Raw genomic sequence first — 115,343 nt, 5'->3', positions numbered from 1 at the left:
AAAAATCCTGCGGGCTGGCTCAGCCGCCGGACTTCTTCGCCTTGAAGCCCTGCTTGATCAGTTCGGCGAGCAACAGCTCGACGTGATCGCCCTGGATCTCGATGACGCCGTCTTTGAGGGCGCCACCGGTCCCGCATCGACGCTTGAGCGTGCTGGCGAGATCCTTGAGCTGTTCGAGCGGCAGCGGGACGCCGGTAATGGTAGTGACGGTCTTGCCGCCACGCCCTTTGCTTTCACGGCGTACCCGGGCGATGCCATCGCCTTCGGGGATGACTTGCTGCTTGCAGACACACGCGTCCACCGGCTTGCTGCAGTCGGGGCAGTGCCGACCAGCGTCGGTGGAAAACACGAGACCGCCGAGGGCGGAGAAGGTAGAAGCTTTCTTGGCCACTTTTGTTCCTCTTGCTGAGGACAAAAACTGGTCGGACCACAGGGGGGCTGGACCGACCGCGAAGCCCCACTCTGGCAGGGGCGGCGCTACTGTCGCAGGTGTTGCGACAGCCCGAAAAGGGCGCGCAGTGTAACGATAAATCCCTGGCTTGCTAAGTACTGGATTGCGGCATTTTGCGAATGTTTTGCGACGTGGTGGAGCGCTGGCTGCTATAGGCTCGCCTTGTAGCGCTGCAACGCCGCCAGCGAGTCCGGACAGAAGTCCTTCTCCCGGCTCTCGGCCTCTGCCTGCTCCACCGTGACGAAGCGCGCCTCTATGACCTCTTCAGGCTGCAACCGCAGCGGCGCATCGGACACCGCCGAGAACACCGCGCACCATAGCCGGTTGCCCGGCTGGTCGAAGTAGAACTTCTCGTGAAAGCGCAACGTCACGCCGGCGATGCCCAGTTCCTCCTCCAGCTCGCGGGCCGCTGACTCGGCGTACTCCTCGTGCGCCCCGACCATGCCACCGGCCGCCACATCCCAGTACCCGGGATACAACGCCTTGCTCAAGGTGCGCCGGTGCACGCACAGCTCGCCCTGGCTGTTGAACAGCAGAATGAAAGTGCAGCGCCCGATCAGCCCACGCTCGCGCAACTCGGCCCGCGCCAGTGCGCCCAGGTACTGGTCGTGCTCGTCCACCCAGGCCACCAGCTCGGCATCGGAGGCCGCGCGGTGCGCGACCTCGGCGGGATTGATGGTCATCCTTGCGAGAGCAACTGACGCAGGTCGATGACTGCGGCGTTGGCCCGGGAGATGTAGTTGGCCATCACCAACGAGTGGTTGGCCCACATGCCGAAGCCACTGCCGTTGAGTACCATCGGGCTCCACAGCGGCTCCTGCGAAGCTTCCAGCTCACGAATGATCTGACGCACGCTGACGGTGGCGTTCTTCTTGGCGAGTACGTCGGCGAAGTCGACCTCGATGGCGCGTAGCAGATGCGACAGCGCCCAGGCCTGGCCGCGGGCTTCGTAGAAGACGTTGTCGATCTGCAGCCATGGCGTCTCGACGATTTCCTCGTCGACCTGCGGTGCCTGGCCGGCCTGGACGGTTTCGGTCTTCAGGTTGCTGTTGAGCTTGACCCGTCCCACGCTCGCCGACAGACGCTGGGACAACGAGCCCAGACGCGTGGCAACGTCGCCCAGCCAGTTGTTCAGGTTGTCGGCGCGGGTGTAGAAGATCGCGCCCTGGTCGCCAGCGGCCAGGCGCACCTGATAACGGTTGAGCGACTTGATACCTTCCTCGAACTCCGACTCGCTGGACGGCAGGATCCAGCTCTTGTTGTCGAAGTTGAAGCGCGGCTCGGCCTTGGCCAGGTCGGCGTCTTCGGTCGATTGCGACTGCGAGCGAGCGAAGTCCTTGCGCAGCGCACGCGACAGGTCGCGCACCTGGACCAACACGCCATATTCCCAGCTCGGCATGTTGTCCATCCACAAACCCGGCGGGAAGCGGTCGTTGGAGATATAACCGCCCGGCTTGTCGAGCAGGGTGCCGGCAACGTTCTTGAGGGTTTCGATGGTGGTATAGCCCACCACCATCTGCTGGCCGTTACGCTCGGCCGCAGCCTGGGCGTTCTGTTGCACCGGGAACAGGTCGGGCTCTTCGCTCCAGTACCAGCCAAGGCCGATGCACACCAGCAGGTACAGGCCGATCAGAGTGCCCAGGGCGCGGCTCCAGAGGCCGCCGAGGTAGCTACGGGTGGCGGCGCCACGGCCATCGGCGCGCTCAGGGCGCTCGGCCTTGGCCTCACGGTTTTTCCAGTCCAGCATGGCGTTGTCCTTAATCAATCATGACGGTTCAGGGGCTTGGACCACAGGCCTCGGCCAGGGTGCCACGGCAAGCCCGCGTCCCAGCACTATAAAGCAGACGCCGCCATACGCATAAGCGACCAATGGGTCGGAAACTGAATAATCGGGCCTGAACGCTTTGTTGATTCACAGCACTCGCGAGCAGGAAAAGACCTGCTAGCATAGAGCCATCATTGAACCTGCACCCTAACCTCCAACAAGCAGTCAGGACATGACCCAGCCAGCCGAGCCCAGCCACGAGCGCTTGAAGCAGCATTTCGCACAGCGGGTCATCCATCAGGCCCGACAGATCCTCGAGATCTGGCAGCGCCTGCAGCGTGGCGAGTGGTCGAGCGCAGGGCTGGGCGAGCTGAGCGACGCCAATCTGCGCCTGCAACGCTACGCCGATCGTTTCGAACAGCCCGAACACGGCAGCCTGTCGACTGCCATCGAGCAGACGCTGAGGGCCATCGAAGCGAACAGCACGCGGCTCAATTCAGAACTGATCGGCGAGCTCAATCGCCTGATGCAACGCTTGTCGCGCACCGGCCTGCGCAAGGGCGACCAGCTCGATCATGTGCCCCTGCCGCCCTTGCGCAAGCCGGTGTACATCCTGCTGCAGGACCATGACCGCGCCGAACGCCTGGCGCAACAGCTGGAGTTCTTCGGATTGGGCGTGCAGGCATTGGGCAACGCCGATGCCTTTCGTGCCTCGATGAGCGAACGCCTGCCTTCGGCCATCGTCATGGATGTCGATTTCAGTGGCCCCGGCCAGGGCCTCAAACTGGCCGCCGAAGCCCAGCAAAGGCTGGAGCTGCACATTCCGCTGCTGTTCTTCAGCCTCCACGAGACCGACACCCCGACCCGCCTGGCCGCCGTGCGCGCCGGCGGCCAGGAGTTCCTCACCGGCACCCTGGAAGCGTCCAGCCTGCTGGAAAAGGTCGAACTGCTGACCAGCGCCGCCCAATACGACCCGTTCCGGGTGCTGATCATCGATGACTCGCGCGCCCAGGCCATGCACACCGAGCGCCTGCTCAACGGCGCCGGCATCATCACCCGCACGCTCACCGAGCCGATCCGCACCATGGCCGAGCTCGCTGACTTCCAGCCCGACCTGATCATCCTCGACATGTACATGCCCGACTGCACCGGTACCGAACTGGCCAAGGTGATCCGCCACAACGACCGTTATGTCAGCGTACCGATCATCTACCTGTCGGCCGAGGACGACCTGGACAAGCAGCTCGACGCCATGAGCGAAGGTGGCGACGACTTCCTCACCAAGCCGATCCGCGCCCGCCATCTGGTGACCACCGTGCGCAACCGCGCCGCCCGCGCCCGTCATCTCAAGGCACGCATGGTGCGCGACAGCCTGACCGGGCTGTACAACCATACCCACATCCTGCAACTGCTCGAAGACTGCAGTTTCCGCGCCCGCCGCGAGGAACACCCACTGAGCTTCGCCATGCTCGACATCGACCATTTCAAGAAGATCAACGACCGGCATGGCCATCCGATGGGCGACCGGGTGATCAAGAGCCTGGCGCTGTTCCTCAAGCAGCGCCTGCGCAAGACCGATTTCATCGGCCGCTATGGCGGTGAGGAATTCGCCATCGTCATGCCCAACACCGGGCTGGAAGCTGCGTACAAGGTGCTCGACGAGATCCGCCAGCGCTTTGCCGAAATCCACTATCCCGCCCAGCCGAACGACCTGCAGTGCACCTTCAGCGCCGGGGTGGTGCAACTCGATGACACGCTGGACGCGCTGACCATGGCCAGCGCGGCGGATGAGGCGCTGTACCGGGCCAAGCACGCGGGGCGTAATTGCGTGGTGAGGGTCGAGCCCTAGACTGGCACTCTGCCACTTTTTTATGGCGCCACCCCGTCGTCGTCATCACCCGGTCACAAAATCGCAATAACTTCAGGCACCTACCTCTCCATTCCCGCAGGAAGTTCGCGGCTATGCGCCTGAAGTGGCTGACCAATTTCAACACCCTCTTGCTGGTGACCGTGTGCTTCGCGCTGGGCGCAACCCTGTGGTGGTCGCAACGTGCACTCGAGCGTCCCTACCAGATGATGGAGCGCTACCTGGGGCTGTCCCAGCAGTTCCAGAACGAGGCCGCCGGCAATATCCAGGCCTACCTGGCCAGCGGCGACGCCCTGCGCCATGCCTCGGCCATGGAGGCCAACAAGCAGCTGCACAGCGCCCTTGAAGAATGGCCAGACGCACTGGCCGCCAAGCTGCGCCCGAGCCTGGACAGCCTGCAGGGCTTCACCGCCAACGAATTGCTGGCCGCCGGCAAGCTGGCCGGTGATCCGCAGGCACTGCTGCTGCAAGCCGAGCGCGAGCTGGGCGCCAACCTTGAGCAACTGGCCGGTTATGCCCGCGACAGCGGCAGCGCCGAGGCTGGCCGCTACCTGGCCCCGCTGATGGACGCCTCGCTGCATCTGGGCCGCCTGGCACTGGCCCGCGACAAGCTGGTCAGCAGCGGTCGCGCGGAACTGGCCGACGAAGTGGAGCGTGAACTGCAACAGATCCGCGCCCAGGCGCAAATCATCGACAGCCTGCCGTTGCTGGGGGTGACCCGCGCGGCCGAATCCAACGCCGACGACTTCGCCGCGATGATGGGCCTGCAAAGCCAGGGCAGCGAGCAGAAGGAGGACGTTGCCGTGAGCCTCAAGCGTGAATTGCAGAGCTTGCTCGGTCGCTATCCGGCCGAACTGCAGCGCACCCGTGAACAGATCGAGCGTCGTGCCGCACTGGCCGCCAGCACAAGCGAGCGCCTCGAAGCTGTGCGAAAGGCCATCGCCGGACTGGAACCAGAGGTGCGTGGTCAGCACGCGAAGATCGCTGGCGAGGTCCGGGTCATCCAGGGCCTGATGATCGGCCTGATCCTGCTGATCGCCCTGCTCATCGACACCTTGCAGCGCCGCCTGACACGCACCCTCACCAGCCTCGCGCCGGCCCTGTCGCGCTGGGCCGAGGGCGATTTTGCCCAGCCGGTCGCCCTTGGCAAGACCAACCTCGAACTGCTCGACATCCAGGAGTCGCTCAATCGCTTGCGCCAGTACCTGGTGACGCTGGTCGGCACCATCCGCCACAACGCCGAGCAGGTCGCGGGCAGCAGCCATGCCCTGGCCGGCATGAGCAGCGCGCTGCATGACGGTGCCCAACGCCAGGCAGGCGATACCGCACAGATCCGCGATGCCCTGGGCGAGCTCGAAGCGACCATCCAGCAGGTGGCCGGCGATGCCAGTTCGGCCGCCGATGCCAGCCGCGACGCCGGGCGCGCCGTGGAGCACGGCCAGGCGGTGATCGGCCACAGCCTCTCCGGCCTGCGAGCACTGGTCGATGAGGTGCAGGGCAATGCGCAGTTGATCGAACAGCTGGCCGAGGAGTCGGCGACCATCGGTGGCGTGCTGACGGTGATCCGCTCGATCGCCGAGCAGACCAACCTGCTGGCCCTCAACGCAGCGATCGAAGCGGCCCGTGCCGGGGAAATGGGCCGCGGCTTTGCCGTGGTGGCCGACGAAGTGCGTTCGCTGGCCCAGCGCACCACCGGCGCCACCGGCGAGATCCAGTCGCTGATAGACCGCCTGCAGCAGGCGGCGCGCGAATCGGTGAATGGCATGCGCACCCAGCTCGAACACGCCGAAGCGACCGCCAGCCAGGCCCAGGCGGCGGATGGTGCGCTGGATGAGATCGTCAGCGCGATTCGCACCATCTCCGATACAGCGGTGAGGATTGCCGACGTCACCGCTCAGCAGAGCGGTGCAGTGAGCGAGATCCGCGACCACAGCGAGCGGATTCATGCGCTCGGTGAAGACAACCTGCAACGCATCGGCGAAGGGCGCGAGCAGGGTGAGCAGTTGCTGCAACTGGGGGGTGAGCTGAATACCGCGGTGGGGGCCTTCAGGGTGTGATCGGCAGGCCTGGCCCCCGAACCTGCGACCACCTGTCATCCCCGCCTCCAGCCAACTCCGTTATCATGCCGGGCACGTTCCGCCTCGCGAGTCCGCCATGCGCCGCCTGTTCCTCCTGCTGTTCCTGCTGCTGGCCAGCCCCACGTTCGCCTCGGGCCTGCTCGACAACCGTCCCAGCGCCACCCTCGGCGCCGCCTCGCTGTCCAACAGCGCCGACTTCCTGCCGGTCCACGAAGCCTTCAAGCTCGACCTGATCAGCGCCGATGCCCAGTCGATCAAGCTGCGCTTCGTCGCCACCGAGGGCTATTACCTCTATCGCCATCGCTTCCAGTTTCGCAGCGAGCCGGCCGACATCGCCCTCGGCAACGCACGGATTCCCCAAGGCGAAGCCAAGCACGACGAGTTCTTCGGCGATGTCGAGGTCTACCACGGCATCGTCGACATCGAAGTACCGCGCACCGACTCGCGCGCCTTCACCTTGCTGGTCGGCTACCAGGGCTGCGCCGACAAGGGATTGTGCTATCCGCCGGAAACCGCACGACTGTCGATTCCCGGCGAAGGCAGCACCTTGTCCACCACCACGGCCGAGGGCTGGAGCTGGCAGACCTTGCTGCTGTTCTTCCTCGCCGGTCTGGGCCTGACCTTCACCCCCTGCGTGCTGCCGATGCTGCCGATTCTCTCGGGCGTGGTACTGCGCGGCCAGGTAGGTGGCTGGCGCGGCTTCAGCCTGTCGCTGGCCTACGTGCTGCCAATGGCTGCCAGCTTTGCCGCGCTCGGTGCGCTGATGGGCCTGTTCGGTGCCAGCCTCAACCTGCAGGCACGTCTGCAGTCGGCCTGGGTACTGGTGCCCTTCGCCCTGTTCTTCGTGGTGTTCGCCCTGGCGATGTTCGGCCTGTTCGAACTCAAGTTGCCGCACGCCCTGAGCCAACGCCTGGACCGTGTCGCGAGCAATACCCGCGGCGGTTCGCTACTGGGTGCTGCGGTGCTGGGCGTGCTTTCCAGCCTGCTGGTCTCGCCCTGCGTGTCGGCACCACTGGCCGGTGCCCTGCTCTATATCAGCGCCAGCGGCGATGCTCTGGGCGGGGCACTTAAGCTGTTCGCGCTCGGATTGGGCATGGGCGCGCCACTGCTGCTGGTGGCGACAGGCGGTGCCGCCTGGCTGCCCAAGAGCGGGGCGTGGATGAACACGGTGAAGAACGTGATCGGGGTCCTGCTGCTGGGCGTGGCGCTTGGCCTGCTCAGCCGCGTGTTGCCGGGGCCGGTGACCTTGCTGCTGATCGGCCTGTTGTCGGCAGGCGTGGCGCTGTTCCTCGGCGCGCTGGAGTTCGTGGTCAAGACTCCACGTCAACGCCTGGCCCAGCTGCTGGGGCTGCTCTGCCTGGTCTATGCACTGGCGTGCTGGTACGGCGCACTCGCGGGTCAGGGCGATCCTCTGCGTCCATTGCCCGGCCCCGGCGTCAGCACCTCGCCCCCCGCCACCCCCCAGGCAGATGCATGGCAAACCCTCACCACCCCTGCCGCCCTGGACGCCGCATTGGCCCAGGCCAAGGCCGCAGGCCAGCCGCTGCTGCTGGACTGGTACGCCGACTGGTGCATCAGTTGCAAGGTGATCGAACATGAAGTACTCAACGCGCCACAGGTGCAGGCCCAGCTGAACGGCTTCAAGCTGCTGCGGTTCGACCTGACCGAGAGCAACGCCGAACAACGCGCCCTGCTCGACCGCTACACGCTGTTCGGCCCGCCCGCCTTGTTGTTTTTTGCCGCAAACGGCAGCGAAATGACCACTGATCGGGTGGTAGGCGAGGTGAACGCCGACGAATTTGCGAAAATTCTCACCGGCATGCGCAGCAAACTCGGTCTATAACTTCCCGCGCACCGGTAACTTTCTCCAACGAAGTGACCAGAGCTGATCATCTGGTCACATACTTTGCGCGAATCTCGGTCATCGTGCTGGCTATTGCAGGGAACTGGACACTCGCTAGTCTCTTGCGGCATAGTCGCCGCGCTATGTCGAATTGCCCTACAAAACCAAGGAAACCGCAGATGGCCACCCTACTGGTGCTGCACGGCCCCAACCTCAACCTGCTCGGTACCCGCGAGCCGGGAGTCTACGGCGCCGTCACCCTCGCCCAGATCAACCAGGACCTCGAGCAGCGCGCACGCGCCGCCGGCCACCACCTGCAGTACCTGCAGAGCAATGCCGAGTACGAACTGATCGACCGTATCCATGCCGCGCGCAACGAAGGCGTGGACTTCATCCTGATCAACCCGGCCGCTTTCACCCACACCAGCGTCGCATTACGTGACGCATTGCTCGCTGTGAGCATCCCATTCATCGAAGTGCACCTCTCCAACGTGCACAAGCGTGAACCGTTCCGTCATCACTCCTACTTCTCCGATGTGGCAGTGGGCGTGATCTGCGGCCTGGGCGCCAGCGGTTACCGGCTAGCCCTGGAGTCTGCTCTGGAACACCTGGCTGCCAACGCACAGCCCTGATGACGCAAAGCCCAGGCCTACATGCCTGGGCTTCGAAACACTACGAAGAAACGTTTTCGACACGTTTTGATAATTAAGTCCCCGACCGAACCTTGGGAGTTGCTGATTAATGGATATCCGTAAAGTCAAAAAGCTGATCGAACTGCTGGAAGAGTCCGGCATCGACGAACTGGAGATCAAGGAAGGCGAAGAGTCCGTTCGCATCAGCCGTAACAGCAAACAACCTGCCGGCGCCCAGTACTTCGCACCCCCAGCGCAATTTGCTGCTCCAGCCCCTGCCGCCGCAGCCCCCGTGGCCGCCGCCCCGGCTGCCGAAGCCGCTGCAGCACCTGCCCTCAAAGGCACCGTGATCCGCTCGCCGATGGTCGGTACCTTCTACCGCAAGCCTTCGCCAACCTCGCCGAACTTCGCTGAAGTCGGTCAGTCGGTGAAGAAAGGCGACACCCTGTGCATCGTCGAAGCCATGAAGATGATGAACCACATCGAAGCCGATATCGGCGGTGTCATCGACGCCATCCTGGTAGAAGACGGTCAGCCGGTTGAGTTCGACCAGCCGCTGTTCACCATCGTTTGAATCGCGGAGAGCCAACGATGTCTGGGAAGCTCGAAAAAGTCCTGATCGCCAACCGCGGGGAAATTGCCCTGCGGATCCTGCGTGCCTGCAAAGAGCTGGGCATCAAGACCGTCGCGGTCCACTCCACCGCTGACCGCGAACTGATGCACCTGGGCCTGGCAGACGAATCGGTCTGCATCGGCCCTGCATCGTCGAAAGAATCCTACCTGCACATCCCGGCGATCATCGCTGCCGCCGAAGTGACTGGCGCCACCGCCATCCACCCGGGCTACGGCTTCCTCGCCGAGAACGCCGACTTCGCCGAGCAGGTGGAGAAATCCGGTTTCGCCTTCATCGGCCCCAAAGCCGACACCATCCGCCTGATGGGCGACAAGGTTTCGGCCAAGGATGCGATGATCAAGTCGGGCGTCCCAACCGTGCCGGGCTCTGACGGCCCACTGCCGGAAGACGAAGAAACTGCACTGGCCATCGCCCGTGAAGTCGGCTATCCGGTGATCATCAAGGCCGCCGGTGGCGGTGGTGGTCGCGGCATGCGCGTGGTGCACAAGGAAGAAGACCTGATCGCGTCGGCCAAGCTGACCCGTACCGAAGCCGGTGCGGCGTTCGGCAACCCGATGGTCTACCTGGAAAAGTTCCTCACCAACCCACGTCACGTGGAAGTTCAGGTACTGTCCGATGGCCAGGGCAACGCCGTGCACCTGGGCGACCGCGACTGCTCGCTGCAGCGCCGTCACCAGAAGGTACTGGAAGAAGCCCCGGCCCCCGGTATCGACGAGAAGGCCCGCCAGGAAGTCTTCAAGCGTTGCGTCGATGCGTGCATCGAGATCGGCTACCGCGGTGCAGGTACTTTCGAGTTCCTGTACGAGAACGGTCGCTTCTACTTCATCGAGATGAACACCCGCGTCCAGGTCGAGCACCCGGTTTCGGAGATGGTCACCGGCATCGATATCGTCAAGGAGATGCTCAGCATCGCCGCTGGCAACAAGCTGTCGTTCCGCCAGGAAGACGTGGTGATCCGCGGTCACTCGCTGGAGTGCCGGATCAACGCCGAAGACCCGAAGAAGTTCATTCCGAGCCCAGGCACCGTCAAGCACTTCCATGCCCCGGGTGGCAATGGCGTGCGGGTCGATTCGCACCTGTACAGCGGCTATTCGGTTCCGCCGAACTACGACTCGCTGATCGGCAAGCTGATCACCTACGGCAAGGACCGCGACGAAGCCATGGCGCGCATGCGCAATGCCCTGGACGAGATCGTTGTCGACGGTATCAAGACCAACATCCCGCTGCACCGCGACCTGGTGCGTGATGAAGGTTTCTGCAAAGGCGGCGTCAACATCCACTACCTCGAGCACAAACTGGCCAACCAGGAGTGATCGCTTGTTGAGGTAGCACGCCCGGCAATCGCTGCGATGCCAGCCATTGGCCTTTCAGAAAAGCCGGGGATGCCACAAAAAAAACCGATGCCAGAATCTGGCATCGGTTTTTTTTGCTATCTACCCAGGACAGAGCAGGTCACCTAGGCTCGCATGAGCGCGATATCCGCTTGTCAGAGGCTCACCACTGAGATCGCCTGCAAGGCTAGTTCGTCCGGGGCCGGCGCCAATCCGGCAGCATCTTCCACAACTCCGCTTGGCCGCTCATACAGCGGGCGGGCCCGGAAACGGCTTTGGAATCTGTGGGCGCGAGCGGGCACCCCCTTCAACCGGAAATTAGCCTGCTTCATGATCGGCGTCAGCACTTGCTCGACCACGCTCATAGGCGTTCGGTAAACACGCGTAACCCCGCTCCCCAGGTTCAGCGTCATGCCATAGCTACCGCCAAAACACGACGAGAACGACCAGTGCTGCCAACTTGCCTGGATTCCCTGGCGCCTGAGCAACGCCCGCACGACGCCGCCGATATCCGTACCGCCCAGCCAGTCGCCACCGGCCATGACTGCCCTGACGCCCGCGCCATCCTGCGCAGCGCCGATTTGCGTCAGCACTTGCCGCAGTGCAGGCTCGATCAGGCTACGGACATTGTGATCGATATGCAGCACCGCACCTGCACGTGTTGCTGGGTTGTACAAGGATACCGCCACACAGGACTGCGCATTGACGGTATACAGGTAGTCATCCGCCGCCCCCACGTATCGCGCCACCACGGCTTCTCCCTGCAGAGCGCCACGTATTTCCGATGGCGCTCCCTCGCCATTGGTAATCTGCCTTGCCTGCGTCAGGGTTCCAGCATCCTGCACATGATTGCCGCCGCGAAGGCCGGTGCTGTTGGCAATCCATCGGCCATCTTCATGCAATCGCACTGCCGGGCGATGGTAGCTCTGCGGGCGATTGGCCTTGAACACCCGTAACGTAGCGTGCTCAGCGTCGTGTACGACCTTGTAGTAACGACCGCCCGAGCGGATGAAATGCTCTGCGTTGGTAGCGTCCTTGGCGCCGCTACGGTAGGTGCCTTTCCAGATACCGTCCTCCGTCACCTTGTGCAGATCGCCAGGCTTGCTCTTGACTGCCCAGGACTTGTCGAACTGCAGGGAGGGGGTTCGTGTCGCACCCGTCACCTGAGGGCGGCGGACAACTGCCTGGCGCAAGGGCGCAAGCGCTGACTTGAGCATTCCCAGGCTCACTCCTGGCACACTCAACACCGCCCCCAACAAACCCCACGACGCTTCCAGCCAGTTCTGCAGGGCCACTGCGGTTTCCCATCGGGTATGGGCGACGATGGCCTTTTTCAAAGCAGAGGCGGTCATGAAGGCACCAAACGCTATGGCGAACGGTGGATACACCAGCAATGGCAGTGCGCTGAACAGAACGCCTTTGAACACCTGGGCGCGAATGACCTCGGCTTTGCCAAGGGTCGCATCCTCGACATCGGCGAGCGCATGCTCGATGAACGCGTTGTACTCCCCGGCCACCGTAACCACCTGGTTGAGCCCACGCAGGGAATCACGATGACTGTCGCCACTGGCCAACCTCTTCAGGCGCGTGCTGACCTTGGATCTGGAAGCCAACGTAACGCGATTGAGCAGATAATCGTACAGCACACCCGTACCTGTGGCGTTCAGGGACTGATAGGGGCGCAGCAGAACACCATCCGGGGCTTGCGGGGTATATAACCAGTCAGTCGCCACTTTGCCTGTCACCTCCCGCAGAACATAGGCGCCCAGTACGAAACAACCGTCGATCGACAAGCGAAACACCCCCGAGCTTTCGACCACCGTTTCCGACTCACTGACGATGTCGGGCTGGCTCAACGTCCGCCCCAGCGCCGTCACCAGTGCAATCAGTTTCATATAGGTCGCTTGATCGAGTTCAGCCTTGATACTGGCCAGGCGCAAATCGCGGTCCATCGCCGAGATCAGCGCACGACCGAACATCTTCCGGCGAGCCTCATAATCCGCCGAGGACTCGTTCAGATAGTGTTCGCGTATGTGTGTGATGTACGTCTCGCCAACGTAAGCGCGACGTGCATAGCGCGTAAAATCGTGGCTGCGTAGAGCGCTCAGGTCCTGGCCAACCAGGGAGCGCACGCCCTTTTTCGGGTTGTCCAGGCCGGAATTTTCGTCATATCCATAGCAGACCAGATCGACCAGGTTCATCGTCAGCGGCGTATCCGTGTCTGTGGACGGCAGATCGAACAGAATAGACTCCGGGTCGACCTGTTCGGTGATGCCCTTGTCGTCCAGGTAAGGCTTGATGGCAGTCTCGACGGTACGCCGGGCGAATGCGTGAAAACCTTCATAATCCTGCATCGACGCGGCAAACACGTGCTCAGCTTGCAACGCCACCTGCTTTTCCAGGTTGATCACGCGCTTTTGGCCAATGTTCAGGTTAAGTGCGTAATACGGCGCAATAGAGGCCTCGATCTCATCCTCGGCCTTTTTATTGCTCAAGCGCACCCGCTCGGCCAAGCATGCCTCGTACCCCGTCAGGGCTCTCCTACGATCCAGACTCAGGGACCATTCGGAAGGTTTTTCCACGATGCTCAGGATGGATGCACTGACCGTGGCTCGTTGATCGAAGGGAACCTGGCTCAACAGATAATGACGACCCGTTTCCTCCGCCAACCAACCACCGATTTCACTGTTGAGCGCGCGCTGTGATACCAGCTCTATCCACTCCTGGCCATCTGGTTTACCAGGGGCATACAGCACAAAGGCGTCATCTGCTACGGCGAACAACAACAAGTCACTGCAATCTGCGCCCGCCCACAATTGCAGAGGACAGATCTCATCGCCTGGCGGCTCCTGGGCGAGCAATGCCAAGACCTGATCATGACGCGCATCCGACAGGTGCCCTTTCTTGCTGGCAATCAGCAGGCTATAGCGCAATTGCGAGTCATAGAGCTCTAGCTGCGCCAACTCGACTTCAGCGTCCTGATGGCGCTGCTTGAGGGTCGCGATGAAGCTGTGCGGGACATCGAGTTCGCTCAACAGACCCTGTAGTTGCTCAGCGGAAGGTGGCTTGCAATGCAGTAACGGCATGCTCACCTGCAGCGGCTTGTACACCTGTGTCACGTCAATTGCGCCTTCCATCACCAGCTCGGTAAGGGTCAGCGTCCTGACGCTCACATTTTCCGTAGCTGACGGTTCACATTTGACGGTGATGAGGTCGGCAGATAATGGCAGGTCGAAATGCTCATGCAGATAGGCGGACGCCAGGCTGCCCGCATGCTCACGCAACGAGCGCGCACTACCAAGCAAACTTTCGAGTGTTGACTGCGCTCCCTCGCAAACGCCCTGAGCGGCAGTCAGCGCCGCGACGTCCTCGGCATTTAAATTGCGATACCACTCCGGCAGGTGCTTGCGGACAAGCCTGTCGAGCACTTGCCTCTCATCGTCATCGGCGAGAAACAACAGCGCAGGCTGCGCATGCCAGTCCCGCTCCTGCTCCCGAATCAGCGCCCGCACCTGGGCACTGGTCATCGCGGCAACCTGTGGCGCGCCCAGCGCGGCTTCAAGATCAATGCAGTGCTGCTCGCAACGTTGGCTGATTCGCTTCTGGTACTCGAGCACATCACTCAAGCCCTGGGGCTTCGCCTCCCAGTGGCGGGTGAGGTAATCCCGGTAGGTTTCAACCATGCGCCCACCGATGCCCTCCACCAGTTGTTCGACCTGCTGGCGCCGTTCCAGCGGCACTTCACGCGGCTCCCCGTCGCTGATGCGATAGATGGCATGTTCTGCTTCGTCATAGAGCACCGGCTGCTGGGTGACCATGCGCTGTAGAGCGGCATCAAGCAGGTCCTGGATGAAATTCGGGTCGATATCTTCGGTGTAGTAGGTGCGCAGTTGCACAAGCGCGTCGCTTTCGATTGCCTCGATAAAGCTCAGCTGGGAGTTGCGTCGTTGCTCGAAGGCCGCACTCCAGCGCCCGAGTCGCTCGATGATGGAGTGGGCCGACGAATCGTCAATGGGGGAATGGGTAGCGGGCTGATCGTTCATGACGCTATACCTCGTAGGCTTGGGGGCCCGAATTCTAGGTAGCGCCGCGGCACGACCAGCGGTAGTTATTTGTTCGACGGATCATCCTGCGGCCTGTCCGTACGGGACGCGCTCGCGTAAAATGCTTGATTTGGCAGTCGTAGGCTGCCTCTTCGATCACACCGAATCACATTTAAGGTGCCCGCCATGCCCTGGCTGCAAGTACGTCTGGCCATCAGCCCGGAACAAGCCGAAACCTACGAAGACGCCCTGCTCGAAGTCGGCGCCGTCTCGGTCACGTTCATGGATGCCGAAGACCAGCCGATCTTCGAACCGGACCTCAACACCACCCCACTGTGGTCGCACACGCATCTACTGGCCTTGTTCGAAGCCGATGCCGAGCCCGAAGCGGTGTTCGCCCACCTGCAGCTGCTGACCGGCGCCGATCTGCCCGAGCACCAGGCCGAAGTCATCGAGGATCAGGACTGGGAACGCAGCTGGATGGACGGTTTCCAGCCGATGCGTTTCGGCCAACGCCTGTGGATCGTGCCGAGCTGGCATGAGGCCCCGGAGAAAGACGCCGTCAACCTGCTGCTCGACCCGGGCCTGGCCTTCGGCACCGGCACCCATCCGACCACCGCCCTGTGCCTGGAATGGCTCGACGGCCAGTCGCTCGCAGGCACCCAGGTGCTCGACTTTGGCTGCGGCTCGGGCATCCTGGCCATTGCCGCCCTGCTGCTGGGCGCCCGCGAAGCGGTGGGGACCGACATCGACGTGCAGGCCATCGAAGCCTCGCGTGACAACGCCCAGCGCAACGGCATCGCCGACGAGAAGCTGGCGCTGTACCTGCCCGAGCACATGCCGGCGATGCAGGCCGATGTGCTGGTCGCCAACATCCTGGCCGGCCCGCTGGTCTCACTGGCCCCGCAGTTGTCCGGCCTGGTACGCCCTGGTGGCCTGCTGGCGCTGTCGGGCATTCTCGCCGAGCAGGGCGAGGAAGTGGCTGCTGCCTACGCCGCCGACTTCGACCTCGACCCGATCGTCGTGCGCGATGGCTGGGTGCGTATCAGCGGCCGTCGTCGCTAGGCTACAGTTCGTAAAGCACCAGACTCCAACCCTGCACAACCCCCGGATCGCCGCATGACCGACAGTTTCGTCACCCAGTGCCCGCATTGCCAGACGCGTTTTCGCGTCACGTATCACCAGTTGAGCGTGGCCCGTGGGGTGGTGCGCTGTGGCCAGTGCCTGCAGGTGTTCAATGCCGCGCGGCAGTTGCTCGAACAGAGCCAGGGGGCTGCGCCAACGCCGGTTGCCACGACACCGGTAGCGCCAACGGTGCCAGCAACGCCTGCGGTCGAGCCACCCGCGCCGAGCCAGGACGACTGGGCTGCCACGCTGGATGCCATGGATCTGGACCAGGAGCTTGCGCGCCTGGAGCGACGAGGCCCTCGCCCCGAGCGCCAAAACGCCGAGCGCGACGAGTCCTTGCAGGCGCGGCGTGACGATCAGCACCCGGAGCAACATGGTGACGAGCCCTTCGGCACCGCAACCGATGACCGCCTCGAGCCCGACTCGCAACCCACACCGGCACCTGCACCGGTTCTGGTCGAGCAGGAGCCACTCGACCTGGAACCGATAGCCCAGGAGCGTACCGAGCCAACCCTCGGACAGACGCTTGAGCTCGACGACGAATACCCCCCCGCACACTTGCCCGCCGAACGCGACGAACCAGCCACCGAGCGGCTCTCGTCCCCCGACGAGCCTCGTCCGGAAAAAGGCCTCTCGGCCCTGGACGACGATGTCGCGAATCTGCGCCTGTCGGCACGTGACGACCACGACGACGCCGAAGACGACGAACGGCTGGAGCCGGTCCTGGCCAGCAAACCCTCGCGCGCGCGCAAGGAACCATTGGTCGATGTGGTCGACGACCCGCTGCAACTGGACTGGCAAAAGCCCGCACCGAACTGGGGCAAGCGCCTGCTTTGGGGCTTCCTGGCGCTGCTCGCCGCTGGCCTGCTGGCCTTCCAGTACGTCTACTACCACTTCGATGAGATGGCCCGGCACGATCGTTACCGGCCGCTGTTCCAGCAACTGTGCCCGATCGTCGGCTGCCAGGTACCCACCCGAGTCGACATCGCTCGTATCAAGAGCAGCAACCTGGTGGTGCGCAGCCATCCGGACTTCAAGGGCGCGCTGATCGTCGACGCGATCATCTACAACCGCGCCTCCTTCAGCCAACCCTTCCCCTTGCTGGAGCTGCGTTTCGCCGACCTCAACGGGCAGTTGATCGCCAGTCGTCGGTTCAAACCCAGCGAGTACCTGTCGGGCGAGCTGGCCGGGCGGGGCGAGATGCCTAGCCAGACACCGATCCACATCGCTCTGGACATCCTCGATCCAGGCCCCAAGGCGGTGAACTACAGCTTGAGTTTCCGCTCCCCCGAGTAGCACGCCATACCTGAGGGAGCGCGGCGGGCGACATCACCAACCTAAATGTCATAAGCCCACAACTGTTCAGATTTTATCCAGTTCCATCTTTATCCGGTCACCGAGAGCGGGTATCATGCCATCCCTTTTTCGAACTCCAATGATCCGGCCCCACAACAGGGAACACCTATGTCGGCGGTACGCATCGGCCCATATACACTGCAGAACAACCTGATCCTCGCGCCTATGGCCGGGGTGACGGACCAGCCTTTCCGCACGCTTTGCAAACGTCTGGGGGCGGGCATGGTGGTGTCGGAGATGGTCACCAGCGACATGAACCTGTGGAACAGCCGCAAATCGCGCCTGCGCCGCATCCACGAAGGCGATCCCGAACCGCGTTCGGTACAGATTGCCGGTGGCGATGCACAGATGCTGGCCGCGGCAGCGCGAGCCAACGTCGAGTCCGGTGCCCAGATCATCGATATCAACATGGGCTGTCCGGCAAAAAAAGTCTGCAACAAAGCGGCAGGCTCTGCTTTATTGAGAGATGAAGCGCTGGTCGCTGAAATCCTCGACGCGGTGGTCGGTGCAGTCGATGTGCCGGTCACCCTGAAGATTCGCACCGGGTGGGATCGCTCGAACAAGAACGGCCTGAACGTGGCGAAGATCGCTGAACAGGCCGGAATCCAGGCGCTGGCGGTGCATGGCCGCACACGCGCCGACCTGTACACCGGTGAAGCCGAGTACGACACCATCGCCGCAATCAAGCAGGCGGTGTCGATCCCGGTTTTCGCCAACGGCGACATCACGTCGCCAGAAAAGGCCCGGGCGGTGCTGGATGCCACAGGGGCCGACGGCCTGCTGATCGGCCGTGCCGCCCAAGGGCGGCCATGGATCTTCCGCGAGATCGAGCATTACCTGCGGACAGGCGAGCATCTTCCGGCTCCCGGGCTGGATGAAGTGGAACGCATTCTGCTGGAGCACCTTGCCGCGCTGCATGCCTTCTATGGGGATGTGATGGGCGTACGTATCGCCCGCAAGCACGTGGGCTGGTACCTGGCAACACGCACGGGCGGCAGGGAGTTTCGCGCCCGCTTCAATGCCTTGGAAGATACCCAAGCGCAGTGCGCCAACGTTCGGGCGTTTTTCGCCGAACGTCGACAGAGCCTTGAGACAGAGGACGGACAAGGGGTGGCCGCATGACGATGATGACCGAGACATTAGTGAGTGGAACAACGCCCGTGAGCGACAACGCCAACCTGAAGCAGCACCTGAACACGCCGAGCGAAGAGGGCCAGACCCTGCGCGACAGCGTCGAAAAGGCACTGCACAACTACTTCGCCCACCTGGAAGGCGCCACCGTCACGGACGTGTACAACCTGGTGCTCTCGGAAGTCGAGGCACCGCTGCTCGAGAGCGTGATGAACCACGTCAAGGGCAACCAGACCAAGGCCAGCGAGATGCTCGGGCTCAACCGAGGCACCCTGCGCAAGAAGCTCAAACAGTACGACCTGTTGTAAGCCAGAATCCCAATCAGAAAAGGCGGCTCCGTTGAAAGAGGCGCCTTTTTTGCTGACTCCACCGCGTTATGGAATCCGAAATGACCGACCAGACTACCCGCCTGCCGATCCGCCGCGCCCTGATCAGCGTCTCCGACAAGACCGGTATCCTCGAGTTCGCCCGTGAGCTGCAACAGCTCGGTGTCGAGATCCTGTCCACCGGCGGCACCTACAAGCTGCTCAAGGATAACGGCGTGAACGCGGTGGAAGTGGCCGACTACACCGGCTTCGCCGAAATGATGGACGGCCGGGTCAAGACCCTGCATCCGAAGATCCACGGCGGCATCCTCGGCCGTCGCGGCACCGACGACGCCATCATGAACCAGCACGGCATCAAGCCGATCGACCTGGTCGCGGTCAACCTGTATCCGTTCGAAGCCACCATCAGCAAGCCAGGTTGCGACCTGCCGACCGCCATCGAGAACATCGATATCGGCGGCCCGACCATGGTGCGTTCCGCGGCGAAGAACCACAAGGACGTCGCCATCGTGGTCAACGCCAGCGACTACGCCGGCATCGTCGAAGGCCTCAAGGCCGGCGGCCTGACCTACGCCCAGCGCTTCGACCTGATGCTCAAGGCCTTCGAGCACACCGCCGCCTACGACGGCATGATCGCCAACTACATGGGCAGCATCGACCAGTCCAAGGACACCCTGTCGACCGAAGGCCGCAGCGAGTTCCCGCGCACCTTCAACAGCCAGTTCGTCAAGGCCCAGGAAATGCGCTACGGCGAGAACCCGCACCAGAGCGCGGCGTTCTATGTCGAAGAAAAGAAAGGCGAGGCCAGCATTTCCACCGCCGTCCAGTTGCAGGGCAAGGAATTGTCGTTCAACAACGTGGCCGACACCGACGCCGCGCTGGAGTGCGTGAAGAGCTTCCTCAAGCCGGCCTGCGTCATCGTCAAACACGCCAACCCGTGCGGCGTGGCGGTGGTCCCGGAAAACGAAGGTGGCATTCGCAAGGCCTATGACCTGGCCTACGCCACCGACACCGAGTCGGCGTTCGGCGGCATCATCGCCTTCAACCGCGAACTCGACGGCGAAACCGCCAAGGCCATCGTCGAGCGTCAGTTCGTCGAAGTGATCATCGCACCGAAAATCTCCCAGGCCGCCCGCGACGTGGTCGCCGCCAAGCAGAACGTACGCCTGCTCGAGTGTGGCGAATGGCCTGCCGAGCGCGCTGCTGGCTGGGACTTCAAGCGCGTCAACGGTGGCCTGCTGGTGCAGAGCCGCGATATCGGCATGATCAGCGCCGAGGACCTGAAGGTCGTCACCAAACGCGCGCCGACCGAGCAAGAGATCCACGACCTGGTGTTCGCCTGGAAAGTCGCCAAGTTCGTCAAGTCCAACGCTATCGTCTACGCCAAGAACCGCCAGACCATCGGTGTCGGTGCCGGCCAGATGAGCCGCGTCAACTCCGCTCGCATCGCTGCAATCAAGGCCGAGCATGCTGGTCTGCAGGTACAGGGTGCGGTCATGGCTTCGGACGCGTTCTTCCCGTTCCGCGACGGCATCGACAACGCCGCCAAGGTGGGTATCAGCGCTGTGATCCAGCCGGGTGGCTCGATGCGTGATGCCGAGGTGATTGCTGCTGCTGATGAAGCCGGTATCGCGATGGTGTTCACCGGTATGCGCCATTTCCGCCACTAATCCACGCGGATCTCGAGACTGGCAGCGTCCCTGTGGGAGCGGGCTTGCCCGCGAATACGATGGTGCAATCACCGCCGCATTCGCGGGCAAGCCCGCTCCCACACGATCTGCGCCAGCCACGGGATCATCTGAATCGAGGTTTTGACATGAAAGTTTTGATCATCGGCAGCGGCGGCCGTGAACACGCCCTGGCCTGGAAAGTCGCCCAGGATCCACGCGTCGAGAAAGTCTTCGTGGCCCCGGGCAACGCCGGCACGGCCATCGAAGCCAAATGCGAGAACGTCGCCATCGACGTCTGCGCCCTGGAGCAACTGGCCGATTTCGCCGAGAAGAACGTCGACCTGACCATCGTCGGTCCTGAAGCGCCACTGGTGATTGGCGTGGTCGACCTGTTCCGCAGCCGCGGTCTGGACTGCTTCGGTCCGACCAAGGGCGCAGCGCAGCTCGAAGGCTCCAAGGCCTTTACCAAGGATTTCCTGGCTCGCCACAAGATCCCGACCGCCGACTACCAGAACTTCACCGAGATCGAGCCGGCGCTGGCCTACCTGCGCGAGAAAGGCGCACCGATCGTGATCAAGGCCGACGGCCTGGCCGCAGGCAAGGGCGTGATCGTCGCCATGACCCTGCAGGAAGCCGAAGACGCCGTGCGCGACATGCTCGCCGGCAACGCCTTCGGTGAAGCCGGTTCGCGCGTGGTGATCGAGGAATTCCTCGACGGCGAGGAAGCCAGCTTCATCGTCATGGTCGATGGCCACAACGTGCTGCCAATGGCCACCAGCCAGGACCACAAACGTGTCGGCGACAAAGACACCGGCCCCAACACCGGCGGCATGGGCGCCTACTCGCCGGCCCCGGTGGTCACGGCCGACGTGCACCAGCGCGTGATGGACCAGGTGATCTGGCCGACCGTGCGCGGCATGGCCGAGGAAGGTAACGTCTACACCGGTTTCCTCTATGCCGGCCTGATGATCGACAAGGCAGGCAACCCCAAGGTCATCGAGTTCAACTGCCGCTTCGGCGACCCCGAGACACAACCGGTCATGCTGCGCCTGGAGTCGAGCCTGGTGCTGTTGGTCGAGGCCGCATTCGCCAAGGCTCTGGACAAGGTCGAAGCACAGTGGGACCCACGCCCGAGCCTGGGCGTAGTGCTGGCCGCTGGCGGTTACCCGGGCGACTACGCCAAGGGTGACGTGATCCACGGCCTGGACGCTGCTGCCAAGATCGAAGGCAAGGTGTTCCACGCCGGTACTGCACTCAAGGATGGCCAGGTGACCACCAACGGCGGACGCGTCCTGTGTGCCACTGCCATGGGCAGCACCGTTGCCGATGCACAGCAGCAGGCCTACCGCCTGGCCAAGGAGGTCAGCTGGAACGGTAGCTTCTACCGTACCGACATCGGCTACCGAGCCATCGCCCGCGAGCGCGGTGAACACCAGCAGTAAACTGCGGCCCGCAGGTCGTAGCGCCATGGCGCACGGCCTGCGGCTCGTCGACAGGGCCCCATCGGGGCCTTGCCTTCGGCGCGGCACGCCGCGCATAGTTGTTATCCGGCTTATCAGCCAAGAAAGGATCTCGTCGTGCGTCGGCTTCGGATTGCCACTGCCCTGATCGTCAGCATGCTGACCCTGCTCTGCCTGCTTCCGGCTGCGGCCGAACAAGGCGGCGGGTGGTCTGTGCTGCTCGATGAACAGGCAAGCCTGCAGCTCTCCGACGTACGCTCCGACCGCTATCGCAACCAGTTCAGCCCGCTGCAACTGGATGAGCTGGATGCCGCCCTGCCCGACCAGGCCCTGTGGCTGCACTACCGCCTGGAGCCCGCCGACCAGGAGCGCCTGCTGCGCATCTTCGCCCCCGACCTGTCACGCCTGGACCTCTACGCCCTCGACGGCAGCACGCTGCTGCGCCAGTTGCACCATGGTCGACAGTTGGGCAACGCCAGCCCCACCCTGCGCGGCAGCGACCACGTTCTGCCACTGCCCAACGCCACGCAACCGCTGGACATCTACCTGCGCCTGGTCTCCGAGCACCAGCTGCGCCCGGCGATCTCTCTGGAATCGGCGGCCAGCGCGGCCATCGACCAGCGCCAGCCGCTGCTGTTCGGCCTGCTGTTCGGCGGCCTGGTGATGCTGATCCTGCACAACCTGATTCGCTTCTTCTACACCCGCTCCAGCACGACCCTGGTGCTGGCCCTCTACCACGCGTTGATGCTGCTCAGTGCCTTGATCCTGCTCAACCTCAGCGGCCCGTGGTGGCACCTGTGGCACAGCGCGCAAACGCCTGCCGCCTACCTCACGCTGGTCCTGGCCGGGCTTTGCGGGTTGTACTTCACCCAGCGCTTCTTCTCGCCCTGCGGTTCCGCGCGGCTCACCCGCATCCTGCAGGCAGAAATGCTGATCGCCGCCATCAGCGGCTTGCTCCTGCTGTTCATCGACACCCTGCCGCTGAACCTGACCACCTACACCCTGCTTGCCCTCGGCAGCCTGAGCATGCTCCTGGCCAGCGCCTACTACTGGTACAAGGGCTACAACCCTGCCCGCCTGTTCACCTTGGCCATGCTGGTGTTCAACCTCGGTGGCCTGGTCCTGCTGCCGGCGCTGCTCGGCCTGACCCGCACCCCCACCCCCTGGCTGCTGGTCATCCTGATGGGGCTGACCGTGGTCAGCGGCCTGTTGCTGAACCTTGCCGTCAGCGAGCGCCTGCGCAAGATCAACGAGGAGCGCGTGCGCGCCAGCCGAGCCCTCGCTGCCAGCGACGCCGAGATCAACGCCAAGGCCGAATTCCTGGCCAAGATCAGCCACGAGATCCGCACGCCGATGAACGGCGTGCTGGGCATGACCGAGCTGCTGCTGGGCACACCGCTGTCGGTCAAGCAGCGCGACTATGTGCAGACCATCCACAGCGCCGGCAACGAGTTGCTCACGCTGATCAACGAGATCCTCGACATCTCCAAGCTCGAATCACGACAGATCGAGCTGGATGATGTGCAGTTCGATCTCAACGCACTGATCGAAGACTGCCTGAACATCTTCCGGGCCAAGGCCGAACAGCAGAACATCGAGCTGATCAGCTTCACCCAGCCACAGGTGCCACGCGTGATCAGCGGCGACCCGACGCGGTTGCGTCAGGCGCTGTCGAGCCTGCTGGACAATGCCCTGAAGAACACCGACCAAGGCGAAATCCTGCTGGTGGTGGCCCTCGACCAGCGCGGTGACGCTCCGCGCCTGCGTATCGCCGTGCAGGACAGCGGCGAGCCGATGGCCAGCGCCGAGCGCGAGGCTTTGCTGCAGGCCGAGCTGCACAGCCACCACTTCCTCTCCAGCAACAAGCTCGGCGGCCACCTGGGGCTGGTGATCGCCAAGCAACTGATCGGCCTGATGCACGGCGAATTCGGCATCAAGACCAGCACCAGCCTGGGCAATACGCTATGGCTGACACTGCCGCTCGATCCACTGCGCCTGGAACAGCCGCCCGCCGACCTTGACGGTCCGCTGCGCGATGCTCGGGTGCTGGTAGTGGACGATAACGACACCTGTCGCAAGGTGCTGGTGCAGCAGTGCAGCGCCTGGGGCATGAACGTCAGCGCCGTGCCTTCCGGCAAGGAGGCACTGGCGCTGCTGCGCACCAAGGCACACCTGCGCGACTACTTCGATGCCGTGCTGCTGGACCAGAACATGCCCGGCATGACAGGCATGCAACTGGCAGCCAAGATCAAGGAAGATCCGAGCCTGAACCACGACATCCTGGTGATCATGCTGACCGGCATCAGCAACGCGCCCAGCAAGATCATCGCCCGCAATGCCGGGGTCAAACGCATCCTCGCCAAGCCGGTAGCCGGCTACACGCTCAAGACCACCCTGGCCGAAGAGCTGGCCCAGCGCGGCCGCGAGCCGGCGATAATTGCCGCCCTCGGTGGCACGCCGACGCCGCTGAACCTGCCTGCCGACTTCCGTATCCTGGTCGCCGAAGACAACAGCATCTCGACCAAGGTGATCCGCGGCATGCTCGGCAAGCTCAACCTCGAGCCCGACACTGCCAGCAACGGCGAAGAGGCGCTGGAGGCGATGCAGGCCACGCGCTACGACCTGGTCCTGATGGATTGCGAGATGCCGATACTCGATGGTTTCTCCGCGACCCAACGCCTGCGTGACTGGGAGGCGGCCAACCAGCGCCAGCGCACCCCGGTGGTGGCGCTGACCGCGCATATTCTCAGCGAACACAAGGAACGCGCGCGCCTGGCCGGCATGGACGGGCACATGGCCAAACCTATAGAGCTGTCGCAACTGCGCGAACTGATCCAGTTCTGGGCGAACCAGCGCGAGGCCGTGACAGATCACCTGCACGCCCCCTGACAAATCCAGCGACCCTGGTCCGCAAGGCCGCCGGATACAAAGGTTTCAGCTTTTCGCGAGCTTAACATTGCGCAGGAAGACCTCTCCCTTCCCATACACCCGTTCACGCACGCGCGCTTTGTACTTGTCACGGAACAGCCTCAGGTTGAATCGCACCAACTCCACACGCGCCTTCGAGAAGTCCAGCCCGGGATTCTGATTCATGAACAACGTTCTGAGGTTCCAGCGGGCAGTCACTCCCCCCTCCATGTGATAGATCACCATGTCGAAGTAATCTCCCGAATGCCTTACACAGGGCAGCAACTGGAAATGGATCTTTTCCGTCTGGCGCAACGAATACGAAAAAATCTCCAGCGCCTCGGCATCCTGCGCCAGACCCTCCAGCGCCTGCCGGGTCGCATCTGCCATCGCTGCGCTGCCGTACTGGCTGATCAAGGCCAGCGCATCCTTCTTGAGGCTGTCCCTGTCCGGTCCTGGCAAGATCACACCTGGGGCAGGCGTGGCATCCCATCCGAGAAATTTCAGCTTGCGTCTGTAGCAATCGAACCAGTCCGTGACCAGACCTGCACCAAACTCCTCGCGGGTGGTGAGCTGGGCATACAGGTTACCCAGCAAGATGTCCTCGCGCTCGTCAGGACTCACTCCCGGCAAGAACACGGCCAGACTACCCGGAGCCGCGCTGGCGCGAACTGCTTTGTCGTTATCCACACTCATGGTGCTCTCCTTTGTGCCAAGGCTGCGCCTGGTGCGGTCGCGTGACACCCGCGCCAGGCGCGAGCAGGTGGGATCAGGCCTTCAGTTTCATGTTCAACAGCGACTTGCGGCTGTTCGAGGAGACACGAGAAGTCAGCACATCACGCACCGACTCGTACAGGCCGTGATGGAAGACCAACGCAGCACTGTTGGTCACGGTGAGATTGGTATGAGACGTCCAGTTGAACAGCAAGCCTTTGTAGTTGGTCACAGGGTCGCCGTCACTCTGGATCGACACGATGAACATCACCACCTCACCGCCAGGCGACTGTTCGCACTGGGCCAGCGTCAGCGCAGTGTTATCGATCTCCTTGGCCTCGATATCGAAGACCGTGACGGCATCCGGCGAATTGGCAATCGCATCCATCGCAGCTGTACCGACTTTCTGCACGGTATCTTTCACGCCGCCAGAGAGATAACTGGCAGCCAGCTTCAAACCCTTGCCTACAAGGTTGCTGGCGGACATCGACTTGCCGCCATCAGTGACGATTTCGGTCTTGTAGTTGACCGGCAGCCAGCCGGCCTGCTGCATGACCGACGTATAGTTCTGGAACCATTCTGCCGCTTGAGTGACCGGATTGAACTCTGCCGACGCCGCGCTCATGGCGAATACGTGACACTCCTTGGCAGCATCCCGGTTGCGCATGTCCATGGTATCGGAGAACACGAATACGTTACGTTTGGGCAAGATCTCTATATCGTGGTTTTCAGCAGTCATGACCGTTGTTCCTCTCTTGGTTCAATTGATGTCCGAGGCCTTCTGGCCTCGGCTGCCAACCTAATGAGAAGAACAGGATGCGGGCGCTGCGTAACCCTTCCCCGGCGGGCAAGCGCTCCCTCAGGAGTCGCGGCCGTACCAGCGAGGGGTGTAGACCCAGCGCCCCCCTCCGACCTTGTCGATACAGCAAGTGGTCGAGGATCCAACCAGCACCATCGTGCGCATATCGACCATCTCCGGCAGCAGCTCTGCCAGCGTGACGACCTTCAGCGTCTGCCCCGGCCTACCGATATCGCGACCAAGGACTACGGGCGTGTTGCCCTGTCGATGCCGGCGTACCACCTCCAGCGCCACACCGAGCTGGTGCGGTCTGGACTTTGAAATCGGGTTGTAGAAGGCCAGTACCAGGTCGGCTTGCGCCGCGAGGTCCAGGCGCTTCTCGATGATCGACCAAGGTTTGAGATTGTCCGACAGTGACATGACGCAGAAGTCATGCCCCAGCGGAGCTCCGGCCTGGGCAGCGGTGGCCAGGGATGCGGAGACGCCCGGCAGGATCTGCAGATCGACCCGGTGCCAGGCCGGATCGCTGGACTCGTGCAGCGCCTCTAACACGGCGGCTGCCATGGCGAACACCCCCGGATCGCCCGACGACACCACCACCACCGAACGCCCTTGTGCGGCAAGTTCGAAGGCATGGCGCGCGCGCTGCATCTCTTCGCGATTATCGGTGCAGTGCAGCACCTGGTCGGCACGGAAAGGGCCGGCCATGCGCACGTAGGTTTCGTAACCCAGCACATCCTCGGCGCGAGCCAGTTCGGCCTTGACCGCCGGCACCATGAGGTCGGCGGCGCCAGGGCCCAGTCCGATCACCGCCAGGCGGCCGCGTAGACGGCCGACCTGTTGTGGAACGATCGGCGACGGCGTCACGGCGATGGCCAGTCCGCACTGTTCGATGACCTGTGCTCCATCCAGTGCCTGCGTGGCCATCTCGGCCAGGCTTGAACGTGACGACGCAAACCGCAGCGGCACACCAAGGTCTCGCGCCGCCTCATGCAAGGCTGGCTCGGCCATGTCATCCTCACCCGCCAGCAAACACGCCAGCGAGGCTTCAGCGATATTCGCCGCAGCCAGGGCAGCACGCACCCGGGCGGGGAGGTCTGGCTGGGCGACATCCACCGCCACCAACACCGAACGCACATGGATCAGCAGTTCGTCGCGGCTAGCCGGACGTGCCTGCCAGCCGACATGAATACTGCGTCGGGCTGCTGCGTCTTCGGGCAGTTGCGCCTGGGCCAGCCAGGGCGCCGCGCCTTCGATGCGCACGCTCTCGCCGGCCAGCAGGTCAGAGACGAAGCGCTTGCCCTGCTCCAGGTCCGCCAGGGCGTAGCCTGTCGGCGGATTGAGCAGGCAGGTGCCGAAACGCAGCTCACCGCTGGTGGTGATGGCCGCCGCCACCCCCAGCACCTCGCCGATCTCCCGCGCCATGACATTGACGCCGCTCAGGCCGCCCAGCAGCGGTACCACGGCGCTGCCGTCCTCCGCCACCGCCAGCACCGGCGGCTCGGCGCCCTTCTCGTCAAGCAGGGGCGCCAGGGTGCGAATGACGATCCCGGCCGCGCACAGGGCGATGATCGGCGCACCCTCGCGGTACAGGCCGCGCAGGGTGTCGCCGAAGGATTCGTAGCAGTGCTCGACACCTTCGACCCGGCCGCTCAGGCCGTAAACCCGCGCCTGTGGATAACGCTGCTGGATCCGCTGGGCGGTGGCCAGGCTGCCAGGGCCGAGAATGACGATGGCCGGTGCCTTGTCGCTGTTCATCCCTGCCATTTTTCACCCGGTACCACGATCAGCGAGAAATACGGCGAAGACTGCGGATCAACCGCGTCCAGCGCGACGATCTTCTGGTTGGCCATGGTTGCGCGCTCCACGTACAACGCGCGACCGTCCAGGCCCAGCTCGGCAAGCACCTCGCGCACCTTGGGGAAGTTGCGCCCAAGCTTCATGATCACTGCGGCGTCGGCATCGGCCAGACGGCGCTTGAGTTCTTCGTGGGGCAATACACCGGAGAGCACGGTCAGGGTCTGGTTGCGGTAGACCAGCGGCGCACCGAGTACGGACGCCCCGCCGAGCATCGAGCACACGCCTGGGATCACCTCGGCCTCGTAGCGCTGGGCCAGGCGATCGTGCAGGTACATGTAGGAGCCGTAGAAGAACGGATCGCCTTCGCAGATCACCGCCACATCACGACCGGCGTCCAGGTGTTCGGCCACCTGCACGCTGGCTTCGTCGTAGAAGTCGCTGATCACCTGCTCGTACGACAGCGGTGCCGGCAGCACCTCGGTGGTGACCGGATACACCAGCGGCAGCAGGGTCTGCTGCGCCTGCAGGTGCGCCTCGATGATACCGAAGGCATTGCCACGCTTGCCCTTGGCCACGAAATACGCCACCACCGGCGCCTCGCGCAGCAGGCGCAGGGCCTTGACCGTGATCAGTTCCGGGTCGCCAGGGCCAACCCCCAGGCCGAGCAGACGTCCACGGGGCTGCATCATTCCACCTCCGTGGCGAGCGCATTGACAGCAGCGGCGGCCATGGCGCTACCACCCAGGCGCCCCTGCATGATGACGAACGGCACACCCCGGCTGTCGGCGGCCAGCATCGCCTTGGACTCGGCAGCGCCGACGAAGCCTACCGGAAAGCCCAGGATCAACGCAGGCTTGGGTGCACCGGCGTCGAGCATTTCCAGCAAGTAGAACAGCGCCGTCGGGGCATTGCCGATCACCACCACGCTGCCCTCCAGATGCGGGCGCCACAGCTCGAGGGCCACCGCCGAGCGGGTGTTACCGGCGTCCTTGGCCAGGACCGGCACGCTGGGATCACGCAGGGTGCAGATGACCGGGTTGTCGGCCGGCAGGCGCGCGCGGGTGATGCCTTCGGCAACCATGTGCGCGTCGCAGAGAATCGGTGCGCCCTTGGCCAGGGCCTGGCGCCCCGCCGTTCCGGCACCTTCGGAAAACTGCAGGCCGTCGATGGCCTCGACCATGCCGCAGGCGTGGATCACCCGCACCGCGAGCTTTTCCAGATCGGCCGGAATCCGCTCCAGGCGGGCCTCCTCGCGAATGATGCGGAAGGAATTGCGATAGATCTCCTGACCATCGCGGATGTAGTCAATCATCTAGGTGCTCCGTCGGCAGGTCGAGCATGGCGCCTGCTTCTTCTGGGGTAAGGTCGGATGCGCGCAGTCGGCCGAAACCCGGCAGGCGTGCATCGCGAAAATAAAGGTCATAACGGCCCGGGGCGCGGGCCAGCAGGGTGGCCGGGGCGACATGGGCCACGGCACAGGAACGCGGGCAGCCCGACAGGTGCACACTGGCCGGGGCGCCATGGTGCAGCAGGCCGGCGATCACCTGCGCATCGGCCTTGGTGTCGGACTGGCCCTTGGCGCAACCACTGGAGCCGGTGCAAGCGCTGATGCGTGCAAGTGGCTGCAAGACGTCGTTGATCATGCCCAGCGCCTTTGTCTCGGCTTGGGCCTGCCCGAGCAGCGATGGATCGAAGTTCGGCAGCACCAGGCTCTGCCAGGGTGTGAGCCGCAGGCTGCCATCACCGGCCTCGCGCGCAAGCCTGGCCAGGCCGCGAAGCATGGCGGGCGTCAAGCGCCCCAGCGGCGGCGCCACGCCGAATGCACTGCCCTCACGCTGGGCCAACACACCGAGCCAGCGCGGTGTGGCAGGCACACGCCGCCATTGACGCACAGCGCTGTCGCGACGAATCGGCAGGCCCAGCCCTTCGACGAAATCCTGCACGGGGCAGGTCTGCAGCAACTGGCGCATCCGTGTCTGCTCGGGCGTGGCCAGGTCGAGGAAGCGCTCCAGCACCGCCTGCACCAATGCCACCCCCTGCTCCAGCGGGACGGCGCCAACGGTTGCGCCATCCCCCGGGCAGCCCGCCAGCCCAAAGGCCAGCCACACCTGCCGGTCAAGCAACAGCGCCGACAGCCACAGGTCATGGGGGTGCGCGAGCATCGCCAGGGACTCCCCCGCGTCGAGCTGCACGGCGAACTTGGCCGACAGTTCATGCAGCCGCGGGGTGGTTTCCAGCAGGTGCAGGATCTGCCCGGCCAGGGGCCGAATGTCGATCAGCATCGCCGGATCGACACCGGCCAACGGGCTGAGCATCAGGTTGCGGACATCGTCACCGGCCGCCTCGCGCGGGCCGAGGCCGGCATCGAGCAGGTGCCCGACCAGCGCCAGGTGGTGGTCGCCGATACCGCGTATCTGCAAGTTGGCGCGGTTGGTTGCCTCGATCACCCCGCCGGCGAAGCGCTCGGCAGCCTCGGCCACTGCCTCTGCCTGCTCGGCCAGCAGCAGGCCGCCGGGCAGTTTGATCCGGCAAATGCCGCCATCACGCGCCGCGACGATGCGCCACAACCCCGGGCAAGCCGAGGGGCGGGGCGAAACGGCGGGTGTGTGGGGTGGCTTCAAGGGGGATTCCGGCAATCGTGAAGACGCGCTTCAGTGTAGAAGGCGCGGTATTATGCCTGCTTTGTCCGGCGGCATGAAAAGCCGATGGTCGAGCAATGCATCAGGACCGTGTCGTCCTTTTCGCGGGCAAGCCCGCTCCCACAGGTATCCTGCAGGTCCGGATAGCTATGGGAACGGCGGTTCGCCGCTGCGGCTTGCCTGCGAAAAGGGCGACACGACTCCCAACACGACGGAAATGATCAGATGACCCCCTGGCTGACAGTAGTAGGCATCGGCGAAGACGGCTTCAGCGGCCTGGGCAAGCAGGCCCGGCGCGCGCTGCTGTCTGCTGCACGTATCTTCGGCAGCCCGCGCCAACTGGCTCTGTTGCCGCGCTGCGTGGTCGGTGAGCGCCTGGCCTGGCCCAGCCCGTTCTCCCTCGGCCCTGTGCTGGCCCTGCACGGCGAGCCCGTGTGCGTGCTGGCCAGCGGCGACCCGATGTTCTACGGCGTTGGCGCAAGCCTCGCGCGCCAGGTCCCGGCCGAACAGATGCAGGTGCTGTCGATGCCCTCCTCCTGCGCTCTGGCCGCCGCCCGTCTGGGCTGGCCGTTGCAGGAGGTGCAGGTGGTGTCGGTGGTCGCGCGGCCGCTGGCGGCGCTCAATGCCCAACTCTACAGCGGTGTGCGCCTGCTGGTGCTGAGCAATGACGGCGACAGCCCTGCGGCCATTGCGCAGTTGTTGCGTGAACGCGGCTACGGGCCGAGCCGGATGCAGGTGTTCGAACACTTGGGCGGCCCCGATGAGAAGCGCCTGAGCGGCAGTGCAGAGGACTGGCCACACGCCCAGGTCGCAGCACTGAACCTGGTCGCCATCGAATGCCAGGCCGCGCCGGACAGCCCGCGCCTGTCGCCCATCAGCGGCCTGCCCGACAGCGCCTTTCGTCACGACGGCCAGTTGACCAAACGCGACGTGCGCGCCATCACCCTGGCACGCCTGGCACCACAGCCAGGCGAACTGCTGTGGGATGTCGGCGCCGGCTGTGGCTCGATCGGTATCGAATGGATGCGCGCCCACCCCAGCTGCCGCGCACTGGCCATCGAGGTCGACGAAGGTCGCCAGGCGTTCATCGAATACAACCGCGACCAGCTCGGCGTTCCTGGCCTGCAGTTGATTCGCGGCAAGGCGCCACAAGCCCTGGCCGATCTCGAACGCCCCGACGCCATTTTCATCGGCGGCGGCGTCACCGGCGAAGGCGTACTGCCCTTGTGCTGGGAGCGTCTGCGCCCTGGAGGGCGGCTGGTAGCCAATGCCGTGACCCTGCAAAGCGAACTGGCCCTGGCGCATTTTCGTGAGCAGCATGGCGGCGAACTGACCCGCATCCATGTGGCCCAGGCCCAGGCCCTGGGCAGTTTCGATACCTGGCGCCAGGCCTTGCCGATCACGCTGCTCGAGGTGGTGAAACCCCTCGATGCGTGAAGAAACCCGCGAACAGCCCGCGCCACTTCGCAGCGGCCTGACCACCGGCAGTTGTGCCACCGCCACCAGCCTGGCGGCAGCACAGTTGCTGCTCACCGGCCAGTCCACCGACGCCGTGCAGATCACCCTGCCCAAAGGCAAGCAGGTGCAGATGCGCCTGGAGTTCTGCCGCCGAGACGGCGAGCGCGCCGAGGCCGGCACCGTGAAAGACGCAGGCGACGATCCCGACGTGACCCACGGTGCCCTGCTCTACAGCCAGGTGCGCCTGATCGACGAGCCGGGCGTGCGCTTCGTCGCCGGCCAAGGCGTGGGCACGGTGACACGTCCCGGCCTGGTCCTGGCGGTCGGGGAACCTGCCATCAACCCGGTGCCGCGGCGGATGATCAGCGAACACCTGCAGCGACTGGCAGGCGACTGCGCCTACGCGGGCGGATTCGAGGTGACGGTGAACGTGCAGGGCGGCGCGGAGCTTGCGCTCAAGACCATGAACCCGCGGCTGGGCATTCTCGGCGGGCTGTCGATCCTCGGCACCAGCGGCATCGTCCGGCCGTTTTCCTGCTCGGCCTACATCGCCTCGATCCACCAGGGCATCGACGTTGCCCACACCAACGGCTACACCCACATCGCCGCCTGCACCGGCAATGCCAGCGAAGACACCATGCGCCGGGTCTATGGGCTGCCGGAAATCGCCCTGATCGAAATGGGCGACTTCGTCGGCGCGGTGCTCAAACACCTGCGCAAGGTACCGGTGCCACGCCTGACGCTGTGCGGCGGTTTCGGCAAGATCAGCAAGCTTGCCGCGGGCCACATGGACCTGCACAGCCGTCATTCGAGCATCGACCTGCCGCAACTCGCAGGTTGGGCAGCCGATATCGGCGCAGACGCCGTCCTGCAGGCGGCGATCATCGGCGCCAACACCAGCCAGCAGGCGCTGGCTCTCGCCCATGCCGCCGGTATCGCCCTGGGCGATGCCGTCTGCGCCCATGCCCTGGCATTCGCCCGCAGCGTGGTGCCTGCACAGGTGCAGGTCGAGGTTTTCGCCATCGACCGCCAGGGCGGTGTCGTCGGCAAGGCGGGTGTGCAATGAGCGGCCGTATCTTGTTGCTGGGCGGCGTCACCGAGGCGCTGGCCATCGCCCGGTTGCTGGGGCCGGAGCATGTCTACAGCCTCGCCGGTATCGGCCGTATCCCACAGGACCTGGCCTGCCAGGTGCGGGTGGGCGGTTACGGCGGGGCCGACGGCCTGGCCGACTACCTCCGGCGCGAACGGATCGAGCTGCTGATCGACGCCACCCACCCCTATGCCGCACAGATCAGCGCCAATGCCGCACAGGCAGCGAAGGCGGCGGGCATTCCCTGCTGGGCCTTGCGCCGCCCCGCCTGGCAGCCACAGCCGGGCGACGACTGGCGCGAAGTCGAGGGCTGGGATGCGTTGATCGACGCATTGGCGCCTTTCAAGCGCCCGTTATTCACCCTGGGGCGCGAGCCGCTGCAACATCTCGAAGACATTCCGGCCCACCAGTTCTGGACCTTGCGTGCCCTGGAAACCTGCGCGGGCAATGAACGTTGCGAGGTGATCGGCGCACGGGGGCCGTTCCACCTCGAGGATGAACGAGCACTATTCGAGCGGCGCCAGATCGATGTACTGGTCAGCAAGAACAGTGGCAGCGCCGCGACCGAGCCAAAGCTTGAAGTGGCGCGCGAGCGTGGCGTGCCGGTGCTGGTGTTGAAGCGACCGGAACTGCCGGAGGTGGATCGGCTGTTCGGATCGGTGGCGCAGTTGCGCGAAGCCTTGTCGATATGAGCAGCGCACTCCACTCTGTGGGAGCGGCGGTTCGCCGCTGCGACTCGTCCCGCGATGGGCTGCGCAGCAGCCCCGGCCGTTTCCGAAGCCACCATCCTCCACTGCCAATAGTCTTCCCGCGTCCCCTGCCGTAAACTTCAAGCCCCCTCACCGCAAGGCCCTGCCCATATGGAAATGCAATGGTGGATCTGGCTCGTCTTCGGCATCGCCCTGGTCCTGCTCGAACTGGTCCTGCCTACGTTCTTCATTCTCTGGTTCGGCATCGGCGCCATCCTGGTGTCGCTGATCGCCCTGGCCGCCCCGGCCCTGCAACTGGACATGCAGGTGCTGCTATGGGTGGCATTCTCCTCCCTCACCACCCTGCTGTGGTTCAAGCTGTTCCGGCGCAAGAAGCCGGACGTGCGCTGGACCGCCGACAGCGTGATCGGTGAAGTCGGCCTGCTGACCGCCAGCGTGTCGCAGTTCCAGAAAGGCCGGGTGCGCTTCCAGAAGCCCATCCTCGGCAACGAGGAATGGACCTGCGTCGCCGACAGCGACATCCCTGCTGGCGAGCGCGTTCGCCTGGCCGCCATCGAAGGCAACACCGCGCGGGTTACCCGCCCCTGAATCCGTACTGAAAGGAAGCTTGCAATGACCAGCCTCATCGTCGTCGGCGCCATCGCCCTGTTCGTTCTGATCACCCTGTTCAAGGGGGTGCGCATCGTGCCCCAGGGCGAGGAATGGATCGTCGAGCGTCTGGGCCGCTACCACAGCACCCTCAAGCCCGGCCTGAACATCCTGGTGCCGTACATGGACGTGGTCGCCTACCGCCTGCCGACCAAGGACATCATCCTCGACGTGCAGCAACAGGAAATCATCACCCGCGACAACGCGGTGATCGTCGCCAACGCCCTGTGCTTCGCCAAGGTAGTCGACCCGCAGAAGGCCTCCTACGGCGTGCAGAACTTCTCCTTCGCCGTCACCAGCCTGACCATGACCTCGCTGCGTGCCATCGTCGGCGCCATGGACCTCGACGAGGCGTTGTCGAGCCGCGAGCAGATCAAGGCGCGCCTGCGCGAGGCGATGTCCGAACAGACCGAAGACTGGGGCGTGACCGTACGCTCGGTGGAGATCCAGGACATCAAGCCTTCGGAAAACATGCAGAAGGCCATGGAGCGCCAGGCCGCAGCCGAACGTGAACGAAAGGCCGACGTGACCCGCGCCGAGGGCGCCAAGCAGGCCGCCATTCTCGAAGCCGAAGCTCGCCTGCAGGCCGCCAGGCTGGACGCCGAGGCGCAGATCAGCCTCGCCGAAGCCTCGGCCCGGGCGATCACCCTGGTGCGTGAAGCGGTGGGCAACGAGACCACCCCGGCCATGTACCTGCTGGGTGAGCGCTACATCGGCGCGATGGAGAACCTGGCCGGGAGCGACAATTCGAAAGTCGTAGTGTTGCCAGCGGACCTGCAGGAGACCGTGCGCGGGTTGCTGGGGCGCGGCAAGGCCTGATACCGGCGGTGACTGCTTCGCGGGCAAGCCGGGCCGCCGAACCGCCGTTCCCACAAGCCCGCGAAGAACACAACACCGATTTCAAGCGCTGCGCACCGACAACTGCGGCACTTCACCGCACCCCCGCATTTTTACCTATACTCCGCCGTACAATAGCCACCTGATTCCTGACCGGATCTCTCCATGCCCCCACGTCGGCACATCGCCTGGATAGCCTGCCTTGCAGTGCTGTTCAACCTGCTGGCCATGCCGCTGTCTTCTGCCGCACCCAAGGGCCCGGCCGAACAGCTGCTGTGGGGTGCCTTCTGCTCGACTGGCGCGGGCAAGGCCAAGCTCGATGTCCAGGCCCTGGCCAAGATCGACCTGGGCCAACAGGACGACCACTCCAACATGCAGCACTGCTGGTGCTGCTCGGGTGCCTCGCCTGTGCTCGCCCTGGCCAGCCACGCACCGCAACTGCACAGCCCGCTGCAACTGCGCTTCGGCCAGGCACCACCACTCGCCACGCACCAGCCCACGCCGCGCCAGCTCTGGCCGGCACTCAATCCGCGAGCCTCTCCGTTAGCCTGAGTTCAAGACGCTGTTCCTGAACCTGTACAGACCGGAGACTCACCATGCTCAAGCAAGCCCTCATCCTGGCCACCCTGCTGCTGCCCAGCGCCTTCGCCAACGCCCACGAATACAGTGTCGGCGACCTGCATATCGCCCACCCCTGGTCGCTGGAGCTGCCACCGAACGCGCCCAATGTCGCGGCGTATTTCATCGTTCACAACAACGGCAAGGTCGATGACCGCCTGTTGAGTGTCGAAAGCCCCGTCAGCGATGACGCCCAGTTGCATGAACACGCCAAGACCGCAGCCGGCGCCATGAAGATGCAGCAGGTACAGAGTGTGGTCGTACCTGCAGGCAAGGACCTGACCTTCGCCCCCAGCGCCTATCACGTGATGCTGATGCAGCCCAAGGACCGCAGCCTGCTCACTGACGGCAAGCGCTTCCCGCTCACCCTGCACTTCGAGAAAGCCGGCGACATCACCGTCGACGTCGCCGTGCAGAAGCAGCCGCCCGCCGACCAGGCAGGACACGAACACGCGCACTGACCGTTGACAGGCGCTCGTCATGAGCTTGCCGCGCAACAGCACAGCCCGCAGCACCCGCCCTGATCGCAGGCGCGTCGGTGGCGGCTGGCTGAGCCTGTTCGCCATGTGGATGATTTTCATCGGCCCGCTGATTTCCCAGTCGATGCCGATGGATCACCACGCCGGCATGAACATGAGCATGGCCATGGACATGCCCATGGCCGCGGGGCACCCGCATGCCGGGCAAGACCACCACGGTCAGGGCAATGACGGCCAGCTACACGCCGATTGGGAGAAATGCGGCTACTGCAGTTTGCTGTTCAACTGCCCCGCCCTGCCCCAGACCCTCAGCCCACTCAGCCTCGCCAGCACCATCCCGACCACCCTCTCCACCTGCCCGACCCGCCAGGGCCATGCCCTGCAAGCGGTGTTTCCCGGTGCCCGCAGCCGCGCCCCACCTCCATCGATCAACGTCTGACCACTCCGTTTCACGCCCGAAGCCATGAGGCTTCGCGCTTACTCATGACTGATCGACTGGAATCATTATGTCCGGCTGCACCCCTGTTTCTGCCCTGTCCCGCCATGGGACCCTCGCCATGCTCTGCGGCTCGCTGCTGAGCCCGCTGGCGCTCGCCGTCGAGCCTGGCCACGAAGGCCATGACGCCCCGGAGCTGAGCCCGACGGTAATCACCGCCATCGCGCCCAGCTCGCCGCTGACCGTAGTCACCAACCCCAAGGATCCACGTCAGCCGGTGCCAGCCAGTGACGGCGCCGACTACCTCAAGACCATCCCCGGCTTTTCCGCCATCCGCTCCGGCGGCACCAACGGCGACCCCGTGCTGCGCGGCATGTTCGGCTCGCGCCTGAACATCCTCACCAACGGCGGTGTGATGCTCGGCGCCTGCCCCAACCGCATGGACGCCCCGACCTCGTACATCTCGCCGGAAACCTACGACCGCCTGACCGTGATCAAAGGCCCGCAAAGCGTGATCTGGGGCCCCGGCGGCTCGGCTGGCACCATCCTCTTCGAGCGCGAGCCGGAGAAATTCGGCACCCTCGGCAGCCGGGTCAACGCCAGCCTGCTCGCGGGCTCCAACGGCCGCTTCGACAAGGTGCTCGACGCCGCCGCCGGCAACAGCCAGGCCTATGCGCGCTTCGTCGGCAACCAGTCGCGCTCGGACGACTACAAGGACGGCAATGGCGATACCGTGCCTTCGCGCTGGGACAAATGGAACGGCGACGTGACCCTCGGCTGGACCCCGGATACCGACACCCTGCTCGAACTCACCGCCGGCAAGGGCGATGGCGAAGCGCGCTACGCCGGACGCGGCATGGACGGCTCGCAGTTCAAACGCGAAAGCCTGGGTCTGCGCTTTGAAAAGTCCAACCTCGGCGAGGTGCTCGACAAGGTCGAGGCGCAGGTCTACTACAACTATGCCGACCACGTGATGGACAACTACAGCCTGCGCACGCCCTCGGGCAGCGGCATGATGGGCATGCCCATGGTCAGCAACGTCGATCGGCGCACCCTCGGCGCACGTATCAAGGCGACCTGGCGCTGGGCCGACGTACAGTTGATCAGCGGCATCGACGCGCAGACCAACGAACACCGCAAACGCGGCGGCATGGGCGTCGATGCGCACAAGGGCAAGCCCTGGACCAAGGACGCCGACTTCCATAACTACGGCGTGTTCAGCGAGCTGACCTGGTACGCCACCGGCGAGGATCGCCTGATCAGCGGCGCGCGCCTGGACCGCGCCTCGGCCCGCGACTTCCGCCAGGCCAGTGCCACCCATGGCGATACCCGCGCGGATACCCTGCCCAGCGGCTTCATCCGCTACGAGCATGACTTGGCGGCGATTTCCGCTACCACCTATATCGGCTTGGGCCACGCCCAGCGCTTCCCCGACTACTGGGAGCTGTTCTCGCCAACCAACGGCCCGCGGGGCTCGGTCAACGCCTTCGACAGCATCAAGCCGGAGAAGACCACCCAGCTCGACTTCGGCATCCAGTACCAGGACGAACGCCTGCAAGCCTGGGCCTCCGGCTACGTCGGACAGATCCGCGACTACATCCTGTTCGACTACCGCAGCATGATGGGCATGAGCAGCACCCAGGCGCAGAACATCGACGCCCGCATCATGGGCGGCGAGCTGGGCGCGGCGTACAAGCTCGACGAAAACTGGAAAGCCGACGCGACGCTGGCCTACGCCTGGGGCAAGAACAGCAGCGACGGCAAGGCCCTGCCGCAGATGCCCCCGCTGGAAAGCCGCCTGGGCCTGACCTACAGCCGCGATGCCTGGAGCGTCGGTGCGCTGTGGCGCCTGGTCGCGGCGCAGAACCGCATCGCCCTGAACCAGGGCAACGTGGTGGGCAAGGACTACGAGAAGAGCGGCGGTTTCGGCGTGTTCTCGCTCAACGGTGCCTACAAGGTCAACAACAACCTCAAGCTCAGCGCGGGCGTCGACAACCTGTTCGACAAGGCCTACGCCGAGCACTTGAACCTGGCCGGGAACGCCGGGTTCGGCTACCCGGCGGCAGACCCGCAGCCGGTCAACGAGCCGGGCAGGACCTTCTGGACCAAGGTCGATTTCAGCTTCTGACAATAACAACCGGGGCGCGGGCCTGACCGCGCCCCACCTGGTCGAACGGGAGGCTCCGTGAGCAAACCAAAGCAATCCTTCTACAACCTGGCCTGGCGCTGGCATTTCTATGCCGGGCTGTTCGTCGCGCCTTTCATGATCCTGCTGGCGATCACCGGGATCATCTACCTGTTCAAGCCGCAGCTCGACCCGTGGATGTACCGCGACCTGATGGTGGTCGAGGCCGGCCCGCAGCGCCAGAGCGCCGACACGCTGCTGGCCCAGGTGCGCCAGGCTTATCCACAGGGCCATGTCGGCCAGTACCTGCCACCGCTGAACGCCGAGCGCAGCGCGCAGTTCGTGGTGCATGACGGCGGCCGCGAACTGAACGTGTTCGTCGACCCGTACAACGCCAAGGTGCTGGGCGCGCAGGACGGCAAGCAGAACCTGCAGGCCATCGCCCGCGCCCTGCATGGCGAGCTGATGGTCGGCACTGTCGGCGATCGGCTGGTGGAGCTCGCCGCAGGCTGGGGCATCGTGCTGGTGGTGTCCGGGCTTTATCTGTGGTGGCCACGTGGCCGCAACCGCCGTGGCGTGCTGTGGCCACGCCTGTCGGCACGCGGGCGCGTGCTCTGGCGCGACCTGCATGCGGTCAGCGGCTTCTGGGGTTCGGCACTGCTGTTGCTGATGCTGCTCAGCGGCATGACCTGGACCGGGCTGTGGGGCAAGCAGTACGCCGACCTGTGGAACCGTTTCCCGGCGGCGATGTGGAACGACGTACCGAAATCCGACCAGCAGGCAGGCGCGCTGAACAGCGCTCATCGCCAGACCGTGCCCTGGGCCCTGGAGAACACGCCGATGCCAGTGTCCGGCGCGCATGCCGAGCACATGGGCCATCACGACATGCACAGCGCCCCGGCCGCGCCGCAGATCACCCTGCAGCAGGTCGAGGATCTGGCCAACGCCCGCGGCGTGGCGCCGGGCTACAGCATCACCTCGCCGAGCACCGCTGAAGGCGTGTTCACCATCGCGGTGTTCGCCGACGATCCACGCAACGACGCCACCCTGCATGTCGACCAGTACACCGGCAAGGTCCTGGCCGACGTGCGCTGGCACGACTACAGCCCGGTAGCCCGCGCCACCGAGCTTGGGGTGATGCTGCACGAGGGCAAGATGTTCGGGCCGCTCAACCAGATCGTCATCCTGCTGGTGTGCCTGATGATCCTGCTGGGCTCGGTGAGCGGGTTGGTGATGTGGTGGAAGCGCCGCCCGTCCGGTGGGCTTGGCGTACCGCCGCTGCGGCATGACCTGCCGCGCTGGAAGACGGCGGTGACGGTGATGCTGGTGCTGGGTGTCGTGTTCCCGCTGGTGGGCGTGTCGATGGTAGTGATGTGGGTGGTCGACAGCCTGGTGGTGCGGCGGGGGCGGGTCGCGGTTCAGGCTTGAATCGCGTCGGCCTTTTCGCGGGCAAGCCCGCTCCACGGTACGGCGCAGACTGGGGTTCAGCGCTGTACCGTGGGGAGCGGGCTCGCCCGCGAAAAGGTCAACTCTTGACTGCGGTCAGTCAAAAATCCCCACTGCACCGCCAAGATCGTGGCGATCTGTCACGCCCGCACCTTTGCAGTGCGTGTTAGCCTAACCGGCTTTCGCTCACAAGAAGACTGACCCTCAATGGAATGCAGCCTATGACCCGGACCTCATCCCCCCAGGCAGATGACCAGCATCTGCAGCGCAACCTGACCAACCGCCACATCCAGCTCATCGCCATCGGTGGCGCCATCGGCACCGGCCTGTTCATGGGCTCGGGCAAGACCATCAGCCTCGCGGGCCCGTCGATCATCTTCGTCTACATGATCATCGGCTTCATGCTGTTCTTCGTCATGCGTGCCATGGGCGAGCTGTTGCTGTCGAACCTCAACTACAAGTCGTTCATCGATTTCTCCGCCGACCTGCTCGGCCCCTGGGCCGGCTACTTCACTGGCTGGACCTACTGGTTCTGCTGGGTCGTCACCGGTATCGCTGACGTGGTGGCGATCGCCGCCTATACACAGTTCTGGTTCCCCGACCTGCCGCAGTGGATACCGGCGCTGACCTGCGTGGCGGTCCTGCTGTCGCTGAACCTGGTCACGGTGAAACTGTTCGGCGAGATGGAGTTCTGGTTCGCCCTGATCAAGATCGTCGCCATCCTCGGCCTGGTCGCCACCGGCCTGTACATGGTCATCACCGGCTTCCAGTCGCCGAGCGGCCACACGGCCAGCCTGGCCAACCTGTGGAATGACGGCGGCATGTTCCCCAATGGCCTGTTCGGCTTCTTCGCCGGTTTCCAGATCGCGGTATTCGCATTCGTCGGCATCGAGCTGGTAGGCACCACCGCCGCCGAAGCGAAGAACCCCGAGCGCACCCTGCCACGGGCGATCAACTCGATCCCGATCCGCATCATCGTGTTCTATGTGCTGGCGTTGATCGCGATCATGGCGGTTACACCCTGGCGCGACGTGGTCCCGGGCAAGAGCCCGTTCGTCGAACTGTTCGTGCTGGCCGGCCTGCCGGCAGCGGCAAGCATCATCAACTTCGTGGTGCTGACCTCGGCCGCTTCGTCGGCCAACAGCGGCGTGTTCTCCACGAGCCGCATGCTCTACGGCCTGGCCCAGGAAGGCGATGCACCGAAGGCCTTCGAAAAGCTCTCGCGGCGCGCCGTACCGGCCAACGGCCTGTACTTCTCCTGCCTGTGCCTGCTGCTCGGCGCGGTGCTGATCTACCTGGTGCCGAACGTGATCGAAGCCTTCACCCTGGTGACCACGGTGTCGGCGGTGCTGTTCATGTTCGTCTGGACGCTGATCCTGCTGTCGTACCTGAGCTACCGCAAGCAGCGCGCGGCGCTGCACGAGAAGTCGATCTACAAGATGCCTGGCGGGCGTTTCATGTGCTACGTGTGCCTGGTGTTCTTCGCCGGCATCCTGGTGCTGTTGAGCCTTGAGGCCGACACCCGTTCGGCGCTGGTGGTGACCCCGATCTGGTTCCTGATCCTGGCGGTCACTTACCAGTTCGTGCGCAGCAAGCGCCAGCCGCGCACCGTGGTGCGCAACCACTGAGCATGAGGATCCGCCAGCCCTTGTCCCGCCTGGGCTGGCGCACACTACTGATATTTCTGTCAGTTGTGCGATTTCACCTTCATCCGTCAAATAGCCCCAGGACCCAAACGTCATGGCCTCCCTGCCTGACGTGTCTTCATTCGCCTGGAGCACACCGTCATGTCCGATCAGAGCAACTTCGCCTGCAGTTACGCCCATCTGTTTCCCGAGCAACTGGCCAACCCCTGCGACCCCGCTGCGCCTGAATCGAATACTGGCCCCATCGCCTACCTGCATGCGCTTTATCAGAAGGCCCTGAGCATCGAAGCGACCAGCGAATCGGGGCAACGTCAGACACTGGCTCAGCGTCGTCCGGATCTGGCACAACTGGTACTGGACCCTGAACGCCTGGAGCAACCTGTCAATGCACTGGCATTGGCCATTTCGACACTGACCCACCATGCCCAGGCCCGCGCAGGCTCAACTGTCGACCTGCCCGAAGTGCTCGCTGAGGCAGGCCTGCATATACATCTGCCGTATCACCATGCGCACGAGCAGATCAAGAGGGTGCTTGCACACAAGAAGATCCCCTACTTCGAACTGCTGCAACAGTCGCTGCGCTGTTACCCGGTGTTCTGCGAAGCGCAACTGCGCAGCAAGGAGCTGCGCCAGGCCATGCGCATGGCCAGCGGCTTCGGACCCGGGGTGCAACAGCTGTTGCTGGATAACGACGCACTGAACAAAAACCTCAAAGATTGGCGCAAATGGTACGGGCTGCAGAACACAACAGAGCAAAAAGCCATCGCCAGCCTGAAGGACGTCGAGACGTTCATGGACAAGACCGGTCTTGCGTTCGAACAGGTGCTGGAGCTGCTGGCCATATCCAGCATCGACGATGAGGCAAAAGCCGGTCACAGCACTGTCCAAACATCCGAGGCTTACCAACCGACGAGCGCAACATCGCTGCCAGACTTCCATCCCGGTGCGGTCTTCATCAATGCACTCAGCAAGGTTCGCCTGACACTGAAAGACACCCTGAGCGGCGCCGGAATCAAGCCGACATTCAACCGGCTCGATTACAACTGCCTGCCACGCATTTATCAGATGATCCACCTGCAACGCGAACTGGGCCTGCCGTTCGCCGAAACCGACCTTCTAGTGATCTCGATCCTCAGGGCCGAGGGCCAGAAAGATGCCTGGAACGTGACGCCCACTACCTTGCGCGCACTGGGGGTGTTCCGCTATCTGAACGAGGCCTACGACATCAGTGCCGAACAGTTCGCCGCACTGGTCTGCGAGGTCTGCCCCTATGCCTTCGGCGTACAGCCTGCCATGCTCGACCGCGTGCTCGATGGCCCCGGCAGCACCGTACTGGATACCTCATCATCACTGGTACTCGATGACCGTGCCCTGGACCCGCAAGACGGCGCCGAAGGCCAGTTAGAGGTACTTCCGGGCCTGGCCAAGGCGTTGGGCGCCGATGAACAGACGACCCTCGATTGGCTGGGCCTGGTAAAAAATGCCCAGCCGACTCAGCAACTGACGTTGTCGCTCTCACTACTGTCGGCACTCTACCGGCTCAGCCGCCTGCCCCGCCTGCTCAAGCGCTCACGACAGGAAACCGATGCCCTGCTCAAGCTGCTGGCCGACGCCGGCATCGACGTGCAGGCACAACTGAGCGGCACCCCGCTGATCAGTGACTTCGAAACCACCGGCATCCTCGATGTGCTGATCGCGCTGACCAACCTGGACCAGTGGCTGCGTCAGCAGCAGATCCTGCCCAGCGCACTGCTTGTTGCCCTGAACCTCAGCAAACGCCACGCCACGGGCTGGATCGAAGGACATCGGCCGAAGGCGCTCAGGTTGCACCAGGCCGCAATCGATGCAGCCTTGACGAGCACACCGATAAACTCCGATGCCAGCGCATCCGAGCCTGTTGATGAACCAGCGCAACATACAGCACTGATTGCCCAACTCCTGGCAGATGTGCTGGGTCTGCCACTGAACACGCCTGGTTTCACCCAGAGTCATGTCCAGCCACTGATCAACTGGGTCGGGAAAAGCCATGCCGAGCTGTTGCAGGCTGCGGATTCGCTGAGAGTTGCCGGCCCTGCACAGGCGAGCGACAAAGGCCAGAGCTGGCTTGATCTGGAAAGTCGTTGCGCAGTGAGCGTGGTGTTTTCGTTGAGCCCCGCAATGATCCAGTGCATCGCGGATCACTCTGGCGGGTTCGCGCTTGAGCGCAGCGACAGGGCACTCACGCTGGATGTTTGCTACAAGCTCGCCTGCCTCAAAGGCTGGGTAGCGGTCAGTGCCGAACACGGACGCACCGAAGAGGACGTTCTCGGATTCTTCAAAGCCTTGAAGCCAAGCACCCTTGCCACAGACCGCCAACAGTTCGCCAGGGCAATGGCCACGCTCTGTGCCTGGACCGAAGAAGACGTCGCGACGGCCTGCCCGCCCTACGAGACGCTCGTGGAAGTGGAGGATACGCGACCGACCTTCAACGATTTCCTGCAGACGCTATCTGCCGACGAGCTGGCCACGTACAAGCACTACAAGATCGAGACGCTGATCAGGAGGGTGGTCGTTCGTGTGGCTGGTACCAGGGCTTACAACGACAGCAGGTTCACCCACTTGCACCGCAAGTTGGTGACGTTCCTGGATCAGCACCCCGGCCCTCTGCTGGTTACCGAACAGCAGTACAAGGACGCCTACAAACCCGACAAATGGCTGGCGGCGTGGAAGACAGTAATCAGATCAGGCCACGAGTATCACCCGCTCGAACTCGAAGTCGCGAGCACTGCGCCGGGTACCGTAAGCCGCTCTGTGGGTATCCCGGGAGTGCCCACCAGCATCAGGCAGATCGACTACATCCTGCGCATGAAATCCCTGGCCCAGGCCACGGGCCTTGCCTGTCGTTCGCTGCTCGACCTCACCGAGCTGACCGAGCGCTCCAGCTACCGTCAGTACGAAGCCTCCAGCCAGCTGCTGCTGGCCAGTACCGACGATGCCTTGCGGGCAAATGTCGACGCACAGATCGCTGAATCGTGGCGTGACGCCCTGACCGGCTATCTGATCGGTCACGGGGCCAAAAGTGCGGGCGACGCATTGGTCACCTTCACCCAGGCCGATGACCTGTGCACGTACTGCCTGTGCGACATCCTGGTCAGCCCCCAGGTGCAGACCACCCTGCTCGACCAGGCCATCGGCAGCCTGCAGAACTACCTGTCGCGCATACATGCGCGCCTGGAGCCGGGGTACCTGGACAATGCCCCGTCTGGTGAGCAGCAACTGACCTGGCAAGGGCAACTGGGTCAATACGGCACCTGGAAGCGCAATCGCGAACAACTGAACCACCCGGCCAACCTGATCCACTACGCCCATCGCACCAACAAGAGCAAGGCTTTTCAGGAGCTGGAAATCGAGCTCAATCAGGGCAAGATGGACACCACCCTGCTGCACACTGCCATCTGCAACTACCTCACCAAATTCGAGCGCATCAGTAACCTGCAGGTGGTCAGCGGGTATCTGGATGGGCACGACCCCAAGCGCAACACCTACCACCTGGTCGCCCGCACTAACAGCACTCCCCTGGAATACTACTGGCGGACCCTGGACATCAGCCTGTGCGACGACAAACGCCGCCTGAGCCCCCTGGCCTGGAGCGAATGGGAGGCCATCTCGCTGTCCCCTGCCGGTGAGATCGTCGGCGCCGCTCAGCCCGACAGCCGCGCCGATCTGGTACGTCCCGTCGTCATTGCCGGTCGACGCTACGTGTTCTGGGTAGAACGCAGCACCACCGATCTGGGCAGTGGTACCGATGCCAACGCGACCCTGCCCAAAAAGCGCAAGCTTACGGTCAACTATTGCTTCCAGCAGAGCGACGATACCTGGAGCACTCCAAACGAGATTCTGTGCCTGGACGGTTTTCTGGAGGGTAGCTGGCAGCCCGATACCCATGCAAAAGGTCCAGAGTTCGAACCAGGTCTGATCGTTACCGTGAATCAGGAAGCGCAGAGACGGAACGATCCCTGGCTGACCGTGCTGCTCTACGACCGCAAGATGGAGACAGGACACGTTCAGAACAAGGATTACTATCTGGTGTTCCGGGACTTGTTGTTGCTTGAGAAGAAAAGCCTGGACAGTACCGAGGCTGATTCGATCAGCAGGGTGTTGATCAATAGTTTCGGGAACGCGCATGCAATTGCTCATCCTTATGATGGTGAAATCTTCGTTACCTCGTTGGTTGAGTCCTATACAGCGCACCATAAAAGCAGCAGAAAGTTCAGTAACCTGTTCGAAGATGAAGCTACTTTTATAACAATCACCAACGCCGATGACAAATCCAAAAAACTTAAAAGACTGGACAACTACTCAGCTTTCACAAAGTCAAAAAGCAAACATGACTTGTTAGTTGAAGATTACACAATCGAAAGTTTAAACTCAGCCGCTCCCATCCAAGCCATTCCAGACACATTTATAGATTTTCAACCAGACGACATCGCTTCGAAAACCCCGCTCGACTTCGAATTAAAAATCATCCGAAAGGAAGACTCAATCACTATCCACGTCACCACGCCCCTCAAAAAACTCCACGCTTCGAGGGACGACTGTTCGAAGATCGAAATAATTTCAACATTTAACGGCGTCAACAGCTCTAAAGTCGAGACATTCACCGACGGCATGTCGATATCTTCAACCCATGTCACAGGTCTCAAATTCTTCCTTACTTACATAGATTCTCAACGCGAAGCATTACCGACCTGGTCATTGAGAGAATACAAAATCGATCCATCCGGTATGACCAAGCCCTGGAGTTTGTCCATTGCAGCCAATGCAAAACAGGCCCAGTACCTGGACCTGAGCGCAGTCAAGCACAACGAACCACTGCTCATCACCGACAAATTCCGCCTCAACACACTCTTTGGCAAAAACCTCGTCGCCCGTGCCAGCCAAGGCGTCGAACGGGTACTTGGCTGGGACACCCAGTCGCTGACCGAACCCGCGCTGGATGACAGCGACACCTCCCCGCCCACCGACTTCCACGGCGCCAATGCGCTGTACTTGCGAGAGCTGTTCCTGCACGTACCGGCCATGGTCGCCATGCGCTTGACCGAACAGCAGCAGTTCGAGGAAGCCGAAGACTGGTACCTGCGTTACCTGTTCAACCCTTACCGCACCAAACCCGATGCCCAGGGGCGGCCTGCCCCCTGGTGCACGCGCCCGCTGGCCGAAGCCGGCACGCTGAGCTCGACCCTGAGCCATGATGTCGACCCCGTCACCTGGGTCTTTTTGCGTTCACGCTATTACCAGGAAGCGGTCTACCTTTCGTTGCTCGAAAATTGGCAGCTGCAAGGCGACCATTTCTATCGCCAGCTCACCCTCAGCAGCCTGAACCAGGCCTGGCTTTGTTATCAGCAGGCACTGCAATTGCTCGGTCCACTGGCCAAGACCGACCTGACCTCGCGCTGGACGCCCGTTGCGCTCGCCGAGCTGAAGGTCGAGGCCTTGCGCAGGCCCATCAACCCGCGTCTGGCCAGACTGCACCAGACGCTCAAACAGCGCCTGTTCAACCTGCGTCATGGCCTGACGCTCGATGGCAAGGTACTGCCAGCGCTGGACTGGAACAGCGAAACCCTGGAAGCCTTCAGCAGCAACCAGGGAACGATAGGCAGCCAACCTGCCATTTATCGAAGAACCCACGAACGGCTGCCACATTATCGCTTCCGTCACTTGCTGCCGATCGCCAAGCAGGCGGCAAGTGAGCTGGCCAAACAGGGCGGTCGGTACCTGGCCTTGATGGAAGGCCAACTCGACAAGAAACTGCTGGTCTTGCGCCAGACTCACCACCTGAAGATGGCGGACTTCGCCATTCGCCTGCAGCAGAAATCAATCAACAGCCTGCAGTCACGCAAATCCGGATTGCTGCTGACCCAGAGCAAGACCACCGCGCGGCTGAACCGGCTGAGCCACTTGATCGACATCGGCCGCTCGCCCGAGGAAGAAGCAGCCACCGCGTTCACCTGGATCGGCAACAGCGCCAAGCTGCTCAGCATACCGTTCGAGATCGCGGGGGCTGCAGTTGAAGCCGCGGTGCCTACTATCTATGGCATGGCGGTCGGCGGGATAAAGCCTGCCGCGCCGATGTACTCGACCGCAAAGAGCCTGAAAGTGGCCAGCGAGGTTTCCGGGATGTTGGCTGCAGAACTCAAAACACAAGCAGGCTACAATCGCCGAGCCGCCACTTGGGCGTTCGAGAAGAGCGAAGCGCAATGGGATCTGCGCATTCTCGGCGCTCAGCTGGACGAACTGGAACTGGAGCTCGGCGCCAGCAAAATCGAGCTGGCGCGTTGTATCCAGGACCGCAACAACCTGCGTGAGGCCCACGCGTCCATGACCGACAGCTTCAGCATCGCGGCGACCTACGACTGGCTCACGGCACGTCAGGAACAGATCTACGGCAGCGCCTACGACGCCGTGCGCTCGCTGTGCCAGATGGCCGAGTCTGCCTGGCGCCTGGAGATCGGCGACTATCGGCGCGCCAGCTTCCTAGACGCCTATGCCTGGCGCGACAAATACAAGGGCATGCTGGCGGGCGATTCCTTGCTGCAGGGTTTGCAGCAGATGGAAAACGAGTACTTGTTGAACAGCGAACGGCGACTGACCATCCGCAAGACCTTCAGCCTCAACGAGCAACTGGGGCAAGCGCAATGGGACAAACTCTTCAAGAGACAGCCCGACGCCGACTCGGCGCTTGCCTTGAATTTCGCGTTTTCGGCAGCAGACTTCGACAAGAGCTATCCAGGCCATTATCTGCGTCAACTGAAACACGTTTCCGTCACCTTGGTGATGAAGAACAGACAGGACCCTACCGAGCTGAGCGCCGTGCTCACTCAGTTGGCAAGCAACACTCTGCTCGAGCCACACAGGATTGCCGCCGCCTCGCTGTACCCCGTCGCGGAAACAGCAACCGCGCAGGAGAAAGAGGCACATGAAACAGCTGCCCAGGATCCCGCACTGGTATTGCGCAACCCTGGGGTCAACCAACAGATCGCTTTGTCTGCCACCGACGCTGACGACGGCGTCGGCCATCAAAACGATTCGTGGCTGTACGAACTGGCACTGCATGACGGGCGCTACCTGCCTTTCGAAGGCACTGGCGCCATTTCGCAATGGGAGCTGAAGATCCTGGGCGACGAGGCGTTGCTCAAAGATCTGTCCGTGATCACCGACATCAAGCTGAACATGGTCTACACCGCCAAGACAGGCGATCAGGCCTTTACGGATGGGGTGTACAAGCTACTCGAAGATGCCAAGGAGGACACGCCCTCCGCCGCCTGACCCGGCAAGGTATGCTCACACCTGCAAGTTCGGCCTGGCGCCGAGCCTGCAGGTGCTGGCCTGCCAGCATTTCAGGGCCGTGACAAAAACATGCAGGCCGAAAGTGTAAATGGCCTGGTAACCCTTTAATCTGCGGTACTGGATCGCACGGGCTTGCCCGCTAAGGCGCCTCCAACCCCTCCAGCACCGCTTCAGCCAGCGCCACGCCCTTCTCCAGTGAATTTTCCGTCGCAGTCAGCAAGCTGCGCAGAGGTTCACCCACCTGCTCCAACGCCAGCGCATTGGTTTCATACGCAGCCTTGAGCGCCGCGATCGCGCACACCAGCGCGTCGGCACTGTCGATGCCTGCGCGCAAGGTACAGATCGGGTCATGGGACTGATGGCAGGTGCCGTAATCCATGCTGGCCGTGACAGGCCGGCGACGACGCGGGGTTGGGATGTATGGGTCATGGATCATGACTGAGCCTCCCGCTGGGTGGATGCGGAAGGTGGATCTGGAACGATCTTCTTGAGCATGGTGCATCTCCTTGCAGCTCTCTCTTTATGACGCTCCGAGCCCATACGCCAATATAGGTGGACGGAGCCGTGCGGGTTGGCGTGCCGGCAGAGAGAACCGGTGAGCCCGAAGGCTCCCACACACGGCTCCGCCCATAACGGGTGCAGCCATGCAGAGCAAAGTCGCAAGGAGCGTCAATGCTCGATCTCTCTGTATAACGGGACGCCAATCCCGGCCGCAGAATCTACTGCGGTGCCGAACGGTACTCAAGTACCGCTTATGTGTCAAAACTGTTCACCGCCCTGGCCCCAATCCTGTGCAGGCCAGCCGCGCAAGCACCAACCTGGCCCTCCTCCAAGCCCCGCATCGAAGCACAACCCTTCTAATCTGCAGCCTCGCGCACCACGGCACAGCCTTTGCAATCTCCCTTCTGCCAACACCACAACAACTCAGCGGAGAGAGCACATGAAGCGACGCAGTCTGATCAAGGCCTTCACCCTCAGCGCATCGATCGCGGCGATGGGCCTGAGCTGGAGCATCCAGGCGGCCGAGACCATCAAGGTCGGCATCCTGCATTCGCTGTCCGGGACCATGGCCATTTCCGAAACGTCGCTCAAGGACATGGCGCTGATGACCATCGACGAGATCAACGCCAAGGGCGGGGTCAATGGCAAGCTGCTCGAACCGGTGGTGGTCGACCCGGCCTCGAACTGGCCGCTGTTCGCCGAGAAGAGCCGCCAACTGCTGACTCAGGACAAGGTCGCGGTGGTGTTCGGTTGCTGGACCTCGGTGTCGCGCAAGTCGGTGCTGCCGGTGTTCGAGGAGCTCAACGGGCTGCTGTTCTACCCGGTGCAATATGAAGGCGAGGAGATGTCGCCGAACGTGTTCTACACCGGCGCTGCGCCCAACCAGCAGGCGATCCCGGCGGTGGAATACCTGATGAGCGAAGACGGCGGTGGTGCCAAGCGCTTCTTCCTGCTGGGCACCGACTACGTCTACCCGCGCACCACCAACAAGATCCTGCGCGCTTTCCTGCACAGCAAGGGCGTGGCCGACAAGGACATCGAAGAGGTCTACACGCCGTTCGGCCACAGCGACTACCAGACCATCGTCGCCAACATCAAGAAGTTCTCCGCAGGCGGCAAGACGGCGGTGATCTCCACCGTCAATGGCGACTCCAATGTGCCCTTCTACAAAGAGCTGGCCAACCAGGGCCTGAAAGCCACCGACGTGCCGGTGGTGGCCTTCTCGGTGGGAGAAGAGGAACTGCGTGGCATCGACACCAAGCCGCTGGTCGGCCACTTGGCGGCGTGGAACTACTTCGAGTCGGTGGAAAACCCGGTCAACCAGAAGTTCGTCGCCGACTGGAAAGCCTACGCCAAGGCCAAGGGCCTGCCGGGTGCCGACAAGGCGGTGACCAACGACCCGATGGAGGCCACTTACGTGGGCATCCACATGTGGGCGCAGGCGGTCGAGAAAGCCAAGTCCACCGATGTCGACAAAGTGCGTGAGGCCTTGGCCGGGCAGAGCTTCCAGGCACCGTCCGGCTTCACCCTGACCATGGACAAGACCAACCACCACCTGCACAAGCCGGTGATGATCGGCGAGATCCAGGAAGACGGGCAGTTCAGTGTGGTCTGGCAGACCGAGCAGCCGCTGCGTGCGCAGCCGTGGAGCCCGTTCATACCAGGCAATGACAAGCGGCCTGACTATGCAGTGAAAGGTAACTGAGTGCATGGGGCCGCTTTGCGGCCCATTCGCGGGCAAGCCCGCTCCCACAGATCCCGGGAACACCGCTGAACCTGTGGGAGCGGGCTTGCCCGCGAAGAATCCACCTCCGATTTCCAGGATTGCTCGCATGCTCAGACTCCTGCTCACCCTCCTCCTCCTGCTACCCCTAGCCACTCAGGCCAGCGAGGGCGAATTCTTCCTCGGCGCCAAGCCCGCGGAACAGGCCAGCCTGCTCGAAGGCTGGGCCGCACAGCCCGAACCGGCGCGCCTGGCGCTGCTGGAAAACCTGCGCGAAGGGCGCATAGCCGAAGACGACACGCGCAAGGTGCGCCTGAACAATCGCCTGCGCGGCCTGATCGACAACGCCCTGGCCAGCCATCAACTGCTCAGCGCCGACAGCAACCTGCGTCTGGCCGCTGCACGGCAACTGCAAAAAAGCGCGCAACCGGCACAGATGGCGCTGCTCGACCGCGCCTTCGCCAGTGAGCCGGACGCTGCCGTGCACGCCGCCCTGGGCCTCGCCCTGGCCAACCTGCAACTGGGCGCCAGCGAACCTCGGGTACGCCTGGCCGCAGTGCGCCTGCTCGGGGAAACCGGCGACCCGCTGGCACGTACCCGTCTGGAAGCTCTGTTGCAGCCTGGCGCAGAACCCGACGCCGGGGTGCGCACCGCCGCCGAGACCAGCCTGGCCCAGGTCCAACGCAAGCTGCTGTTCGGTGAGATCCTCGGCCAGGCGTTCAGCGGTCTGTCGCTGGGTTCGATCCTGCTGCTGGCGGCCTTGGGCCTGGCGATCACCTTCGGCCTGCTAGGGGTGATCAACATGGCCCACGGCGAAATGCTGATGCTCGGTGCCTACAGCACCTACCTGGTGCAGGTGCTGCTGCAGCGCTACGCCCCCGGCGCCATCGAGTTCTACCCGCTGATCGCCCTGCCGGTGGCCTTCGCCGTCAGTGCCGGAGTCGGCATGGCGCTGGAACGCACCGTCATCCGCCATCTCTACGGCCGCCCGCTGGAAACCCTGCTGGCGACCTGGGGCATCAGCCTGATCCTGATCCAGGCGGTGCGCCTGCTGTTCGGCGCGCAGAACGTCGAGGTGAGCAACCCGGCGTGGTTGTCTGGCGGCATCCAGGTGCTGCCCAACCTGGTGCTGCCTTACAACCGCCTGGTGATCATCGGCTTCGCCCTGGCAGTGGTGCTGCTCACCTGGCTGCTGCTCAACCGCACACGGTTGGGGCTGAACGTGCGCGCGGTCACGCAGAACCGCAGCATGGCGGCCTGCTGCGGCGTGTCCACCGGGCGCGTCGACATGCTCGCCTTCGGCCTGGGCTCGGGTATCGCCGGGCTGGGCGGGGTCGCCCTGAGCCAGGTCGGCAACGTCGGCCCTGACCTGGGCCAGAGCTACATCATCGACTCCTTCCTGGTGGTGGTGCTCGGCGGCGTCGGGCAACTGGCCGGCAGCCTCTGGGCGGCCTTCGGGCTGGGCATCGCCAACAAGCTGCTGGAACCGCAGATCGGTGCGGTACTCGGCAAGATCCTCATCCTTGCGCTGATCATTCTGTTCATCCAGAAACGCCCGCAAGGCCTGTTCGCCCTCAAGGGACGGGTAATCGACTGATGAACCAGCCACTGCTTGTCACTGCCACGCAAAAGGTCGGGCCACGCCTGTCACTGGCCATCGGCGCCATTGTCATCCTGGTGCTGCTGGCCCTGCCGCTGCTGTCGCTGCTACCTGACGGCCATGCGCTGCAGGTCTCGGCCTACACCCTGACCCTGGTCGGCAAGATCCTTTGCTACGCCATCGTCGCCCTGGCCCTGGACCTGGTCTGGGGCTACGCCGGGCTGCTGTCGCTGGGCCACGGCCTGTTCTTCGCCCTCGGCGGCTATGCCATGGGCATGTACCTGATGCGCCAGGCGGCCGGCGACGGCCTGCCAGGCTTCATGACCTTCCTGTCGTGGAGCGAGCTGCCCTGGTACTGGGCCGGCACCCAGCACTTCGCCTGGGCGCTGTGCCTGGCGGTACTGGCGCCGGGGATGCTGGCACTGGTGTTCGGCTGGTTCGCCTTCCGTTCGCGGATCAAGGGCGTGTACTTCTCGATCATGACCCAGGCCCTGACCTTTGCCGGGATGCTGCTGTTCTTTCGCAACGAAACCGGGTTCGGCGGCAACAACGGCTTCACCAGCTTCCGCACCATCCTGGGCTTCGAGATCACCGCACCGGGCACCCGCGCGGTGCTGTTCCTGCTCACTGTCGCACTGCTGCTGGGCAGCCTGTACCTGTGCTGGTGGCTGACGCGCAGCAAGTTCGGGCGCTTGCTCACCGCGCTGCGCGACGCCGAGAACCGCCTGATGTTCTGCGGATACGATCCACGCGGCTTCAAGCTGCTGGTGTGGGTGCTCAGCGCCGTGCTGTGCGGCCTGGCCGGGGCGCTTTACGTGCCGCAGGTGGGCATCATCAACCCCAGCGAAATGTCGCCGACCAATTCCATCGAAGCCGCTGTCTGGGTTGCCCTGGGCGGACGCGGCACGCTGATCGGCCCGCTGCTTGGCGCAGGCCTGGTCAATGGCATGAAGAGCTGGTTCACCGTGGCCTTCCCGGAGTTCTGGCTGTTCTTCCTCGGCGCACTGTTCATCCTGGTCACCCTGTACCTGCCCAAGGGCGTGGTCGGGCTGCTGAAGAAAAGGAGCCAGCCATGAGAGGCACCCCTGCGGTTCATCCGGAATTCATGCTGGAGCCGGTCTTCGATCAGGTGGGCACCGGCCGCGACGCCATCGGCCTGGGTCAACCGCGCAAGGCTGGGCTCGACACCCGCCACGGCACGGTACTGAGCCTTGAAGACATCAGCGTCAGCTTCGACGGGTTCAAGGCGCTCAACGCGCTCAACCTGTACATCGGCGTCGGCGAGCTGCGCTGCATCATCGGCCCCAACGGCGCCGGCAAGACCACGATGATGGACGTGATCACCGGCAAGACCCGCCCCGACACCGGCAGTGCGTTCTTTGGCGATACCCTGGACCTGACCCGCATGAGCGAGTACCAGATCGCCCAGGCGGGCATCGGCCGCAAATTCCAGAAGCCCACGGTGTTCGAGGCGCTGAGCGTGCATGAAAACCTCGAGTTGGCGCTCAAGACCGACAAGTCGGTCTGGGCCAGCCTGGCGGCGCGCTTGAGCGGCGAGCAGCGTGAACGAATAGAGCACGTACTGACGACCGTGCGCCTGAACAGCCTGGCCTCACGCCAGGCCGGGCTGTTGTCACACGGCCAGAAGCAGTTCCTGGAGATCGCCATGCTGCTGGTGCAGGAGCCGCAGTTGCTGCTGCTCGACGAGCCGGTGGCGGGCATGACCGACGCCGAGACCGAGTTCACCGCCGAGCTGTTCAAGGGCCTGGCGGGCACGCATTCGCTGATGGTGGTGGAGCACGACATGGGCTTCGTGGGCAGCATTGCCGACCATGTGACGGTGCTGCACCAGGGCTCGGTGCTGGCCGAGGGGTCGCTGGCACAGGTGCAGGCGGACGAGCGGGTGGTCGAGGTTTATCTCGGTCGTTGAACAGTGGGAATTGTGTCGGCCTTTTCGCGGGCAAGTCGGAGCGCCGAACCACCGCTCCCACAAGACAGCGTGAACCCGTAGGAGCGGGCTTGCCCGCGAAAAGGCCGGCACAGACAAAACAGTTTTACTAGGAACCCAACATGCTCAAGATCGACACCCTGCACCAGTACTATGGCGGCAGCCACATCCTCCGAGGCCTGTCGTTCGAAGCCAGGATCGGCGAAGTCACCTGCCTGCTGGGCCGCAACGGCGTGGGCAAGACCACCCTGCTGCGCTGCCTGATGGGCCTGGTGCCAGCCCGCGAAGGCAGCATCGAGTGGGAGGGCAAGCCGATCACTGCGCTCAAGCCCCAGCAGCGGGTGCATGCCGGCATCGCCTACGTGCCCCAGGGCCGCGAGATATTCCCGCGCCTGACCGTGGAGGAAAACCTGCTGATGGGCCTGTCGCGCTTCAGCGCCCGCGAGGCGCGGGAGGTGCCGGCATTCATCTACGAGCTGTTCCCGGTGCTCGAACAGATGAAGCAACGCCGTGGCGGCGACCTCTCCGGCGGCCAGCAGCAACAGCTGGCGATCGGTCGCGCCCTGGCCAGCCGCCCGCGCCTGCTGATCCTCGACGAACCCACCGAAGGCATCCAGCCGTCGGTGATCAAGGAAATCGGCGCAGTCATCCGCAGCCTGGCCCAGCGCGGCGACATGGCCATCCTGCTGGTCGAGCAGTTCTACGATTTTGCCGAAGAGCTGGCCGACCAGTACCTGGTCATGGCCCGCGGTGAAATCGTCCAGCGCGGCCGCGGCGAAAACATGCAGGCAGAAGGTGTACGTGGGCTGGTAACCATTTAATCTGCAGCATCGACTTCGCGAAGACACTGCCATGAGCTACCTGATCCGTGATGCCCTACCCGACGACGTGGCGGGCATCCTCGACATCTACAACGACGCCGTGCGCAACACCACGGCGATCTGGAACGAAACCCCGGTCGACCTGGCCAACCGCCAGGCCTGGTTCGCCGCCCGCGCCGAGCAGGGTTACCCGATCCTGGTCGCGGCCGACGCAACCGGCGTACTGGGCTACGCCTCGTTCGGCGACTGGCGGCCGTTCGAGGGTTTTCGCCTCACGGTCGAACACTCGGTGTACATCCGCAGCGACCAGCGCGGCAAGGGCCTGGGTCCGCTGCTGATGCAGGCGCTGGTCGAACGCGCCCGACAGTGCGGCAAGCACATGATGGTCGCGGCCATCGAGAGCGGCAACGCGGCCTCGATCCGTCTGCACGAGCGACTGGGTTTCATTACGACCGGGCAAATGGCCCAGGTCGGGGTGAAGTTCGGTCGCTGGCTCGACCTGACGTTCATGCAACTGGCGTTGGACGACAACCGCGAACCACCTCGAAAGGACTGATTCATGAACGCCGCACAGCTACAGCGCGTCACCCACGAGAGCCTGACCTACTACCGCGACAGCCTCGTGGCGCTGTTGCTCGATGCGGTACGCAATGGGGCTTCGGTGGGGTTTCTGGCGGACATCGACGAGGCCCAGGCGCTTGCGTATTTCGCTGAAGTTCGCAGCCGGCTTGTCAGCGGTGAGCAGTTGCTCTGGGTGATCGCCCAGGGGCAGGAGGTGCTGGCCAGCGTGCAGTTGGGGCTGTGCCTGAAACCCAACGGCCTGAACCGCGCCGAGGTGCAAAAGCTGCTGGTGCACAGCCGTGCCCGGCGGCGTGGGCTGGGGCAACAGTTGATAGCGGCGCTGGAGGCCGATGCCCGACGTCTGAAACGCGGGATGCTGTACCTGGACACCGAGGCAGGGTCGGGTGCCGAGGGATTCTACCAGGCACTGGGGTATGACAAGGCCGGTGAGATCCCGGACTATGCCTGCGGCCCGGATGGTGTGTATCGGGCGACCGCGCTGTACTACAAGGTGCTGGCTGGCGCTTGAGAACACCGCAGTTCTACATCTGGGTGAATCGCCCCAAACGCTGCCTCAACATGCTGTTCTCACTGCGCAACTGCTGCACTTCCTGCAGCAACTCCAGCGCCAGCGCCACCCCTTCCCACTCCAGTTCCAACTCCTGGTGCAGCTTTGCCGCACGCTTGGCCAGCAGCGGCGCCTGATCGTCGAATAACCAGTCCTCCGGGGTGCGCCCGGTGGGTTCGACAATGCCGTGCTCGACGATTTCGATCACGCAGTCGGCCGTGACATCGGCCTCCTGACACAAGGTTCGCATGTCCAGTTGAACGATCAGGGTGCTGCTCATGGTCACTTACTCCATTGTGTCCTCGGGTTGAACGCGGCCTTCTCGGAGAGTTTGGTCCAGAGTTCGCGAGTGGTCGCATCGGAGGTGCTCGGCATGACCACCTTGAGCTGGGCGTAGAGATCGCCACGCTCGCCCTGCTTGTTCGCAAGGCCCATGCCCTTGACCCGCAGGCGCTGGCCGCTCTGGCTGTCGGGGCGGATGGTCAGGTTGATCTTGCCGGTCAGGGTCGGTACCGCCACCTTGGTGCCCAGCGCTGCCTCCCAGGGAGCCAGCGGCACGGTGATGATCAGGTCGTGGCCTTCGACATCGAACAGCGGGTGCGGCGCCATGCGGATGGTCAGGAACAGGTCGCCGTTGGCACCACCGCCGACACCCGGAGCGCCCTGGCCCTTGAGGCGAATACGCTCGCCGTCGGTCACTCCGGCCGGGATCTTCACGTTCAGCGTCTTGGTGGTGAAACCGGTGCGCTGCCCGGCAGCGTTGGTCTGCGGCACCTGGAAGCTGATCTGTTTGGACTCCTTGCTCAGGGTCTCTTCGAGAAACACCGCCAGTTCCAGTTCCACGTCCTGCCCTCGCCTGCCGGCACTGCGCTGCTGGCCGCGTGCGCCGCCAAAGGGATTGCCGCCACGGGCACCGAAGATCGAGCTGAAGAAGTCGGAGAAGTCACCGCTCTCGAAGCCGCCGCCACCGCCGCGGCTTTCCCAGCCTGGCGGCGCCTGGAACGGCCGGCCATGCTGGCCGCCGTACTTGCGGATCTCGTCGAATTCAGCGCGTTTCTGCGCATCGCCCAGCACTTCGTAGGCCTCGTTGGCCTCTTTGAATTTCTCCTCGGCGTCACGCTCCTTGCTGACGTCGGGGTGATACTTGCGCGCCAGCTTGCGGTACGCGGCCTTGATCGCCTTCTCGTCCGCGCTGGGCTCGACGCCGAGTATCTTGTAATAGTCTTTGAAGTCCATCTAAGGATCACCAGTAGGAATTTTCGTGTTGCATCTGAAGATTGGGGTCAAGCATAGCCTTTCAAGGTTCGCTTGGGTTTGTCATATGGCAGACGATCGGTCTTGATTCTGTCGGCCACTGGCATAAACTGCGCGGCCGTTTGGCCTCCGGAAGCCCCTCCCCATGTCTGACCTATCCCCGGCTCGCGCCCTTGGCATCGACTTCGGCACCTCCAACTCCACGGTGGGTTGGCACCGCCCTGGCGTCGAATCGCTGATCGCCCTGGAAGAGGGCAAGATCACCCTGCCGTCGGTGGTGTTCTTCAACATCGAGGAGCGGCGCCCGGTGTATGGCCGTCTGGCCCTGCACGAGTACCTGGAAGGCTACGAAGGCCGCCTGATGCGCTCGCTCAAGAGCCTCCTGGGCTCCAAGCTGATCAAGCATGACACCAGCGTGCTCGGCAGCGCGCTGCCATTCAAGGACCTGCTGGGCATGTTCATCGGCGAACTGAAGAAGCGCGCCGAGGCCAATGCCGGGCGCAGCTTCGACCAGGTCGTGCTGGGCCGCCCGGTGTTCTTCGTCGACGAGGACCCGGCGGCCGACCAGGAGGCCGAGGATACCCTCGCCGAAGTCGCACGCAAGATCGGCTTCAAGGACGTGTCGTTCCAGTACGAACCGATCGCCGCAGCCTTCGACTACGAGTCGGGCATCAGCCGCGAAGAGCTGGTGCTCATCGTCGATATCGGCGGTGGTACTTCGGACTTTACCCTGATCCGCCTGTCGCCCGAACGGCACCTGGTCGATGAGCGCCAGGATGACATCCTCGCCACCGGCGGCGTGCACATCGGCGGTACCGACTTCGACAAGCAACTGAGCCTGCAAGGCGTGATGCCGCTGTTCGGCTATGGCAGCCGCATGAAGAGCGGCGCGCTGATGCCGACCAGCTACCACCTGAACCTGGCGACCTGGCACACCATCAACGCCCTGTACTCGCAGAAGTCGCAACTGGCCCTGGGCAGCATGCGCTACGACATCGAGGATGCGCTGGGCATCGATCGCCTGTTCAACCTGATCGAACAGCGCGCCGGACACTGGCTGGCGATGGAAGTGGAGGCCAGCAAGATCGAGCTGACCGACCAGGTCAGCCGGCGCATCGACCTGGGCCGGGTCGAGCCGGGCCTGGCTGCGGACCTGACCCGCGGCCTGTTCGAGGACGCCATCGACGGCCTGTTGCAGCGGGTCCGTGGCAGCGTCAGCGAGCTGCTGGCCAAGGCCGGGGTCAGTGAAGCGCAGGTGGATACGGTGTTCTTCACCGGGGGCTCGAGCGGCATTCCGGCGCTGCGCAACAGCGTTGCGGCGATGCTGCCCAATGCGCGGCATGTGGAAGGCAATATCTTTGGCAGCATTGGCAGCGGTCTGGCCATTGAGGCGCGCAAGCGGTACGGGACAATCTGAGCCTTTGCCTGTACTGGCCTCTTCGCGGGTAAACCCGCTCCCACTGGATTACCTATGCCTTGAAGGCAGCGGTGGACCTGTGGGAGCGGGTTTACCCGCGAAGAGGCCGGTACACGTTCAAGCAACCCCTCAGACCAGCTCCATCCGCCTCAGCTCACTCTTCAGGTAGGCATAGTAGATCGGCCCCGCCACCACCCCCGGCAAGCCGAACGCCGCTTCGAACACCAGCATCGCCAGCAACAGCTCCCACGACTTGGCACGGATCTGCCCACCGACGATCCGCGCGTTGAGGAAATACTCGACCTTGTGGATGACGATCAGGTAGCCCAGCGCCGCCGCCGCAACCCAGATCGACAACGACAGCCCGACGATGGTGATCAGGGTGTTGGACATCAGGTTGCCGATCACTGGCAGCAGCCCGAGCAGGAAGGTCAGTACGATCAGGGTCTTGGTCAGCGGCAGGTGCACGTCGAACAGCGGCAGCACCACGGCGAGGAAGATGCCGGTGAACGCGGTGTTGAGCAGCGAGATCTTGATCTGCGCGAAGACGATATTGCGAAACGCCTGCACCAGCAGGCTCAGACGCTCGAACAGCGCGGCGGCCAGCGGCTTGCGTCGGGACAGGTCGGGCAGCCGTTGCAAGGCGATGATGGCGCCGAGGATCATGCCGATCAGCAGGGTCACGAACATGTGTGCCATGCCCTTGCCCACCAGTTGCAGGTCGCTCAGGTGGCTGCGGATCCAGTCGCCGATGGCCACCTTGAATTCTGCCGCGCTGGCCGGCAGGTAACCCTCGATGAACGGCGGCAGCTGCCCCCGGGCGCGCTCCACCAGGCCCATGAACTTGTCCAGCGAAGCGCCGGGGTTTTCGGCTTCGTGCAGCAGGAAGCTGAAAGCGCCGGCGATCAACAGCGTCAGCGTGCTCACCACCAGGGTGCCGAGCAGCGCCACCGCCAGCCAGCGCGCCCGTTGTCCGGCGATCAGTGGCTGCAAGCGTGGGGTGAGCATGTTCACCAGCTCGAACACCAGCAGGCCCGCGAGCAGGCTCGGCAGCAGCTTGAGGGGCAACGCCAGGAGCAGGCCGGCAACGACGATGATGCAGCTGGCCAGGGTGATCTGGCGGGGAGTGAAAGTCATACAGCCTCGGCGGCAGACAGCGGAAAGACCCGCAGTCTGCCAGCCTTCAGGCGCAAGGCATAGGCGCAGGTCACTTCTTCTTCAGGCATTCGCTCATGAATGCCTTGCGCTCGTCGCCCTTGAGCGCCGTGGCCTTCGGGTCGGCGTTACAGGCCTTCATGCGCTCCTGCGGCGTGGTCGGCTTGGCAGGCTCGGCTTTTTTCAGGCAGTTGCTCATGAACGCCTTGCGCTCGTCGCCCTTGAGGGCCTGAGTGGTAGCGTCGGCGTTACAGGTCTTCATCTTTTCCTGTTGCGGCGTAGCGGCGAATCCTTGCCCAGCGATCGACATCCCCAGTACCAGCAATGACACATGCAGCATCTTCATGGAGTGGTCTCCTTGTCCCGCGCAGGATGCACGGTCGTCGAGCTGAGTGTAGACAACAATTCCTACATCCCTGATCGCACGCGGCGCCGGTATTGCTCAGGCGTGCACCGAGCCTGGCGCTGGAACATGGCGATGAACGCCGAGGCACTGCTGTAGCCCAGGTCGAAGGCGATGCTCTGGATCGGCGTGCCGCTTTCCAGCGCTTCGATGGCGCGCAGAAAGCGCAGGCGCAAGCGCCACTCGCCAAAGCTCATGCCCAGCTCGCGGATGAACTGGCGGGCCAGGGTACGCTCGCTGACATGCACCTGCGCGGCCCAGTCACCGAGCGGTCGGTTATCGCCGGGCTCGGCGTGCAGGGCCTCGAGCACCTGACGCAGGCCGTCGCTGCGGGCGAAAGGCAGGTAGCAGGTTTGCGTGGGTGCCAGCCGCAGTTGGTCGAGCAGCACCTGGACCAGGCGCTGGTCCCGTTCGTCCTGGGCGATCTTGAGGTCGCGACGGGCAAAGTCGCCGAGGATCGCCTTGAGGATGTCGCTTATCGCCAGGCTGCAAGGCTGGGCCGGCAGATCGACGCATAGGCTGCGGTCGAGGTAGACCGAGCGGAAGACGACGGCCTGCGGGTTGTAGCAACCGTGCTCATGATCAGGAGGAACCCAGACCGCGTGGTTTGGCGGCGAGATGAAACGCTGGCCGTCGACATCCAGGTGCATGACGCCGTGAGCGGCATAGTTGAGCTGGCCCCACGGATGAAAGTGCGGGGCGCTGACCGTGTCGGCGCCGAACTCGTCGTAGCGAAAGTACACCGGCGCCGGGAGTTCGGGGAAACGAGGATGGTCGAGGTATTTGGCGGACATGCTGTCTGCTTCACGGGGCGAGTTGTCTGGATGGGAGTATAGCCTTGTGGACAGACAGAGGATAATGGCGGGCATCTGCGGTGTTCTTTTCGCGGGCAAGTCGGAGCGCCGAACCGCCCCCCAGAAGCGTCACACCGAAACAGCAATTCCCACGAGTCAAAGCCTCATGAACTACAGCTTCCCCGTCCTGGCGATTCTTATCTGGGCCGGCAACACCGTCGTCACCAAGATGTCCGCCGGGGCGATCTTTCCCGCCGAGATCGGCTTCTACCGCTGGCTGCTCGCAGGCCTGCTGTTCACCCCCTTCCTGCTGCCGCAGGTGTGGCGCAATCGCACAGCGATCCGCCCGCTCTTGGGCAAGCTGTTCGTCCTGGGGGTACTGGGCATGGTCATGTACCAGAGCATGGCGTACTTCGCCGCCGGCATCACCAGCGCCACCAACATGGGCATCATCCTTTCGCTGATGCCACTGATGTCGCTGGCCCTGTCGATCGCCTGGCTCGGCCAGCGCCTGACCTACGGCGCCTCGCTCGGCGCCCTGGTGTCGTTCTTCGGCGTGCTGGAGGTGGTGTCCGCCGGCAATCCCGGCGCGCTGCTGCACCAAGGGCTCAATGGCGGTGACCTGCTGATGCTGGTCGCCACCTTCGCGTATGCCCTGTACAGCGTGCTGTTGAAGAAATGGCAATTGCGCCTGCCACAGATGCAACTGCTGTATCTGCAGATCTGGATGGCGATCCTGGTACTGCTGCCGATGTACCTGCTGTCGGAGAAGACCGGGCTGACCCCGAACAACATCGGCCTGGTGCTGTATGCCTGTGTGCTGGCGTCGATGATCGCGCCGCAGTTCTGGATGCAGGCCGTGCACAGGCTCGGGCCGACCCGCACGACCCTGTTCTTCAACCTGTTGCCGGTGGTGACTGCCGTGATCGCTGCTGGCGTCCTGAACGAACAGTTGGCCAGCTATCACTTGTATGGCGGCCTGCTGACCCTGGCCGGGGTCATCCTCGCCGAACGCTGGACCACTCCCGTGCGCCGCGCGCTTACAGCCCGGCAGCCTTGAGCCGGGCAGCGTGCTCGGTGAACAGGCGCACCGGGTCGGCGCCCTTGCCCACGGCACCGAACTGCTGGTTGACGATGTCCAGGTGATCGAGCGGGTAATCATCGCCGATCACCTGGCCCAGGTGCGAGCTGTAACGCCCGACCATGCCATCGCATTGGCCTTTTTCCCGAATGAAACTGCGGGCGAACAGCCGGCAGAAGCGGTTGCTGCCATCGAAGCGATTCCAACCCTTGTCGGTGCGCCCAGGCTGCAGGATGCCGGACCAGGAGTAGTAGCGCACGCCGTCGACCTCGGCAGCGCCCTCGCCGCCCCAGTGCTGCGGCAAGCCCTGTGGATAAGCCTGGTTGAACAGCGCCACGCCCGAACAGGTCAGCGACTGGTGCGAGGCGTGCACATCGATCGGCAACGGATCACGGCGCCAGCCGGTTTCCAGCCACACCAGCAGCAGCGCCAGGCCATGCAGTGCAGCCTTGAGCAGGCGCCCCCGTGGCGAATCGCCGGGGGCGCTGCGTTCAAGATGATCAGCCAGTTCCGAGCCGTGGTTGGGACCGGCAACAGAGGTGACCGACGCCACTCGCCCAGGCCTGCGCGCTGCGGCATAACGCGCGCTCAAAGCGCCCTGGCTGTGGCCGATGAGGTTGACCTTGTCTGCCCCGGTGCGCTGGCAGATGTCTTCGATGATCAACAGTAACTGCTCGCCACGCACCTCACTGGAATGCAGCGGCGAGACCTGCACCGCGAACACCTGTGCCCCACCCCGGCGCAACGCCGGCAGGATGCCAAACCAGTAGGGGTAGAGCAGCAAGCGCACGAAGCCGAGCATGCCCGGTACCAGCACCAGTGGGTAGCGTGTGGCCAGTTCGTTTGTCATCTGCCGTTCCTCTCCTTGAACCCTGCCCTTCTCAGGGTAGTCGCCGCTTCGCCTGATGAATCGAACTCTTGACGCGCCGTGCGGTTCCAACCTTGACAGCCACCCGCAACGGACCTTTCTGCAAGGAGCGGAACCATGAACAAAGCGATCCTGGCCATTCTTGTCGCAAGCACGACCCTCGCGGCCTGCGGCAGCCGTCCGGAAAACCCGGCGGACTACGTCACCTATCGCGACGAGCCGCTGGTCAAGCAGGTCGAGCACGGCATGACCACGCAAAAGGTCATCGCCATCGGCGGCAGCCCATCGAACATGAGCGACCTGCCCAACGGCGGGATCTGCAACGACTACATCCTCTACAAGGATGGCAAGCAACAGCCCTACTACGTGCGCTTCGACGCCAGCGGGCATGTCGACGCCAAGGGATTCAAGACCTGCAAACAGCGAGAAGAGGACCGCAAGGCCTTACCCGGCCAGTAAGCCCTCCCGCCCACTTACCCCCTGATCTGTATGGAGAGAATCATGAGCAACGTTGAACTGACCGATATCAACACTTTGCGCCAGCGCGCACGCCAGCATGTAGAGCAAGGCGCCGTCACCGAAGGCTACAACGCCGACCGCGAGACCATCATCCGCCTGCTCAACGAGTCGCTGGCCACCGAGCTGGTCTGCACCCTGCGCTACAAGCGCCACTACTTCATGGCCAGTGGTATCAAGGCCAGCGTCGCTGCCGAGGAGTTCCTCGAGCACGCGAACCAGGAATCCGAACACGCCGACAAGCTGGCCGAGCGTATCGTCCAGCTGGGCGGCGAGCCGGACTTCAACCCGGACAACCTGAGCAAGAACTCCCACGCGCAGTACGTGGCCGGCAGCAATCTCAAGGAGATGGTGCTCGAAGACCTGGTTGCCGAGCGTATCGCCATCGACAGCTACCGCGAGATCATCCAGTACATCGGTGACAAGGACCCGACCACCCGTCGCATCTTCGAAGACATCCTGGCCCAGGAGGAAGAGCACGCAGACGATATGTCGGACTTGCTGCAAGGGCTGTAGGAGCGGGCTTGCCCGCGAAGAGGCCGTCGCGGTGCCCGGCACCGCGACAAGCCCGCTCACCCCTCTCAGCGGAACCGCGCAAAGGCCCGCCACATCTCCCGGGCAAAGATCTGCGGCTGCTCGAACGCCGCGAAGTGCCCGCCGTGCTCGGCTTCATTCCAGTAGAACAGTTCAGCGTAGGCTTGCTCGGCCCACTTGCGCGGCGGCTGGAAGGTCTCGGCGGGAAACACCGTGGCCCCCATCGGCAACTGGATGCGCTCTGAAGACGCACGCACCGCCGAGAAGAAACTGCGGTCGCGAATGGTGCTGCCCACACCCTCCCAGTACAAGCGGGCGCTGGACGTACCGGTGCCGGTGAACCAGTACAGCGAGATGTCGTCGAGCATCTGGTCGCGGCTCAGGGCATCTTCCGGGCGCCCCTTGTTATCGGTCCACTCCCAGAATTTCTCGTACATCCACATGGCCAGCGCCAGCGGCGAGTCGTTCAGTGCATAGCCGATGGTCTGCGGCCGGGTGTTCATCTGGTCGGCATAGCCGGACATCTGGTCCAGATAATGATCCACGTCACTCAGCGCCCGCAGCTCGGCCTCGGTGGGATGCTGCGGTGCGTGCTCGGGCACCACCAGCAACAGGTTCACATGGGCGGCGAGCAAGCCCGCCGGCTGCTGACTGGCCAGTGCGTGGGTGATCGCCGAACCCCAATCACCACCCTGGGCGACCCAGCGCGGGTACCCAAGCCTCTCGGTCATCAGCACGGCCCAGGCGCGGGCAATTCGCTGTGGATTCCAGCCCCGCTCGGTGGGCTTTTCCGAGAAGCCATAGCCGGGAATCGACGGCACCACGACGTGAAAGGCGTCTTCGGCACGGCCGCCGAAGCGGGTCGGGTCGGTAAGGCGCTCGATGACGTCGAGAAACTCCACCACCGAACCCGGCCAGCCATGGGTGAGCAGGATCGGCATCGCCTGGGGATGCGGCGAGCGCGCATGGATGAAGTGAACAGCGACGCCGTCGATCTGTGTGTGGAACTGCTCGAAGCGGTTGATGCGAGCCTCGAACTGGCGCCAGTCGTAGTGGTTGAGCCAATGGTCGATCAAGCCCTTGGCAGCCTCCAGGGGCACGCCCTGGGACCAGTCGGCGACCAGTTCCGGGTCGGGCCAGCGGATGGCGCGCAGGCGCTGGTGCAGGTCGTCGATTGCAGCCTGCGGGATATCGACCTTGAATGGCTCAAGGGTGGAAAGCGTGGACATGTTCAACTCCGGATGAAAACGAACCTGTAGCGGTCACTACAAACACTAAGTCGCGCCTCCGAACACTGTCAACGAAAAACTTTAACGACTGCTACAAATGCGATAGAGTGCCGCCCATGACACGAAAAATCTCATTCGACTATCAGCAAGCCCTGGCCAGCGCCACGGACTTGTTCTGGAAAAACGGCTACGCCGCCACCGGCCTGCGCGATCTGCTCAAGGTCATGGGCATCGGCGAGGGCTCGTTCTACAACACCCTCAAGAGCAAGAAGCAGCTCTACCTGGCCTGCGTCGAGCGCTACAACGAAGAGGTGGTCGGCAAGCGCGAACAGGCCCTGTTGGCCGCACCGACTGCGGCCCTGGGCATCCGTGCATTCTTCGCCGATGTGCTCGACAGCCTCGACAACCCACAAACGCCCTCGCGCCTGTGCCTGCTGGCGGCGATGGAGACCGAGGAAGTGCTGGTCGACGACGAGCTGAGGTTACGCGCCGAGCAGGCGCTGGCGAACTTGAAAGCGATGTTCGCCGGGCGCCTGGCCGAGGACCGCGAACGTGGGGAGTTGCCGGCAAGCCTGGACCCGCAATTGAATGCAGCGATCATCGCCACCTACCTCAAGGGGCTGTGGCGCATGGCGTTGGTGGAGTATGAGCGGCCGGCGTTCGAGCGGCAGATCGATGCCTTCCTGACGGCGCTCGGGCTGTAGCCGATTATTTGGCTGGGCCGGCCCTACCGCGGGACCAGTCGGGGCGCCGAACCGCCGTGCCGCGCCCTCTACTTCTTCGGCTTCACCGCCGCAGGCGCCTTGCCGGCCTTCATCCGCTCCAGCAGCGGCGTGCACTGGTTGGGCACATCACCACTCGGAGCGATCAGCGCCAGCAACCCGGCGGCCGGCCCGATCGCCACACCCAGCGCTACCATCCCTGCGCCACGCAAGGCCAGCGGCACCGCTTGCACGCCAGCACTGGGCTTGGCGAACGGCCCACGCACATACAGCGGTGAGCGCAGCGAGAACAGGCGCAGCCCCTTGGATTCCGGAGTGACCTTCAGGTCCAGTTGCTCGCTGGCGAAATTCGCCGTGCCATCGATGTAGATGATCGCGTTCTCGGTGTCGAACACGAACAGCCGCGTGGTCGCCAGGCCATCCTTGATACCGACGTCGGCCGCCGCGCAGTTGATCTTCACATCCTCGTCGCCAAACAGCTTGTCGACCACGTAGTTGCCGACGTTGAGCCCGGCGATCTCCATCAGGCTGCGGCTGATCGCACCATCATTGATCAGCAGGCGCAGGTCGCCGTTGGAGGTGCCCAGCAACGCCGCCACAGAGTTGCCGCGACCGCTCAGGTCGGCGTCGCCGTTCAGCTCGCCGAAGCTGGTCTGCATCGGCGCGAAGGTGGGGAACAGCTCCTTGAGCTTGAAGCCGCGGGCAGTCAGGCGTGCCCGGCCCTGCATCGGCACCGAGCGGCCATCGAGGCGAATACTGGCATCGAGGTTGCCGCCGGCCACGCCAAAGCGCAGCGGGACCATACGCAGCAGACCGTCCTCGAGCACCACATGGGCAGACAGATCCTTGAACGGCAACTGCTCGCTATGCACGATGCGCTTGCCAGCGAACGTCACGTCGGCATCCATCGCCCGCCAGCGGTCGGTGCGGAACTCCTCTACCGGCAGCACCTTGCCGGTCGGCTGCTTGCTGGCACCACCACGGGCTTTTTGCTCGGCATTGGAATCGGCGCCGATCAGTGGCGCCAGGTCCTTGAACAGCAACTGATTGGAGACCAGGTTGCCGGAGAGCTTGGGGCGTGGCTGGCTGGCGACGAAGGCCAGGTCGCCATGGATGTCGCTGTCACCGATCTTGCCGTTGAAGCCTTCGTAGCGGAAACGCGCGCCCTGCGGATCATGCAGGTTGGCGCTGAGGTGGCCGTCGGTGGAATACGCCGGGGTATCGGGCAGGGTCACACCGGTCAGCGGGTAGAGGTTGCCCAGGCTGCTGCCGGAAAGCTTCAGGCGCAGGTCCAGAGCGCCGAGATTGCGTGGGTCGGTCAGGGTGCCGGCGACGGCTGCGCGGGTGTCGCCTACGCGCGCATCGACCTGCAACGGGAATGGCTGCCTGGCGTCCTGCAGCGCCAGCAGGCCGCCGATCTTGCCGGTCGCGGACACTGGCTGGCCCTTGTAGCGGCCTTCGGCCTTGAGCCCGAACGCGTAATCCTGCGCGCCACCGGCTTTTTCCGCGCTGGCCTTGCCGACGATCTCGCTGAACGGGATCGGCTTGCCCAGCGGGTCGATCTGCACCTTCATGTCGGTCTTCAGGGTCTGGTCGTCGAAGCGCACATTACCCTGATCGAATCCGATCGCCCCGATATCGAGCACCCACCTGGAAGGTTCGGCGTTCTCGTCCTTGGGCCCGAAATCGAAAGTCCAGTTGGCGCGGCCGTCAGCCAGGCGCGTGAGACTGGCGGTGGGATGAGTGAGGTCGATTCGGGGGATCGAGATCTGCTGGAACAACAGCGGCAGCGGCGACAGGCGAAACTCGACACGCTCCAGGCCGACCATCTGCGGCTCCTTGAGCCAGTCGGGGTTGCCCAGGGTCAGGTCTTCGGCCACGAAGCGCGGCCAAGGCACCCAGGCGCGCCAGCCGCCCTCATCGGGCTCGCGCTGCCAGTGCACGGCGAGGTTGCCATTGATGGCGAACGGGCGGTGCAGCGCTTCGGAGACCTTCTCGTTGAGCAGCGGCTTGATACGGTTCCAGTCGAAGGTGGCAATCACCACCACCAGTATCGCCAGCAAGGCCGCGAGGCTGGCGAGGATCCAGGTGAAGATTCTGGCGGGGCGCGTCATTGCGGGGTTCTCCTGACTGCAAGACTTGAAGCGGTGCGGCAAAGGCATTCCCTACTTCGGACTGATGAAAGCCCGAGGGGTTTTATCGACGACGGCAATGATAGCGAAGTTTTTTCTGACCCATTCCTCAGCTTTGCGGGTGAAATCGACCTGGATGTTACCGGTGAAACGCGGTAGCACGTAGCCACCAACCACCCCGAAATCATTGATCCAGAGCCTTCCCGGTCAACCATCATTTACGTCGATTGTTACCATTAGCCATATGAACTTTTTTCTTGAGTTACCAAGCGTAGCATTGCCCTCGTACCCACTTTCCAGCGTCCCACGAGGAGCACCGAATCATGAAACGCCAACTGCTGCTGAGCCTGAGTCTTTCCATCCTGGCCGCCAACGCCTTCGCCTTGCCGGCTGCCGACCAACACCTGAGTGCCGAAGCCCGTTCCAGCTCGGCAGTGATTTCCCAGCCCCTGAAGACAGTTGCCGAAGGTGGCTCTGATCGTCTGATCGAACGCAACAACCGCGTCGCCGAAGGTGGCTCGGACCGTCTGATCGAACGCAACAACCGCGTAGCCGAAGGTGGTTCTGACCGTCTGATCGAACGCAACAACCGCGTTGCCGAAGGTGGCTCGGACCGTCTGATCGAACGCAACAACCGCGTTGCCGAAGGTGGCTCGGACCGTCTGATCGAACGTAACAACCGCGTTGCCGAAGGTGGCTCGGATCGTCTGATCGAACGCAACAACCGCGTAGCCGAAGGTGGCTCTGATCGTCTGGTCGAAATCCGCCGCGTGAGCTGATGCCCATGGCTGATAACGACAACTCGACATACAGCGCTTGCTCCCCTCCAAAGCCCGGTCCATTGACCGGGCTTCGTTTTTTTATCTAGAGTGCCAAGCCGTACAGTCACAGAATCCAGAGCCCCATGCTGCCGCGTGCCGAACAGAAGCAACAGACCCGCCAGGCCTTGCTCGACGCCGCCTGCCAGCTCATGGAGAGTGGCCGGGGCTTCGGCAGCATCAGTCTGCGCGAAGTGGCCAAGGCGGCCGGCATCGTCCCCACCGGTTTCTACCGGCATTTCCCCGACATGGATGCCCTGGGCCTGGCGCTGGTCGCCGAGGTCGATGCCACCTTCCGCCAGACCATTCGCCTGGTGCGCCACAACGAATTCGAACTCGGTGGCATCACCGACGCCTCGGTACGTATCTTCCTCGATGTGGTAGCGGCACACCGCGCCCAGTTCCTGTTCCTCGCCCGTGAACAGTACGGCGGCTCGCAGCCCGTGCGCCAGGCCATCGCCCGACTGCGCCGGGATATCAGCTCTGACCTGGCCACCGACCTTGCACGCATGACCCGCTGGCAGCATCTGGACAGCGCCGCCCTCGGGGTGATGGCCGACCTGGTGGTCAAGACCGTGTTCGCCACCCTGCCAGAGCTGATCGACAGCCCTGATCCGGCTTGCCCGCAGGCGCTGACCGCGCAGGACAAGATCACCCAGCAACTGCGCTTCATTTTCGTCGGGGCGCGGCATTGGCAGGGGTTGGGGAATCCGGGCTGAAGCCTGCGAAGCGGCCGGCACAATCAACCCCTCCCCCAGTTCTGCTACCATGGCGCCCTGCCCGATTGCGACGAGCGCCTTCATGTCCAACCCCCGCCCTACCCCGTCCGAGCTGAGTACCTGCCTGGCTTCTGTGCGCGAACATTTCGCCAAGCGCATCGTGCCCTTGTGGCAAGGTCCCGGTTGGAACGCCGACATGGCCCTGCCCTTCGAAGCCCTCGACGCCGAACACCACCCCCTGCCGGTGCAGCGCTACCGCGCCATGGCCTGCGCACGCCAGCTGTACCTGTTCAGCAGCCGCATCGAGCAACCCGGTGCCGCCGAGCGCGCCGCCGCCCTGTTCCGCTCGCTGCAACGGCATTTTCACGATGCCGAGCACGGCGGCTGGTTCTACAGCATCGATGCCGACGGCAAGCCACTGGACCGACGCAAGGACCTCTACACCCACGCCTTCATCGTCTTCGCCTGCGCCCACTACTGGGGCAAGGTCCGCGAAGGGCTGGTCGAGTCGGCGCTGAACGCCGCCCTGGAAATCATCGAGGAGCAGTTCGCCCGGGATGATGGCCTGTACGAAGCCGTGCTCGGCGAAGATTGGTCCGATCTTGGCAGCGGCCCGCTGCAGAACCCGCAGATGCACCTGGCCGAAGCCTTCCTGCAGACCCTGGCCGTGCGCGAGGACGATGCCGCGCAAGCGGCCCTGCTGCAGTTATGCACAGCCCTGCAGGCGCAGTTTATCGATCCGACCCACGGCGTGATGCTGGAGAAACCCCGCGGTGCTGTGGATAACTGGTTCGAGCCTGGGCACCAGTTCGAATGGTTCTACCTGCTCGACACCTCGCCACTGCTGCGCGGCACACCGCTGCATGCATCGATCAGCCGGGCATTCGAGTACGCCGAGCGCTGCGGCGTGAAGGACGCGGCGGTGCTCGCTTCGCTGGATGTCGAAGGCAAGGTGATCGATGCGACCCAGCGGATCTGGGCCCAGGCCGAATATCTGCGGGCGCTGGCATTGAAGCCAGGCAACGAGGCGAAGCTGATGACCCAGCTCAAAGCCCTCGAAGACAACTTCCTGCATGCCGGCGGCTGGCACGAATGCCGCGACGGCCAGGGCGCAGTCAGCCGACACGACATGCCGTCCACCACGCCCTACCACCTGGCCACCTGCCTCGAAGGCCTGCAACGCCTGCTCTGATTGATGTAGGGGCGCCGAACCGCCGCTCCTGCAAGGGCTGGCGTGGAACCGTTTTCAGCCCTTGGCCGAACGGTCGATCGAGAACCCAGCCCAGTCCTGACTTACCGGCATCAGCTCAAGGTTGTTGATGTTGATGTGCGCCGGCTGGTTGAGCACCCAGAAGATAGTGTCAGCGATGTCCTGCGGCTGGATCGGCTCGGCGCCCGCGTAGGTAGCGTCGTAGCGCGACTGGTCGCCACCGAAGCGCACCAGCGAGAACTCGCTTTCGCACAGGCCCGGCTCGATGTTGGTCACCCGTACGCCGGTGCCGCGCAGGTCGCAGCGCAGGCTCAGGGAGAACTGCCCGACAAAGGCCTTGGTGCCGCCATACACATGGCTGCCCGGATAGGGATAGTTACCCGCCACCGAACCCACATTGAGGATGCTTGCGCCACGGCCATGGGCGATCAGGCGCGGCAACAGCAGGCGGGTGGTGTACATCAGGCCCTTGATGTTGGTATCGACCATGGTTTCCCAGTCGTCCAGGTCGCACTGCGGTGCAGGGTCGGCGCCCAGGGCCAGCCCTGCGTTGTTGACCAGGCCCTGCAGCTTGTCGAAGGCCGGCGGCAGGCTGGCAATGGCCGCCTCCATCGCCTTGCGGTCGCGCACATCGACCACCAGGCCGAGCACCTCGGTCTTGGCCGACAGCTCGGCGCACAGGGCATCCAGGCGCTCCTTGCGGCGACCGGTAAGCACCAGCTTCCAGCCAGCGTCGGCGAAACGACGGGCAGTGGCTTCACCGAAACCGGAAGTGGCACCTGTGATGAATACGGTGGACGTCATGCTGTTCTCCTTCGCTGTAGGGGTCGTCGCAGGCCTTGCAGCATGCCCGCGGCGCACGCTGGCAGCAAGCCGTTTTCGGTACTGGTCAAAAAACAGGCAACACCTCGAAAGCCTTGCAGCACAAGGGCTGGTGCAGGCTATACGCATCTTATCCACAAGGCTTTCCCCATGGATTGGGGGCAACTCGTCGGTCAAAGGGAACCCTTTGACCTGGATAAACTCTTTCAGAACGCTCAGGTGATGGCGCAACGCTTTCAACCATGCTGTGTCCAGCAGTCTGTCCAAGGGTTGCGCACAGACTTATCCACAGAAAGGCAACAGCGATTTCGAGCCGCGATTCATGGGCAAAAGCGCGACGCAATAGTGCACAAAGCGTGACTGATCAAATATTGACCAACGCCATGCAGGCCTTTGGATACGTGGGATCCAGCGACATGCCACCATGTTTTCCACAGGCGGTTCCACATTAATCGTGGAAAACATCGTGCCTGTGGAAACAAGGGGTTATGCAGGGAATCTACGGTGGTTCAAGCGGGATGTGCGACAAGTTGTCCACATTGGCGACCGGGGCCGCAAAGCAGCCCCTGCCACACCTCAATGCCCGCCCAGATAGGCGCTACGCACCTCTTCGTTGACCAGCAACTCCTGCCCGGTCCCGGTCATGCGGATCTGCCCGTTGACCATCACATAGGCCCGGTCCGACAGTTTCAGCGCATGGTTGGCGTTCTGCTCGACCAGGAAAATGGTCATGCCGGTCTTGGCCAGTTCGCGCAGGGTCGAGAAGATCTGCTTGACCACGATCGGCGCCAACCCCAGCGACGGCTCGTCCAGCAACAGCAGCTTGGGCCGGCTCATCAAGGCGCGGGCGATGGCCAGCATCTGTTGCTCGCCGCCGGACATGGTCATGGCCCGCTGGTTGCGTCGCTCCTTGAGTCGCGGGAACAGCTCGTACATGCGCTGCATGTCTTCGTCGGCATGCTTGTCGCCGATGGGGATGGTGCCCATCATCAGGTTCTCCTCGACGGTCATGTCGGGGAACACCCGCCGCCCTTCCGGTGACTGGGCGATGCCGTTGGAGGCGATGTAGTGCGACGACTTGCGGGTAATGTCGGTGCCACGGTAGAGGATCTGCCCGGAAGCTGCCCGCGGTTGGCCGAAGATCGACATCAGCAGCGTGGACTTGCCCGCGCCGTTGGCACCGATCAGGCTGACCGTCTCGCCCTCCTCGATATGCATCGAGACCTTCTTCAGCGCCTGGATCGGCCCGTAGAACACATCCAGGTCCTTGAGCTCGAGAATGGGTGCACTCATATCAGTTCCTCTTCGTCGGCACCCAGGTAGGCGGCGATTACCGTCGGGTTGTTGCGGATGTCCTGCGGAGCGCCTTCGGCGATCACATTGCCGTGGTCGAGCACGACGATGTGATCGGAAATGCTCATGACCATGCCCATGTCGTGCTCGATCAGCACCACGGTGATGTCGTGTTCGTCGCGCAGCACACGGATCATACGACTCAGCGCCTCGGTCTCCTGCGGGTTGAGACCGGCGGCCGGCTCGTCCAGGCAGATGATCTTCGGCCGCGTGCACATGGCCCGGGCGATCTCCAGCCGACGCTGCTGACCGTACGACAACTCGCCAGCCAGGCGGTTGGCGCAATCGACCAGATCGACCACCTCCAACCAGTAGAACGCGTGATCCAGCGCGTCGCTTTCGGCCTGGCGATACCCCTTGGTGTTGAGCACCCCGGCCAGCAGGTTGCGGTTGACCCACATGTGCTGGGCCACCAGCAGGTTTTCCACCACCGACATTTCCTTGAACAGACGAATGTTCTGGAAGGTGCGCGCAAGGCCCGCGCGGTTCACCAGATGGGTACCGCCGAACATCTTGTAGTACAGACGATTGGCGAAGCGGGCCGGCGAAACGAAATCCGTCGCCTCGAAGCGTTCGCCCAGCAGTTGGATGACGTTGGTGTGGCTGCCACGCACGTTCAGCTCGATACGCCCACCGCTGGCCTTGTAGAAGCCGGTCAGGCAGTTGAACACCGTGGTCTTGCCGGCGCCGTTGGGGCCGATCAGGGCGAAGATCTGGTTGCGCTTGACCTTCAGGCTGACGTCGCTGAGCGCCTTGATGCCGCCGAACTGCATCATCAGGTTGTCGACCGAGAGAATGATTTCGTCGCTCATGGCGCCACTCCTTTACGTGGGACCACGCCAGTGCGGCTGATGCGAATCAGCCCTCGCGGTCGCCAGATCATCATCAGCACCATCAGCACACCGAACAGCAGCACGCGGTACTCGGAGAAGCTGCGTAGCAGCTCCGGCGCCACGGTCAGCACGAAGGCGGCGATCACCACGCCCACGGTCGAGCCCATCCCGCCCAGCACGACGATGGCCAGGATCAACGCCGATTCGAAGAAGGTGAACGAGGACGGGTTGACGAAGCCTTGGTAAGTGGCGAAGAACACCCCGGCAAGACCGGCAGTAGACGCGCCAAGGGTGAAGGCCGAAAGCTTGACCAGCACGTGGTTCAGGCCCATCGAACGGCAGGCGATCTCGTCTTCGCGCAGCGCCTCCCAAGCGCGGCCGACCGGCATGCGCGTCAGCCGGTGCTTGATGTAGAGCACCGCCAATACCACCAGGAACAGCACGATGTAGATGAACAGGAACTTGTAGTTGGCGTTGTATTCGATACCGAAGAACTCGTGGAACGGCACCCCGCCATCCTTCGCCCGACGGCCGAACTCCAGCCCGAAGAAGGTCGGCGACGGCGCCGGCATACCGTTCGGGCCACCGGTGAACGACAGCCAGTTGTTCAGCACCAGGCGGATGATCTCACCGAAGCCCAGGGTCACGATCGCCAGGTAGTCGCCATGCATGCGCAACACCGGGAAGCCCAGTATGCATCCGGCCAGTGCCGCAGCGATGGCCGCCAGCGGCAGCACGCTCCAGAAGCCCAGCCCCAGGTACTGGTAGCCCAGCGCCAGGCCATAGGCGCCAATGGCGTAGAACGCCACGTAACCCAGGTCGAGCAACCCGGCCAGGCCGACCACGATGTTCAGGCCCAACCCCAGCAGCACATAGATCAGCCCGAGGATGACCACGGTCAGCAAGTACTTGTTGGCAAAGATCGGGAAGACGATGGCGATGACGATCAACGCCGGGATGATGTAGCGCAGGCGCGACTTGTAGTCGGGTGCCAGCACGTGCACGCCTGAGCCGCCGCTGTCGAAACCTTGCAGTAGGCGTTGGCCGGTGGTTGTCTGCAGGAACAGGCTGAGCACGAAGCGACCGATCATCACCCCGCCGACCAGCCAGGCTACGCGCTGGGGTTGTGCATTGAAGCTGTAGCCGTCGAGCACCACGCCGACGACCGGTCCGAAAACGATGAGCGCCAGCAGGCCGGCGACGAGGGTCTCGATCAGGCTGCGCTTGATGTCGAAACCCTTGCTTGGGGAAGTGGAGGCAGTATTGGCAACGGACATGATCACACCTTAGCCACGAGCGGGCGACCGAGCAGGCCTTGTGGACGGAAGATGAGGATTATCACCAACAGCGAGAAGCTGAATACGTCCTTGTAGTCGGAGTTGACCAGCCCAGAGAACAGCGACTCGGAAATGCCCAGGATGATCCCGCCGAGCATGGCGCCCGGTAGCGAGCCGATGCCCCCGAGTACCGCGGCAGTGAACGCCTTGATGCCGATGATGAAGCCCGCATAGAAGTCGAAGGTGCCGTAGTTCATGGTGATCAGCACACCCGCCAGCGCTGCCATCACCGCACCGATGACGAACACATAGGAGATCACCCGGTCGGTGTTGATCCCGAGGATCGACGCCATCTTGCGGTCCTGCTGGGTGGCGCGGCACATGCGCCCGAGCTTGGTGTACTTGATGACATAGGTGAGCAGGCCCATGCCGACGAAAGCGGCCACCAGGATGAAGATCTTGGTGTAGGTGAGCTGGACGAAGCCGGTGCCGATATCGACGCGCCAGGCACCTTCGAGCAGGGTCGGTACGCCTTGCTGGCGCGCCCCCTGGCTGAGTTGCGCGTAGTTCTGCAGGATCAGCGAGATACCGATGGCGCTGATCAGCGGCGCCAGGCGGGTGGAGTTGCGCAGTGGCTTGTAGGCGATGCGCTCGATGGTGAAGCCATAGACACCGGTGACGACAATGGTGAACAACAGCGTGCCAAGCATCAGCAGCGGGAAGGATTCGATACCGAAGTAGGCCAGCAATGCCAGGCTGATTGCCGCGAGATACGCGGAGATCATATACACCTCGCCGTGCGCGAAGTTGATCATGCCGATGATGCCATAGACCATTGTGTAGCCGATGGCGATCAGACCATAGACAGACCCGAGGGTCAGCCCATTGATCAGTTGCTGCAGGAAAATACCATCCATAACGCAATCTCACCTGTTGAGATTGCACGAGCGCCGACCACGGCGAGGGCAAGGGCAGAGCGTCCCTCGCCGCGCAGGACTGTGCAGATCTACGGATAAAGTACAAATACCGCGGGGCCGCGGCCCGGTGCGCCAAGGCGACCGGGCTTCAAGCCATTGTTATTTTTGTTTTTCCAGCTGGTGGTACTTGCCGTTGGCATCCCACTGGTAGACCACGTAGTCGGAGACGGTCAGGTCGCCCTTGCTGTCCCACTTCTTCTCGCCCATGACGGTCTTGACCGGATTGGCCTTGAGCCACTTGGCGGCGTCTTCGCCCTTGTTCGACTTGGCGCCGTTGAACGCGGCGGCCAGCGCCTGGATCGAGGCGTAGGCGTACAGGGTGTAGCCTTCAGGCTCGGTGCCGGCCTTGCGGAACTCCTCGACCACCGCCTTGCTGTCCGGCAGCAAGCGCGGGTCGGCACCAAAGGTCATGTACACGCCGTCGGTGTATTGCGCACCGCCTGCGGTGGCCACCAGTTCGTCGGTGACGATACCGTCGTCGGACATGAACTTGACGTCCTTCAGGCCCTGCTCGCGCAGTTGGCGCACCAGCGGACCGGCTTCCGGGTGCAGGCCGCCGAAGTAGACGACGTCGGCACCGGTGGAGCGGATCTTGGTGACCACGGCGCTGAAGTCCTTCTCGCCACGGGTCAGGCCTTCGTACAGCACAGGCTTGACGCCGCGCTTCTCGAGCTGCGCCTTGGTCGCATCGGCCAGGCCCTGGCCATAGGTGTCCTTGTCGTGCAGGACCGCGACCTTCTTGCCCTTGAGCACATCGACGATGTAGTCGCCAGCTACGATGCCCTGCTGGTCGTCACGCCCACACATGCGGAACATGGCCGACAGGCCACGCTCGGTGACCTGCGGGTTGGTCGACCCGGGGGTGATCGCGATGACGCCCGCTTCGTCGTACACCTCGGAGGCGGGAATGGTGTTGGAGGAGCAGAAGTGTCCGACCACGCCGATCACCTTGTCCTGATCGACCAGGCGGTTGGCAACGGCCACGGCCTGCTTCGGCTCGCAGGCGTCATCGCCCTTGACCAGGACGATCTTCTCGCCGTTGATGCCGCCGGCCTTGTTGACCACATCGGCTGCCGCCTGGGCGCCCTTCATGTATTGCTCGCCAAACGCTGCGTTGGCGCCGGTCATCGGGCCCGCTACGCCGATCTTTACGTCGGCCTGTACATACGAAGAAACACCCAGTGCCGTAGCCACGGCCAGTGCCAGGAAACCTTTCTTGTAAAACGTCTGCGACATGAGGTGGTGCTCCTAGAGTTTTTTTAGTTGGCACTACAACTTCATCAACCCTGTGCTCTGAGCAAGGGCCGTGCCATCGGTTTTGTCTTCCGGGAAAACACACTCCGCTGGGCCACTGCAGACCTCCGCCGGTCGTTTCTTTATTGAGCGTGCAACCGTCTGCCACAGGGCAGGCGCCACTGAACGCAAAACAAAGGAGCAACCGCAAGGTGCCATCATTGCAACCCTCGCAAGTGTTTACGTGCAACCATCCTGTAACAGCATGACGTCACCGAAGTGCACACCGCTGGTGCGCGACTGCTACAGGCAGGCACTGTTTCAAGGCTAGACGCTGTGACGGGGAATGGGGTTTATCGATGATGGCCTTTTCGCATTCAGGCGGCGTTTCCCCACAAAGAGGCCACCACAAATCCCTGGCCCCCTCTCGAAGCTGGCACAATAGGCACCAATCGCCGCCCTGGAGCCATTCAATGAGCGAGAGCGCATTCGCCGAGCGCATCGTGCATAACCTGCTCGACACCGACTTCTACAAGCTCACCATGATGCAGGGCGTCCTGCACAACTACCCGGACGCCGACGTGGAATGGGAATTCCGCTGCCGCAATGGCGAAGACCTGCGCCCCTATCTGGGCGAAATCCGCCGGCAGATCGAACGGCTGGCCGACCTCACCCTCGACGACGGCCAACTGACCTTCCTCGAGCGCATCAGCTTCCTCAAGCCCGACTTCCTGCGCTTTCTCGGCCTGTTCCGCTTCAACCTGCGCTACCTGCGCATCGGCATCGAGCACGACCAGCTGTTCCTGCGCCTGCGCGGCCCGTGGCTGCACGTGATCCTGTTCGAGGTGCCGCTGCTGGCGATCATCAGTGAAGTGCGCAACCGCCACCTGCATCCGCAGATGCGCCTGAACGCTGCGCGCGACCAGCTCCATCGCAAGTTCGACTGGTTGCGCGCCAATGCCAGCGAAGAGGAGCTGGGCGCCCTGCAGGTCGCCGACTTCGGCACCCGCCGACGCTTCTCGAGCCGCGTGCAGGAAGAAGTGGTGCGGGTGATGCGCGATGACTTCCCGGCACGCTTCGTCGGCACCAGTAACGTCGACCTGGCATGGAAACTGGATATCAAGCCACTTGGCACCATGGCCCACGAATGGATCATGGCCCACCAGCAACTCGGCCCACGGCTGATCGACAGCCAGATCGCCGCACTGGACTGCTGGGTGCGCGAGTACCGCGGGCTGCTCGGCATCGCCTTGACCGACTGCATCACCATGGATGCATTCCTCGGCGACTTCGACCTGTACTTCGCCAAGCTCTTCGACGGCCTGCGCCACGATTCCGGCGAGCCGGTGGCCTGGGCGGAAAAGGCCATCGCGCACTACCGCAAGCTGGGGATCGATCCGATGACCAAGACCCTGGTGTTCTCCGATGGCCTGGATCTGCCGCGCACCCTGCAGATCTTCCGCGCACTGCGCGGTCGCATCAATGTCAGCTTCGGCATCGGCACCAACCTGACCTGTGACATTCCGGGTGTGGCGCCGATGAGCATCGTGCTTAAAATGACCGACTGCAACGGCTCGCCAGTGGCGAAGATTTCCGACGAAGCCGCCAAGACCCAATGCCGCGACGAGAACTTCGTCGCCTACCTGCGTCACGTATTCAAAGTCCCTAGCAAGGAGTAACCCATGCAAGCCGTTCAGCAAGAGATTGCCCAGGCGCTCAAGGTACAGCCGCCCTTCGCCGACGCCGCCGCGCTCGAGAAGGAAGTGGCCCGGCGCGTGGCCTTCATCAAGGACTGCCTGGCCAACGCCCGGCTCAAGACCCTGGTGCTAGGCATCAGCGGCGGCGTCGATTCGCTGACCGCTGCCCTGCTCGCCCAACGCGCTATCAATGAACTGCGCGCCGAGACCGGCGACCAGGCCTACACCTTCATCGCCGTGCGCCTGCCCTACCAGGTGCAGCACGACGAGCACGACGCCCAGGCCTGCCTGGAGGTGATCAAGGCAGACGAAGTGCACACCGTCGATATCGCCCCGGCTGTCAGGGCCCTGGCCGCCGAAGTGGCGGAACTGAAGAACGGCTCGCCGACCCTGGTCGACTTCGTCGTCGGCAACGTCAAGGCGCGCACCCGCATGGTCGCCCAGTACACCATCGCTGGCGCGCGCGCAGGCCTGGTGATCGGCACCGACCACGCCGCCGAGGCGGTGATGGGCTTCTTTACCAAGTTCGGTGATGGTGCCTGTGACCTGGTGCCGCTGAGCGGGCTGGTGAAGAACCAGGTGCGGGCGATCGCGCGCAGCTTCGGTGCGCCGGAATCGCTGGTGGAGAAGGTGCCGACTGCAGATCTGGAAGACCTGGAACCAGGCAAGCCGGACGAGGCATCGCACGGGGTGACCTACAAGGAGATCGACGCCTTCCTGCACGGTGAGTCGGTGCGCCAGGAAGCCTTCGACATTATCGTCGCCACCTACCGCAAGACCCAGCACAAGCGCGAACTGCCGTTCGCCCCTTGAAAAGCTTCGCGGGCAAGCCCGCTCCCACAAGTTGCTCACTGTTCTCAAGGGTAGTGAACAACCTGTGGGAGCGGGCTTGCCCGCGAATTGGGCCTTAAGGCCCTACACAACAGCCATTACTTGACGACAACCTTGCCCTTCATCATCGAGATGTGGCCCGGGAAGGTGCAGAAGAAGCTGTAGTCGCCACCGGCTTCGAGCTTGGAGGTGTCCAGCTTGATGGTGTCTTTCTCGCCAGCGCCGATCATCTTGGTGTGGGCGATGATCGCAGCGTTGTCAGCCTTGATGTAGTCCTTGTCCAGACCCTGGGTCATGCCCTCGGTGGCAATGGCCTGCATGTCGGCAGTCTTGCTGATCACCAGGTTATGGCCCATGACGTTCTTCGGCAGGCTGCCACCATGAGTCAGTTCGATCTCGACGGTCTTGCAGCTCTTGTCGACGGTGAACTCCTTGGTGTTGAACGACATCTGGTCGGTAGAGTCGACAGTCACCTTGCAGTCGGCGGCAAAGACAGAAGCGCTGGCGAGGGTCAGCAGGGATACCGCTACAGCTTTCGCAAACATCGTGAATCTCCTTGGCAGGGTTTTATCAATTGCGAGACTGCCTGAAACCGGCCAGGCCCTTGCTGATTTGAATCAAGGGCCATCAATGAGCCAGCCAGTAGTATTGTTCAATGGATTGTATACAAACAATCTAAGAGCACATCATGCCTGCTTGATAGACGATGGGACAACCTCTCATTTAGGAGCAAGTGCCATGAATCTCGGAAATTTCATGCGCGGCCTGTTGGCTGCCTATGCGTGCGGCGCAACCGGTGCTGCGGTCTGCGAGTTCGCCCGACCGGAGTGAAATCGACGCTTGGAGCACGCGGCATTGCGTCTTACCCTGTGTGCCCCGCTGCCTGCGCAGCGGGTGAACTGCACTGGAGATAAGCAATGCCCGTACGTTCCGTCTGTGTCTTCTGCGGCGCCAGCATCGGCGCCAACCCGGCCTATCGTGAGGCCGCCATCGCCCTCGGCCAGGCCATCGCCCACCGCGGCCTGACTCTGGTCTACGGCGGTGGCGCCGTCGGCCTCATGGGCATCGTCGCCGATGCTGCCATGGCCGCTGGTGGCGAAGTCATCGGCATCATCCCGCAGAGCCTGATGGACGCCGAAGTCGGCCACAAAGGGCTGACGCGCCTGGAGGTGGTCGACGGCATGCATGCCCGCAAGGCGCGCATGGCCGAGCTCAGCGATGCCTTCATCGCCCTACCGGGTGGGCTGGGTACGCTGGAAGAGTTGTTCGAGGTCTGGACCTGGGGCCAACTGGGCTATCACGCCAAGCCGCTGGGGCTGCTGGATGTGAATGGCTTCTATGAAAAGCTTGGCGGCTTCCTCGACCATATCGTCGAGGAAGGTTTCGTGCGGCCGCAGCACCGGGCGATGCTGTTGCTCGGTCAGCAGGCGGATGAGCTGCTCGATGGCATGGACAGCTTCATCGCCCCGGTGGCGCCGAAGTGGGTCGATCACAAGCCTGATTGATCGTTTTACAGAACCTGTGGGGACGGCGCTTCGCCCCCACCATGTTCCTTGCGGGCCTGGAGGTCAGCGCGGAATCACTGGCTGGCGCGGCTTCTTGTTGCCCTTGCCGCCTTTGGCCGCTTCCTTGCGCTCCTTGGCCGCCTGCTGGTTGCGGGCGAATGCCTCGGCCTTGGCCTTCTCGCGCTTGTCCCACGGCTTGCTGCCATCGCTGGCACGCGGCGGCAGGCCGTTGTGCTGGGTGAGGATCTTCTGCTCCTTGGCCACCTTGTGGCTGCCAGCCGGCGTCGAGTTCTTGCGACGGGCGCTCTGGTAGCTGTCGGTCTGCGGCTGGTGCAGCGGGATCAACTGGTGCTTGCCCGGGCCGATCAGGTCGGCGCGCCCCATGCGGGTCAGCGCTTCACGCAGCATCGGCCAGCCCTTCGGGTCGTGGTAGCGCAGGAACGCCTTGTGCAGGCGGCGCTGCTCGTCGCTCTTGACGATCTCCACACCCTCACTCTTGTAGGTAACCTTGCGCAGCGGGTTCTTGCCCGAGTGGTACATGGCCGTGGCCGACGCCATGGGCGAAGGGTAGAACGCCTGCACCTGGTCGGCGCGGAAACCGTTGCCCTTGAGCCAGAGGGCCAGGTTCATCATGTCTTCGTCGGTGGTGCCAGGATGCGCAGCGATGAAGTACGGGATCAGGTACTGCTCCTTGCCCGCTTCCTTCGAGTACTTCTCGAACATGCGCTTGAAGCGGTCGTAGCTGCCGATACCCGGCTTCATCATCTTGTCCAGCGGACCACGCTCGGTATGCTCCGGGGCGATCTTGAGGTAGCCACCGACGTGGTGGGTGACCAGCTCCTTCACGTACTCCGGCGACTCGACCGCCAGGTCGTAACGCAGGCCCGAGGCGATGAGGATCTTCTTCACCCCCGGCAGCGCACGCGCCTTGCGGTACAGCGAAATCAGCGAGCTGTGGTCGGTATTGAGGTTCTCGCAGATGCCCGGGAACACACATGACGGCTTGCGGCAGTGCTTCTCGATCTCGTGGCTCTTGCAGGCGATGCGATACATGTTGGCGGTCGGCCCGCCCAGGTCAGAGACCACGCCAGTGAAGCCCGGTACCTTGTCGCGCATCTCCTCGATCTCGTGCAGGATCGATTCGTGGGAGCGGTTCTGGATGATCCGGCCTTCGTGCTCGGTGATCGAGCAGAAGGTACAGCCGCCGAAGCAGCCGCGCATGATGTTCACCGAGAAGCGGATCATCTCGTAGGCCGGGATGCGCTCCTTGCCATAGGCCGGGTGCGGGACGCGCGCGTAGGGCATGCCGAACACGTAGTCCATTTCCTCGGTGCTCATCGGAATGGGTGGTGGGTTGAACCACACGTCCACTTCACCGTGCTTCTGCACCAGGGCGCGGGCGTTGCCTGGGTTGGTTTCCAGGTGCAGCACGCGGTTGGCGTGGGCATAGAGCACCGGGTCGTTGCGTACCTTCTCGAACGATGGCAGACGGATCACCGACTTCTCGCGGGTCATGCGCGGGCTGTCGAGAATCTGTACGACCTTGGCTTCGTTCGGGTCTTCCACCTCGCCCTTGGCCTGCTCGATGGCGCAGGCCTGGGTGTCCTGGGTGTTGACGTAGGGGTTGATGATCTTGTCAACACGGCCCGGACGGTCGATGCGGGTGGAGTCGATCTCGTACCAGCCCTCGGGGGTGTCCCGGCGGATGAACGCGGTGCCGCGCACGTCGGTGATCGACTCGATCTTCTCGCCGTTGGACAAGCGCTGGGCAACCTCGACCACCGCCCGCTCGGCGTTGCCGAACAGCAGGATATCGGCGCTGGCATCGACCAGGATCGAGTGGCGGACCTTGTCCTGCCAGTAGTCGTAGTGGGCGATGCGGCGCAGCGAGGCCTCGATGCCACCGAGCACGATCGGCACGTGCTTGTAGGCTTCCTTGCAGCGCTGGCTGTACACCAGACTGGCGCGGTCCGGACGGCTGCCGGCCAGGCCACCAGGCGTGTAGGCGTCGTCGGAACGCACCTTCTTGTCGGCGGTGTAACGGTTGATCATCGAATCCATGTTGCCGGCCGCGACACCGAAGAACAGGTTCGGCTCGCCGAGCTTCATGAAGTCGTCTTTGGACTGCCAGTTCGGCTGGGCAATGATACCGACGCGAAAGCCCTGGGCTTCCAGCAGGCGGCCGATGATGGCCATGCCGAACGATGGGTGGTCGACGTAGGCGTCACCGGTCACGATGATGATGTCGCAGGAATCCCAGCCGAGCTGATCCATCTCCTCCCTGCTCATCGGCAGGAAAGGCGCTGGCCCGAAGCATTCGGCCCAGTACTTGGGATAGTCGTAGAGTGGTTTGGCTGCTTGCATGTCAGTGACCGGTTCTGGTGTGCAGGGAAATCGCGGGCGCGGAATATAGCACAAATTTTGACCAAATCCGACGGTGGTGGTCGGAATCATAGTGATCGCCCAGAAAAACATCGCCCCCCTGTGGTAGCGGGTTTACCCGCGAATGCGATGGCGGGTTCAACATCGCATTCGCGGGTAAACCCGCTCCCACAGGGGGGCCGATTCAGTTCTGGGGGGTTATTCGTCGTCGTCGAAGTTGTACATGCCCGGCGCCAGGTTCTCGAAGCGGGTGTACTTGCCAATGAACGCCAGGCGTACAAAACCGATCGGACCGTTACGCTGCTTGCCGATGATGATTTCCGCCACGCCCTTGTGCTCGGTCTCGGGGTGATACACCTCGTCACGGTAGACGAACATGATCACGTCGGCGTCCTGCTCGATCGCTCCGGATTCACGAAGGTCGGAGTTGACCGGGCGCTTGTTCGGGCGCTGCTCCAGGGAGCGGTTGAGCTGCGACAGCGCGATGACCGGGCAGTTGAACTCCTTGGCCAGGGCCTTGAGCGAGCGCGAGATCTCGGAAATCTCGTTGGTCCGGTTGTCGCCGGCCGAGCCCGGAATCTGCATCAGCTGCAGGTAGTCGACCATGATCAGCGCGATCTCGCCATGCTCACGCGCCAGGCGGCGGGTACGTGCACGCATCTCCGAGGGGCTGATACCGGCGGTGTCGTCGATGAACAGCTTGCGGTCATTGAGCAGATTGACCGCCGAGGTCAGGCGCGGCCAGTCATCGTCGTCGAGCTGGCCGGAGCGGACCTTGGTCTGATCGATGCGACCCAACGACGAGAGCATACGCATGATCAGCGATTCGCCAGGCATCTCGAGGGAGAACACCAGCACAGCCTTGTCGCTGCGCAACACGGCGTTCTCGACCAGGTTCATGGCGAAGGTGGTCTTGCCCATCGACGGACGGCCGGCGACGATGACCAGGTCGGCGGGCTGCAGGCCGCTGGTCTTCTCGTCCAGGTCGGTAAAGCCGGTGGAAACACCGGTGATGTCGCTGTCGGAGTTGAACAAGGTGTCGATACGGTCGATCGCCATGGTCAACAGCTCGTTGACCCCCACCGGGCCACCGGTCTTGGGCCGCGCCTCGGCGATCTGGAAGATCTGCCGCTCGGCGTCGTCGAGAATCTCTTCGGCGTTGCGCCCTTGCGGGTTGAAGGCGTTGTCGGCGATGTCGGTACTGATGCTGATCAATTGGCGCAGCGTCGCCCGCTCGCGGATGATCGCGGCGTAGGCCTTGATGTTGGCCACCGACGGAGTGTTCTTGGCCAGCTCGGCCAGGTACGCCAGACCACCGACCTGGGTCGATAGGCCTTCCTTGTCCAACTGCTCGTGCAGGGTGACCACGTCGAACGGCTGGTTGGCATCGGCCAGCTTGTGCACGGCACGGAAAATCAGACGGTGGTCATGCCGGTAGAAATCGCCATCGGACACCTGGTCCAGCACTCGCTCCCAGGCGTTGTTATCCAGCATCAAGCCACCGAGCACAGCCTGTTCGGCTTCGATGGAATGCGGCGGCACCTTCAGGGCAGCGGTTTGCAGGTCGAGCTGTTCGGGATTGGTAATCTCGTTCATGGCCACGCAAGAATTCTGGGGGGTTCAAAAAGACAAAGGGCACGGCCTGAAAAACAGGACCGTGCCCGATGTTAACCGGCTGGCCCGCAAGGGGCCAGTCAGTCAGCGCAGCTTAGGCAGCTACGACGACCACGCGTACGGTGGCTTCAACGTCGCTGTGCAGGTGCACAGCTACGTCGTATTCGCCAACCTGACGGATGGTGCCGTTCGGCAGACGAACTTCAGCCTTGGCCACTTCAACGCCGGAGGCGGTCAGGGCATCAGCGATGTCGTGGGTGCCGATCGAACCGAACAGCTTGCCTTCGTCGCCAGCGGTGGCAGTGATGGTCACTTCCAGCTCGGCCAGTTGGGCAGCGCGGCTTTCAGCCGAAGCTTTCTTGTCGGCAGCGGCTTTTTCCAGCTCTGCACGACGCTCTTCGAATGCAGCCAGGTTAGCGGCGTTGGCAACGGTGGCCTTGCCGAATGGCAGCAGGAAGTTACGGCCGTAACCAGCCTTAACTTTTACTTTGTCGCCCAGGTTGCCCAGGTTGGCGACTTTTTCCAGCAGGATCAGTTCCATTTGGTAAAACCTCTTAACTTTTAACCTTCACCGTTCGCGGAATCATTCCCCTTGGGGGAGTGGCGACCGCGAAAATCAATCAGGCTGTCGACAATGGCCAAGACCACGAGCAACGGATAGGTCAGCTGCATGAACAGCACCAGCGTCACGTACAACCCCACCAGCCAGAACCTGGCCAAGCGTTTCTGGGCCACCAGCCCATGCAGCAGGGCAATGCCCGCGAACATGAGCGGCACACTGCACAGCGGCGTAAGCAAGGCGACGGCGGAACCGAAGTTCGGCCCGAACACCATGCACGCCAGCAGCACCAGTGCCGGCACCAGGGGAATCCGCACCGCTTGAAACTCGCGGCCAAAACCTCCCGGGTTGTACAACGCGGCCTGCCAGTACCGGCCCAACATCAGGGCCAGAACGCTGACGACCTGCAGCAAAGCTGCAATCAGGCCGTTGAGCACCGGTACGATGAGTGCCCCCAGGTGTGCCTGCTCCTCCACCGACAACTGCTGGTAGAGACCGTCGAGCATCTGCGGCAGGGCTTTTTCAAGCGCTCGCGCCAGAGCTTCGATCGGTTCGCGGAACACTGAACCGAGGATGACACCGTACAACAGGCCCAAGGCGATGCTGGACAACAGCACCCGGTTCCAGGAGTGCCCGGCGCGCAACAGCGCAGCCAGCCCCAGCGTCCCCAGCAGCACCATCAAGGTGCGCGGCTCACCGAAGATCCACCAGGCCAGCGCGGGCAAGATGCCCCACACGATGACCGAGGATGCGTCCTTGAAACCACGCCGCAGGAACACCAGGCTCCCGGCGGCGGCACTCAACCAGAACAACAGCGGCAATGCCGCACAACCAGCCACCACGACAGTGGCCTGCACACGACCGCGCATGATGAAATCAGCCAACGCTCGCATGCCTATCCCTTACTACTTGTCGACGACCCGGTCTCAGCGGCCGTGGCTGTCGGTGTAGGGCAGCAGGGCCAGGAAGCGGGCGCGCTTGATAGCGGTAGCCAGCTGACGCTGATAACGAGCTTTGGTACCAGTGATACGGCTTGGAACGATCTTGCCGGTTTCGGATACGTAAGCTTTCAGGGTGTTGAGATCTTTGAAGTCGATCTCTTTCACGTCTTCAGCAGTGAAGCGGCAGAATTTACGACGACGGAAGAAACGTGCCATTTAATAGGCTCCTCTAAAGGTCCGTGGATTACTCGTCAGCGTTATCGCTGGAGTCGCTGTCATTGCTGTCGTCGCCATCGGCGGAGTCAGCATGCTCAGGACGCTCGCGACGCTCACGGCGCTCGCTGCGGTTCTCTTCAGCCTTCAGCATCTCGGACTGACCGGTAACGGCTTCGTCGCGACGGATGACCAGGTTACGGATAACGGCATCGTTGTAGCGGAAGTTGTCTTCCAGCTCGGCCAGGGCCTTGCCGGTGCACTCAACGTTCAGCATCACGTAGTGAGCCTTGTGAACATTGTTGATTGCGTAGGCCAGTTGACGACGGCCCCAGTCTTCCAGGCGGTGGATCTTGCCACCATCTTCTTCGATCAGCTTGGTGTAACGCTCGACCATGCCGCCGACTTGCTCGCTCTGGTCCGGGTGAACCAGGAAGATGATTTCGTAATGACGCATGAATGCTCCTTACGGGTTAGTAGTCTGCCAGCGAATCTGGTCAGACAAGGAGTGAATGACACTGTATGTCTTGCTTGAGAGGAGGCACATGCGCGCCTGCCAGCTCGGCAAGGGGCGCAATTGTAGAGAAGGCGGGTTGGACAAGCAAGGTGATTGGCGATTATTTGAACAGTCGGAAACATATTGGCGGGATATGTGAACGCGGCGGTGATGCTTTCGCGGGCTTGCCCGCGAAAGGAACCCGCCGCTTCAGGCTCTCAACGCTTGGCCTGACGCTGCCTCACCGCCTCGAACAGACACACCCCGGTCGCCACCGAGACGTTCAGACTGCTGACACTACCAGCCATCGGCAGCTTCACCAGGAAGTCGCAATGCTCACGGGTCAGGCGGCGCATGCCCTTGCCTTCTGCGCCCATGATCATCACCAGCGGACCGGTGAGGTCCTGCTGGTAGATCTCCTGCTCCGCTTCGCCAGCAGTGCCGACCACCCACAGGCCGCGCTGCTGGAGTTTCTCCAGGGTGCGCGCCAGGTTGGTCACGGCCACCAGCGGGATCACCTCGGCAGCGCCACAGGCGACCTTGCGCACCACGCCTGTCAGCGTGGCCGACTTGTCCTTGGGAATCACCACGGCAGTTGCGCCCGCAGCATCGGCGGTGCGCAGGCAGGCGCCGAGATTGTGCGGGTCGGTGACACCGTCGAGCACCAGGATCAGCGGCGGCGTCTCGGTGCGCTCGAGCAACTCCTCGAGCATCGCCTCGCCCCACACCTGGCTTGGGCTCACCTCGGCGACCACACCCTGGTGCACGCCCTCGACCCAGGCGTCCAGCTCACGGCGCTCGGCCTGACCGACCGCAACGCGGTTTTCTGCAGCCAGCGCCAGCAGCGCCTGAAGACGCGGCTCGCTCCGCCCTTCCGACAACCAGATCTGCTTGACCCGCTTGGGATGGTGCTGCAGCAACGCCTGCACGGCATGTACGCCGTAGATTTTTTCCAGCTGACTCATGACTTGCCGCTCTTGCCCTTACGTGGCGCGCCGGACTTCGACGGGCCTTTGCGATGCTTGGTCTTGCCCGCAGCCTTGCTGCCCTTCTCGGCCTTGCTGCTGGTGTGCTGCCGCGCATCCCCCATCAGCGCCTTCTTCATCTCGCGGCTCTTGCGCACTTCGGCGTTACGCTGCACGGCGTCTTTCGGGAAGTAGGCTTCAGAAGCTTCGCTCTTGCGGCTGCGCGGCTTGGGCGAGATCCTCGCCTCGGTGGCCGCTGCCGGCTCGGACTTGGCCGCACCCTTGGTGGTCGCAGGCTTGCCGGCGTCAGCCGATTCGCTACGCGGCTTGCGGCCGCCCGGTGCCTTGATCGCGGCCTCGGAAAGTTCGAAGTCGATCTTGCGCTGCTCGAGGTCGACGCGCATCACCTTCACTTCGATGGTGTCGCCCAGGCGGAAGCTGCGACCGGTACGCTCACCGGCCAGGCGGTGGTGCACAGGATCGAAGTGGTAGTAATCGCCCGGCAGCGCACTGACGTGCACCAGGCCTTCGACATAGATGTCGGTCAACTCGATGAACAGGCCGAAGCCGGTCACTGCGGTGATCACGCCTGGGAAAGTCTCACCCACGCGGTCGCGCATGTATTCGCACTTGAGCCAGTTGACCACGTCGCGGGTGGCTTCATCGGCGCGGCGCTCGGTCATCGAGCACTGCTCGCCCATCTGCTCGAGGCTGTTCTCGTCGTACGGGTAGATCCGCGCCTTGGGAATGCTCATCGCACCAGCGCGCTTCACATGCGGGGTGTCGATCTTCGAGCGGATCACGCTGCGGATGGCGCGGTGCACCAACAGGTCCGGGTAACGACGGATCGGCGAGGTGAAGTGGGTGTACGCCTCGTAGTTCAGGCCGAAGTGGCCGTTGTTCTCGGTGCTGTACACCGCCTGGCTCAGCGAGCGCAGCATGACGGTCTGGATCAGGTGGAAGTCCGGGCGCCCGGCGATGCTCGCCAGCAGGGCCTGGTAATCCTTCGGCGACGGGTCCTTGCCCTTGTGCAGCGACAGACCCAGCTCACCAAGGAACGCGCGCAGTTTTTCCAGGCGCTCCGGTGGCGGACCATCGTGCACGCGGTACAGCGACGGCACGTTGTGCTTCTGCAGGAACTCGGCAGTGGCGACGTTGGCCGCCAGCATGCATTCCTCGATCAGCTTGTGGGCGTCGTTGCGCACGGTCGGACGAATTTCGTCGATCTTGCGGTCTTCGCCGAAGATGATCCGGGTTTCCTGGGTTTCGAAGTCGATCGCACCACGGGTGTGACGGGCATCGACCAGCACCTTGTACAGCGCGTAGAGGTGCTTGAGGTCCGGCAGTACCGCGCTGTACTCCTCGCGCAGGGCCTTGCCCTCGCGGGTGCGGGAGTGCTCGAGCATGCTGCTGACCTTGTTGTAGGTCAGACGCGCATGGGAGTGGATCACGCCTTCGTAGAACTGGTAGTCGACCATCTGGCCGGCCTTGTTGATGGTCATCTCGCAGACCATGGCCAGGCGATCGACATGCGGATTCAGCGAGCACAGACCGTTGGAGAGTTCCTCGGGCAGCATCGGAATCACACGCTCGGGGAAGTACACCGAGTTGCCACGCTGCTGGGCCTCGACGTCCAGGGCCGAGCCCAGGCGCACGTAGCTGGAAACGTCGGCGATCGCCACGTACAGGCGCCAGCCGCCGGAGAACAGGCGCAGCTTGCCCAGCGGCTCGCAATAGACGGCGTCGTCGAAGTCGCGGGCGTCCTCGCCGTCGATGGTGACGAACGGCAGGTGGCGCAGGTCGATGCGCTTTTCCTTGTCCTTCTCTTCGACTTCGGAGCGGAACTTGCGCGCTTCCTTGATCACGTCCTTGGGCCAGACGTGGGGGATGTCGTAGCTGCGCAGGGCGACATCGATCTCCATGCCCGGCGCCATGTAGTTACCGATCACCTCGACCACATCACCTTGCGGCTGGAACCGCGGGGTCGGCCAGTGGGTGATCTTGATCTCGACGAACTGGCCGATCTTGGCGCCGCCGTTGCGCCCCGCAGTCACCAGCACTTCCTGCTGGATCTTCGGGTTGTCGGGGGTCACATAGCCGATGCCGCCTTCTTCGAAGTAGCGGCCAACCACGCTTTCATGGGCGCGGGAGATGATCTCGACCAGCACGCCTTCGCGGCGGCCACGGCGATCGACACCGGACACGCGGGCAAGGCCGCGGTCGCCGTCGAACACCAGGCGCATCTGCGCAGGGCTGAGGAACAGGTCTTCGCTGCCGTCGTCGGGGATCAGGAAGCCGAAGCCATCGCGGTGGCCGGAGACGCGGCCGCAGATCAGGTCGAGCTTGTCTACCGGGGCATAGGTGCCGCGCCGGGTATAGATAAGCTGACCATCACGCTCCATCGCGCGCAGACGGCGGCGCAGGGCCTCGATCTGGTCTTCTTCGTACAGACCGAACTCTGCCGCCAGCTCCTCGCGTGCGGCGGGTTCGCCACGGTCGGCAAGGCGCTGCAGGATCAGCTCACGGCTGGGGATGGGATTCTCGTATTTTTCCGCTTCGCGAGCGGCCTCGGGATCGAGGGATTGCCAATCGGCCATCAGAAGGGGTTCACCTTGGGGTATATAGATAGGAATTCTGGCATAGGCGTATTGAAACCGGAAATCTTTGCCTTGGACAGCCCCTGCGGGGCACCCCGGCAGCGGCATTAGGTCACTGGAATCAACAACTTGAATTTTTTGAAATTTTTTTCGATCCGGGGCTTTACAGCCCTCAGGGGCATCCGTATAGTGCGCACCACAACGACGGACAGCCGACGTTGTAGTTGAGATGAAACCTGATGTAAAGCATCATGTGACCTCGACAAAATGTGTGCCCAGGTGGCGGAATTGGTAGACGCGCTGGTTTCAGGTATCAGTGACTTAACGGTCGTGGAAGTTCGAGTCTTCTCCTGGGCACCAAATATTTCGAGTGATAGATAGCAGGTTTTTCTGTCATTCAGCAACACGATTCAAGTTTCATGCAGTAGATGTAAAAGCTTTGCCCAGGTGGCGGAATTGGTAGACGCGCTGGTTTCAGGTATCAGTGACTTAACGGTCGTGGAAGTTCGAGTCTTCTCCTGGGCACCATATAAAAACCCACTAGCTTGCTAGTGGGTTTTTTCTTGCCTGCGTTTTTTGCCCCCCCCGCTGCCCCGCATCCGCCTCCCCTCGACTATTTGCCTTCATACGGCCACATGAGAAACGATTTCGTTTACCATTGTTTCGAAATATGTAGCCGTAAGCGAGGAAGTACCCGCATGACGATCCGCCCGAAACCGCTGATGCGCACCCTGGCCGCCGCTGTCCTGGGCCTGGTGATTGGCGCGCCGGCCGCCCTGGCAGACGAACCGGTCACGCTGACCATGTACAACGGCCAGCACAAGGAAATCGGCGAAGCCATCGCCAAGGCCTACGAGGCCAAGACCGGTATCCACATCAATATCCGCAAGGGCAGCAGCAATCAGCTGGCCAGCCAGATCATCGAGGAAGGCGCGCGCTCGCCCGCCGACATCATCTACACCGAAGAATCCCCGCCACTGAACAACCTGGGCGAACTGGGCCTGCTGGCGAAGATCGACGACGCCACGCTGGACATGCTGCCCAAGGAATACGTGGGCGCCAACGGCACCTGGTTGGGCGTGACCGCGCGCACCCGCGTGGTGGTCTACAACCCGAAGAAGATCGACGAGAAAGACCTCCCCACCACCGTGATGGACTTTGCCGATCCCGAGTGGGATGGCCGCGTCGGTTACGTGCCGACCAGTGGCGCCTTCCAGGAGCAGGCCGTCGCCATCCTCAAGATGCATGGCCGCGAAGCCACTGAAGAATGGCTGACCGGCCTGAAGGCGTTCGGCAAGACCTACACCAACAACATGGTTGCACTGAAAGCAGTGGAAAAAGGCGAAGTCGCTGCCGTGCTGGTGAACAACTATTACTGGTACGCCCTGGAGCGCGAGCGCGGCAAGCTCGACTCCAAGCTCTACTACCTGGCCGACGGTGACGCCGGCAACCTGGTGACCATCTCCGGCGCTGCGGCCGTCAAGGCCAGCAAGCATCCCAAGGAAGCCCAGGCACTGCTCAACTGGATGGCCAGCGAAGAAGGCCAGCGCGTGATCACCCAGACCACCGCCGAATATCCCCTGCACAAAGGCATGGTCTCCGACCGCGGCCTGAAGCCGTTCGAAGAGCTGCGTCCACCGAAGATCAGCCCGGCCGACCTTGGCAATGCCGAAGAAGCCATCGAGCTCGAACGTGAGGTCGGTCTGCTCTGATGACTGCCGCCGCGCCCGATCCGGCCCTGGTACGCTTCGTGCCACGCCGCAAGCGCCCCTCCGTGTGGGTGGTGCTGCCTGTGCTGTTCCTGGTGGCGATGAGCCTGCTGCCACTGCTGTATGTCGCCATCAAGGCCTGGGAAGCCGGCTTGCATGAAGCCCTGCGCCTGCTCTGGCGCCCCTTCGTGTGGGGGTTGCTGCGCAACACCTTGCTGCTGATGGTGGGGGTCACCCTGGTGTGCATGGTGGTCGGCCTGGCGCTGGCCTGGCTGCTCGAACGCAGCGACCTGCGCGGGCGCCGCCTGTGGGGCGTGGTGCTGTGCCTGCCGTTTGCCGTACCTTCGTTCGTCAGCAGCTTTACCTGGGTGTCGCTGAGCTCGGACTTCGAAGGGCTCGGCGGGGCGATCCTGGTCATGGCGCTGTCGAAGTATCCGCTGGTGTTCCTGCCGGTGGCGGCAACCTTGCGCAACCTCGACACCTCGCTGGAGGAGTCGGCGCGCACCCTCGGTTGCAGCCGCTGGAGCGTGTTCCTCAAGGTCACCCTGCCATTGTTGTGGCCCGCCATGCTCGGCGGCGCGCTGCTGATCGCCCTGCACATGCTGGTGGAGTTCGGCGCACTGTCGATCCTCGGCCTGCAGACCTTCACCACGGCGATCTACCAGCAGTTCGAACTGGAGTTCAGCAACGCCAACGCCGCAATGCTCTCGGCTGTGCTGCTCGCACTGTGCCTGGTGATGCTCTGGCTGGAGCTGCGCGTGCGCGGCAAGGCCCGCCACGTGCGCATCGGCCAGGGCGTGGCGCGTCGGGCACAGCCCTTGCGCCTCAAAGGCTGGAGCCTGCCGGCACAGCTGTTCTGTCTCGGGCTGGCGGTGCTGGGCAGCGGCATTCCGCTGGCCATGCTTGGCTATTGGCTGAGTGTCGGCTCGTCGGCAGCCTTCCCGGCGGCGGCGATCGGCAAGGCCTTGCTCACCTCCCTGTCGGTATCGCTTGGTGGTGCTGGCTTCTGCGTAGTGCTGGCATTGCCGATCAGCTTCCTGGTGGTGCGCTATAAGGGCCGCCTGGCGATCTGGGCCGAACGCCTGCCCTACCTGCTGCATGCGCTTCCCGGCCTGGTGATCGCACTAACCCTGGTGTTCTTCGCCCTGCACTACGTGCCAGCGCTCTACCAGACCACTGCGCTGCTGATCCTGGCCTACGCCCTGCTCTTCCTGCCGCTGGCCCAGGCGCCAGTGCGCACAGCGCTGAACAAGGCCTCGCCAACGCTCGAGGAAGCCGCCCGCACCCTGGGCGCCAGCAGCTTCGCGGCATTCTGCCGGGTCACGCTACCGATCATCTTCCCGGCCCTGGCTGCGGCCTTCGCACTGGTGTTCCTGGATGCCATGAAGGAGCTGACCGCGACCTTGCTGCTCAGCCCGACCGGCATGACCACCCTGGCCACGGAAGTCTGGGCGCACACTGCCAATGTCGAGTTCGCGGCCGCAGCGCCCTACGCGGCGCTGCTGATCCTGGTATCGGGACTGCCGGTATACCTGCTGACGACACGGATGTACCTGAACAAGGCGTAGCATCGAGGCCCGGGCGCAGGCAGCCCGGGCCCAGCCATTCAATAGCCCAGCGCGCGTTTTTCCGGTCCGGCACTGACGGCATGGATCGGTCTGCGCAACTGCAATACCGCGAAAACCGAAAGAACCACCGCCAGCCCCCAAAGGATCGGCGTCGCTCCCTGGCTCAGAGCCACCATCTGCAGACCGACGACCAACAGACGCAACAGCGCATCGAGCCGACCATTGGCCACCGAAGGTTCGCGCAGGCGCGCCACACCCCAGATGACATAAGCCAGGGCGCCTAGATTGATGAAGAACATCGAGGTTGGGTCGAGCACACTGAAGGACGTACCCAGGCCAAGCCAGGCATCGAGCCCGGCAAAAAGCTGGAATGCCCAGGCACTCAGCAGTGGAACGGCAAATGGCAGGGTGGCGACGATGTCATAGATCGCGCCGATGCGGACGATGTTGGCGTAACGGGATTGATTCATTGGCAAACCTCCATGTGCATGCGTTCAAGAAGCGCTCTGACTTCGTAGAATTGTCCTGATTGCAGCGCGATCGCGTGACGTCGTCCAAGCAGTTCGACGATTTGCGCGGCGCGTTGTTGCGCACTGACGATGTACCCCGGCTGCGTCGAGCGCTCTCGCAAGGCCACCAGTTCGGGAAAGCGCTCGTCGGCCTGCAGGATGGTTTGCGCCACCGTGGTGGCGACATTGCATAACCCCAGCACCGCAAAAAACACCTGCGGATTCTCCAGCTGGTAGACCTTGGCCAGGGCGTTGAGGGCGGCTTTGGAGACACTGTAGGAAAGCATGCCTGCGCGCTGACGAATGCCTGAAACCGAGGCCGAGAACACCACCTGGCTAACCTTGGCCTGTCGGCACAGCAGCAGGTCAAGCACCCATTTCACCGCTACCAGATTGAGCTCCAGCACCGAGCGGAAGGATTCCACTGGCGTATTGCTTGCAAGCTCCGGCGCGCTACCGAATGTTCCGGCATTAAGGTAGGCCGTTTCGAATGCCGTCTCACCGATGAAGGCCTGCAGAACAGGCTGGACAGCCTCGCCCGCACAAAGATCCAGCGCCCGGAAATGCATGCGTGGATGCTCCAGCAGCGCCGTTGGTACCCGTCGCGAAATACCCCAGACCTCATCGCCCCGCTCCAGGTGTAACCTGGCCAGTGCCAGCCCGATGCCCGAACTGACGCCCGTAATGAATATGTGAGCCATCAGTGCCTCACTCGAACTTGCCGATGTGGTAGCCGCCATCGACGCTCAACACGCTGCCAGTCATGTAGCTGGCGCCGTCGCCAAGCAGGAACAACACTGCAGCAGCCACCTCGCCTGCCTCGCCGAAGCGCTTCATGACCGTAGCGTTGATCTTGCGCTCGGTGCCCGCAGGATTGGCCGCCAGCCGCTGCGGAGAGTTCATCCCGCCAAGAATCGGCCCTGGCGCTACCGCATTGACACGCACTGCATGGCGCCCATCGCGGTCGCAGGCATTCTCCATCGCCACCACTTGGGTCAGGGCGTTGAGCCCTGCCTTGCTCGCCACATAAGCAGCCTGGTTGGGCATGGCCATCACCCCCGCGCAGGAGGACAGATTGACGATCGAGCCGCCTGCCTTCCTGGCGATCAACCGTAACTCATGTTGCAGGCAATACAATGGGCCGTTCAGATTGATACGCACGACCCGCTCCCAGTCGTGTACCTGAAGGTCGGCGACCTGCGCATACGGTGCAGTGATACCCGCGGCATTGACGGCATGGTCGAGTCCGCCGAAACGCGCCTCGATCTCGGCGAAGGCATCGCGCACCGCGCCAGGCTCAGCTACATCGCACGGAATGAAACTGGCCTGCGCGCCCAGTTGCTCAAGCGCCGAACGCCCCTTCTCCAGGCTGCGGCCGAGCACAACGACGCGCGCCCCCTCCTCGCTCAGCCGCCGGGCAATGCTCAGGCCGATACCACTGCTGCCACCGGTGACAACGATGGTCTTTCCCTGAAACTGCATCTGGACTCTCCTTAGTCATATCGAATAGAGGCTGGCCGCTTGTACCGGTCATTGACGCAGCAGTACACGCGATCCAGCTGGGGATTGCTCTTGTCACGGAAACAGTTGCCCTCGAATCGACAGGCATGAACACTTCCCGGCTTGCCCTGCAACGACTTGTTCACCAGGTCGTTGTCAGCGAACAGGGCACGACTCATGCCCACCAGGTCAGTGACGCCCAGCTCGAGCAAGGCCTCGGCCTGAGCCAGCGAGCCAGTGAAGCCGGCAAAGCCGACCGGGAGCGACGTCAGTTCGCGGATGTGCTTCACGCCATGCACCAGCATGGCGTGCACACGCGGATCGGCGCGCAGCATGTAATGGAACGTCTCCTTGATTGCCGCCGAACACATCAAGGCCGCCACGCCTGCACGCTCCAGCGCAGGCACCACCTGCTCGAGCAGGGCCGGTTGCTGCCCCTTGTCACCCAGGCAATCATCGATCCCGAGACGAACGGAGATGTCGATGCCGCCCTGGGTTGCCTCCACGATCGCGTCCATGACCTCCAGCAGCAGGCGGGCCCGGCGCAACGGCGAGCCGCCGTAGCGATCCGTTCGCCGGTTGCTGTAGGGCGAGAGAAAGCTGCTCAACAGGTAGCCATTGGAGGCCTGCAATTGCACCATGCGGGCGCCGGCTTGCTGCGCCAGACGTGCTGCATGGGCGAACTGGGCACAGACGCTGCGGGCATCCTCGTGAGTCATGACCCTCGTGCCGCGACGACTTCGACTACCCACTGCCCGGCTGGGCGCCAGTAGAACTCCGCCACTGCGAGCCAGATCGCCCTGGCTGCCGTAGTGCTGCAATTGCACGACCACGGGGCAGGCATTTTCCCGCCCGTAGTCGATCAGCGGCGCCAAGTGGTGGACGTGACGCTGCTCGTACAGGCACAACCCTCCCTCGTGCAGCCGTGTGGATGCATCGACTGCGGAGTTGGCCAATACCACCATGGCGCAGCCTCCATCGATGATGCCCTTGTAGAAGGTCAGCATCTGCGGCGTCAGGCAACCTTCACGACCCAGATCGATACCCATGGGTGCGAAGTACACACGGTTCTTCAGGTTCAGGTGTCGTCCGAGGGTGATGGACTGGCGCGTCAGCGGGTATCCCGAGGCCACGCCGGTTACCCGCTCTGCCGATCATTGCAAGGCGCGCCCTGGGCATCATTGCTTGCCAGGGCAGCCACCGACAGTTCCTGCAAGGGCTCGTGGAAGCAGTGGCACTTGATGACTTCCTTGAGCGTCGACAGCGTGGCGCGATCAAGCTTGGCGAATACGGCCAGTTGCACCGCGGCCTGTTGTGAAGGTCGGCACTCGACGATCGGAAAGCTCAGAAAACCCATGTCCCGCACATAGATGGACAGTTGCACCACCTCATGGGCCTGCGCGTTTTCCTCCATGCGAAACCTCACCGCCCGCAGTGAAACATGCTCGAGCACCCCCTCGACTGCCGTGCCGCGCGCCGTGTGCAACAAAACCTGCGGCAACACGCGGTTGGAGGGGGCGAACCAGTGGCTCTCCGGAAAGTTGACCGTGCGCATGCGCTTGAACAGCGGCATCTTGATCGCACTGCCACGCAGGCGCAGCGTGGTGACCAGATTACCGTTCTGGAAGAACATCGCGGTCTTGTCCACCGTCCGGGGCAGGGCGCGCTTCTCGCCAGCGCTGTGCTGGACCACAACCTCCACCGCATAGGTGGACTCGGTGTAGTTATTGAAGGAGACGGACAAGTCTTCGATCGAGATCGAGATTTCACCGCGCCGGTAACCCGAATGGCTATAGAAATAGTGGTACATCGCCTGACGAGCCACTTCGATCAGCATCAGGCCAGGCACGTGTTCATGGGGCTTGTTGTAGAAAAAGTAGTTGTTGGTGTCGTTCATCAGGCCGTACGACGACAGGTTGGCACGTGTCCAACCCGGCAGCGCGTGCAGCGTGTCGGCCAATTGAGTGACCAACGCCGGATCTGCTGCCGGCAACCCGAAACGCTTCTGCAGGTAGCACTCGACCTGACGCGGTAGCCACGCAGCGGACAGTCGGTAGCCCCCCTCGTGCAAGGCATAGTAGGCCTGGGCATTCATTTCGAAACTGTCGAGGGAGTCGAAATCTTCCTGCCCGAGTGTGGTGGGAATGCTGGCAAGCACCCGGCCACCTTGAGCGTCGTCGCGATACAGGACGCCCAACGCAGCACACCCGCGCTCATCGAGATGTTCGAGCAGGAAGTTGGTCTCTTCGACGGTCAGACGAGCCGGCAGAAGATCCTGAAATCCGCAGAGCAGTACGTCGTCCACAGTCCCTTTGTGCAAGACCTGTGGAGTCAGGGGTAACTGACGTTCCATGTTGATTACCTAATAGGGTTCGACGGGGAAGGCGAGCACAGCGTTCTTCAGCATGCGCTTGACGATGGGGCCGTGAGCAGGGCCGACCGGGATCATGTAAAGCCTTCCGAAGGCGTTGTACCGCTGGACGGAGGTCGTCACGCTCAAGCGCTGCACGCCCTCGCCTGCGGGCGTGAGATCGAGGCAGACCATGACCGCCAAGTGCGTATCGCGCGAAGTGAGCACCAGCCGATGCGCATCGATCGCCTCCACCGTGAAGAAGTCGAGGCGCTCGCCCACCGCAGGTTCCCGCTCGGCCGTTCGGGGTGTAAAACCATGGATGTCGGCCACACGGAACCGGCGGGAAACGAAGTCACGAAGGCGAAAAGCCGCAGAGAGCCACGCCGGGATATGCGCAGTCATCGCGCAGTATGCCTGCAGGGCCGTGACGCGCCCGCCGATGCGCACCGCAGCGCAGTGCAGGAAATCCAGCTGCGCGAGCTCGGCGACCAGGCGAACATCCTTGGGGGCGCAAATCAGGGCCGCGGGCATCATCTGCATGCCCCTGTCATTGCTGGAGCAGGGCGATGGCAGCCAATTCGGCCTTGAGCAGGAGCTTCTCGTAGGCCTCGTCGGGTGACTCCTGGCGGCTGGTGATCAAGCCCGCGATTTCACGCGCCGACTCGTCCAGCGGCTCATCGGCGATGAACACCGACTCGAACAACGGAATCGGCGGCAGGTAATGACCTTTCACGTAGGCGACGGTCTGCTGCAGCGGTCGCAGAAGCTCATCCAGGGTAAAACGGTTGAACCCGCCCGCACGGTAGCCGGACGCTGGCGCCCCGACGGTGGTGACGATCAGAAACTCCTTGTCCTGCAGCTTGTCACCACCGCGCGCATAGGCAAAACCGGGCGTGAAGACATCGTCGATCCAGCGCTTCATCAACGCCGGGCACGAGTACCAGTACAGCGGGAACAGCAGCACGATGCGTTCGTGGGCACACAGCAGCTTCTGCTCGGCGGCAATGTCGAAGCCATTGCTGCCCAGTGCGGCCGACAGGGGGTGCAGCGTGACATTGCTACCTTGCAGGGCTTCGACGATGGCGGCATTGGCCCGCGAGCTGCTCAAGTCAGGATGACCGATTACGACCAGAATGTTATCCATGGAGAAGTCCTTTCAAGAGATGGTGTCCAGGCCGCAGCCAGGGGGGTTCATGCGGCGCGGTGGATTGAACGATAGTCCGCGACATCTGTAACCTCCCCAATTGTGCAGGCCTGGGTCGGGACGTCGATCCAGCAAGCGAATAGCCACTGGTCGCCCACGCGCACCGGCGCCGCGGCTCGACGGGCGCGATAGCCTGCACGGCGCAGCAATCGCTCGATGCCTAGTGGCGACACGGTGATCAACTGCCGCACGCCCCGAGCGGCCGCACAGCGCAACACGGCATCCAGCAACTGCGTGGCGACGACGGAAGAAAATTGGCCGCCAGAGGTCCGCCCGGCCAGACCAAAATCCATGGCGGAGAAACGCGACAGCTCCCAGATCCGCGAATCACACGGCAGTGTCTGATCGCCCATCAACTGCGGGAATACTTCTGCAAGCAGGTAGCGTTGGTTGGTAGGCAGCACACGCGCCGTGCCTATGACCTGCTCCTGATCATTGCAGGCAAGCACATAGAGCGTCTCGTCATGGTCGAACTGATCACGCTCGCGACCTGGATCACACGCTAACTCCCACCCCAGGGTGTCGACGAATACCCGATAACGGTAACGGTCCATCTGCAGCAAGCGCGCCTGCCCCAGCTCCTGCTGTGTTCCAACGACGATTTCCATCTCGCGTCCTCCGGCCAATGTGGAAAGGACGCGTATTCGACTCGAAGTAGGGTGATAGCAAAACTGCACTATTTGGCAGGGTACTTCTGCACATAAGCGCAGGGCGTTCGCGCTAGGCCAGCAACCCCAGAAGCGCCGCCCGCGCTACCGCTGCCGTACGATTCGCAGCGCCCAGTTTGGCGCCGGCATTGCGGGTGTGGAATTTCACCGTTTCAATCGACAAGGTGAGGATGTCGGCAACCTCGTTGAGCGTCTTGCCATCGGCAGCCCAACGCAGCACTTCGCGCTCACGCTCGGAAAGCGGGGACTGCGGCTGCGGTTGCCAGGAGTCCGAGAGCAGCCGCGAGAAGCCTTGGTGGGCGACATTCGCCAGCCAGCGCATCCGCGTCTCATGGGCACGCAACTCACATGCGCCGATCCCTTCGCCAGAGCGCGCCAGGGTCAGCATCCCCCCTCCCTTGCTCCCCTCCAGACACGATTGCGCCCAACCGTGGCGAAGACCGGCCTGCCGTGCCTCATCCCACAACTGCGGAGCGTCGGCGAATACTTCGTCGCCCCAGACCACTGGCTGCATCGAGCGCTGACAGTGGCGGACCGTCGGGTCAAGGAGCAGGTACCCATTGGCATGGTAATGATCACACCATGACCGGCTGTAGTTGCTGAGCATGACGATCCGCGGCTTGGTGACAGGCAGCGGCGTGCGCAGGCCATAAGCACAGTAATCGAAGCCCAGACGGCGCGCGGCTGCCTTGACCTCTTCCAACAACGTTTGCGTATCGCGCGCGTCATAAACCGCCGCCAGCATGTCGCCCATCCATTGCATTTATTATTCTCTCCATGAATGAGAAGCTGCTGCAGCCGCCCCCCTGAAGGTGCGAGCCTAGCGGAGCTGCAACAGCCGGACATTGAGCGATATCAATTCGCCACAACGTTAACGAATACTACCGCGCGGTATTTATCCCGTCGCCAGCCTGGTCGGTTCGGCACCTTGGCGCTGACGATACAAGCACAGCGTAACAAAAATGCTGGCGCCCCCGGGCGATTCACCGATATCTCCTGCCTATCTGGATTGACGCCTGCTCAAGCCCTGAACTGCCCCAGACTCGCCCTCAACTGCGCCGCCAGATCATCCAGCACCTTGCTGCTGGCCGTGGTCTGCATCACCACTTCGGCCGAGCGCTCTGCCTGCGCGTGGATATTCTCGACCCGCCCCCGCACCGCCTGGGCGCCGTTGGCTTGCTGCTCGGCGGCGCGAGTCGCCAGGCCGATGGCGGCATGCACCTGCTCCACCGCCGCCTGCACCGACTGCTGGCGGCGTTCGTTATCACGCAACACCAGCAGCCCTTCGCTGGCCTGGCGCCCCGCCTGGCCGATGGTGGCCACAGCCTCTTTCGCCCCCTGTTGCAAGGCAACGATATGCGCCTGGATATCGCCGGTGGAGCTTTGCGTCTTGCTTGCCAGAGCCCGCACTTCATCGGCTACCACTGCAAAACCGCGCCCTGTCTCACCGGCACGCGCCGCCTCGATCGCCGCATTGAGCGCAAGCAGGTTGGTCTGCTCGGCGATGCCGTGGATCACGGTCAGCACCACTTCGATCTGCTCGCTCTGCTTGGCGAGGCGCTCGATGACCTGCGAGCCGCTTTCCACTTCCCCCGCCAGCTTCTCGATCAGCTTGGCCAGCTGGGTCGAAGCGCGACTGTTCTCGTCGGTAGCCTGGCGGATATCCACGACCTGCTGCAACGCCGCCTGCATGGCGTGGCTCTCGGCCTGAGCCTCGTCGGCCATGCTCGACAGGTCGCGCAGACTCGCCGCCACCTCGTCGCGCTGCAACGCTGCCGCTGCATCGGCCCCCGCATTGCGCTGGGCCATGGTGCCGATTTCCACCCCGGTACGCTGGGCCACTTCACCGGCTTCGCGAACGATCGGCTGAAGCTTGTCGACGAAGCGGTTGACCGCCGACGCCATGTCGCCTATCTCGTCACGGCTGTCGAGCGCCACACGCTTGGTCAGGTCGCCCTCCCCGGCGGCCAGGTCGTCGAGGGCAGCGATGAGCAGGCGCAGCTTGCTGACCACTCGTCGCCCCAGCACCACGGCAACCACCAACAGCACGCCAAGCCCGACCAGCACCAGGCCGACGCCGATGCGCCAACGCAGCTCGCCGGCCGCGTCGCGAACCGTCTGCGCGGTATTGGCCTGCATGGCAGTGGCGCTGTTCTGCGCGGTCTCAAGACGAGCCTGCAGGGTCTTGCCGCTATCGGCCGCGGCAGCGCCGAGGCTCTCGCCGACCAGTTGCTCGCCACTTGCGATCAGGGCGGCAAAGCGCTGGTCGAGCGCCTTGAGCTCTTGATCGACGGCGGCGGTCGAGACCCCCATGAGTACCTTGCCGATCTGGGCGCCATTGGGGCTGATCGAAGCCTCGACGAAGTAAACCGATGGATCCCGGCGCGCAGCGTCGAGCACCTTGTCCAGCGCCCGCTCGCCCTGACCCTTTTCCATCAGCGCCTGATTGATCGGGTTCTGGCGGTTGAGGTAACGGGTGAGGTGCTCGCCCTCGGCGTTGTCGTAGATCACGAACAACACGTTGGGATTGCGCTGCGCGCGACGAGCGAAGTCAGATAGGGTGGGGACGTCATTGTCCCAGATCGCCCTCGGTGCCACCGAGGCCAGCAACTCGGCCATATCGTTGGCCGACTCCTTGAGGCTTTGCTCCAGCGTGGTGCGTAGCTGTTGCTGTTCGCTCTGTAATCGCGTGGAAAGCCCCGCGCTCAGGCGTTGCCGGGTACTGGCCGAGAGGCTGTCGAGACCGGAGCGCACATCTTGCCCGGCCTGCTCCAGCTCACCTGCCAGCTTGCGACTGTCAGCGCCCAGGCGTTCGCCCAGGTCGGCCTCCAGCGCAGTGACGGTGCTGCGGGTCAGCACGACGGCGACCACGACTTGCACCAGAAGAGCGATACCAAGTGCAACAAAAACAGGCCGCAGGAGGCGGCTTCGTAACAGAGAGAGGATGGCAGACACGTTTGAACCCCCGTGTTTCTTGCGCCATTACTTTGATGGCATCTACAGAATCTTCTTACAGCAAGGGTCATGCCTGAAGCAGGAGGGAAATACGCCAAGGTCTAGCAGACCGATGCACCGTGGTAGCGGGCTTACCCGCGAAAGACCACTGCAGCCAGGAACAAAAACGCCGCAACCCCTTGCAGGGCTGCGGCGCAGGATCAGCCAGAAGGCAGATCAGGCGAACGGATGACGCAGCACGATGGTCTCGTTGCGGTCCGGGCCGGTGGAGATGATGTCGATCGGGGCACCGACCAGCTCCTCGATGCGCTTGATGTAGTTGCGCGCGGCCTGCGGCAGCTCTTCCAGGGCTTTCACGCCCAGGGTCGACTCGCTCCAGCCTGGCATCTCTTCGTACACCGGCTCCAGGCCGATGTAGCTGTCGGCATCGGAAGGCGCGTCGATCACCGCACCGTTCTCGTTCTTGTAGCCGACGCAGATGTTGATGGTTTCCAGACCGTCCAGCACGTCCAGCTTGGTCAGGCAGATACCCGAGATGCTGTTGACGTCGATGGCACGACGCAGGATCACGGCATCGAACCAGCCGCAGCGACGGGCACGACCGGTGGTGGAGCCGAACTCATGGCCACGCTTGGCCAGGGTAGCACCGGTTTCGTCGAACAGTTCGGTCGGGAACGGACCGGAACCCACGCGGGTGGTGTAGGCCTTGGTGATACCGAGGATGTAGTCCAGGTACATCGGGCCAACGCCGGAACCGGTGGAGATGCCGCCAGCGGTGGTGTTCGAGCTGGTGACGTACGGGTAGGTGCCGTGGTCGATGTCCAGCAGCGAGCCCTGGGCGCCTTCGAACATGATGTCCTTGCCGGCACGGCGCAGGTTGTGCAGTTCGGCGGTGACGTCGAGCATCATCGGCTTGAGCTGCTCGGCATAGGCCATGCACTCGTCGAGGGTCTGCTGGAAGTCGATGGCCGGCTCTTTGTAGTAATTGACCAGCTGGAAGTTGTGGTAGTCCAGCAGCTCACCGAGCTTGGCGGCGAAACGCTCGCGGTGGAACAGGTCACCCACGCGCAGGCCGCGACGGGCGACCTTGTCTTCGTAGGCTGGGCCGATACCACGGCCGGTGGTGCCGATCTTGGCTTCGCCACGGGCCTTTTCGCGGGCCTGGTCCAGCGCCACGTGGTACGACAGGATCAGCGGAGCAGCCGGGCTGATGCGCAGGCGCTCGCGAACCGGTACGCCCTTCTCTTCGAGCTTGGTGATTTCGCGCATCAGGGCGTCCGGCGCGACGACGACGCCGTTGCCGATCAGGCACTGTACGCCTTCTCGCAGGATACCCGACGGGATCAGGTGCAGAACGGTCTTCTCACCGTTGATCACCAGGGTGTGGCCCGCGTTGTGGCCGCCCTGGTAACGCACGACGGCGGCAGCATGTTCGGTCAGCAGATCGACGATCTTGCCTTTGCCCTCATCACCCCACTGGGTGCCCAGGACGACGACATTCTTACCCATAACACTTGTCCTCATTCACGCAACTTGGTTGCCGGCCCATTGCCGGCGAAGAATCTCAATGGGTCAGCGGCAGAACCTGCCAGCGCCCGTCTTGCTGAATCAATTGCCGATCACAATCCGCCTCGAGAGCAGCACTCAGCGGCTGGCCAGGCAGTGCCTGGACCACACGCTGGCCCTCGTTGCGCAACTGGCAGACCTGCTGCCAGAGGGCCGCGTCGCCACTGTCCGGCATCCAGATGCCGCCAGAAGGCAATACGACCTCCGCTCGCCCCAGTGTGACCAGGGTCTTCAAATCCGTGGAGAAACCGGTGGCCGGACGTGCCCGGCCGAAGTCGGCGCCGATGTCATCGTAGCGTCCACCCTGGGCGATCGACTGGCCGACACCGGGTACGAACACCGCGAACACCACGCCGGTGTGATAGTTGTAGCCGCGCAGCTCGCCCAGGTCGAAGTACAGCGGCAGGTCCGGGTAACGCGCCGCCAGGCGATCGGCGATCGCCAGCAGGTCGTCCAGGGCCGCCAGCACGCTGGCCGGAGCTCGGCCCAGGCGGACGCGGGCGTCGGCCAGCACTTCGCGACCACCGCACAGTTCGACCAGGGCACGCAGCATGTTGCCCAGGTCTTTCGGCAGGTCGGCGGTCAGCTCGTGAACTTCATCGACAGCCTTGCGCTGCAGCGCATCGAACAACTGCTGCTCGACCGCGCCCGACAGGCCGGCGGCACGAGCCAGGCCACGGTAGATACCGACGTGCCCCAGATCCATGTGCACATCGGCAACGTCGGTCAGTTGCAAGGTGGTCAGCATCAGGCTGATCACTTCGACGTCGCTGGTCGGACTGGCGTCGCCATACAACTCGGCACCCAACTGGATCGGGCTGCGCGAAGTCGACAACGCACGCGGCTCGGCGTGCAGCACACTGCCGGCGTAGCACAGGCGGCTCGGGCCTTCGCGGCGCAGGGTGTGGGCATCGATGCGCGCCACCTGCGGCGTGAAGTCGGCACGGAAACCCATCAGGCGACCGGACTGCGGGTCGACCACCTTGAAGGTACGCTGATCCAGGTCCTGGCCGGCGCCGGTAAGCAGCGACTCCAGGTACTCGATATGTGGGGTGACGACCAGTTCATAACCCCAACTCTGGAACAGGTCCAACACCTGGCGACGCGCAATCTCGATGCGCGCCGCTTCAGGTGGCAGTACTTCCTCGATGCCATCTGGCAGAAGCCAGCGGTCTACCGTTGCCATTACGCCATTTCCCCTCTGGTCCGGGCGGCCGCCCAACAGGTTAGCCGTCTGTGAAGCAGGCATTGGCGCACAACAGCAGGCAGCACCGATCCCAGCGCCGCCGCCGTGCCAACACCCTCGAAAAACTGCGCGTCCTGTCCAAGTCGTCAAAAAGCCTGGGGCCAATCAACCTTGCAGACGCAAAAAAGCCGGGAATTTCCCGGCTGACTCATCATACACCCCTTTTGATTCGGGATGCACCCCACCGGGCGTTTTAGCTGCCCGGCGGGGGTCTTTCCTGTTACGGCTTGCTCTTGTCCAGGAAGCGGAAGAACTCGTTCTTCGGATCCAGGACCAGCACGTCGCTCTTGCTGGCAAAGCTCTCGCGATAAGCCTGCAGGCTGCGGTAGAACACATAGAAATCAGCGTCCTGGCCGTAGGCCTTGGCATAGATGGCAGCCGATTGGGCATCGCCATCACCACGGGTTTCTTCAGCTTCACGGTAGGCTTCAGCCAGCAGCACACGGCGCTGACGATCGGCATCTGCACGAATACCTTCAGCCAGCTCGTTACCCTTGGCACGGTGCTCGCGCGCTTCACGCTCACGCTCGGTGCTCATGCGGTCGAACACGCTGCGGTTGACTTCCTTCGGTAGGTCGATGGCCTTGACGCGGACGTCGATGACCTCGATCCCCAGCTCCTTGTTGGCCATGCGGTTCAACGAAGCGGTGATGTCGGCCATCAGCGCGTCACGTTCACCGGATACCACCTCATGCAGGGTGCGCTTACCGAACTGGTCACGCAGGCCGCTTTCCAGACGACGCGACAGACGCTCGTCGGCGATCTGCTTCATGCCCGAGGTCGCGGTGTAGAAACGCTCGGCGTCCTTCACCCGCCACTTGGCGTAGGCATCGACCATCACGGCTTTCTTCTCCAGCGTCAGGAAACGCTGGGTCGGGGCGTCGAGGGTCATCAGACGGGCGTCGAACTTGCGCACCTGGTTGACGTACGGAACCTTCACATGCAGGCCCGGCTGGACATCCGCCTGGACCACACGGCCGAACTGCAGCAATACCGCCCGCTCGGTCTGCGACACGATGTAGAAGCAGTTCCAGGCGACGATCGCCAGCACCACGGCGGCAATCAGGGCGAACAGCGATTTATTGCTCATCAGCGGCTCTCCCTAGTGCGCAGCGGCTGTTGTTGCTGTTGCAGGTCCTGTACAGCGCGAGTGGCGGCGTCGTTGACCGACGGCGACACGCTGCTGGACGGCGCTGCAGTGTTGCGGCTGCCTTCGACCATCTTGTCCAGTGGCAGGTAGAGCAGGTTGTTCTGCCCGTCCTTGGTGGCCACCATGACCTTGCTGGTGTTGCTGTACACCTCCTGCATGGTCTCCAGGTACAGACGCTGACGGGTGACGTCCGGCGCCTTGCGGTACTCGGCGACCAGCTTGGTGAAGCGATCGGCCTCACCCTTGGCGCGGGCGATCACTTCATCGCGGTAACCGTTGGCGTCCTCGATGATGCGCTGCGCCTGACCACGGGCCTCAGGCACCACGCCATTGGCGTAGGACTCGGCCTGGTTGCGCGCACGCTGCTCGTCCTCACGGGCGCGGATCACGTCGTCGAAGGCTTCCTGCACTTCACGCGGGGCTGCCGCGCTCTGTACGTTGACCTGGGTGACGGTGATACCGGTGCGGTAGGTGTCGAGGAAGCGCTGCAGGCGTTCGCGGATATCCACGGCCATCTGCTCACGACCTTCGGTCAGCACCTGGTCCATCGAGGTGGAGCCCACGACATGGCGCAGGGCACTGTCGGTGGCGTGCTGCAAGCTTACTTCCGGCTGGTCGACGTTGAGAACGAAGTCCTGCAGGTTGCTGATCTTGTACTGCACGGTCAGCGGCACCTCGACGATGTTCTCGTCCTCGGTGAGCATCTGGCCCTGCTTGGTGTACGCACGCTCACGCGTGACGTTTTCCATGTACTTGCGGTCGATCGGCGGGAAGTAGATGTTCAGGCCCGGCCCCACGGTCTCGTAGTACTTGCCGAAGCGCAGCACCACGGCCTGCTCCTGCTCGTCGACCACGTAGACGGCGCTGTACAGCCAGATTGCCGCCAGAACTGCCAGGCCAATGCCCAGCAAGCCGTAGCCGCCACCCTTGCCGATGTTGCGGTCACCACCGCCACCGCGTTTCTTGCTGCCGCCGAACATGCCGTTCAGGCTGTCCTGCAGCTTGCGGAAGGCCTCGTCGAGATCCGGTGGTCCCTTCTTGTCGCCACCACCACCGCCACCACGGCGGCCGCCCCAGGGATCCTGATTGTTCGAGTTGCCACCCGGCTCGTTCCAAGCCATAGCGCTCTCCATCTGATAAAGCAAAGACGCGCCCACGGCGCGCCGTCCAATGCTACAGAATGCCTGTCACGGCTGCCCGGCGACCTCGACGGGCATTTATTGCAAAGTGTGTTGCTCGATGAACACTTCAGGCTCAAGGCCTGCGCGGCTGATCAGGCGATTGAGCTCGACCCGGGGCAGACGCACGCTCAGCAAGCTGCTGCCCTGTTCATCGTGTTCTTCGCCTTGCACTGCCCCCAGTTCGAAGAATTGCGCGCGCAAGCGTGCAAGTCGCTGTTCCAGGCGCAGGGTTCCGACAAACAGATCATCCCCCAGCAATTCGGCTATCGCCTGCCCCACAAGCTCAAGGCCACGCCCGTCGCGGGCCGAAACCCAGACCCGCTCCGGCTTGCCGTCGGCATCGCGCTGGATCTGCGGCTCGACATCTTCGAGCAGGTCGAGTTTGTTATAGACCTCGAGGATCGGCAAGCCTTCGGCACCGATCTCGCCCAGCACCGCGAGCACCTGTTCGATCTGCTCCATGCGCTCGGGCTCGTGCGCATCGATCACATGCAGCAGCAGATCGGAGTTGCTCGACTCTTCGAGCGTAGCCCGAAAAGCCTCGACCAGCTTGTGCGGCAGGTGGCGAATGAAGCCCACGGTGTCGGCCAGCACGATCGGCCCCAGGTCGTCCAGCTCGAGCCTGCGCAATGTCGGGTCGAGTGTGGCGAACAACTGGTCGGCCGCGTACACCTCCGATTGCGTCAGGGCGTTGAACAGCGTGGACTTGCCGGCGTTGGTATAGCCCACCAGCGACACCGAGGGGATGTCCGCGCGCTTGCGTCCGCGCCGGGCCTGCTCGCGTTGGCTGCGCACCTTCTCCAGACGCGCCTTGATCTGACGCAGGCGCACCCGCAGCAGGCGGCGGTCGGTTTCAAGCTGGGTTTCACCCGGGCCGCGCAGACCGATACCACCTTTCTGTCGCTCAAGGTGGGTCCAGCCGCGCACCAGCCGCGTGCTCATGTGTTCGAGCTGGGCCAGTTCGACCTGCAGCTTGCCTTCGTGAGTTCGCGCCCGTTGGGCGAAGATATCGAGAATCAGACCGGTACGGTCAAGCACGCGGCACTCGAAGACGCGCTCGAGGTTGCGCTCCTGACTGGGCGTGAGGGTGTGATTGAAAATCACCAGGTCGGCTTCTTCGGCCTTGACCAGGTCGCGCAGTTCCTCGACCTTGCCGCTGCCGATCAGAAACTTGGCTGTGGGCTGGTGCCGGGCAACCGTGGCCAGGTGGACGATGTCCGCTCCGGCCGACAGTGCCAGCTCCTGAAACTCCTGCGGGTCTTCGCGCGCCTCAGGGTTCTGACCTTCCAAGTGAACGAGCAACGCCCGCTCACCACCACCGTGGCGCTCAAAGAACAATGCAGGCTCCTATCAGGCGTTGCCTGGCTCGCTGTCGCCGTGCTCGGAATCGGACGGGCTTGGCAGACGAACCGGACGGGCAGGTACGACAGTGGAAATCGCGTGCTTGTAGACCATCTGGCTGACGGTGTTCTTCAGCAGCACGACGAACTGGTCGAAAGATTCGATCTGGCCTTGCAGCTTGATGCCGTTGACCAGGTAGATCGAGACCGGGACCTTTTCTTTTCTCAAGGTGTTCAAGTAAGGGTCTTGTAGCGAATGCCCTTTTGACATATGCCGCACTCCTGTAAGGATCAATAGTAAAAAACTGAAAAAATTCGTTCATTAAGGCCGTCAGTCGCAAGAATAGACGGCAATTGCAGGGACTCAGCTCAATATGGAGACCGATTCCAGGTATTTCAAGGTGCGGGACAGATTGTCGCAGGCCAGGCTGTCCAGCCAGTGTACGTCGGACCAGCTACGCAACCAGGTGAACTGCCGCTTGGCCAGCTGGCGGGTGGCGATGATACCGCGTTCGCGCATCTGCTCGGCTGTCAGTTTGCTGTCCAGATAGTCCCATACCTGCCTGTACCCCACTGCCCGTATAGACGGCAGCCCGACATGCAAGTCACTTCTGGCCCGCAGCTCTCGGACCTCGTCGACGAAGCCCTGTTCCAGCATCTGCGAAAATCGTAGCGCAATTCGCTCATGCAAAATGTGACGATCTGTAGGCGCAATCGCCAGACTGGCGACAGTATAGGGCAAATGTCCGCCCGCGCCTGCGTCTGAACCGCGGGTTTCGGCTGATTGACGCTCGCGGTGGGCGGTCATGCTCTGGCCGCTCACCCGGTATACCTCCAGCGCACGGATCAACCGCTGCGGATCGTTCGGATGAATGCGCGCCGCCGATACCGGGTCGATCTCGGCCAACTGCCGGTGCAGCTCCCCCAGGCCCAGCTCGCGGGCCTGGACCTCGAGTTCGGCGCGAACCTCGGCATCAGCGGGCGGCATGTCGGCCAGGCCGTCCACCAGCGCCTTGTAGTACAGCATGGTGCCGCCGACCAGCAGCGGGATCTTGCCACGCGCAGTGATCTCGGCCATGGCCTGCAGCGCATCGCCACAGAATTGCGCCGCCGAATAGCTCTCGGCCGGGTCGCGGATGTCTACCAGCCGGTGCGGATGGGCAGCCAACACCTCTGGCGAAGGCTTGGCGGTGCCGATGTCCATACCGCGGTAGACCATGGCCGAGTCGACGCTGATCAGCTCGCAAGGCAGGGACTGTGTAAGGGCAATGGCCAGGTCGGTCTTGCCGGCAGCCGTCGGGCCCATGAGAAAAATCGCTGGGGGCTTGCCACTCATGTCATCGACCGCGCAGGAAAAGTTTGTCCAGATCATCCAGGCCCATCTGGGTCCAGGTCGGTCGGCCGTGGTTGCACTGGCCGCTGCGCTCGGTGTTCTCCATGTCACGCAGCAAGGCGTTCATCTCCGGGATCGCCAGGCGTCGGTTGGCACGCACCGCACCGTGGCAGGCCATGGTGCCGAGCAGCTCGTTGATGTGCGCCTGAATGCGGTCGCTGGTGCCGTACTCCATGAGCTCGGCGAGTACATCCTGCACCAGGCGGTTGGCCTCGGCCTGCTTGAGCAACGCGGGGATCTGGCGGATCGCCAGGGTTTCCGGGCCCAGGCGCTGCAGCTCGAAGCCCAGGCGCTGGAAGGTCTGGGCATGTTCCTCGGCGCAGTCGGCCTCACGCTGGCTCACCGCCAGTGACTCGGGCACCAGCAGCGGCTGGCCACTGAGCCCTTCGCTGGCCATCGCCAGCTTCAGGCGCTCGTACATGATCCGCTCATGGGCGGCGTGCATGTCTACCAGCACCAGGCCCACGGCGTTCTCGGCGAGGATGTAGATGCCCTTGAGCTGAGCCAGGGCATAGCCCAGCGGTGGAATGTCACCCTGGCTTTCCGGCAGCGCCACAGGCGGCTGGACGCTGGTCTCCAGCGGGGCGAAGTACTCGCGGTAGACTGCTTGCGCCTCTGCTGCCGGCACCGGCTGCGACGGGCGTGGCGTGTACTGGTACTGGTAGCCTGCGCCCGCACCACCGCTGGAGAATGACGGCTGCTGTTGCGCCTGGGGCTGTTCGAGCACCGAGGAGGCCAGGCGCATCTCGCCCTGGGGGCCGAACTCACCGGCCTGCAGGCCGCTGGGACGCACGATTTCAGTGGTAGCCGCCGGCGCCGCGAGCTGATCCTCGGGGCGCACATCGGCCAGCGCACGGTGCAAGGTGCCGTACAGGAAGTCGTGGACCATCCGCCCTTCACGAAAGCGCACTTCGTGCTTGGTCGGGTGCACGTTGACATCGACACCGGTGGGATCGAGCTCCAGGAACAGCACGAATGTCGGATGCCGGCCGTTGAACAGCACGTCGCGGTAGGCCTGGCGCACCGCGTGGGCGACCAGTTTGTCGCGCACCGCGCGGCCATTGACGAAGAAGTACTGCAGGTCTGCCTGGCTGCGCGAGAAGGTCGGCAAGCCGACCCAGCCCCAAAGGCGCAGGCCATTGCGCTCTACCTCGATCGGCAGCGCCTGCTCGAGGAAGCCAGGCCCGCAGATCGCCCCGACCCGCCGCGCGCGCGACAGCTCGTCGGGCGCCTCATGCAGGCTGAGGATGCTCTTGCCGTTGTGGCGCAGGTGAAAGCCCACATCAAAGCGCGCCAGCGCCAGGCGCCGGATCACTTCCTGCAGATGATCGAATTCGGTTTTCTCGGCCTTGAGGAACTTGCGCCGGGCCGGGGTGTTGAAGAACAGGTCGCGTACTTCGACCGAAGTACCGATGGGGTGCGCCGCCGGCTGAACCCGCGGGAGCATGTCTCGGCCTTCGGTCTCGACCTGCCAGGCTTCGCTGGCATTGGCGGTACGCGAGGTCAGGGTCAGGCGCGCTACCGAACTGATCGACGCAAGTGCCTCGCCACGAAAGCCCAGGCTGAGCACGCCCTCAAGGTCTTCCAGCTCGCGGATCTTGCTGGTTGCGTGGCGCGCCAGCGCCAGAGGCAGGTCGTCCGGGGCGATGCCACTGCCATCGTCACGCACGCGCAGCAGCTTCACGCCGCCCTGTTCGACATCCACGTCGATGCGCCGGGCACCGGAATCCAGGCTGTTCTCCAGCAGCTCCTTGGCCACCGACGCCGGGCGTTCGACCACCTCGCCGGCGGCGATCTGGTTGGCCAGCCGCGGGCTGAGCAGCTGGATTCGCGAATCACCACTCATTGCTGGGACGCCAGGGTGGTGGCCGGGATATCGAGGTGCTGACCGACCTTGAGCTCATCGCTCTTGAGGTTGTTGGTGCTGCGCAGGCTGGCAACGCTGACCTGATAACGCACGGCGATCATCGCCAGCGTCTCGCCCGGGCGCACGCTGTGTTCACGTGGACCCTGGGCGATCTTGCCGGAATCGCGCAACCAGGCGATGTAGGTGCCTGGCGGCGGGTTCTGCTGGAAGAACTGGCGCACACCGCTATGAATCGAGCGGGCCAGCGCCTGCTGGTGACTCTTGGTTGCCAGCTTGTTGGCTTCGTTGGCGTTTGAGATGAAACCGGTCTCGACCAGGATCGACGGAATGTCCGGCGACTTCAGCACCATGAATCCCGCCTGTTCCACGCGCTGCTTGTGCAGCGGCGTGATGCGGCCCATGTTGCCCAGCACTTTCTGGCCCACGTTGAGGCTGGAACTGAGCGTGGCCGTCATCGAGAGGTCGAGCAGCACACCGGCAAGCATGCGGTCCTTGTCATCGAGGCTGACGTTACCGGCACCACCGATAAGGTCGGAGCGGTTCTCGCTGTCGGCCAGCCAGCGCGCGGTCTCGGAGGTAGCGCCACGGTCGGACAGGGCAAATACCGAGGCGCCGAAGGCCGCTTTCGACGGCGCGGCGTCGGCGTGGATGGAGATAAACAGGTCAGCGCCCTTCTTGCGGGCTATCTCAGTGCGCTTGCGCAACGGAATGAAGTAATCGCCGGTCCGGGTCAGTTCGGCGCGATAACCTTTCTCGGTGTTGATCTGGCGCTGAAGCTCGCGCGCGATATCGAGCACGATGTCTTTCTCGTGCTGGCCACGCGAGCCGGAGGCGCCGGGGTCTTCCCCGCCATGGCCGGCGTCGATGGCGAC

Annotated in this window: 97 protein-coding genes, 2 tRNA genes and 2 pseudogenes (1 of these 101 cut by a window edge); 47 read left to right on the top strand and 54 right to left on the bottom strand. The window is 63.3% G+C overall.

Annotated features, from left to right (window positions below; translation table 11 throughout):
- Positions 1-19: 19 nt before the first annotated feature.
- From ACNFHO_RS20910 to ACNFHO_RS20900, 3 genes are all read right to left on the bottom strand, one after another.
- The gene (locus tag ACNFHO_RS20910; protein WP_416767221.1) at positions 20-391 is read right to left on the bottom strand and encodes a translation initiation factor Sui1; all 372 of its coding nucleotides are present in this window, start codon (positions 389-391) and stop codon (positions 20-22) included.
- Positions 392-600: 209 nt separating this feature from the next.
- On the bottom strand, positions 601-1,134 hold the full coding sequence (locus ACNFHO_RS20905; protein ID WP_054894198.1) for an NUDIX hydrolase: 534 nt from the start codon (positions 1,132-1,134) through the stop codon (positions 601-603).
- On the bottom strand, positions 1,131-2,198 hold the full coding sequence (locus tag ACNFHO_RS20900) for a DUF2333 family protein (protein WP_054894199.1): 1,068 nt from the start codon (positions 2,196-2,198) through the stop codon (positions 1,131-1,133). The genes ACNFHO_RS20905 and ACNFHO_RS20900 overlap by 4 nt, the downstream gene beginning before the upstream one ends.
- 250 nt (positions 2,199-2,448) lie before the next feature.
- Between ACNFHO_RS20900 and ACNFHO_RS20895 the strand changes: the two genes are divergently transcribed.
- The 6 genes from ACNFHO_RS20895 (at position 2,449) to accC (ending at position 10,583) form a co-directional block, all read left to right on the top strand.
- Positions 2,449-4,065: a response regulator gene (locus tag ACNFHO_RS20895; RefSeq protein ID WP_063546300.1), complete on the top strand. Its 1,617-nt coding sequence runs from the start codon at positions 2,449-2,451 to the stop codon at positions 4,063-4,065.
- Between the two features lie 113 nt (positions 4,066-4,178).
- On the top strand, positions 4,179-6,140 hold the full coding sequence (locus tag ACNFHO_RS20890; RefSeq protein WP_416767220.1) for a methyl-accepting chemotaxis protein: 1,962 nt from the start codon (positions 4,179-4,181) through the stop codon (positions 6,138-6,140).
- A gap of 97 nt (positions 6,141-6,237) precedes the next feature.
- Positions 6,238-8,004, top strand: coding sequence for a protein-disulfide reductase DsbD (locus ACNFHO_RS20885; RefSeq protein WP_416767219.1), 1,767 nt, complete (start codon positions 6,238-6,240; stop codon positions 8,002-8,004).
- Positions 8,005-8,183: 179 nt separating this feature from the next.
- Complete coding sequence (aroQ, locus tag ACNFHO_RS20880) at positions 8,184-8,636, top strand: type II 3-dehydroquinate dehydratase (protein ID WP_054894203.1); 453 nt, start codon at positions 8,184-8,186, stop codon at positions 8,634-8,636.
- 109 nt (positions 8,637-8,745) lie between these two features.
- On the top strand, positions 8,746-9,210 hold the full coding sequence (accB, locus tag ACNFHO_RS20875; RefSeq protein ID WP_054894204.1) for an acetyl-CoA carboxylase biotin carboxyl carrier protein: 465 nt from the start codon (positions 8,746-8,748) through the stop codon (positions 9,208-9,210).
- A gap of 17 nt (positions 9,211-9,227) precedes the next feature.
- Positions 9,228-10,583, top strand: coding sequence for an acetyl-CoA carboxylase biotin carboxylase subunit (gene accC / locus ACNFHO_RS20870; RefSeq protein WP_054894205.1), 1,356 nt, complete (start codon positions 9,228-9,230; stop codon positions 10,581-10,583).
- Positions 10,584-10,756: 173 nt separating this feature from the next.
- On the opposite strand, the gene ACNFHO_RS20865 is transcribed toward accC, so the two are convergent.
- Positions 10,757-14,644, bottom strand: coding sequence for a dermonecrotic toxin domain-containing protein (locus tag ACNFHO_RS20865; protein WP_416767218.1), 3,888 nt, complete (start codon positions 14,642-14,644; stop codon positions 10,757-10,759).
- 186 nt (positions 14,645-14,830) lie between these two features.
- Here ACNFHO_RS20865 and prmA point away from each other — a divergent pair, with 186 nt between their 5' ends.
- From prmA to ACNFHO_RS20830, 7 genes are all read left to right on the top strand, one after another.
- Entirely contained in the window at positions 14,831-15,709 is an 879-nt protein-coding gene (gene prmA, locus ACNFHO_RS20860) for a 50S ribosomal protein L11 methyltransferase (protein ID WP_414154349.1), read from the top strand.
- A gap of 54 nt (positions 15,710-15,763) precedes the next feature.
- Entirely contained in the window at positions 15,764-17,068 is a 1,305-nt protein-coding gene (locus ACNFHO_RS20855) for a DUF3426 domain-containing protein (protein ID WP_416767217.1), read from the top strand.
- Positions 17,069-17,236: 168 nt separating this feature from the next.
- Positions 17,237-18,250: a tRNA dihydrouridine synthase DusB gene (dusB, locus tag ACNFHO_RS20850; RefSeq protein WP_054894209.1), complete on the top strand. Its 1,014-nt coding sequence runs from the start codon at positions 17,237-17,239 to the stop codon at positions 18,248-18,250.
- The gene (gene fis, locus ACNFHO_RS20845; RefSeq protein ID WP_029614158.1) at positions 18,247-18,567 is read left to right on the top strand and encodes a DNA-binding transcriptional regulator Fis; all 321 of its coding nucleotides are present in this window, start codon (positions 18,247-18,249) and stop codon (positions 18,565-18,567) included. Before dusB ends, fis begins: the two co-directional genes overlap by 4 nt.
- An 80-nt stretch (positions 18,568-18,647) precedes the next feature.
- Positions 18,648-20,255, top strand: coding sequence for a bifunctional phosphoribosylaminoimidazolecarboxamide formyltransferase/IMP cyclohydrolase (purH, locus tag ACNFHO_RS20840; protein ID WP_416767216.1), 1,608 nt, complete (start codon positions 18,648-18,650; stop codon positions 20,253-20,255).
- A gap of 146 nt (positions 20,256-20,401) precedes the next feature.
- Positions 20,402-21,697 carry a phosphoribosylamine--glycine ligase gene (purD, locus tag ACNFHO_RS20835; RefSeq protein WP_063546314.1) on the top strand — a complete coding sequence of 432 codons (1,296 nt, stop codon included), beginning with the start codon at positions 20,402-20,404 and terminating at the stop codon, positions 21,695-21,697.
- A gap of 135 nt (positions 21,698-21,832) precedes the next feature.
- Positions 21,833-24,604, top strand: coding sequence for a response regulator (locus tag ACNFHO_RS20830; RefSeq protein WP_416767215.1), 2,772 nt, complete (start codon positions 21,833-21,835; stop codon positions 24,602-24,604).
- 45 nt (positions 24,605-24,649) lie between these two features.
- Here ACNFHO_RS20830 and ACNFHO_RS20825 read toward each other — a convergent pair whose 3' ends face one another.
- From ACNFHO_RS20825 to cobG, 6 genes are all read right to left on the bottom strand, one after another.
- Positions 24,650-25,318, bottom strand: coding sequence for a hypothetical protein (locus ACNFHO_RS20825; protein WP_416767213.1), 669 nt, complete (start codon positions 25,316-25,318; stop codon positions 24,650-24,652).
- 73 nt (positions 25,319-25,391) lie between these two features.
- Positions 25,392-26,075, bottom strand: coding sequence for a hypothetical protein (locus tag ACNFHO_RS20820; RefSeq protein ID WP_416767212.1), 684 nt, complete (start codon positions 26,073-26,075; stop codon positions 25,392-25,394).
- A gap of 120 nt (positions 26,076-26,195) precedes the next feature.
- Complete coding sequence (gene cobJ / locus ACNFHO_RS20815) at positions 26,196-27,902, bottom strand: precorrin-3B C(17)-methyltransferase (protein WP_416767211.1); 1,707 nt, start codon at positions 27,900-27,902, stop codon at positions 26,196-26,198.
- Complete coding sequence (locus ACNFHO_RS20810; protein ID WP_172964810.1) at positions 27,890-28,624, bottom strand: precorrin-2 C(20)-methyltransferase; 735 nt, start codon at positions 28,622-28,624, stop codon at positions 27,890-27,892. The genes cobJ and ACNFHO_RS20810 overlap by 13 nt, the downstream gene beginning before the upstream one ends.
- A complete protein-coding gene (locus ACNFHO_RS20805) occupies positions 28,621-29,247 on the bottom strand; it encodes a precorrin-8X methylmutase (protein ID WP_416767210.1) in 627 nt (208 codons plus the stop codon). The genes ACNFHO_RS20810 and ACNFHO_RS20805 overlap by 4 nt, the downstream gene beginning before the upstream one ends.
- Positions 29,240-30,571 (bottom strand): precorrin-3B synthase, encoded by a 1,332-nt coding sequence (gene cobG, locus ACNFHO_RS20800; protein ID WP_416767209.1) that lies wholly within the window; start codon positions 30,569-30,571, stop codon positions 29,240-29,242. Before cobG ends, ACNFHO_RS20805 begins: the two co-directional genes overlap by 8 nt.
- Positions 30,572-30,799: 228 nt before the next feature.
- Here cobG and cbiE point away from each other — a divergent pair, with 228 nt between their 5' ends.
- The 12 genes from cbiE (at position 30,800) to ACNFHO_RS20740 (ending at position 49,372) form a co-directional block, all read left to right on the top strand.
- Positions 30,800-32,011 (top strand): precorrin-6y C5,15-methyltransferase (decarboxylating) subunit CbiE, encoded by a 1,212-nt coding sequence (gene cbiE / locus ACNFHO_RS20795; protein ID WP_416767208.1) that lies wholly within the window; start codon positions 30,800-30,802, stop codon positions 32,009-32,011.
- Positions 32,004-33,098 (top strand): cobalt-precorrin-5B (C(1))-methyltransferase, encoded by a 1,095-nt coding sequence (locus ACNFHO_RS20790; protein WP_416767207.1) that lies wholly within the window; start codon positions 32,004-32,006, stop codon positions 33,096-33,098. The genes cbiE and ACNFHO_RS20790 overlap by 8 nt, the downstream gene beginning before the upstream one ends.
- Positions 33,095-33,814: a cobalt-precorrin-6A reductase gene (locus ACNFHO_RS20785; RefSeq protein ID WP_054894222.1), complete on the top strand. Its 720-nt coding sequence runs from the start codon at positions 33,095-33,097 to the stop codon at positions 33,812-33,814. The genes ACNFHO_RS20790 and ACNFHO_RS20785 overlap by 4 nt, the downstream gene beginning before the upstream one ends.
- 168 nt (positions 33,815-33,982) lie before the next feature.
- Positions 33,983-34,420: an NfeD family protein gene (locus ACNFHO_RS20780; RefSeq protein WP_054894581.1), complete on the top strand. Its 438-nt coding sequence runs from the start codon at positions 33,983-33,985 to the stop codon at positions 34,418-34,420.
- Between the two features lie 24 nt (positions 34,421-34,444).
- Positions 34,445-35,299, top strand: a complete 855-nt coding sequence (locus ACNFHO_RS20775; RefSeq protein WP_054894580.1) for an SPFH domain-containing protein — start codon at positions 34,445-34,447, stop codon at positions 35,297-35,299.
- A gap of 183 nt (positions 35,300-35,482) precedes the next feature.
- Positions 35,483-35,869, top strand: coding sequence for a DUF2946 domain-containing protein (locus tag ACNFHO_RS20770; protein WP_054894579.1), 387 nt, complete (start codon positions 35,483-35,485; stop codon positions 35,867-35,869).
- A 44-nt stretch (positions 35,870-35,913) separates the two neighbouring features.
- On the top strand, positions 35,914-36,396 hold the full coding sequence (locus tag ACNFHO_RS20765) for a copper chaperone PCu(A)C (RefSeq protein ID WP_063546333.1): 483 nt from the start codon (positions 35,914-35,916) through the stop codon (positions 36,394-36,396).
- Positions 36,397-36,415: 19 nt separating this feature from the next.
- Positions 36,416-36,853 carry a DUF2946 domain-containing protein gene (locus ACNFHO_RS20760; protein WP_416767206.1) on the top strand — a complete coding sequence of 146 codons (438 nt, stop codon included), beginning with the start codon at positions 36,416-36,418 and terminating at the stop codon, positions 36,851-36,853.
- 67 nt (positions 36,854-36,920) lie between these two features.
- Positions 36,921-38,978: a TonB-dependent copper receptor gene (locus ACNFHO_RS20755; RefSeq protein ID WP_416767205.1), complete on the top strand. Its 2,058-nt coding sequence runs from the start codon at positions 36,921-36,923 to the stop codon at positions 38,976-38,978.
- 57 nt (positions 38,979-39,035) lie between these two features.
- Positions 39,036-40,403: a PepSY-associated TM helix domain-containing protein gene (locus ACNFHO_RS20750; RefSeq protein ID WP_416767203.1), complete on the top strand. Its 1,368-nt coding sequence runs from the start codon at positions 39,036-39,038 to the stop codon at positions 40,401-40,403.
- A gap of 239 nt (positions 40,404-40,642) precedes the next feature.
- On the top strand, positions 40,643-42,049 hold the full coding sequence (gene cycA / locus ACNFHO_RS20745; protein WP_112899282.1) for a D-serine/D-alanine/glycine transporter: 1,407 nt from the start codon (positions 40,643-40,645) through the stop codon (positions 42,047-42,049).
- A 159-nt stretch (positions 42,050-42,208) separates the two neighbouring features.
- Positions 42,209-49,372, top strand: a complete 7,164-nt coding sequence (locus ACNFHO_RS20740) for a Tc toxin subunit A (RefSeq protein WP_416767201.1) — start codon at positions 42,209-42,211, stop codon at positions 49,370-49,372.
- Between the two features lie 160 nt (positions 49,373-49,532).
- On the opposite strand, the gene ACNFHO_RS20735 is transcribed toward ACNFHO_RS20740, so the two are convergent.
- Positions 49,533-49,829, bottom strand: a complete 297-nt coding sequence (locus tag ACNFHO_RS20735) for a hypothetical protein (protein ID WP_416767200.1) — start codon at positions 49,827-49,829, stop codon at positions 49,533-49,535.
- Between the two features lie 504 nt (positions 49,830-50,333).
- Here ACNFHO_RS20735 and urtA point away from each other — a divergent pair.
- The 7 genes from urtA to ACNFHO_RS20700 all read left to right on the top strand — a co-directional run bounded on the left by urtA (position 50,334) and on the right by ACNFHO_RS20700 (position 57,076).
- Positions 50,334-51,599: an urea ABC transporter substrate-binding protein gene (urtA, locus tag ACNFHO_RS20730; protein WP_112899285.1), complete on the top strand. Its 1,266-nt coding sequence runs from the start codon at positions 50,334-50,336 to the stop codon at positions 51,597-51,599.
- A 127-nt stretch (positions 51,600-51,726) separates the two neighbouring features.
- On the top strand, positions 51,727-53,214 hold the full coding sequence (urtB, locus tag ACNFHO_RS20725) for an urea ABC transporter permease subunit UrtB (protein WP_063546345.1): 1,488 nt from the start codon (positions 51,727-51,729) through the stop codon (positions 53,212-53,214).
- Positions 53,214-54,293: an urea ABC transporter permease subunit UrtC gene (gene urtC, locus ACNFHO_RS20720; RefSeq protein WP_054894572.1), complete on the top strand. Its 1,080-nt coding sequence runs from the start codon at positions 53,214-53,216 to the stop codon at positions 54,291-54,293. The genes urtB and urtC overlap by 1 nt, the downstream gene beginning before the upstream one ends.
- Positions 54,290-55,147 carry an urea ABC transporter ATP-binding protein UrtD gene (gene urtD, locus ACNFHO_RS20715; protein WP_416767198.1) on the top strand — a complete coding sequence of 286 codons (858 nt, stop codon included), beginning with the start codon at positions 54,290-54,292 and terminating at the stop codon, positions 55,145-55,147. The genes urtC and urtD overlap by 4 nt, the downstream gene beginning before the upstream one ends.
- Before the next feature lie 140 nt (positions 55,148-55,287).
- Positions 55,288-55,986, top strand: a complete 699-nt coding sequence (gene urtE, locus ACNFHO_RS20710) for an urea ABC transporter ATP-binding subunit UrtE (RefSeq protein ID WP_054894570.1) — start codon at positions 55,288-55,290, stop codon at positions 55,984-55,986.
- A gap of 31 nt (positions 55,987-56,017) precedes the next feature.
- Complete coding sequence (locus tag ACNFHO_RS20705; RefSeq protein ID WP_414154363.1) at positions 56,018-56,542, top strand: N-acetyltransferase family protein; 525 nt, start codon at positions 56,018-56,020, stop codon at positions 56,540-56,542.
- A gap of 3 nt (positions 56,543-56,545) precedes the next feature.
- Positions 56,546-57,076 carry a GNAT family N-acetyltransferase gene (locus tag ACNFHO_RS20700; RefSeq protein ID WP_054894568.1) on the top strand — a complete coding sequence of 177 codons (531 nt, stop codon included), beginning with the start codon at positions 56,546-56,548 and terminating at the stop codon, positions 57,074-57,076.
- A gap of 13 nt (positions 57,077-57,089) precedes the next feature.
- Here the strand turns inward: ACNFHO_RS20700 and ACNFHO_RS20695 are convergent, their stop codons facing one another.
- Positions 57,090-57,395, bottom strand: a complete 306-nt coding sequence (locus ACNFHO_RS20695) for a chaperone modulator CbpM (RefSeq protein ID WP_054894567.1) — start codon at positions 57,393-57,395, stop codon at positions 57,090-57,092.
- 2 nt (positions 57,396-57,397) lie between these two features.
- A complete protein-coding gene (gene cbpA / locus ACNFHO_RS20690; RefSeq protein ID WP_054894566.1) occupies positions 57,398-58,351 on the bottom strand; it encodes a curved DNA-binding protein in 954 nt (317 codons plus the stop codon).
- A 163-nt stretch (positions 58,352-58,514) separates the two neighbouring features.
- Between cbpA and ACNFHO_RS20685 the strand changes: the two genes are divergently transcribed.
- Positions 58,515-59,786, top strand: coding sequence for an Hsp70 family protein (locus ACNFHO_RS20685; RefSeq protein WP_063546350.1), 1,272 nt, complete (start codon positions 58,515-58,517; stop codon positions 59,784-59,786).
- Positions 59,787-59,915: 129 nt separating this feature from the next.
- On the opposite strand, the gene ACNFHO_RS20680 is transcribed toward ACNFHO_RS20685, so the two are convergent.
- The 3 genes from ACNFHO_RS20680 to ACNFHO_RS20670 form a co-directional block, all read right to left on the bottom strand.
- Entirely contained in the window at positions 59,916-60,923 is a 1,008-nt protein-coding gene (locus ACNFHO_RS20680) for an AI-2E family transporter (RefSeq protein ID WP_054894564.1), read from the bottom strand.
- Between the two features lie 70 nt (positions 60,924-60,993).
- On the bottom strand, positions 60,994-61,287 hold the full coding sequence (locus ACNFHO_RS20675) for a PsiF family protein (protein ID WP_054894563.1): 294 nt from the start codon (positions 61,285-61,287) through the stop codon (positions 60,994-60,996).
- 62 nt (positions 61,288-61,349) lie between these two features.
- Positions 61,350-62,138, bottom strand: coding sequence for an AraC family transcriptional regulator (locus ACNFHO_RS20670; RefSeq protein WP_416767195.1), 789 nt, complete (start codon positions 62,136-62,138; stop codon positions 61,350-61,352).
- A gap of 166 nt (positions 62,139-62,304) precedes the next feature.
- On the opposite strand from ACNFHO_RS20670, the gene ACNFHO_RS20665 reads away from it, so the two are divergent.
- On the top strand, positions 62,305-63,198 hold the full coding sequence (locus tag ACNFHO_RS20665; RefSeq protein WP_416767193.1) for a DMT family transporter: 894 nt from the start codon (positions 62,305-62,307) through the stop codon (positions 63,196-63,198).
- Here the strand turns inward: ACNFHO_RS20665 and ACNFHO_RS20660 are convergent.
- Positions 63,179-64,069, bottom strand: coding sequence for an esterase/lipase family protein (locus tag ACNFHO_RS20660; RefSeq protein WP_416767192.1), 891 nt, complete (start codon positions 64,067-64,069; stop codon positions 63,179-63,181). The two genes, ACNFHO_RS20665 and ACNFHO_RS20660, sit on opposite strands and share 20 nt — an antisense overlap.
- A gap of 135 nt (positions 64,070-64,204) precedes the next feature.
- Between ACNFHO_RS20660 and osmE the strand changes: the two genes are divergently transcribed.
- Positions 64,205-64,546, top strand: coding sequence for an osmotically-inducible lipoprotein OsmE (osmE, locus tag ACNFHO_RS20655; protein ID WP_054925771.1), 342 nt, complete (start codon positions 64,205-64,207; stop codon positions 64,544-64,546).
- Between the two features lie 42 nt (positions 64,547-64,588).
- The gene (locus ACNFHO_RS20650; RefSeq protein WP_065861630.1) at positions 64,589-65,119 is read left to right on the top strand and encodes a ferritin-like domain-containing protein; all 531 of its coding nucleotides are present in this window, start codon (positions 64,589-64,591) and stop codon (positions 65,117-65,119) included.
- A 65-nt stretch (positions 65,120-65,184) separates the two neighbouring features.
- On the opposite strand, the gene ACNFHO_RS20645 is transcribed toward ACNFHO_RS20650, so the two are convergent.
- On the bottom strand, positions 65,185-66,366 hold the full coding sequence (locus ACNFHO_RS20645; RefSeq protein WP_414154367.1) for an epoxide hydrolase family protein: 1,182 nt from the start codon (positions 66,364-66,366) through the stop codon (positions 65,185-65,187).
- A 116-nt stretch (positions 66,367-66,482) separates the two neighbouring features.
- Here ACNFHO_RS20645 and ACNFHO_RS20640 point away from each other — a divergent pair, with 116 nt between their 5' ends.
- A complete protein-coding gene (locus ACNFHO_RS20640; protein ID WP_416767189.1) occupies positions 66,483-67,070 on the top strand; it encodes a TetR/AcrR family transcriptional regulator in 588 nt (195 codons plus the stop codon).
- Between the two features lie 68 nt (positions 67,071-67,138).
- Here ACNFHO_RS20640 and ACNFHO_RS20635 read toward each other — a convergent pair whose 3' ends face one another.
- Positions 67,139-69,202 carry an AsmA family protein gene (locus ACNFHO_RS20635; protein WP_416767187.1) on the bottom strand — a complete coding sequence of 688 codons (2,064 nt, stop codon included), beginning with the start codon at positions 69,200-69,202 and terminating at the stop codon, positions 67,139-67,141.
- A gap of 341 nt (positions 69,203-69,543) precedes the next feature.
- On the opposite strand from ACNFHO_RS20635, the gene ACNFHO_RS20630 reads away from it, so the two are divergent.
- The 3 genes from ACNFHO_RS20630 to ACNFHO_RS20620 all read left to right on the top strand — a co-directional run bounded on the left by ACNFHO_RS20630 (position 69,544) and on the right by ACNFHO_RS20620 (position 71,949).
- Complete coding sequence (locus tag ACNFHO_RS20630) at positions 69,544-69,999, top strand: phage infection protein (protein ID WP_200603084.1); 456 nt, start codon at positions 69,544-69,546, stop codon at positions 69,997-69,999.
- A gap of 125 nt (positions 70,000-70,124) precedes the next feature.
- Positions 70,125-70,757: a TetR family transcriptional regulator gene (locus ACNFHO_RS20625; RefSeq protein WP_054894553.1), complete on the top strand. Its 633-nt coding sequence runs from the start codon at positions 70,125-70,127 to the stop codon at positions 70,755-70,757.
- Between the two features lie 82 nt (positions 70,758-70,839).
- A complete protein-coding gene (locus tag ACNFHO_RS20620; protein WP_416767185.1) occupies positions 70,840-71,949 on the top strand; it encodes an AGE family epimerase/isomerase in 1,110 nt (369 codons plus the stop codon).
- A gap of 54 nt (positions 71,950-72,003) precedes the next feature.
- Here the strand turns inward: ACNFHO_RS20620 and ACNFHO_RS20615 are convergent, their stop codons facing one another.
- The 6 genes from ACNFHO_RS20615 to ACNFHO_RS20590 all read right to left on the bottom strand — a co-directional run bounded on the left by ACNFHO_RS20615 (position 72,004) and on the right by ACNFHO_RS20590 (position 78,465).
- Positions 72,004-72,771 (bottom strand): SDR family oxidoreductase, encoded by a 768-nt coding sequence (locus ACNFHO_RS20615; protein WP_054894551.1) that lies wholly within the window; start codon positions 72,769-72,771, stop codon positions 72,004-72,006.
- Between the two features lie 594 nt (positions 72,772-73,365).
- Entirely contained in the window at positions 73,366-74,082 is a 717-nt protein-coding gene (locus ACNFHO_RS20610) for an ABC transporter ATP-binding protein (protein ID WP_054894550.1), read from the bottom strand.
- Entirely contained in the window at positions 74,079-74,954 is an 876-nt protein-coding gene (locus tag ACNFHO_RS20605; RefSeq protein WP_063546373.1) for an ATP-binding cassette domain-containing protein, read from the bottom strand. The genes ACNFHO_RS20610 and ACNFHO_RS20605 overlap by 4 nt, the downstream gene beginning before the upstream one ends.
- A complete protein-coding gene (gene livM / locus ACNFHO_RS20600; protein ID WP_416767183.1) occupies positions 74,951-76,252 on the bottom strand; it encodes a high-affinity branched-chain amino acid ABC transporter permease LivM in 1,302 nt (433 codons plus the stop codon). The genes ACNFHO_RS20605 and livM overlap by 4 nt, the downstream gene beginning before the upstream one ends.
- Positions 76,253-76,254: 2 nt before the next feature.
- Positions 76,255-77,169: an ABC transporter permease subunit gene (locus tag ACNFHO_RS20595; RefSeq protein WP_054894547.1), complete on the bottom strand. Its 915-nt coding sequence runs from the start codon at positions 77,167-77,169 to the stop codon at positions 76,255-76,257.
- A 159-nt stretch (positions 77,170-77,328) separates the two neighbouring features.
- On the bottom strand, positions 77,329-78,465 hold the full coding sequence (locus tag ACNFHO_RS20590; RefSeq protein WP_054894546.1) for a branched-chain amino acid ABC transporter substrate-binding protein: 1,137 nt from the start codon (positions 78,463-78,465) through the stop codon (positions 77,329-77,331).
- A gap of 470 nt (positions 78,466-78,935) precedes the next feature.
- On the opposite strand from ACNFHO_RS20590, the gene pncB reads away from it, so the two are divergent.
- Positions 78,936-80,141: a nicotinate phosphoribosyltransferase gene (pncB, locus tag ACNFHO_RS20585; protein ID WP_054894545.1), complete on the top strand. Its 1,206-nt coding sequence runs from the start codon at positions 78,936-78,938 to the stop codon at positions 80,139-80,141.
- Between the two features lie 3 nt (positions 80,142-80,144).
- On the top strand, positions 80,145-80,972 hold the full coding sequence (gene nadE / locus ACNFHO_RS20580; protein ID WP_416767182.1) for an ammonia-dependent NAD(+) synthetase: 828 nt from the start codon (positions 80,145-80,147) through the stop codon (positions 80,970-80,972).
- Positions 80,973-81,088: 116 nt separating this feature from the next.
- Here the strand turns inward: nadE and azu are convergent, their stop codons facing one another.
- Entirely contained in the window at positions 81,089-81,535 is a 447-nt protein-coding gene (gene azu / locus ACNFHO_RS20575) for an azurin (protein ID WP_054894543.1), read from the bottom strand.
- A gap of 372 nt (positions 81,536-81,907) precedes the next feature.
- Between azu and ACNFHO_RS20570 the strand changes: the two genes are divergently transcribed.
- Entirely contained in the window at positions 81,908-82,495 is a 588-nt protein-coding gene (locus ACNFHO_RS20570) for a TIGR00730 family Rossman fold protein (protein ID WP_054894542.1), read from the top strand.
- A gap of 63 nt (positions 82,496-82,558) precedes the next feature.
- On the opposite strand, the gene ACNFHO_RS20565 is transcribed toward ACNFHO_RS20570, so the two are convergent.
- The 8 genes from ACNFHO_RS20565 to rnr form a co-directional block, all read right to left on the bottom strand.
- Positions 82,559-84,859, bottom strand: coding sequence for a YgiQ family radical SAM protein (locus tag ACNFHO_RS20565; RefSeq protein ID WP_063546380.1), 2,301 nt, complete (start codon positions 84,857-84,859; stop codon positions 82,559-82,561).
- Between the two features lie 216 nt (positions 84,860-85,075).
- The gene (gene dnaB, locus ACNFHO_RS20560) at positions 85,076-86,473 is read right to left on the bottom strand and encodes a replicative DNA helicase (protein ID WP_054894540.1); all 1,398 of its coding nucleotides are present in this window, start codon (positions 86,471-86,473) and stop codon (positions 85,076-85,078) included.
- A 112-nt stretch (positions 86,474-86,585) separates the two neighbouring features.
- Complete coding sequence (gene rplI, locus ACNFHO_RS20555; protein ID WP_003249568.1) at positions 86,586-87,032, bottom strand: 50S ribosomal protein L9; 447 nt, start codon at positions 87,030-87,032, stop codon at positions 86,586-86,588.
- Positions 87,033-87,052: 20 nt separating this feature from the next.
- Entirely contained in the window at positions 87,053-87,943 is an 891-nt protein-coding gene (locus ACNFHO_RS20550) for a hypothetical protein (protein WP_054894539.1), read from the bottom strand.
- A 33-nt stretch (positions 87,944-87,976) separates the two neighbouring features.
- On the bottom strand, positions 87,977-88,207 hold the full coding sequence (rpsR, locus tag ACNFHO_RS20545) for a 30S ribosomal protein S18 (protein ID WP_003249563.1): 231 nt from the start codon (positions 88,205-88,207) through the stop codon (positions 87,977-87,979).
- Between the two features lie 28 nt (positions 88,208-88,235).
- Positions 88,236-88,661 (bottom strand): 30S ribosomal protein S6, encoded by a 426-nt coding sequence (gene rpsF, locus ACNFHO_RS20540; protein WP_029612766.1) that lies wholly within the window; start codon positions 88,659-88,661, stop codon positions 88,236-88,238.
- A 257-nt stretch (positions 88,662-88,918) separates the two neighbouring features.
- Positions 88,919-89,665 carry a 23S rRNA (guanosine(2251)-2'-O)-methyltransferase RlmB gene (gene rlmB / locus ACNFHO_RS20535; protein ID WP_063546384.1) on the bottom strand — a complete coding sequence of 249 codons (747 nt, stop codon included), beginning with the start codon at positions 89,663-89,665 and terminating at the stop codon, positions 88,919-88,921.
- The gene (gene rnr, locus ACNFHO_RS20530; protein WP_054893198.1) at positions 89,662-92,262 is read right to left on the bottom strand and encodes a ribonuclease R; all 2,601 of its coding nucleotides are present in this window, start codon (positions 92,260-92,262) and stop codon (positions 89,662-89,664) included. The genes rlmB and rnr overlap by 4 nt, the downstream gene beginning before the upstream one ends.
- Before the next feature lie 273 nt (positions 92,263-92,535).
- Between rnr and ACNFHO_RS20525 the strand changes: the two genes are divergently transcribed.
- The 4 genes from ACNFHO_RS20525 (at position 92,536) to ACNFHO_RS20510 (ending at position 95,539) form a co-directional block, all read left to right on the top strand.
- Positions 92,536-92,622: transfer RNA gene (locus ACNFHO_RS20525), tRNA-Leu, on the top strand.
- 81 nt (positions 92,623-92,703) lie between these two features.
- Positions 92,704-92,790: transfer RNA gene (locus ACNFHO_RS20520), tRNA-Leu, on the top strand.
- Positions 92,791-92,960: 170 nt separating this feature from the next.
- Entirely contained in the window at positions 92,961-93,974 is a 1,014-nt protein-coding gene (locus tag ACNFHO_RS20515) for an extracellular solute-binding protein (RefSeq protein ID WP_416767179.1), read from the top strand.
- On the top strand, positions 93,974-95,539 hold the full coding sequence (locus tag ACNFHO_RS20510) for an ABC transporter permease (protein ID WP_416767177.1): 1,566 nt from the start codon (positions 93,974-93,976) through the stop codon (positions 95,537-95,539). Before ACNFHO_RS20515 ends, ACNFHO_RS20510 begins: the two co-directional genes overlap by 1 nt.
- 38 nt (positions 95,540-95,577) lie before the next feature.
- Here ACNFHO_RS20510 and ACNFHO_RS20505 read toward each other — a convergent pair whose 3' ends face one another.
- The 20 genes and pseudogenes from ACNFHO_RS20505 to ACNFHO_RS20410 all read right to left on the bottom strand — a co-directional run.
- Positions 95,578-96,009 (bottom strand): hypothetical protein, encoded by a 432-nt coding sequence (locus ACNFHO_RS20505; RefSeq protein WP_416767176.1) that lies wholly within the window; start codon positions 96,007-96,009, stop codon positions 95,578-95,580.
- The gene (locus tag ACNFHO_RS20500; protein WP_416767175.1) at positions 96,006-96,749 is read right to left on the bottom strand and encodes an SDR family NAD(P)-dependent oxidoreductase; all 744 of its coding nucleotides are present in this window, start codon (positions 96,747-96,749) and stop codon (positions 96,006-96,008) included. Before ACNFHO_RS20500 ends, ACNFHO_RS20505 begins: the two co-directional genes overlap by 4 nt.
- Positions 96,750-96,756: 7 nt before the next feature.
- Positions 96,757-97,530 carry an SDR family NAD(P)-dependent oxidoreductase gene (locus ACNFHO_RS20495; RefSeq protein WP_414154376.1) on the bottom strand — a complete coding sequence of 258 codons (774 nt, stop codon included), beginning with the start codon at positions 97,528-97,530 and terminating at the stop codon, positions 96,757-96,759.
- Positions 97,531-97,541: 11 nt separating this feature from the next.
- Positions 97,542-98,681 carry an NADH:flavin oxidoreductase gene (locus tag ACNFHO_RS20490; protein WP_063546395.1) on the bottom strand — a complete coding sequence of 380 codons (1,140 nt, stop codon included), beginning with the start codon at positions 98,679-98,681 and terminating at the stop codon, positions 97,542-97,544.
- 5 nt (positions 98,682-98,686) lie between these two features.
- On the bottom strand, positions 98,687-99,901 hold the full coding sequence (locus tag ACNFHO_RS20485; RefSeq protein WP_416767174.1) for an AfsA-related hotdog domain-containing protein: 1,215 nt from the start codon (positions 99,899-99,901) through the stop codon (positions 98,687-98,689).
- Positions 99,902-99,910: 9 nt separating this feature from the next.
- Positions 99,911-100,432, bottom strand: a complete 522-nt coding sequence (locus ACNFHO_RS20480; protein WP_323453395.1) for a DUF2867 domain-containing protein — start codon at positions 100,430-100,432, stop codon at positions 99,911-99,913.
- 16 nt (positions 100,433-100,448) lie between these two features.
- Positions 100,449-101,045, bottom strand: a complete 597-nt coding sequence (locus ACNFHO_RS20475) for an NAD(P)H-dependent oxidoreductase (RefSeq protein WP_054893190.1) — start codon at positions 101,043-101,045, stop codon at positions 100,449-100,451.
- 47 nt (positions 101,046-101,092) lie between these two features.
- A complete protein-coding gene (locus tag ACNFHO_RS20470) occupies positions 101,093-101,713 on the bottom strand; it encodes an acyl-homoserine-lactone synthase (RefSeq protein ID WP_372821943.1) in 621 nt (206 codons plus the stop codon).
- 112 nt (positions 101,714-101,825) lie between these two features.
- Positions 101,826-102,536, bottom strand: coding sequence for an autoinducer binding domain-containing protein (locus ACNFHO_RS20465; RefSeq protein ID WP_372821942.1), 711 nt, complete (start codon positions 102,534-102,536; stop codon positions 101,826-101,828).
- Between the two features lie 257 nt (positions 102,537-102,793).
- A pseudogene (locus ACNFHO_RS20460) lies at positions 102,794-103,309 on the bottom strand (methyl-accepting chemotaxis protein); the annotation flags it as partial.
- A 390-nt stretch (positions 103,310-103,699) separates the two neighbouring features.
- Positions 103,700-103,912, bottom strand: a pseudogene (locus tag ACNFHO_RS20455) (methyl-accepting chemotaxis protein); the annotation flags it as partial.
- A gap of 1,032 nt (positions 103,913-104,944) precedes the next feature.
- Positions 104,945-106,237, bottom strand: a complete 1,293-nt coding sequence (locus ACNFHO_RS20450; RefSeq protein WP_054893188.1) for an adenylosuccinate synthase — start codon at positions 106,235-106,237, stop codon at positions 104,945-104,947.
- A gap of 55 nt (positions 106,238-106,292) precedes the next feature.
- Positions 106,293-107,480 (bottom strand): ATP phosphoribosyltransferase regulatory subunit, encoded by a 1,188-nt coding sequence (locus tag ACNFHO_RS20445; protein WP_063546403.1) that lies wholly within the window; start codon positions 107,478-107,480, stop codon positions 106,293-106,295.
- A 280-nt stretch (positions 107,481-107,760) separates the two neighbouring features.
- Entirely contained in the window at positions 107,761-108,630 is an 870-nt protein-coding gene (hflC, locus tag ACNFHO_RS20440; protein WP_054893186.1) for a protease modulator HflC, read from the bottom strand.
- Positions 108,630-109,811, bottom strand: coding sequence for an FtsH protease activity modulator HflK (gene hflK, locus ACNFHO_RS20435; RefSeq protein ID WP_063546405.1), 1,182 nt, complete (start codon positions 109,809-109,811; stop codon positions 108,630-108,632). Before hflK ends, hflC begins: the two co-directional genes overlap by 1 nt.
- Positions 109,812-109,907: 96 nt before the next feature.
- Positions 109,908-111,209, bottom strand: a complete 1,302-nt coding sequence (gene hflX, locus ACNFHO_RS20430; protein WP_054893184.1) for a ribosome rescue GTPase HflX — start codon at positions 111,207-111,209, stop codon at positions 109,908-109,910.
- A 12-nt stretch (positions 111,210-111,221) separates the two neighbouring features.
- A complete protein-coding gene (gene hfq / locus ACNFHO_RS20425; RefSeq protein WP_029612777.1) occupies positions 111,222-111,482 on the bottom strand; it encodes an RNA chaperone Hfq in 261 nt (86 codons plus the stop codon).
- Between the two features lie 93 nt (positions 111,483-111,575).
- Positions 111,576-112,547, bottom strand: a complete 972-nt coding sequence (miaA, locus tag ACNFHO_RS20420) for a tRNA (adenosine(37)-N6)-dimethylallyltransferase MiaA (RefSeq protein WP_416767173.1) — start codon at positions 112,545-112,547, stop codon at positions 111,576-111,578.
- A gap of 1 nt (position 112,548) precedes the next feature.
- Positions 112,549-114,450, bottom strand: a complete 1,902-nt coding sequence (mutL, locus tag ACNFHO_RS20415) for a DNA mismatch repair endonuclease MutL (protein ID WP_416767172.1) — start codon at positions 114,448-114,450, stop codon at positions 112,549-112,551.
- Positions 114,447-115,343, bottom strand: partial view of an N-acetylmuramoyl-L-alanine amidase gene (locus ACNFHO_RS20410; protein ID WP_196759876.1) — the 3' portion only. Its footprint extends 549 nt past the window's final position; 897 of the gene's 1,446 nt are visible here — the last part of the coding sequence; the start codon falls outside the window, past its right edge — the gene reads right to left on this strand; it ends in the stop codon at positions 114,447-114,449. The genes mutL and ACNFHO_RS20410 overlap by 4 nt, the downstream gene beginning before the upstream one ends.

Origin of the sequence: Pseudomonas sp. NY15374 (assembly GCF_048068255.1) — a bacterium.
In the GTDB taxonomy this organism is placed as follows: Bacteria; Pseudomonadota; Gammaproteobacteria; order Pseudomonadales; family Pseudomonadaceae; genus Aquipseudomonas; species Aquipseudomonas machongensis.
Note: the sequence above shows the minus strand (reverse complement) of the source record. Positions and strands in the feature narration are given on the sequence as shown.

Excerpts from the sequence above, each read along its gene's own strand:
- nadE (WP_416767182.1), top strand. The coding sequence starts at position 80,145 with ATGCAAGCCGTTCAGCAAGAGATTGCCCAGGCGCTCAAGGTACAGCCG.
- miaA (WP_416767173.1), bottom strand. The coding sequence starts at position 112,547 with ATGAGTGGCAAGCCCCCAGCGATTTTTCTCATGGGCCCGACGGCTGCC.
- accC (WP_054894205.1), top strand. The coding sequence starts at position 9,228 with ATGTCTGGGAAGCTCGAAAAAGTCCTGATCGCCAACCGCGGGGAAATT.
- cbiE (WP_416767208.1), top strand. The coding sequence starts at position 30,800 with ATGACCCCCTGGCTGACAGTAGTAGGCATCGGCGAAGACGGCTTCAGC.
- ACNFHO_RS20630 (WP_200603084.1), top strand. The coding sequence starts at position 69,544 with ATGAAACGCCAACTGCTGCTGAGCCTGAGTCTTTCCATCCTGGCCGCC.
- ACNFHO_RS20645 (WP_414154367.1), bottom strand. The coding sequence starts at position 66,366 with ATGTCCACGCTTTCCACCCTTGAGCCATTCAAGGTCGATATCCCGCAG.
- ACNFHO_RS20635 (WP_416767187.1), bottom strand. The coding sequence starts at position 69,202 with ATGACGCGCCCCGCCAGAATCTTCACCTGGATCCTCGCCAGCCTCGCG.
- ACNFHO_RS20590 (WP_054894546.1), bottom strand. The coding sequence starts at position 78,465 with ATGTCGCAGACGTTTTACAAGAAAGGTTTCCTGGCACTGGCCGTGGCT.
- rnr (WP_054893198.1), bottom strand. The coding sequence starts at position 92,262 with ATGGCCGATTGGCAATCCCTCGATCCCGAGGCCGCTCGCGAAGCGGAA.
- ACNFHO_RS20775 (WP_054894580.1), top strand. The coding sequence starts at position 34,445 with ATGACCAGCCTCATCGTCGTCGGCGCCATCGCCCTGTTCGTTCTGATC.
- prmA (WP_414154349.1), top strand. The coding sequence starts at position 14,831 with ATGCCCTGGCTGCAAGTACGTCTGGCCATCAGCCCGGAACAAGCCGAA.
- ACNFHO_RS20900 (WP_054894199.1), bottom strand. The coding sequence starts at position 2,198 with ATGCTGGACTGGAAAAACCGTGAGGCCAAGGCCGAGCGCCCTGAGCGC.
- ACNFHO_RS20885 (WP_416767219.1), top strand. The coding sequence starts at position 6,238 with ATGCGCCGCCTGTTCCTCCTGCTGTTCCTGCTGCTGGCCAGCCCCACG.
- hflC (WP_054893186.1), bottom strand. The coding sequence starts at position 108,630 with ATGAGCAATAAATCGCTGTTCGCCCTGATTGCCGCCGTGGTGCTGGCG.
- ACNFHO_RS20765 (WP_063546333.1), top strand. The coding sequence starts at position 35,914 with ATGCTCAAGCAAGCCCTCATCCTGGCCACCCTGCTGCTGCCCAGCGCC.
- ACNFHO_RS20640 (WP_416767189.1), top strand. The coding sequence starts at position 66,483 with ATGACACGAAAAATCTCATTCGACTATCAGCAAGCCCTGGCCAGCGCC.
- ACNFHO_RS20470 (WP_372821943.1), bottom strand. The coding sequence starts at position 101,713 with ATGGAAATCGTCGTTGGAACACAGCAGGAGCTGGGGCAGGCGCGCTTG.
- ACNFHO_RS20625 (WP_054894553.1), top strand. The coding sequence starts at position 70,125 with ATGCTGCCGCGTGCCGAACAGAAGCAACAGACCCGCCAGGCCTTGCTC.
- cbpA (WP_054894566.1), bottom strand. The coding sequence starts at position 58,351 with ATGGACTTCAAAGACTATTACAAGATACTCGGCGTCGAGCCCAGCGCG.
- ACNFHO_RS20565 (WP_063546380.1), bottom strand. The coding sequence starts at position 84,859 with ATGCAAGCAGCCAAACCACTCTACGACTATCCCAAGTACTGGGCCGAA.
- ACNFHO_RS20680 (WP_054894564.1), bottom strand. The coding sequence starts at position 60,923 with ATGACTTTCACTCCCCGCCAGATCACCCTGGCCAGCTGCATCATCGTC.
- hflK (WP_063546405.1), bottom strand. The coding sequence starts at position 109,811 with ATGGCTTGGAACGAGCCGGGTGGCAACTCGAACAATCAGGATCCCTGG.
- ACNFHO_RS20550 (WP_054894539.1), bottom strand. The coding sequence starts at position 87,943 with ATGCGAGCGTTGGCTGATTTCATCATGCGCGGTCGTGTGCAGGCCACT.
- ACNFHO_RS20515 (WP_416767179.1), top strand. The coding sequence starts at position 92,961 with ATGACGATCCGCCCGAAACCGCTGATGCGCACCCTGGCCGCCGCTGTC.
- ACNFHO_RS20770 (WP_054894579.1), top strand. The coding sequence starts at position 35,483 with ATGCCCCCACGTCGGCACATCGCCTGGATAGCCTGCCTTGCAGTGCTG.
- accB (WP_054894204.1), top strand. The coding sequence starts at position 8,746 with ATGGATATCCGTAAAGTCAAAAAGCTGATCGAACTGCTGGAAGAGTCC.
- urtC (WP_054894572.1), top strand. The coding sequence starts at position 53,214 with ATGAACCAGCCACTGCTTGTCACTGCCACGCAAAAGGTCGGGCCACGC.
- pncB (WP_054894545.1), top strand. The coding sequence starts at position 78,936 with ATGAGCGAGAGCGCATTCGCCGAGCGCATCGTGCATAACCTGCTCGAC.
- urtA (WP_112899285.1), top strand. The coding sequence starts at position 50,334 with ATGAAGCGACGCAGTCTGATCAAGGCCTTCACCCTCAGCGCATCGATC.
- ACNFHO_RS20610 (WP_054894550.1), bottom strand. The coding sequence starts at position 74,082 with ATGAGTGCACCCATTCTCGAGCTCAAGGACCTGGATGTGTTCTACGGG.
- ACNFHO_RS20675 (WP_054894563.1), bottom strand. The coding sequence starts at position 61,287 with ATGAAGATGCTGCATGTGTCATTGCTGGTACTGGGGATGTCGATCGCT.
- ACNFHO_RS20705 (WP_414154363.1), top strand. The coding sequence starts at position 56,018 with ATGAGCTACCTGATCCGTGATGCCCTACCCGACGACGTGGCGGGCATC.
- ACNFHO_RS20495 (WP_414154376.1), bottom strand. The coding sequence starts at position 97,530 with ATGCAGTTTCAGGGAAAGACCATCGTTGTCACCGGTGGCAGCAGTGGT.
- azu (WP_054894543.1), bottom strand. The coding sequence starts at position 81,535 with ATGTTTGCGAAAGCTGTAGCGGTATCCCTGCTGACCCTCGCCAGCGCT.
- ACNFHO_RS20465 (WP_372821942.1), bottom strand. The coding sequence starts at position 102,536 with ATGCAATGGATGGGCGACATGCTGGCGGCGGTTTATGACGCGCGCGAT.
- ACNFHO_RS20620 (WP_416767185.1), top strand. The coding sequence starts at position 70,840 with ATGTCCAACCCCCGCCCTACCCCGTCCGAGCTGAGTACCTGCCTGGCT.
- urtD (WP_416767198.1), top strand. The coding sequence starts at position 54,290 with ATGAGAGGCACCCCTGCGGTTCATCCGGAATTCATGCTGGAGCCGGTC.
- ACNFHO_RS20615 (WP_054894551.1), bottom strand. The coding sequence starts at position 72,771 with ATGACGTCCACCGTATTCATCACAGGTGCCACTTCCGGTTTCGGTGAA.
- rplI (WP_003249568.1), bottom strand. The coding sequence starts at position 87,032 with ATGGAACTGATCCTGCTGGAAAAAGTCGCCAACCTGGGCAACCTGGGC.
- dusB (WP_054894209.1), top strand. The coding sequence starts at position 17,237 with ATGTCGGCGGTACGCATCGGCCCATATACACTGCAGAACAACCTGATC.
- ACNFHO_RS20780 (WP_054894581.1), top strand. The coding sequence starts at position 33,983 with ATGGAAATGCAATGGTGGATCTGGCTCGTCTTCGGCATCGCCCTGGTC.
- cycA (WP_112899282.1), top strand. The coding sequence starts at position 40,643 with ATGACCCGGACCTCATCCCCCCAGGCAGATGACCAGCATCTGCAGCGC.
- fis (WP_029614158.1), top strand. The coding sequence starts at position 18,247 with ATGACGATGATGACCGAGACATTAGTGAGTGGAACAACGCCCGTGAGC.
- ACNFHO_RS20735 (WP_416767200.1), bottom strand. The coding sequence starts at position 49,829 with ATGATCCATGACCCATACATCCCAACCCCGCGTCGTCGCCGGCCTGTC.
- ACNFHO_RS20905 (WP_054894198.1), bottom strand. The coding sequence starts at position 1,134 with ATGACCATCAATCCCGCCGAGGTCGCGCACCGCGCGGCCTCCGATGCC.
- ACNFHO_RS20760 (WP_416767206.1), top strand. The coding sequence starts at position 36,416 with ATGAGCTTGCCGCGCAACAGCACAGCCCGCAGCACCCGCCCTGATCGC.
- mutL (WP_416767172.1), bottom strand. The coding sequence starts at position 114,450 with ATGAGTGGTGATTCGCGAATCCAGCTGCTCAGCCCGCGGCTGGCCAAC.
- cobJ (WP_416767211.1), bottom strand. The coding sequence starts at position 27,902 with ATGGCAGGGATGAACAGCGACAAGGCACCGGCCATCGTCATTCTCGGC.
- ACNFHO_RS20790 (WP_416767207.1), top strand. The coding sequence starts at position 32,004 with ATGCGTGAAGAAACCCGCGAACAGCCCGCGCCACTTCGCAGCGGCCTG.
- purD (WP_063546314.1), top strand. The coding sequence starts at position 20,402 with ATGAAAGTTTTGATCATCGGCAGCGGCGGCCGTGAACACGCCCTGGCC.
- livM (WP_416767183.1), bottom strand. The coding sequence starts at position 76,252 with ATGTCCGTTGCCAATACTGCCTCCACTTCCCCAAGCAAGGGTTTCGAC.
- ACNFHO_RS20595 (WP_054894547.1), bottom strand. The coding sequence starts at position 77,169 with ATGGATGGTATTTTCCTGCAGCAACTGATCAATGGGCTGACCCTCGGG.
- ACNFHO_RS20890 (WP_416767220.1), top strand. The coding sequence starts at position 4,179 with ATGCGCCTGAAGTGGCTGACCAATTTCAACACCCTCTTGCTGGTGACC.
- urtB (WP_063546345.1), top strand. The coding sequence starts at position 51,727 with ATGCTCAGACTCCTGCTCACCCTCCTCCTCCTGCTACCCCTAGCCACT.
- ACNFHO_RS20810 (WP_172964810.1), bottom strand. The coding sequence starts at position 28,624 with ATGATGCAGCCCCGTGGACGTCTGCTCGGCCTGGGGGTTGGCCCTGGC.
- urtE (WP_054894570.1), top strand. The coding sequence starts at position 55,288 with ATGCTCAAGATCGACACCCTGCACCAGTACTATGGCGGCAGCCACATC.
- ACNFHO_RS20805 (WP_416767210.1), bottom strand. The coding sequence starts at position 29,247 with ATGATTGACTACATCCGCGATGGTCAGGAGATCTATCGCAATTCCTTC.
- osmE (WP_054925771.1), top strand. The coding sequence starts at position 64,205 with ATGAACAAAGCGATCCTGGCCATTCTTGTCGCAAGCACGACCCTCGCG.
- ACNFHO_RS20665 (WP_416767193.1), top strand. The coding sequence starts at position 62,305 with ATGAACTACAGCTTCCCCGTCCTGGCGATTCTTATCTGGGCCGGCAAC.
- ACNFHO_RS20570 (WP_054894542.1), top strand. The coding sequence starts at position 81,908 with ATGCCCGTACGTTCCGTCTGTGTCTTCTGCGGCGCCAGCATCGGCGCC.
- ACNFHO_RS20505 (WP_416767176.1), bottom strand. The coding sequence starts at position 96,009 with ATGAATCAATCCCGTTACGCCAACATCGTCCGCATCGGCGCGATCTAT.
- purH (WP_416767216.1), top strand. The coding sequence starts at position 18,648 with ATGACCGACCAGACTACCCGCCTGCCGATCCGCCGCGCCCTGATCAGC.
- ACNFHO_RS20685 (WP_063546350.1), top strand. The coding sequence starts at position 58,515 with ATGTCTGACCTATCCCCGGCTCGCGCCCTTGGCATCGACTTCGGCACC.
- ACNFHO_RS20700 (WP_054894568.1), top strand. The coding sequence starts at position 56,546 with ATGAACGCCGCACAGCTACAGCGCGTCACCCACGAGAGCCTGACCTAC.
- dnaB (WP_054894540.1), bottom strand. The coding sequence starts at position 86,473 with ATGAACGAGATTACCAATCCCGAACAGCTCGACCTGCAAACCGCTGCC.
- rlmB (WP_063546384.1), bottom strand. The coding sequence starts at position 89,665 with ATGAGTCAGCTGGAAAAAATCTACGGCGTACATGCCGTGCAGGCGTTG.
- ACNFHO_RS20660 (WP_416767192.1), bottom strand. The coding sequence starts at position 64,069 with ATGACAAACGAACTGGCCACACGCTACCCACTGGTGCTGGTACCGGGC.
- ACNFHO_RS20740 (WP_416767201.1), top strand. The coding sequence starts at position 42,209 with ATGTCCGATCAGAGCAACTTCGCCTGCAGTTACGCCCATCTGTTTCCC.
- ACNFHO_RS20895 (WP_063546300.1), top strand. The coding sequence starts at position 2,449 with ATGACCCAGCCAGCCGAGCCCAGCCACGAGCGCTTGAAGCAGCATTTC.
- aroQ (WP_054894203.1), top strand. The coding sequence starts at position 8,184 with ATGGCCACCCTACTGGTGCTGCACGGCCCCAACCTCAACCTGCTCGGT.
- ACNFHO_RS20605 (WP_063546373.1), bottom strand. The coding sequence starts at position 74,954 with ATGAGCGACGAAATCATTCTCTCGGTCGACAACCTGATGATGCAGTTC.
- ACNFHO_RS20510 (WP_416767177.1), top strand. The coding sequence starts at position 93,974 with ATGACTGCCGCCGCGCCCGATCCGGCCCTGGTACGCTTCGTGCCACGC.
- ACNFHO_RS20695 (WP_054894567.1), bottom strand. The coding sequence starts at position 57,395 with ATGAGCAGCACCCTGATCGTTCAACTGGACATGCGAACCTTGTGTCAG.
- rpsF (WP_029612766.1), bottom strand. The coding sequence starts at position 88,661 with ATGCGTCATTACGAAATCATCTTCCTGGTTCACCCGGACCAGAGCGAG.
- ACNFHO_RS20500 (WP_416767175.1), bottom strand. The coding sequence starts at position 96,749 with ATGGCTCACATATTCATTACGGGCGTCAGTTCGGGCATCGGGCTGGCA.
- ACNFHO_RS20650 (WP_065861630.1), top strand. The coding sequence starts at position 64,589 with ATGAGCAACGTTGAACTGACCGATATCAACACTTTGCGCCAGCGCGCA.
- ACNFHO_RS20450 (WP_054893188.1), bottom strand. The coding sequence starts at position 106,237 with ATGGGTAAGAATGTCGTCGTCCTGGGCACCCAGTGGGGTGATGAGGGC.
- ACNFHO_RS20785 (WP_054894222.1), top strand. The coding sequence starts at position 33,095 with ATGAGCGGCCGTATCTTGTTGCTGGGCGGCGTCACCGAGGCGCTGGCC.
- ACNFHO_RS20485 (WP_416767174.1), bottom strand. The coding sequence starts at position 99,901 with ATGGAACGTCAGTTACCCCTGACTCCACAGGTCTTGCACAAAGGGACT.
- ACNFHO_RS20445 (WP_063546403.1), bottom strand. The coding sequence starts at position 107,480 with ATGGCAACGGTAGACCGCTGGCTTCTGCCAGATGGCATCGAGGAAGTA.
- ACNFHO_RS20670 (WP_416767195.1), bottom strand. The coding sequence starts at position 62,138 with ATGTCCGCCAAATACCTCGACCATCCTCGTTTCCCCGAACTCCCGGCG.
- ACNFHO_RS20475 (WP_054893190.1), bottom strand. The coding sequence starts at position 101,045 with ATGGATAACATTCTGGTCGTAATCGGTCATCCTGACTTGAGCAGCTCG.
- ACNFHO_RS20480 (WP_323453395.1), bottom strand. The coding sequence starts at position 100,432 with ATGCCCGCGGCCCTGATTTGCGCCCCCAAGGATGTTCGCCTGGTCGCC.
- rpsR (WP_003249563.1), bottom strand. The coding sequence starts at position 88,207 with ATGGCACGTTTCTTCCGTCGTCGTAAATTCTGCCGCTTCACTGCTGAA.
- ACNFHO_RS20865 (WP_416767218.1), bottom strand. The coding sequence starts at position 14,644 with ATGAACGATCAGCCCGCTACCCATTCCCCCATTGACGATTCGTCGGCC.
- hfq (WP_029612777.1), bottom strand. The coding sequence starts at position 111,482 with ATGTCAAAAGGGCATTCGCTACAAGACCCTTACTTGAACACCTTGAGA.
- ACNFHO_RS20825 (WP_416767213.1), bottom strand. The coding sequence starts at position 25,318 with ATGAGTGTGGATAACGACAAAGCAGTTCGCGCCAGCGCGGCTCCGGGT.
- ACNFHO_RS20855 (WP_416767217.1), top strand. The coding sequence starts at position 15,764 with ATGACCGACAGTTTCGTCACCCAGTGCCCGCATTGCCAGACGCGTTTT.
- ACNFHO_RS20820 (WP_416767212.1), bottom strand. The coding sequence starts at position 26,075 with ATGACTGCTGAAAACCACGATATAGAGATCTTGCCCAAACGTAACGTA.
- ACNFHO_RS20755 (WP_416767205.1), top strand. The coding sequence starts at position 36,921 with ATGTCCGGCTGCACCCCTGTTTCTGCCCTGTCCCGCCATGGGACCCTC.